This window comes from Sorangium aterium, assembly GCF_028368935.1.
Lineage (GTDB): Bacteria > Myxococcota_A > Polyangia > Polyangiales > Polyangiaceae > Sorangium > Sorangium atrum.
Genome location: NZ_JAQNDK010000001.1, coordinates 2,244,503 through 2,359,845 on the forward strand (window position 1 = coordinate 2,244,503; position 115,343 = coordinate 2,359,845).

Here is a 115,343-nt window from a genome sequence, read left to right on the forward strand (position 1 = left end):
CACGACGCCGCCGTTCAAGCGGATCTCGCCGCCGTAGGTGCCTGCGGGGTAGTAGCCGCAGAGGATCTTGATGAGGGTACTCTTACCCGCGCCGTTCTCGCCGCAGAGGGCGTGAATCTCGCCTTCCTGGAGGTCGAACGAGACGCCATCGAGGGCTTTCACCCCGGGGAACTGCTTCGTGATCGATGCGAGCTCGAGGAGAGGCATTGTCCTGGGCGCAAGGGGCGTCAGCGCGCGGCCACGTTCGCCTGGGAGGGGCCTGCGATGCAAGCACTTTGTTGGAAGCGCGAAGAGGAGCTGGGCGCTCGGGTCGCCGCGTGACGCGCGACGCGGGTCACGCGGCGCGCGTCACGCGTGTTCCCTGGGAAGCGCGGGGGGCGAAGAGTGGATGAGAGCCCCCGGCGCGAGGGCTCCCGGGGCGGCCCGGGCGAGGGCGCTCAGTTGTAGAAGCCGAGGTCGTCGATGTAGAGGTCGAACTTGGGCGCGATGCCGATCTGGAACTGGATCGCGTAGAGCTTCGTCGCGTCGATCTGGTCGGTGCCCGCCGGATCGCCCCAGCCGCCCTGCTTCAGGTCCGCGAAGGGAATCGTGAACTGCTGCCACTCCTCGGTGACGGCGAGCGACTTTTGCCACGCGTCGCACTCCGAGCAGGAGCCGCCGGTCGGATCCGTGCCCGGATCGGAGATCAGGACGGTCACGCTCGTGCCGGAGCCCGGGCCGAGTTTGGCCCAGAACGTGATTCCGGTGTACGCCGAGGCGTCATAGGCGGCCTTGGCCCCCTCGGGGCTGTTCAGATCGAAGCCGAAGCCAGCGCCCCACGTCTCGAAGCCCTCTCCCCACGAGCGCGCCGCGTACGTGCTCTGCGAGCGCGCCGGCTCGAGCGCCGTCATCGTGAAAGGCTCCTCCCCGGTCCCTTCCGGATCGGGCGGCGGCGTCTGCGTGGCCCCCTCTGACCCGTCATTGAAGGTGTACCAGTAACCGACCCGCCCGCCCTTGGCGAGGATGGCGTTGTCGTTGTCCTCCATGTCATCGATCATCTCGATCGTCTGAGGGCCGGCGCCCGAGCCCGTCGAGGCCGAGGTGCTCGCGGCCGTCGAGGTCGTGGTGGGATCGGTGGTCCCCGTGCTCGCCGCCGTCGTGGTCGACGGATCCACGCTGCCCGAGGAGGTGGTGCTGCCGGCGCTGCCAGCGCCCCCGCTCCCGCCGCCGCCACCATCGTCGTCGCCGCCGCACGCCGCGAACGCCGCGACAGCCAGTCCACACACCGTCAAGTTAAAGGCACGCAGGAAAATTCTAGTCTTCATACGTTCATATCTCCGAACCTAGGTTATGCTAATCAGCGCTCGCGCTGGGCCGGACGTCAATTGAATCAAGGAGCGTCCTGGCGCGGCGAGTATCGCCTGGAAGTTCAGGCCCTGCAACCTTCTTCTTCCTTCTCTGCAATCCGTCTTTCTCTTCGTTCGCCTTCGTTCGCCTTGGAGACGAGGCTCGCGCGAATGTCCTTGTTGGGGCCGCTCGCGACGGCGGTGGCACGTTCGAAGCGTCGTTGAGACGTGAGCGCCTGGATCAGCGCGAGTGGCCGCCTGCTTGCAAGGCGCCTTCGCGGGCTCTCTCGGCGAGGCTCGAAGGAGGAAAGATGGCACGGGCGAAGGCTGGCCGGCGAGCGCGCGCCGCGGCGCAGAGGGGCGCGCAGAGCGCGGACCGGGAGCGGAGCGAAGGCGCGCCCCCGACGGAGCAGGAGAGAGCCCCGCGGAGAGAGCGGCAGAGCGCGGCGGCGCAGCGCGGGAGCTGCGCGCGGCTGCCGGGGAGGAGGGGAGTCGCGGGGCTGCTCTTGAGCCGGCTGGAGACGGCGGCATACCGCATCTACGAGCGGGTCGCCGGGCTGTCCGAGGAGCGGCCGGCGCTCGGGGTCGAGATCGCGGCGTCGGCGCTGCGGGCGTTCGGGGCCCGCGCCCCGCGGGTCGTGAGCAGCGTCACGGTGAGCCGCGCGCGGGCGGCGGTCCTGAACGCGCTGCAGGACGCGGCGGGCGTGAGGCGCCTCCTGCCGAGCATCGGGCGCGTGGAGGCCGGCGCGAAGAGGCAGGCCTCCACGATCCGGGCGGCCGGCGCGGGTGGCCCGGAGCGCACGCCGGCAGGCGTCGTTTCGCTCGCGACCGCGCCGGGCGACGGGGGCACGGAGATCAAGGTGGTGCTGCCCGGCGCGCGGCCGAGAGGGCGGCTCGCGCGCGCGGCGGGAGAGCTGCTCGCGGAGCTGCCCAGGCGGCAGCTGCGGGGCGAGCTGCGGCGGCTGAGGCAATGGATCGAGATCGGCGAGATCCCGACGACGGCGGGGCAGCCGTCCGGCCGGACAGACCGTGAGGGGGAGTGACCATGCGCGCGATCTGCTGGAACGGGGTGGATGACATCGTCGTGGAGTCGGTGCCCGAGCCGAGGCTCATCAGCCCGCACGACGCCATCGTCCGCGTCTCGCTGTCGTCGGTGTGCGGCTCGGATCTGCACCTGCTCCACGGGTACGTCCCGACGATGAAGCAGGGCGACATCCTCGGGCACGAGTTCCTCGGCGAGGTCGTGGAGACCGGCGCGGAGGTGAAGCGGGTCCAGCGGGGCGATCGCGTCGTCGTGGCGTCGATCATCGGGTGTGGGCGGTGCGCGTATTGCCAGCGCGAGCTGTGGTCGCTCTGCGAGAACTCGAATCCTCATCACGTGGTGGCGGACAGGGTGTTCGGGGACACGACAGCCGCGATCTTCGGCTACTCGCACGCCTTCGGGGGCTTCGCGGGGAGCCACGCCGAGTACGTGCGCGTGCCGTTCGCCGATCACGGCGCGTTCAAGGTCCCCGACGGGGTGCGGGACGAGAGCGCCCTGTTCGCCTCCGACGCGCTCTCGACGGGCTACATGGCGGCCGAGCTCTGCGACATCCGCCCGGGCCAGGTCGTGGCCGTCTGGGGGTGCGGGGGCGTCGGTCAGATGGCGATCAAGAGCGCCTATCTCCTCGGCGCCGAGCGCGTCATCGCGATCGACCGGATCGCGGACCGCCTGGCGATGGCGAAGGCGCACGGGGGCGCCGACGCCCTCAACTACGCCGAGGTCGACGTCCAGGAGGCGCTCCGCGAGATGACGGGAGGGCGCGGCCCCGACGCCTGCATCGACGCGGTGGGCATGGAGGCCGACGGGACGGGCCTGCAGTACGCGGTCGATCGGGTGAAGCAGGCGTTCCGGATGCAGAGCGACCGCCCGCTCGTGCTGCGCGAGGCGATGCTGGCGTGCCGCAAGGGCGGCACGGTGTCCATCGTGGGCGTCTATTCCGGGTTCGCCGACAAGATCCCGCTCGGCGCGCTCATGAACAAGGCGCTCATCGTCAGGACCGGTCAGCAGCACGCACAGCGGTACATCCCGAGGCTGCTCGATCACATCCAGCGCGGCGACGTCGATCCGTCGTACCTCCTGACGCACCGGATGTGCCTGGATGACGGGCCGCGCGGATACCGCCTGTTCGAGGCGCGCACGGAGGGGTGCATGCGCGCGGTGTTCGCCCCCTGACCCTGGCGAGGCCGCCGCGCGGGATCTAGCGCTCCTGCCCCTCCGCCAGCGTCGCCTGGATGGCCTGCGCCCGCTTCAGGTGGCTCGCCGCCGTGTCGCGAATGCGCTGGAGCTCCTGCTTCAGCTCCTGGTCTTTCACCCGCGGGATGACCTGCTCGTCCAGGATCCGCACGGCATAGATGTGCATCCTCACCTGGATGGCCATGTACTCCTGGTCGAACCTCTCGACCGGTTGCGCGCGGAGGTGCGCCGCGATGATGGACGAGTGCGCGGCGAGCATGGCGCTCGCCCGCGTCGGCTGTGCCTTGATCCCGAGGCGCCGGAGGTGCGCGCCCAGGTCGTTCTCCGCCTGGGTGTGGGCCTTGATCATCTCCCGGGCGAAGTCCTTCACCTCGCGCGACCTCGCCAGCTCGATGGCGATCTTCGCCTGGGCGATCTCACCCTGGTTCGCCGCGGAGATCACCTTGACGAGGGCGCCGTCCGATACCCGTTTCTCCGCCGGCTGCAACCTCGCCCGTAGCGGCTGCTGCTGCTGGGAGATCTGCGCGCCCTGATGGACATGACCTCCCCGCCCACCCGCGTGCGCGGTGCTGCCGATGACGCTCGCGGCGAGCGCGGCGGTGATCGCGACGCGATGCTTGAAATGATGGCGCATCATGGTGGATTCCCTTCCTGGATTTCCGCGGCGCGCTTCACGGGCCGATCCGTGGATGCCCGCGGCTCACGACGTCTCGAACGTCAAGCAAGCGGCGGACCCGCTCTCGACGTAACTCTCGACGTAGACCGAGGGACTGCCCTGCTCATGGCGCTGCGCGCGGGCGCGCTCGCGGGGCGATCGCCGCACACCCGGCGAGTCGTCCGCGCCGTGTCTCGGGATTCCACGTCGAGCCGAGAGGGCCCGTTATCCGCCGTTCAATCGACCGTGCAACCGTACAAAGGAGGTCGCCTCCTCGAAAGGCGCCCTCTCCGGCGGAGGGCCCGCTCCCTCGGCAATCGCGCTCCTCCGGGAAATCCCCTGCGCCGGGGGCGAGAGGGGCTTGCGGGGAGCCGGTCCCGGTGGTCAAGTGCAGCGTGGCGCGGCCCCCGGGCCGCCTCGCGCGCTGGCGAAGAGCTCGCCTGGGGGCCTCCGCGAATTCGCACATGCCTGACCGCGGCTTCATCCTCACGCCCACGACCCGCGTCGTCGCCGGGTGCCCGGAGATCCACCTCCACGCGGTGATGGAGGACGGCGCGCCGGCGCTCGTCATCGAGGACAGGTTCAGGCCCTACTTCTTCGTGCGCGCCCGCGACGAGGACGCCGCGCGGCGGCTCGCCGACCGCCGCGTCTCCCCGCAGGCGCTCGAGACGCTCGACGGAGAGCCGGTCCTGCGCGTCGACGCGGCGCTCCCCCGGGACGTCACGGCGCTGCGCGACAGGCTGGCGGAGGCCGGCGCCGACGCCCTCGAGGCGGACGTGCGCTTTCCCTACCGCTTTCTCATCGATCGCGGCATCCGCGGGGCGTTCGCGGTCTCCGGGCCTTTCGAGCTCCGCCCGGGCGTCGGGCGCGTGTACCGCAATCCCACGCTCGTGCCCGCGAGCTTCGTCCCCCGCCTCCGCGTGCTCTCGCTCGATATCGAGACGAGCCTCGACGGCGAGTGCCTCTATGCCATCAGCCTCGCGGGGGCGGGCGGCGAGCGCTGCCTCCTCGTCCGCGACGAGCCGGTGCCCGGCGGACTCCCCTCCTTCGTCGAGCGCTTCCCTGACGAGCGGACGCTCCTCGAGCGCTTCCTCGAGCTCGTCGCCCAGGCGGACCCCGACGTCCTCACCGGCTGGAACATCCCGGATTTCGATCTGCCCGCGCTCCAGCGCTATTGCCGGCGCGCCGGGCTCCCGTGCGCGCTCGGGAGGGGCGATGACGAGATCACGATCCTGCGCGATCCGGGCTTCTCGCGCGAGGCGCGCGCCGTCCTGCCGGGGCGGGTGGTGCTCGACGGCCTCGCGCTCCTCCGCGGCGCCTTCCTGCGGCTCGACGATTACCGCCTCGAGACCGCCGCCCGGACGATCCTCGGGCGCGGCAAGCTGTTCGGCCCAGACGACCGGGGCGAGCAGATCGAGGCGTCGTACCGCGACGATCCGGCGCGGCTCGCGGAGTACAACCTCGAGGACGCACGCCTCGTCCGGGATCTGCTGGAGAAGACGGGGCTCATCGAGCTCTCGGTGCGGAGGAGCCTGCTCACCGGAATGCAGCTCGACCGCGTGGGGGCGCAGATCGCCGCGATCGACTCGCTCTACCTGCCGGCGCTCCGCGCCCGCGGCAAGGTCGCGCCCTCGGTATCGAGGGAGGGGCCGGAGGGAGAGGCGGAGATCGCCGGCGGCCTCGTGCTCGATTCGCTCCCGGGGCTCTACCGCAACATCGTGGTGTACGATTACAAGAGCCTCTATCCGAGCCTCATTCGCACCTTCAACATCGACCCGCTGACGTTCGTCGCCGGGGGCGCCGGGCCGCCCGAGGCGCTCATCGTGACGCCGGGCGGCGCGGCCTTCCGGCGCGACGAGCCGGGCATCTTGCCCGAGCTCGTCGCGCGCCTCTGGGACGAGCGGGCCGAGGCGCGGCGGCAGGCGACGAGCGGGGCGCGATGGCCATCAAGATCCTGATGAACTCGCTCTTCGGCGTGCTCGGCTCTCCCGCGTCGCGCCTGTTCTCCCCGGAGGTCGCGAACGCGATCACGCGCGCCGGGCAGCACGTCATCCGGCGCACGGCCGAGGCGGTGCGGAGGGCCGGGCACCGGGTGCTTTACGGAGATACCGACTCTCTCTTCGTCGATATCGGCGAGCCCGACACGACGCGCGCCGTCGCCCGGGCCGAGGAGCTCCGCGAGGCCATCTCCGGGTCGGTCGCCGCCGAGATCGCGAGGACGTTCGGCTGCGAGAGCCGGCTGGAGCTCGAGTTCGAGAAGGTCTATGCGCGCTTCCTCCTGCCCGAGCTGCGCGGCGCCGCGCAGGGCAGCAAGAAGCGCTATGCCGGCCTGGTCGCCGGGGAGGGCGGCGACAAGCTCGAGATCGTCGGGCTCGAGGCGGTCCGGCGCGACGCGAGCGCGGTGGCGCGGCGCTTCCAGCGGGAGCTGCTCGACCTGGTCTTCCACGATCGCCCGGTGGAGGGCTTCGTGCGGAGCTTCGTGACGGAGCTCCGCGCGGGGCGGTTCGACGCGGAGCTCGTCTACAAGAAGGCGCTGAGGAAGCCGCTCGGCGCTTACACGAAGACGACGCCGCCGCACGTGAAGGCGGCCCGCAAGCTGGGCGGGGACGCGGGGAGGATCGTGGCCTATGTGATCACGCGCGCCGGCCCGGAGCCGGCGGGCCAGACGACGGCGCCGCCGGACTACGATCATTACGTGTCGCAGCAGCTCAAGCCGATCGCGGACGCGGTGCTGCGGTGGCTGGGCGGGGCCGATTTCGATGAGATGACGGGCGCGCGGCGGCAGCTCTCGCTGTTCTGACCCGGCGCTGGTCGCGCGAGGCGCATCCGGGGGCGAGCGGCCGCGAGGTCCCCGGCGGAGCGCCGGGAGATCAGGAGTTCGCGGGGGCGCCCGGGAAGCTCACTTGGCCGACAGCGCGTCGGTGACCATCGCGCGCGCCTCGTCGAGCACGCGATCGAGGTGCGCCTGGTCCTTGAAGCTCTCCGCGTAGATCTTGTAAACGTCCTCGGTGCCCGACGGCCGCGCGGCGAACCAGCCGTTCTCCGCGACGACCTTGAGCCCGCCGATCTCGCCGCCGTTGCCGGGCGCGCGCGTGAGCTTCGCGGTGATCGGCTCGCCCGCGAGGGTCTTGGCGCGCACCGCGTCGGGGGAGAGCTTCTTGAGCACGCTCTTCTGGCTCGGCGTGGCCGGCGCGTCGATGCGCGTGTAGATCGGCGCGCCGAACCGCGCGGTAAGGTCGCGGTAGTGCTCGGCCGGATCGCGCCCCGTGCGGGCGAGGATCTCGGCGGCGAGCAGGTCGAGGAGGATGCCGTCCTTGTCCGTCGACCACACCTGCCCGTTCTTCCGCAGGAACGAGGCGCCCGCGCTCTCCTCGCCGCCGAAGCCGAGCGAGCCGTCGAGCAGCCCGTCGACGAACCACTTGAAGCCGACCGGCACCTCGCGGAGCGGGCGGCCGAGGTCCTTCGCCACCCGATCGATCATGCTGCTCGAGACGAGCGTCTTGCCCACGGCCGCGTCGGGCCGCCAGAGCGGGCGGTTCCGGAAGAGGTAGGACACCGCCACGGCGAGGTAATGGTTCGGGTTCATCAGCCCGGCGCTGCGCGTGACGATGCCGTGGCGATCCGAGTCGGCGTCGTTGCCGAACGCGAGATCGTAGTCGTCCTTGAGCGCGATGAGGTTCGCCATCGCGTGGGGCGACGAGCAGTCCATGCGGATCTTGCCGTCGTGATCGAGGGGCATGAAGCCGAAGGTGGGGTCGACGGCCTGGTTCACCACCGTGATATCCAGCCCGAATTTCTCGGCGATCGGCGCCCAGTACGCGATGTTCGAGCCGCCGAGCGGATCGACGCCGATGCGCAGCTTCGCGCCGCGGACGGCCTCGAGATCGACCACGTTGCCGAGATCGGCGACGTAGGGGCCGATGAAATCGTACGGGTGGGTCGTCGGCGCGCGCAGCGCGGCCTCGTAGGGCGTGCGCTTCACGCCCGCGTTGTCGGCGCGGAGCAGCTCGTTGGCGCGATCCTCGATCCAGCCGGTGACGGCGGTGTCGGCCGGCCCGCCGTTCGGCGGGTTGTACTTGATGCCGCCGTCGTCGGGCGGGTTGTGCGACGGCGTGATCACCACGCCGTCCGCGAGCCCCGAGGTGCGCCCGCGGTTGGCCGTGAGGATCGCGTGCGAGATGGCCGGCGTCGGCGTGACGCCGCTCCGTTCGGCGATGAGGACGTCGACGCCGTTGGCCGCGAAGACCTCGATGACGCTGCGCTGCGCCGGCTCCGAGAGCGCGTGCGTGTCCATGCCGAGGTAGAGCGAGCCCGTCGTGCCCTCCTTCGCGCGGTACTCGCAGATGGCCTGCGCGATCGCGAGGACGTGCGCCTCGTTGAAGCTGCGCCGGGCGGCCGAGCCGCGGTGGCCTGAGGTGCCGAAGGCGACGCGCTGCTGCGGATCGCCCATGTCGGGGCGCTCGCTGTAGTACTGCGCGCGCAGCGTGTCGGGATCGATCAGCACATCGGGAGGGGCCTTGCGGCCTGCGAGGGGGTGGAGCGGCATGAGCCTCCGCATAGCCGAGCGCGCGGGACGAGCCAACCCTTCCACGGGTGCCGCGGGTCCCGGGCACGGCGAATCTGGATTGCCGCTCGCGCTACGCCTGGCCTGCTGGAGCGCGGGCCAACTCGTCGGCGTGGCGCTCGTGGAGGGGTTCCTGGGGCGCGCGGCCGTCAAGGTGGAGGCCTGAGCGCCGTTCGCCGCCGCCCGCGGGGGCGGGATGGGCGATGGCGAGGAGAGCCGAACGCCACGCGCTCAGGAGCGGCGGTTCACAGCGGCCGCGCCTGCGCCAGCGCCTCGAGCCAGTCCGCGCACGCGCCGTCCTCGGCGGGCGGCTGAGCGCCCTTGATGAGATACCACGCCTCCCGGTGCTCCACGCGGGCGCCGGGCTCCACGTGCTGCAGCGGGCCGAGCGACTCGACCTCGAGCATGTCCGCGTTCGTGAACGTCTCGAAGTTGCACCCCATGTCCGGGTACCTGGCGCCCTCGATGAACGGGAACCGCTTCAGGAACACGTTCCCGTGGTTCGCGTACGCCGCGTAGCCCTGGCTCACGAGCGCACCCACCTTCTGCGGGTCCTTGCCGGCGACCTGCCGCAGGCGGATCACGCGCTTGCCCCATGTCCACCGGGGCTCGGCCATGTCGGTATACGACCACAGCACGAGCGGCCGCGCCGGCAAGACGCGATCGGGGTGCGGGACGAACGGCGCCTGCGGGAACAGGCACTCGCCGCCGGCCGCCATCACGGAGAGCGACCACGGGGCGAACTCGACGGCATAGGCGCTGTGGTTCTCGATCGCATGATCGATGACGAACCTGCCCGCCGCGGCGTCCGCCGCGATGCGGACCTCCTTCTGCATTCCGTACCTGTCCGGCGCGGTCCGGAGCACGAGCGCGCCGTTCTCCTCCCGGTGCTCGACCGGATCGTTGTCGGGCTGCAACGTCCGCTGCTCGTCCTCGGGGCCGATCCAGAGCCGGTGACCGCCGTAGAACCTGTACTTGGTCCCGCCTGTCGCGCCCATGTCCTCGGGGATCTCGGAGAGCTCGTTCGGGCCGCCGATGACGCCGTACCGCATGATGCGCGGGCCGATGTCGAGCGTGACGACGAGCTCCGTGTCGCCGCAGACGAGGCGCGCGGCGCGCTTCCAACCGCCGTAAGGGATGATCTCCATGCCGGAGGTCTCGTACCGCAGAACCGGAGGGCGGTTCAACCCCGACTGCCGCGCCCGCTCCCACGCCATCGCCCTGGACATGCGGCGCCGCAGCCGCCTCGCCCTGCGAGCGGCGCGACCGCTCAGGTGCCGCTGCCGGCCAAGCGCTCCGGAGGCGCGAAGTCGGCCGGGCGGCCGCCGAGGCCCATGGAGATGACGCGCCGCCAGCGGAGGTCGCCGAGATCGAGCGCGAGATCCTGCAGGGGCGGCAGCGCGTGCGCGCGGCTCGACGCGGCGGCGACCGCGCGGAGCAGCGGCACGACGAGAGGCGCGCGCAGCCGGGGCACGCCGAGCTGCTCGGCGAGCTCGTCGCCCAGCACGGCCCTGGAGAGGCTGCAGGAGATGGCCATGAACCGCTCGGCGCTCCGGCGCTCGCCGGCGGTGCGCGCGCTGCGGACCTTGCCGGTGAGCAGCGCGTCCACGAGCATGCGCGAGTCGTGGTCCGGCGCGCCCTGCGTCGCGAAGATCATCTCGGCCAGCCTTCGCGCCTCGGCGTAGGACCCGGGGATGAGCTCGGGCTCGACGCCGATGACGTGGGCCACGTAGCGCCACAGGTGGACGAGGTCCTCCCTCTGGGCGGGCGTGAAGCGGTAGGCGAGCTTGTCGAGGCCGTCGATGACCGCGACCGAGAAGAGCAGCGCCGTCGCCACCATGTCGTGCTGGTTGATCGGCTCGCCCCAGAGGGCCGTCTGCCACCGGCCGCTCGCGCGGATGAGGCGCCGCACCTGCGCGTGCATGACGCGCACCTTGACGGTGATCGCGAAGCCCTCGCCGGAGCGGCGCATTCCGTTCGCCTGGCTCACGGCGTAGACGAACCGGCTCGTCTCGGCGAGGCGGCGCGCGGCCTGCTCGCGGAGCCTCCCCGAGAAGACGAGCGGTTTGTTCCCGCCGGGCGACGCGTACCCGAGGACGAGCGACTGCATCGCGAGCAGGATCCCTCCGAGGAAGCCCGTGCGCAGGAACGCCGCCCCGCCGCGGTTCACCGCCTCCCAGTCCACCCAGAGGGGCACGTGATCGACCGACGCGAAGAGCGCCCGCAGCTCGGCCGGCGCCTCTTTCGCCGTGCGGTCATCGTCGATGCCGCGCGCGAGGGCAGCCTCCAGGAGGCGGAAGCCCTGGCCTGAGGGCATCGACGCGAACACCTCCACGACGGCGTCGGCCGCCGGATCGACGCGGAGCAGGAAGGGCCCCAGGCGATCGAGCTGGTCGCCGAAGCGACGGCGGGCGGCTGCGGTGTCCTGGAAGCGAGCCGGAATCGTCGCGTTCTCCATGCGCTGGAACAGAATATCCCTTGGCGCACCGGCTGCACTCCGCAAAGGCGACGCCGCGCGGATCATCACGCCGAGGCGAGCGGCCGAGCGCTCCACCGCGGGGCGTCGCTGCGGCTCAGGGCGCCGCCTTGCGCGACGCCGCGCGCGGACCGGGGCTCCGCGGATCACCTCGGTGAGATCGTGCGCCCGCGCTGCGCAAGGCAGAACCTGAGCCCCTCCCGCAGGCTGCGCATCGGGTTCAGCTCATCGAACGCGACCCCGATCGCGACGAGCGTCTCCGCGACATGACCGCCCAGGCCGGTGAGGACGCAGCGCGCGCCGAGGAGCTGCACCGCCTGAGCCAGCTTGATGAGGTGCTGGGCGGTCATGGAGTCGATGAGCGTGACGCCGGTCAGATCGAGGATCACCCACTCGACGTCACTGTCCTCCGCCACGCGCACGAGGAGCCGCTCGGTCACCTCGACGGCGCGCACCGAGTCGAACAGCCCGACGAGCGGGAGCGTGAGGATGCCGTGCCAGATATCGATGATCGGCACCGAGAGCTCCCGGATCGCGCACTCCTGGCGCTGGATGGTGTCGAGCTGATGCTCGAGCTCTCGCTTCGAGGTGGCGAGCGCGGCGAGCGCCTGGCTCTTCTGCTGCGTGGTCACGGAGAGCTCGGAGAGAAAGACGCGCAGAGCCTCCTCGATCACCCCGAAGGCGTCGTGTTCGACCTCTGCGAGCTGCGTCAACGCGAGCTCGACCTCTCCGGTGGACGCGAGCGCAACCGCATCGATGACGCGTTGCATCCGGCGTTCCTCGATGGAGATCATGTTCTCGGATTCTTGCATGGGCTCCTGGGGGCGCAGCAGGGGTTGACCGGTGAGGAAGCGGAGTCACCGGGCTCATGCGCCGGGTCGACCTCGCCGGCCGCATGGGAGGACGTGCCCGCGGTGCTCTGGCCTCGTGTACCCGATCGCACGGCTCTACCTATCTATCCCCACATCCTACCTCGCGACCGGGCGTGTGAATCGACCTTCGACCAAGATGGGATAGATAGCCTATCCGCGGCGCGGCTGAAATGAGCCTGGCTGGTTGATCCGCGCTTCCGCGCTTCCCCGTCGCCCGCTCTGGCGACCTCGTGTTCAATCGACCGAGCGAACGCAACGAAACCCGGTCGATACGTCACCTGCCTCACGATCGTACGCCAGCCGGAATGTCGCCTTTGCGGTGCTAGCGGAGAAGTCCCACGATCCACCCCGGAGCACGCCCCTGCTGCCGGTCGCCGGCACCTGGGGATCTGTCTGGGCGCCTCTGGCGTACACACCCGGATCCCAGCCGTCGGCCACCCATTCCCAGACGTTGCCCGCCATGTCGAGCGCGCCCGACGGGCTCGCTCCGGCCTTGGCCGAGCCGACCTCCTGGGTGCCCTTGCCGCGCCCGCCGCAGCCCTGCCCAGGAGGCCGAGACACGATCGCGTGCGCGCACCCTGGCGCCTCGTTGCCCCACGGATACTCGCGGCCGTCGGCGCCGCGGGCGGCGTATTCCCACTCGGCCTCGGTCGGGAGCCGCTTGCCGACGAAGGCGCAGTACGCGGCCGCCTGCGCCTGGTCGACGCACGAGATCGGGTGTTGCGACTTCGCGGGATCCGCCGCGGTGCAGAGCGCGCCGCGCTGCTCGACGTCGGCGTCGGTCGCGCGGGGGCCGTGCAGGCCGCTCGGCGCGCACCGGCCCGCCTCGACGCAGCGCTGGTAGGCGGCGACCGTCACCTCGGTGCGATCGACGTCGAACGCGCGGGTCAGCGTCACGTCATGGGGCGGGCGCTCGGATTTGCCGCCCTTCTCGCTGCCCATCGTGAAGCGGCCCGCCGGCACCCGGACCATGTCGGGCGGGGGCGGCGCCTTCATCTGGGGCGCGGTCAAGCCGCCCAGCACACGCGCCGGCCGCGCATCGTCGGGCGCGCGGTAACGGACGAACGCGACGGCGCCTGCGCCGGCCGCGGCGGCCAGCGCGGCCGCCGAGGCGAGCGCGGGCAACAGGCGCCGCCGCGGAGCGGCCCTGGCGGCCTGCGGCGCGGGAGGGGGCGACGCCGGTTGCGGGGCTGCCAGCGGCGGCGCGCTCGTCGCCAGGCCGCGCATCGTCGTGAGGGACGGCGTGGGCGGCGCGCCGACGGACGTGGGAAGCCCGCCGGCGGGCGGGCCTGCGGCCACGCGCTCCGTCCCCGCCACGCCCAGCGCCGCTGCGCCGGGCGCTGCGCCCGCAGGCGGGCTGCCCGCCGCGAGCGCGACAGCGCCGGCGGGCGCGGCCGTCGCCATCGCAGCCTCGAGCGCTCCCCAGAGCTCGCCAGCCGTGCGGTAACGCTCCCGCGGGTCGATGGCGAGCGCGCGGCGCACCACCGCCTCGACGGCGTCGGGCGCGCTCACGCCCGCGCCCTGCAAGCTCGGGCGGAACGCCGGATCGGTCGCCGCGATGTAGAGCTGCGTGACGTCGCTCCCGAGGAGGGCGCGGTTGCCCGAGGCGACCTCGATGAGCACGAGGGCGAGCGCGAAGACATCGGTCCACGGCCCGGTCGCGCCGAAGCGGTGGTGAAACTGCTCCGGCGCGCCGTAATGGACGGTGAAGGCCCGGAGCGCGCTCCCGGTCTCGGCCATCGCCTGCGTCATGCTCGAGAGCTCGCCGAGCACCTTGGCGATGCCGAAGTCGAGGACCTTCAGCGTGCGCCGGCCGCCGATCTCCGCGAGGAACAGGTTGGCCGGCTTGACGTCGCGGTGGGCGACGCCCTGCGCGTGCGCGACCTCGAGCGCGTACGCCGCGGGCGCGAGCAGGGCGACCGCCTCGGCGAGCGGGCGCGCCGCATCGCCGCGGGCGCGCCGCTCGGCGATCTCGCGGTCGAGCGGCACGCCATGGAGCCACTCGAGCACGAGATACGGCGTCCACTCGCCCGACGGCGAGACCGCGGCGCCGGTGTCGAGGGCCTGCACGATGCCGGCGCTCGCGCGGGAGAGGCGGTGGAGGAGCCGCCCCTCGTCGAGGAGCATCCGCTGGAACGACGCGCGCTCCGCCGGGGCCAGCGATCCGAGCAGCTTCAGGCACTTGACCGCGACCGGCTCGTCGAACCCGAGGTGCTGGCCGCGGTAGACGACGCCGAACCCGCCCTCGCCGACCACGGCGTCGAGCCGGTACTTGCCGCCGATCGTCGCGCCCACCCAGCCGAAGGGATCCGAAGGTGCCATCTCGCGGCGCGAGTCTACACCGGGCGCCGCGGCCGCGCGGAGCTCGCGCCGAGATCGGCGCCGAGCGCCCCGACATCGTCTGAGCGTCGGCGCCCGGGAGGATCCGGACGGATCCAGAGCGTGTCTCCCGATCTCCTCAGGGCGCCCGCTCCTCGAACCCGCCCGGCCTCAACGCCCGCTCGAAGAACGCGCACAGCTCCTCGTGCCGCGCGCGCGCGTCCGCGCGGCCTATCTCGATGAGCGCCCCGGCGAACTCCCCGTCGAACAGCAGGTAAGACAGGAAATCGGCCTCGCGCTGCTCGTCTCCCTCGGCGAGGCGCCGCATCACGCGGCCGAGCACGCTCGTGGTCCGCGCGCGGAACGCGGGGGAGCGCACGAACTCCGCCGCCAGGCTGCCGATGTCCTTGGAGGCGCGGATGAGCAGCGACCGCATCGGCCGCAGCGCGCGCCCCGGCGGCAGCCCGAGCTCGTCGTTGAGCTCGCCGACGAAGCTCTCTCCATAGCGCCGCCGCCCCGCCTCCAGGATCCCGTTGATGCTCTCGAGGCGCGCCAGGTCGTTGTCGATCCGGTCGAGCATCAGCGCGTTCAGCGTCTTGCCGAGCAGGAAGAGGGGCCCGGGGAAGCCCGGCGCGTCGCGGTCGGCCGCGCTCGACGCGGGCTCGATGTACCGCGGATTGACCACGATCACGCCGTCGGCGCCGAGGCGCCGCGCGGGCGACAGCGGGACGTTCTGGCGCAGCCCGCCGTCGCAGTAGAGCTCTCCGTCGATGCTCACCGGGCGGAACAGGATGGGGAGCGCGGACGAGGCGAGCGCGTGCTGCGCGCGGATCGCGGTGGCGCGCGGTGAAATCGTCGGGTCGTGGCTCCAGGGCGGCAGGCCGGGCTCGCGGCGGTGGACGAAGACGACGGTGCGGCCGCTCTTGACCAGCGTCGTCGACACGGTCAGCGCCGACAGGAGCCCCCTCTCGAGGTGGCCGTCGATCCGCTCGAAGGGCACGGCCTCCGCGATCTGCCGCTCGAGGCCCGACGTGTCGAGGATCGCGGCGCGGCCGCTCGAGGGCGCGCTCGCGGCGCCCCCGCGGAGCAGGTCGTGCCCGACCGCCAGCACGCCGCGCACGTCGAGGCGCACGAGGTCGTCGATGCGCAGGCGCGTCCACACCCCGGCGAGCCGCCGCGCGCGGCTCCGCGCCTCGTCCGCGAACGCGGCGAGCCCACAGACGTTGATGGCGCCGACCGAGGTGCCGCACAGGATATCGAGCGGCGCCTCGCGGCCGAGATCGCGAGAGACGTCCTCGAGGATGTGCTGCACCACGCCGACCTCGTAAGCGCCGCGGGCGGCGCCGCCGGCCAGGACGAGCGCGATCTTGGGGGCGCGGCCACTCCGGGTCGAGACGGGCGCCAGGTCAGCCATCGTCGCAGAATACCATGATCGCCATCGTGACATGGTCCCGTTGGCGCGCGCTCGACGCGGCGCGCGTGCTACACCCGCCGTGAGCGCGGGCACGGAGGCGCGCGTTGACGGCAAATGACGGCAATCTACCTGGCCCTTGCCTACCTCCTCGGAGCGATCCCGACAGGCTACCTCTTCGCGCGGTTCGTCAAAGGGGTCGACCTCCGCCAGGTCGGCTCGGGGAACATCGGCGCGACGAACGTCTTGCGCGCCTTCGGCTGGGGGCCTGGCTTAGCCGTCCTGGCCGCGGACGTGGCGAAGGGCGCGCTCGTCGACGGGCCCCTCGCGTCGTGGCTCTCCGTCGCGCCGGGCGGGTGGGTCGCCGCGGCGGGCGGCCTCACCGCGGTGCTGGGCCATGACTACACGGTCTTCCTCGGGATGCGGGGCGGCAAGGGCGTCGCGACCTCCTGCGGCGTCCTGCTCGTGCTGGCGCCGCGATCCACGCTCGCCACGCTGGCGGTCTTCGCGGTCATCGTGCGGGCGACCCGCATGGTCTCGGCGGGCTCCCTCGCCGGCGCCCTCGCCCTGCCCCTCTTCCTCTGGCTGCTCGGCGAGCGGGCCGCCCCGGCCTTCTGCCTCTCGCTGCTCCTCGCCGGGCTCGTCTGGCTAAAGCACATCCCGAACATCCGGCGGATGCTCGCGGGCACCGAGAACACGATCTCGTTCGGGAAGCGGCGCGATGAAGAGCGCGACGACGAGCGCGACGGCGCGCCGCGCGACGACGAGCGCCGCTGACGGCCGCGGCGTCGCCCGGCCGCCGAGCGCGGCGCCCGCTCACTTGGAGATGGTCTTCGTGAAGATCACCGCGCCTTGCTTGTCGATGAACTCGAACAGCAGGCTCCTCCCCTCGAACCGCAGGTAGGCGAAGCCCTCGGTCTTGTCCGTGAAGAAGAGCTGCCCCCGCTCCGTCGGGACCGAGGGGGACACCGGGCGGGTCTTCGAGCCGGCGCCGCTGATGGCAAAATAGGTGCTCGGGCAGCCCTCGTCTCGCCCCTTGTCGATGAACTCGAGGTTGTGGTCGTGGCCGGCCATATACATGTCGGCCCCGCAGTAGATGGCCTGCTGCATGGCGAACATCCCGCTCATCCCGAGCGACGGGTTGTCCGAGGCGTGAGCTCCGGACGTGTAGCGGGGGTGATGGCCAAAGACGATCTTCCACGTGGCGTCCGAGGCGGCGACCCGCGCGCTCATGTCGCGCGCCTGGTCATCGGAGGTGAAGTCGACGGTATCGATCCCGAAGAGATGGACGTCGCCGACGCGAACGTCGTAGTACGAGGCGGGCATGTGCCACTTGGCGGTCATCCGCATGCCGGGCCCGTCGCCCACGGGCAGCTGCGAGTAGTCGATCTGCGCTTGCCGCACGCCGTTGCTGCTGGGGCCGTGGTCGTGGTTCCCCAGCACCGCATAGAACGGGAGGCCGTTCAGGCCGGCCCTGTCGTAGGGCTGCTCGAACTTGGGACCCCACTGCGCATCGCCCGTGTCGGCCACGCCGTTATCGTAGAAATTGTCGCCGTTCATCATCACGGCATGACAGCCCCCGACCTCGATGCACTTCTCGCTCATCCGATCGGCGACCTGGTTCTGCGCGAGGTTTCCCTCGCCGGTGTCGCCGATAGCGATGATCCTGACGACATCGAGGTGAGAGACGACGGTCCCGATGGCCTGGGCGCCCGCCGCGCCCAAGCTCGGGCCGTGGTCCGCGGGGATCCCGCCGCTCGGCCCGGCGCCGCTGCTCGCGGCGCCCGTGCTGGTCGGCTCATCACCTGCCCCCGCCAGCGCTCCTGCGCTCGGGATCGGCACGCTGTCCGCCACGCCGCAGCCCGCGCCGAAGACGATGGCCGGAGACGCGGAGAGGACGAGGGCAACAAGGGACTTCTTGGAGATCGCGAGAGGACGTGCTGCGCGGAGAGGCTTCATCTGCCGCTCATTGTAACCAACGCCGGTCTCCGATGATCACCCGTCCAAAGCTTTGTTCGTCCCGGCGCGCCAGGAAACTCGAGCACACCAGCTCTTCCACCCAGACCGGACACAGGCATCAACACGGTATCCGCGCCACCGCCCGGCCCCCTCCGACGGTGCCCGTTTTTGCTTGACGTCGAGGAGGCTCACACATACAGAAATTGAACATCGATTTCAATATCAACAACGAAGCCAACGTGATCCGAGAGACGGCCCCTGCCTCGAGCCTGTACGGATGCGCCGCGCTCGCCGCTTTCCTCTTGTCCGACGTTCGCCGGGAAGAAGCCTCGTGAGCTCGCGCACACCGCTTTCTGTCGGCCGCCTGCTCCCATCTGAGCTCTCGTGCCTGCCGGAGCCCGCGTGCGAGGAGGGCTCGCCTCCGCCGCCGACAATCCTCGCGAGCGCGAGCTCGCGCCGGATCAGTACACGCGAAACTGCCCGCTCAGCGTCAGCAGCGAGAGCATGTGGAGCAACCCCGAGAAGTATCGGGTCTCCCCGGTCGCCGGCGGCGTCGTCCACACCGCCGCGATGTAATCGGCGCGATCTTCGGTCGTCGCGACCAGCCCGGTGACCCCGTTCATGAAGATGAGCGCCGACTCCGGCGTGGCGTTGAGCATCGCGCCGTCGATCTTGAAGACCGCGCCGTATTTGCCGATGCCCAGCTTCGAGAAGAACCCGAGCAGCCGGTCCGCCTCCTCCACTTGCCACGGGTCGACGCCGAACCAGACGTGGTCGAGCGCGAGGCTCAGCTGCGTGCGGTAGGCCTCGGAGCCGAAGTAGTCCCAGTTGAGCACCGGCGTGCCGTCGAAGTGGGTGCGCACCGGGATGAGCCCGGTGCTCGGGTGCGCGGCCTCCTGCCAGTGTGTGCGCGCGCTGCCGGCAGCCTCGGACCAGAAGGGGTCGCGCATGGCCTGCGCCCAGAGGTCGTAATAGGCGGGCATCTCGATGGAAGGACGGGTGACGTCCGCCGCCGAGACGTGCGGGTAGTCGTAGACGAGCTTCGTCGTCGAATCGAAGGTGTTCGTCACACCCGAGTCGACTCCCCCGTTCAGGGCCTCCTTGTGGCGCATCACCTCGAGCAAGGTGATCGCGTCCAGCCCATAGTCGATGGTCCCGGTGTCGCTCCCCCAGCGGCCGTGGGCGAAGAACAGCGCCATCGCGATCTGCTGGAGGCCAAAGGGATCGGCGCACAACATCGGGCCTACCGGGGTGTCGCACCACGACATGAGATAGCCCTGGTTGGGACCGGACGTGGGCTGGAGCGTGGACTTGGCGTATCTCCAGAGCCGGTCGAACTCGTCTCGCTTGTCGAGCTCGACCGTGATGATCATCCCGAGGCCCATGCCCTCGGAGCGCACGCTATTGTGGTAGTCGTCCCAGATGTAAGCCTGTTCCTTGCCAGGCACCGTGTAGTAGACGGTCTCGTCGCTGGGATCGCCGTAGAAGAGCTGATTGAAGCTGTCCTCGATCTTGGCCGCGATCTCCTCGTCCGTCTTGCCGAGCACGTCGCGGAACGCGTTGGGGTACTCGGAGGGGCCCGTCAGCGGGCCCAGCTCATCGCTGCTCATTCGGTCGTAGCCGAGCGAATCCACCGTGGTCATACACCCAGGCAACACACACACCGCCATCCAGGCACCGGCGACGCCGGAAGCTGCGCGGAACGAACGGAGGAGGGCAGGGCAACGCATGACCCAGAGTTCAGTTGTTTACATAGCGCCGTACCCGGGAAGCAAGCACGCTGTTTGGATGCCGGCGAAGAAATGCCGCGGCGCGCTGCGACGCAGCGTCGGAGCGGCCGCTCTTCGCGAGCGCGTCGATCCGCAGGACCTCGGCCTCGAGGCTCAGCCGCCCGCGCGGATGCGTCCTGGAGTAGGCGTCCAGGAGCGAGAGCGCGCCTCGCGCGTTCCCGCTCGCGAGCATCGTGCGCGCCGCGTCCAGCGCGCCGAGCTCTGCCTCCAGGGCGGCGCCCGTACCGGACGGCTTGGGATCGAGCTTCGTGGCCGCAGCGCTGCTGCCACCAGCGAGCGCCGGGGCGATCGTCTCCTCCGCGACAGCCTCCACCGGCGCCGGCGCCGTGGCGGGCGCCTGCGCAGGCGCCTGGACCGCCGTCTGCGCGACCGGGTCGGCGAGCGCGGCGCCGAAGCGGTGCGCCGCGGCGACCTCCGACGCGTCTTGCCCGCGCCAGGCGAGGTAGCCCGCCGGGATGCCCGCGAGCATGCCCACCGTCGAGAGCGCGACGAGGATCTTGGTCCAGCCGAGCTTCACGGCGAGCGACGAAGACGTAGAGGACACCCCTGCCGCGGAGAGCGCCGCAGGCGCCGCCACGCTGGCCGACAGGGCGGCAGCGCCGGCGAGTCCCAGCGCGGCAAGCGTCTTCGCGCGCGTCTCCGGTGACGTAGAATACGATGCGCCTGCGCTCAGCAGCGCGCGTTCGAGCGGGTTGTCGCTCTCATCCAGTAGGCGACGTGGTTCCATCATCGTCTCACCTCGCTCGTCGAAACGAGCTCCAGCGCGCGGACGCGCTCACGAAAATCGGCCCTGGCCCTTCGTAGCCGAGAGGCCACGGTGCCCTGCGGGATCCCCAGCACGCCGGCGATCTCCACCATGCTCATCTCCTCGAACTCGTACAGCACGAACACGGTCCGCAGATCTGACTCCATCTGGTCGAGGACCTGATCGAGCATCTGTCGCGCGTGTTTCTGGCTGGTGAGCTGCTCGGGTGTCGCAGCGTCCACAACCTCCGGCGGCTCGGCCGCGGGGAACTCCCGCCGACGCGCGGCGCTGCGGCGCGCGTGGGCGGCTACGTGAAGCGCGGTCTGGAGAAGAAAGCTCTTCTCGGCGCCCGGCCGGACGTCGTCCAGCCGCTGCGCGGCCGCGATGAAGGTGCGTTGCACCGCATCGTCGATCTCGGCAGCAGGGGTCCCCGCGTTGCGGAGCACCCGCCCGATGAAGTCAAGATGAGCGTCCACCATCCGTCGCAAGCGCGCGTCCCGCTGCTTCACGCTGGCCGCCGGTGGCGCCACGCTCGCCGGCTCGCTGTCAGGCAAAGCAGACGATGTCATGACGTCGACAACCATACTCACCGCGAGGCGAGGCATGAGACCAGTGAAGAACGGACACTACCGGGAAGCAATGGGCGACAGCCAGAGCGGAACATTGTCCTCGGGTCGGGGGGGGCAGCGTGCCTGCGGCCCAGCTTCCGGATGCCGTCCATGGGTCATAATTCCCAGCGCGAGTCGGAGTGATCACAGAATCCTGGCTTAGAAGGTGTGCACGATTCCAACGCCGACGAGCGGCGAGATCGCCGGCGTTTCACCGACGGTCTCTGCAGACCACCCCAGTGTGAACCGCCGGTGGACGAGCGGCACGGAGGCGCCCACCTCGAGCTCGAGGGCGGTGTCCTCGCCGAGGAGCGCAGCGGCGCGCACGAGGCCTCCGGCGCTCCACCACGACCGCACAGCGGACTCCGGGTTCGAGATACCCCGCCCCGCCGCCGCGAGCCAGCCGCCGGCGGCGACGACGCAGGGCTCTGCGCTGACGATACGGACGAGCTGCCAGCGCAGCGGGCACGCGGAGAGGGCCGCGGCCGCCCACTGGATGAGGGCGCTGTCGCCGCCCGACAGCAGGTCGTTCCGCGCGTACATCAGCGAGAGACCGAACGACGGGCTCAGCGGGCCCTCGACGTGCGGGGTCACCCGGATACCGAGGGCGCCGCCCAGGCTCACATGAGGTGCGACGACCTGGGTCACCAGGGCGTGCGCGCCGAGCGTGAACCTGAGCGGGAACGGCGGCGCCTCTTGCGGGGCGACCGGAGGCGCCTGGGGGACAGCGGGCGGCGGCGCAGGGGGAGAGAGGGGCTCGGTCACCTCGGCCACCTCGTCGAGCGCGAGCGACGCGGTGAGCGAGAGCGCCTGCACCACAACGTCGCACGACGTGGCATCGACGATCCGCGTGTCAGTCTCGCCGCCCGCGTGAACGACGCGCAGCTCGCCGTGGACCCCGGCCCCGCCGCGGCTCAGCCGGACGCGGACACCCCAGCCGTCCTCGCCGTCGGCCGCGAGGCGCACGCGGTCCGACCGGGCACGGATGCCCTGGTAGAACTGGTCGGCGGTCGCGCAGTCCGCCGGGGCATCGAAGTCGATGCGAATGGGGATCGGCGCCGGCGCCGCGGTGGCCGATGACCAACCGAGGACGACGAGCTCGATGAGCGAGATGCCGTCACCGGAAGCCACGGGCCCGAAGGTGCCACGAACCGTTCGCGAACCGCCAGATGGTCATGCAGCCACCCGATGTGCAACGTGCAAATATCCAGGGTGGTGACGCAGCGCGGCGGCGGTGCGCACACAGGCGCTGTGAGCTACCTCATCGCGGGAGCGTGGGATCGCGCTCACGCTCCTCCGAGGCGAACGAGCACCTCGCGCAGCGATCCGAGCTCCGCGTCCGCGCCGGTGAAGTCCGACGGCGCGGTGAGCGGCGACGGGACGACCCAGCACGTCAGGCCCGCGGCCTTGGCCGACCGGAGCCCGCGCTCGGAGTCCTCGATCACGAGGACATCGCGCGCCGCGAGCCCCAGCCGCTCGCAGGCGATCCGGTACGGCTCGGGGTCCGGCTTGGCGCGCGCGTACTGGTCCCGCGTGAGCGCGAACTCGAACCACCGCAGGAGGCCCGTCGCCGCGTGCGCTCGTTGGAACGGCTCGGGCTTGCTGCTCGTGACGATCGCCATGCGAAAGCGCGCGGCGAGCTCCGTGACGACCTCGCGCACGCCCGGCAACAGCGTGTCTCCGCCCGCGACGAGCTCGAGGTACCGGCGATCCCTCTCATCGGCCAGCCGCCGCACGGCCGCCTCGTCGACCCCGCGAGCGCTGGCGAGGTGCCAGGCGCCGCGCGCTTCGACGAGGAACAGCTGGCGATAGTCGCCGATGGTGAGGTCGACGCCGACCGACGCGATCGTCTCGCGCGTCGCCTGGAAGTAAAGCCCTTCGGTGTCGACGAGGACTCCATCGTTGTCCCAGAGGATGGCCTTGAACACGCCGGGCCTTCGTAGCGCCGCCCCTCGATGCCGGCAAGCGAGCTCCGCGGCAGCGGACGCTGCGCCTCGGCCCTCGGCGCTCGGAAGGACGCGCCCGCGCGAGCGCGGATGCGCGCCGCCGGGCCGTCGCGACTCACGTCGCGGACGCCCGCAGCAGACACCCATCTGCTGCAGGCAGCGAGGGACCCGGCCGAGCGCGTCGGCCGTTTCCCTGCCGCCCTGCCTGTCGGTGGGAGAGGCAACCCAGAGGCAAACCGACGAGGCGACGAGGCGAGACACGGAGAAGCCGAGACATAAGCGCTCGCGAAGTACAAAGTTCGTGACTGCGCCACCAGGGATGGTGCTAGCCTCGGTCAAGGCGGATAACACCAACGCATCCACCGAGGCGGTGCTCCCATGGGCGACAAATCTCCGAAGGCCAAAGAGCGACAGAAGAAGCAGGACACGGCGGAGAAGAACCAGAAGAAGGCAGCCGCGACCGCCAAGGCGTCGCCTGCTCCGGCCGCGCCCGCCAAGAAGGGCAAGTAGTCGGACCGAGCGGGGCCGCGCTCGGCGCGGGCCACACCCCCTTTCGACAAGCTCCCCACCTCGCCTCTCCCGGGGCTCGGCGCGCGGGTCGCTCGGCGCCTAGCCGCGGACGGGCCAGATTTCTTCCACCGCAGCATCTTCCTGGCGCGGCGGCCTCGCGCTAGAGAGGGCCGAGCCGTGCGACCCACCCCGCTCCAAGCCGTCGCGCCGCCGCTCGCCGCGCTCGTGATCCTGCTCGCGCTCTGGGAGGCGCTCGCCCGAGCGCTCAGCATCCCTGCCTACCTCCTGCCGCCCCCCTCGGACGTGGCGCGGGCGGGCGCGGTGGACGCCGGCCCCCTGCTCGCCGGCGCGGTCACGACGGCGAAGGCCGCGCTCGCGGGCTTCTTCCTCAGCGCCGTGGTCGGCGTGCTCGCCGCCATCGCGCTCGCCTCGTCGCGCCCGCTCGAGCGGGCGCTCTATCCCTATACCGTCTTCCTGCAGACCGTCCCGATCGTCGCCATCGCCCCGCTGCTCGTGCTCTGGTGCGGCCCCGGCCTGCGCGCGGTCGCGGTCTCGGCGTTCATCGTCTCCGTGTTCCCGGTCATCGCGAACACGCTCACCGGCCTGCGCTCCGTCGAGCCCGCGCTGCGGGATCTCTTCCGGCTCTACGGGGCCGGCCGCTTCGCCACGCTCCGCAAGCTCGAGCTGCCCTCGGCGCTCCCCCACCTCGTGACGGGGCTCCGCATCGCGGCGGGCCTCGCGGTCATCGGCGCGATCGTCGGGGAGTTCGTCGCCGGCTTCTCGGAGGACGCCGCCGGCCTGGGCATCCTGGTCCTCTCCGCCTATCGCCAGCTGCGCACGGATCTGCTCTTCGCCGCCGTGCTGCTCGCCTCCGGGCTCGGCCTCGCGCTCTTCGGCGCCGTCGACCTCGCCGGCAGGCGGCTCTTGCGGCGCTGGCATCCTTCGGAGATCAATCGCTGATGCACTCCCCCGACAGCCGCCGGTTGTTCCTGCAACGCCTCGCCTCCCTGGTCGCCGTCCCCCTCCTCGCCCCCGCCTGCTCGCGCTCGCAATCGCCGGAAGGCGACGGGCGCGCGTCGTCCGCGTCCCCGCAAGGAAGCGCGCCGGCCACGCCTTCCCAGGGCGCGCCGGCCGCGCCCGCCACGGCTGCCCAGAGCGCGCCGGCCGCGAAGGTGAAGCTCGCCCTCAACTGGGTCCCGGAGCCCGAGTTCGGCGGGTTCTACGCCGCGCGCGAGTCGGGCGCGTTCGCCAAGGAGGGGCTCGACGTCGAGATCCTCGGCGGCGGCGCCGGCGTGCCGGTCGTCCAGATGGTGGCCGGCGGGCAGGTGGATTTCGGCATCTCCGGCGCCGACGAGGTGCTCACCGCCCGCGCCCGCGGCGCGGACGTGCTCCCCCTCCTCGCCGTGTTCCAGACCTCGCCGCAGGCCATCATGACCCACGAGAGCCGCGGCGCGAAGAGCATCGCCGACATCCTCAAGTCGGGCACGCTCGCGATCGAGCCGGGGCTGCCTTACGCCGCCTACCTCAAGAAGAAGTACGGGTTCGACAAGGTGAAGGTCGTGCCGTACGACGGCGGCGTCGCCCGCTTCGTCGCCGACAAGGACTTCTCCCAGCAGTGCTTCATCACGGCCGAGCCGATCGCGGCCAAGCGCAAGGGGAGCGACCCCGCCGCGTTCCTGGTGGCCACCGAGGGGTTCAACCCGTACGTCGTCGTCGTGATCACGCGCGCAGCGCTCTGGAAGGAGAACCCGGAGCGCGTCCGCGCGTTCGTCCGCGCGACGCGCGAGGGCTGGCGCACCTACCTCCAGGATCCGACGCGGTCCAACGAGATCATGGCCAAGCTCAACACCTCGATGGACGCGGAGACCTTCGTCGCCGCGGCCGAGGCGCAGCGGCCGCTGATCGAGACCCCCGAGACCAAGGAGAAGGGCCTCGGCGTGATGACCAGCGAACGCTGGGAGACGCTCGCGAAGCAGCTCGTCGACCTCGGCGTGCTCCAGAAGGCGCCGCCGATCGACGAGGTGCTCGTCGCGATGCGCTGATCGGCACGACAGGCGCCCCGCGCGCGGCGCGCGGCGCGAGATCTCGGCGCGCGACTTCGTCTAGAATGTCGCACGTCGCCGCGCCTCCCGGCGCAGCCGCGCCCCAACGCAAGGGAAGAACGCCCTCCATGGCTTCCACGCATCGACCTCGGGCCAGCCGGCTCCCGTTCGCCTCGCTGCCCCTCGCGGCGGCGTACGTGCCTGCCGCCGTCGCCATCGCCTTTGCCGCGTGCGGCCCCGAGTTCACGGCGCGCCCGCCCGACGCGTCGACGAGCTCGAGCACCGGCGGCGGGAGCGGCGGGACCGGCGGGAGCGGCGGCGGGTGTCCTGGAGGCGGCATGATCTGCGGCGACGCATGCGTCGACCCGATGACGGACGCGCAGCACTGCGGCACGTGCGACGTCGCCTGCCCGACCTTCGGCGGCGAGCCGACCTGCCTGGACGGGGTCTGCCAGTCGCCGGCGTGCGAGGAGAACCGCGGCAACTGCGACAAGGACCCCGAGAACGCCTGCGAGGTGGATCTCCTCACGAGCACCGCGCATTGCGGCAGGTGCGACAAGCCCTGCGGCGGCCAGTGCGTGCGGGGCGCCTGCGTCGCGCCCACGCACATCGCGGCCGGCACGGATTACACGTGCGCGGTGCTCAGCGACGGCTCGGTCTGGTGCTGGGGCAAGAACACCTGGGGCAACCTCGGCGACGGCACGCTGCAGCAGGATCGACCGCTCCCCAGGCCGGTCGCGGGCCTCAGCGGCGCCACCCGGGTCGCGGCGAGCATCTCGCCGGGGCGCGTGCACACCTGCGCGGTGCTCAGCGACGGCTCGGTCTGGTGCTGGGGCGCGGGCAACAGCGGACAGCTCGGCGACGGCGAGGCGACGAACTCCCCCTCCCCCGTGCGCGCCAAGGAGCTCGCGGGCGCGACCCAGGTCGCCGTCGGTGGGACCCATACGTGCGCGGTGACGACGTCGCACGAGCTCTATTGCTGGGGCGAGGGCAGCTCCGGCCAGCTGGGCTATGGCGACGAGGTCGATCGGGTCGAGCCCACCGTGATGCTGGACGGCGTGGACTCGGTGAGCGCCGGCCTCTCGCACACCTGCGCGGGCATGGTGGAGCGGATGGGCGAGCGCACGATGAACTGCTGGGGCCACAACGAGAGCGGCCAGCTAGGCATCGGCAACTTCAACCAGCAGAACACCCCGCAGCCCGTCGCGGGTCTCACCAGCGTCGCGCTCACGGCCGCGGGCGCCTTGCACACGTGCGCCGCGCCGGCGCGCGGCGTGGCCTCCTGCTGGGGCAAGGGAGAGCAGTACCGCCTCGGGACTGGCGTCGTGAACCCTGAGGCGATTCCCCGGAAGATCCCGGACCTCGTGGACGTGACCCGGATCTCGCTCGGCGCGAGGCACTCCGGCGCGGTCCTGGCGGGCGGCGAGGTGCTCATGTGGGGCGACAACGCGAAGGGGCAGCTCGGCACCGGCACGCAGGATCCGGGGCTCCTTCCGGAGCCGATCGGGCTGACCGACGTGGTCGAGCTGGCCCTCGGCGATGACCACAGCTGCGCGCTCAAGCGCACGGGCGAGATGCTCTGCTGGGGTAACAACAGCAACGGCGAGCTGGGCGACGGGACCGTCGAGCCCCGGCTCGTGCCGACGCGCGTCGTCTGGCCGACGCCGCCGTAACGCGACGCCTCGACCGCGGGGACCGCCGACGCACGCGCGGTGAGCCGACTGGGCATCGCCCGACGCGCCTCAATGGCCTTCGAGAACATCCGGCAGCATTCACCACTACCCGACCAGGACGCGCTCTCCGCCTGTTGCACACATCTGCCGCCAGGGACACCACGTAACATGACGTGGCAGACGTGGCAGACGTAGCAGACGTAGCAGACGAGACAGACGTGACGCGCGCCGTGCAGCAAGGGCGCAAGCGCGCAACCACGCGGACACACATGCGAAAACAGACGTGGGCGACGTGGGCGACGCGGGCGACGCGCGCGATGCGAGCGCCGGTCAGCTGGTCAGCCGCCACCCTGATATTTCATGAACCGGATAATTTCGACTCGACAGCCAATCAACTCAACCGCATATACTCCAGCTATCATGACCGCGTCGTCAGCCTGACGAAGCCAGGCAGTTTGCATTTTGGCTTCTCGACGCGGCCTATTTCGACAACCCCGGTCCGGCAACCATGGACCCCTGGAGGGCATATGTCGCATTCCGCCACGTCAAAATCATCGCACTCCAACGGAAAATGGTTGGCCTGCGGCGCGCTGGTGCTCCTCTCCGCCGTGTCGCCGCTGATCCCGGGTCCGGCGCTGGCGCAGGGGGGATGCTACGGCGAGATCAAGACGTTCGCGACGGTTCCGGCGGCTCCGGGGTTCCCCGAAGGGATCGCGGTCCATGGCAATCGGGTCTACGTCTCCGGTCCAGCGACGTTCGGCACCGCAGGTCAAGGCCCGTCCAAGATCGCTGTATTCGACAGGGACAGCAAAGTCCAGAAGAATACGATCGTGGTGGCGGGCGAGGCGCTCGGCGCCGAGCATGCCCTGAGCTGCATCGCCGTCGACGACGACGGCCGCGTCTACGCGCTCAGCACGCAGCTCGGCCTCCTGCGCTTCACGAAGACTGGACACGGATATGTCCAGGAGGGCTACGGCGATCCGCTGCCGGATCTACCGGCTTGTGGGATGGCCGCGCCGGGACAGGCGTGCTCGCCGACGCCCTTCCCGACGCCGCCGCTACCGAACGATATCGCCTTCGACGAGGAGGGTTACGCGTATGTGACCGACTCGCTGCAGGCGACGATCTTCCGCTACGCGCCCGGCGGCGGCGCGCCGGAGATCTGGTTCCAGAGCACGGCCCTCGTCGGCAGCGGCGACCTGCCGATCGGCGTGAACGGGATCCGGCTCGATCCGGAGCGGGAGCACGTCTATTTCTCTGTGACGTTCTCCCCGACGGATACGAGCCTGGGATCCATCTACCGGCTCCCCCTCGTCGACGCCCCCGAAGAGGCCGATCTGGAGCTGGTCCACGACTACGATGCTGGCGAGGCGCCCGACGGGTTCACGTTCGGCAAGTCGGGGAAGCTCTATGTCGCGCTCGCGGCGGCCAACGCGATCTCGGTGCTCGACGAGCACGGGGTCGAAAAGTCGCGCATCGAGAGCGCACCAGGGGAGGAGATTCCCCTCGACGCCCCCGCCAACGTGGCCTTCAACGACCCGGCGCAGATGCTGCTCATCGTGAATCACGCGAGCTTCACAAGGAACCCCGAGCACTTCGGGGTGCTGAGGGTCTGGGTCGGCGACAAGGCCGATCCGCTCGAGAAGCCGTCGCTTCCTTGAGACGAGACCAGGGCTCCGGACGCCGCCCTCGCCTCAGGTGAGGCCCCCGCGCCGGCGCACGATCCAGTGCGCGCCGAGCGCAGCGGCCGCCGCCAGCGTCCAGGCCCAGGGGGGCAGGAGCGGCGCGACGTGGCGCTCGGCCGCCACCTGGGTCGCCGCAGGCAGCGACAGCGAGCCGGCGCCGGACGGGAGCACCGACGCGCCGCCCGTCGCGCGGGCGATCGCCTCCAGGCGGGCGACGTCGGGGCGGGGATCGGCCCACTCGTCGCCGCCGCGCTCGCACGCGAAGTCGCGCCGCGTCGTCGCCCGCTTCTGGTCGCCTCCGTCGCCGGCGGCGCCTTCAGGGACGATCTCCACCGTGGCCGAATACCCCCCGGGCTCGAGGCGACCGGCGGCGAGCTCGACCGGCTCGCCGCCCTCGCCGATCGGCGCGGTCAACGTCTTCACGACCGCGCCGCTGCCGAGGCGCGCGATGGTCACCCTGGCCTCGCCGCGCTGCCCGGCGAGGGGGCGCAGCACGAGCGCCGTCTCCTCGCCCGCGAGGCAGCCGCCGCGCGGCTCGATCGCGGCAGGCTCGAAGCGCGGATCGCGCATGAGCCAGCCGAGCAGGGCGTCCCAGAACGCGCCGTGCGCGCGGCCCGCGGAGCTCGAGGCGAACGCGCTGAAGAGCAGGCGGTGGCTGCCGTCGAGCGTCAGCGCGATCGTCCGGCCGCTCTCGTGCTCGCCCAGCGAGAGCACCGGCATCGGCGCGCCCGACGCCGTCGTGCGGGTCGGGTGCGTCATCAGCACCGTCGCCCCGGGGAGCGGATCGCCGACGACGTTGGTCCCCGGCATCTCCGGCATCTCGTCGCCGATCAGCGCGAGCAGCGGCGCGAGCACCGGCGCCGCGCGGCCCGCGGCGGTGATGCGCGGCACGAAGGCGCCGAGATCCACCTTGGGCGCGCGGCCGATGTCGAGATCCACCGGCAGGACGCGGGCGAGCCGCGTGCGCGCATAGTTGCCCGACACGAAGGCGTTCGGGCCGCCCACCATGATGAGCCCGCCGCCCTTGTCGACATACTGGGCCAGCGCCGGGAGGTGCTTGGTCAGGCCGTACGGCGCGGCGTCGAAGTCCTGCAGGACGACCGCATCGAAGCTCGAGAGGTGGACGCTGAAGAGCTCGTCGACCGGGAACGGGATCAGCGCGAGCTCGTCCGACGACGCGTTCACCTCGTCGCCGGGCGTGCGCAGGATGAAGAAGGCCACGACGTCGACGGAGGCGTCGGCCTTGAGCCACATCCGGAGCGCGCGCACGTCGTACGTCGGCCGGCCCGCCACGTGGAGCACCCGGATGCGGTCGCGCGCGACGTCCAGCGTGACGTACCGGACGTCGTTCTCGGGGAGCTCGTCGCCGTCCGGCGCCTTGATCGACACCTCCAGGATGCGGGTGCCGGCGCGGTCGAGCGTCACGCCGAGCTCGACCGTGCCGACGCCGCCCTCGACGTGCGCCGTGCCCGTGGCGAGGGTCGTGGGCGCGCCCTGCTCGCGCAGCTCGCGGGCCACGACAGGCACCGCGTCGCACGCGAGGCCGCCGCTGCAGCCGATGTCGATGCGGAGCGAGAGCGGCTGGTGGGCGACCGCGGCGCCGGAGGTGCGGACCGCGCGGACGCCGGCGTCGCGCACGGACTCGGTCGCCACCGCGACCGTGTGGACCGGGACGTCGAGCCCCTCCAGCGCGGCCCGCGTCGCCGCGGCGGTGTCGTCCGGACCCGGGCGATCGAGCCGGCCATCGGAGACGACGACGAACGCCGACGGCCGCTCGTCGGCGGCGCGGGCGAGCGCCTCGAGCGCGGCGCTGAGGTCCGAGCGGCGCTGCGGCCGGCCTCGCGCGGCCGACGCGGACGCAGCGGCCGGCGCCCCGGCGCCCGCGTTCCTGTCGGGGGTCGCAGCGGCGCCAGCGCTCCCGCCCGGCGCCGGCGCGGCGCTGCCGCCCTCGCCTGCCTGCCCGTCGGCCGGCAGCGGCGCGCCTTCGCCGAACACGTAGCGGGAGAGCCGGACGTCGGCGCGCTTCCCGAGCTCCTCGAGCGCCCGCGCTGCGCTGTCGCGGCGCGTCCCCGCGACGCCCGGCAGGTCCATGGATCGGGAGCCGTCGACCAGCACAACGACCTTGGGGCCGACGAGGCTCCCGCGCGACGTGACCGCGACCGGACGGAGGATGGCGGCGAGCAGGCCGAGCACGGCGAGCGCGCCCGTGAGCGCCGTGCCGAGCGCCGCGCGCGCGGACGGGGCGCCCACCGCCCCGGCGGCGCGGCCGCGCGCGCGGACGAGCTCGAGCACGAGCAGGCCGAAGCTCAGGGCGGCGACGACGCAGGCGACGGCGACGACCGGCGACGAGAGGTCGCCCGAGGGCGCGAAGCTCCGGGTCACGGCCGCTCCGGGAGCGAGGGGAGCCCAAGAAGCATGCGAGGAGAGGGAGGCCCGCTCGCCGCGCCGGCGTGGGAGAGCGAACGCGCGGGCTGCGAGTCGAGGGCGCGTGACACGCGCGGAGCCTAGTACATCGGAGCGGGGTGTCCCAGCCCGGCGCCGTCACTGCGACCTCTCGGGCGACCTCGAACGACCCGCGAGCCACCTTGAAACGCCGGGCACGCCGCGCGTAGGCTCGAAGCCTTGTGACGATGCGCGAAGAGCTGGACGAGGCAGGGCGGCTCAGGGCAGAGAACGCAGAGCTACGCGCGCGCGTGGAGGCGCTGGAGAAGGCGCTGGCGGAGCGCTCCAACGGTCACGCGCAGAACGGAGCCGCGCCGGCAGGCGCGGAGGCCCTCGATGCGCTCGAGGGGCTGCCCACGGCGGTGCCGGCGGTGATCCACTGGCGCCTGGACGGCGAGGTGACGTACTGGAACGACAGCGCCGAGCGCCTCTTCGGCTGGAGCGCGAGCGAGGCCGTCGGCCGCCCGCTGGCCGACCTCGTGGGCGCGGTCCCCGTGTCCGCCGCCGCGGCGCGGGCGTTCAACTTCGCCCGGGAGGAGAGCCGCTTCGCCGCGACCATGAGCGAGTGCAGGACGAAGGGAGGTCACGCGCTCAGCTGCCGATGGACCTACGCCGTGCTGCGCGACGGCCGAGGCGACGCGTACGAGCTCGCGGCGCTCGTCGATGACACCAGCGACCGGGAGCGGAGGGAGAAGACGGTGCAGGGGCGGTATCAGCTGCTCCTGCAGCTCGTGGACAACGCGCGGAGCTCCATCTTCGTCAAGGACACCGCAGGGCGCTACGTCCTCGCCAACCGTCTGCATGCGCAAATGATGAATAGGCACGTCCTCGAGCTCATCGGTCGAGATGAGTTCGAGCTCGCCGCCGTGGACCCCGCGGCCAGCGAGATGATCGTGGCGAAGGAGCGCGAGGTGATGACCGGCGGGCAGGTCATGCAGTTCGAGGAGGTGGTGCCGATAGGCGGCGCTCAACACCACTTCTTCACGGTCAAATTCCCGATCCACGACGAGCGCGGCGCGCCGATCGGCATGGGCGGCATCGTGACCGAGATCACGTCGCTGAAGCGCGCGGAGGCGGAGCGGGCCGCGCTGCAGGAGGAGATCATCTTCGCGCAGCAGGCCGCCCTCCGGGAGCTGTCCACGCCGCTCATCCCGCTCGCCGACCGGGTGGTCGCGATGCCGCTCGTGGGGACGATCGACAGCGGGCGCGCAGAGCAGATCATGGAGACGCTGCTCTCCGGCATCAGCAGCCAGGGCGCCCACACGGCGATCCTGGACATCACCGGCGTGCGCGCCGTCGACACGCACGTCGCGGACGCGCTGACGCGCACCGCGCGCGCCGCCCAGCTGCTCGGCACCCGCGTGGTGCTCACCGGCGTCCGCCCGGAGGTGGCGCAGACGCTCGTCACGCTCGGCGTGGATCTCTCCGGGATCACCACGCTGAGCACGCTGCAGAGCGGCATCGCGCACGCCCTCCGCCACGCCAGACGGTAGCTGAGCGCGCCCGGATACCGGAGCTCCTGGCCGCTCAGCCCTCCTGCGTGAGGTACCGGAGGAGCGCGTCCTCATCGCTCGTGATCAGCCGCTCGATGCCGTCATCCCTCGCGAGGCGCTGGATCTGGAGCGCGCCGATGACGCTCTGCACGAGCACGCCGACCCTCCGGAAGCCCCGCAGCCAGTGCGGCCGGAAGCGCTTCATCGTCGCCTCGAACGACGGGTCGTTCCTGCCAGGGACGGCGCGGACATCGATGAAGAGGGCGTGATGGGAGCGGCCCAGCCTGTCGAGGACGCGGATGAGCTCTCCCATCACGGCCTCGATCTCCTCCAGCGAGGCGAACGGCCTGGAGCTGCGGACGGTCCAGACGACGCGCAGGGACGCGTCGAACAGCACGGTGAAGTGGTCGTCCTGCCAGACCAGCTTCGGAGCAGGGGCGAGGCGATCCGACGTCATCGGGCCTCACGGCCGCGAAGGCGCGGAGCGGGGTCGGTTGTCGTCGATGGCGCGGCGGCGCATCAGGAAGGGCGCGTGCACCTGATCGTCCTTGTAGTTCGAGCAGAGCACGTACATCGCGATGTTCACGGCCAGGCGGAACGCGCGCTCCCGCTGCGCCTCGCCCCCGGGCGTGACCTCGACGCTCGGCCCCCCGCCCTCCGAGCGCGCCAGGGCGCCGGCGAGGTCGTGGTCGGAGAAGATCACCTGCGGCATGCCGCCGCGCACGATCGCGGAGAGCTTCGGCGGGCCCTCGACCCGGCCGACGGCGCGCGGGAGGAGATAGAAGGAGCGGAAGACGACGTTCTCCGTGCCGATCGGGATGGGAGAGCCCTCCGGCAGGACGCGGGCGAGCTCGCGCCGCGCGGCGCGGCCGAACGCGCCGCTCCCCGGGGCGAAGTCGTCGACGAGGAGCACGCCGCCGAGCGCCAGGAAGCGGCGCAAGCCGAAGACCTCGCGCTCGGTGAGCGGCGGGAGATCGCCCTCGCCGCCCCAGAACGCGAACGGCTCGGCGAGCAGCGCCGGGTCGTCGGCGCGGACCGTGGTCGGGTTGCGGCGCGCCGGCGCGCTCGTCCGCCGCTCCAGCTCGAACGACCAGCGCGCGGGGGCGGTGGCGCGCACCCCCTCCCATCGCGCGTCGCCCGTCAGCAGCGGCCGCGGGTTCCACGCCCCCTCCTCGCCGAAGGCGCGCACGGGGCGCGGCACCGCGAGGAGGAGCAGCGCGGAGACCAGCACCAGCGCCAAGACCATGAGGCGCCGCGGTCGCGCCGCGGCGAGGCGCAGCGGCCGGGCCGAGGCGGCTGGGCGCGAGGGCGGCAGCGCCACCTCACCGCCCCGGCCGCGCGGCCGGCGAGCGCCGAGCCGGCCGAGCCATCGCCTCAATCGAAGTCCTCGACCCGCCATACGCCCGCCTCGCGCCGGAGCTTCACCTCGTGCCCACCCGGGATCTGCACCGTCGCGGAGTCGCCGGCAATCCGGACCTCGAGCCCCTCGGGCTGAGCGAGCCCCTCGACGAGCGAGCGGAGGTCGCTCTCGATGGCGGCGCGCGTGGCCGGCGTGAGGACGCGCAGCAGGCCGGCGTAGCTGCGGCGCGCGAGGACGCGGCGGAGCTGCTCGAGGGCCTGCTCGGGGGTGCGGCCGCCCGCAGGCAGCGCGTCGGCGGCCGAGATCCGGAAGGCGCGCTCCCGCTCGTCGAGCTCGAGGGTCGCGATCTCGCCGTCCGGGTAGCGGACGCGGGCGCGGGTCTTGACCACGACCCCCGGCGCCGTGACGCTCCGCGCCTGCTCCGCGAGCTCGGCGCGCGCCTCGGCGACGCGCCGCCGCACCTCGTCGCGCGACATCGCGGTGCGGCTCTTGTCGCTCAGCATGCCGTAGATGGCGTCGGCGTCGCCGCGCGCCGCGGCGTCGGCGTAGACCTGCACCGCCTCCTTGGGGTCGGGGAGCGAGGACGACGCGCAGGCGAGGCCGGACAGCGGCAAGAGCGGCAAGAGCGACAGGAGCGGCAGCGGCAGCCGCGGCGATCGAGGCGATCGCGGCAAGAGAAGCGCGAGCAGCGAGGTGAGGGCGCGCGGCACGGGGCGAGCCTAGTACATCAACGGCGGCGCGTCCCAGCGCCATGGACGAGCGCGGCGGCCGCCGTGAGGGGCCCGGCCGTGGTAAGCCGGCTCCTTCCGCGCCTCGCCTTCCCGCTCCACGACCCGAACGAAGCCGCCGCCGCATGACCGACGTTGTTGGAAAGCTCTGGGGGTTCTGCCACACGCTGCGCCACGACGGCATCGACCACGGGGACTACATCGAGCAGATCACCTACCTGCTCTTCCTGAAGATGGCCGCCGAGAGGGGCATCGATCTCTCGCGCGTCGAGCACAGGACGCCCCGCGGCGAGGTCGATGCGACGGACTGCTCCTGGCCCGCGCTGCGCGCGCGCAGCGGGCAAGCGCTGCTCGACCGCTACGCCGACGTCCTCCGATCCCTCGACGGAGCCCCGGGCGTCCTCGGGGAGATCTACGCGGGCTCACAGCCGCGCTTCAAGAGCCCCGCGAGCCTCGGGAAGCTCGTCGACCTCATCGACGAGATCGAGTGGACGCGCCTCGGCGTGGACATCCAGGCCGCGGCGTACGAGGGCCTGCTCGAGAAGGCCGCCGCCGAGGGAAAGAAGGGCGCGGGGCAGTACTTCACGCCCCGCGCCCTGATCCAGTCGATCGTGCGGTGCATCAGGCCCGATCCGCAGGGGAAGCCGGGCTTCTCCCTCTGCGACCCGGCGTGCGGCACCGGGGGCTTCCTTGTCGCCGCCTGGGAGTGGATCGAGGCCGAGGCGCGGGGAGCGCTCGACCGGGAGGCGGCGCGCCGGATCAAGGCCGGGGCGTTCTTCGGCCAGGAGCTCGTCGCGCGCCCCCGCCGGCTCGCGTTGATGAACCTGGTCCTCCACGGGATCGAGCCGAGGATCACCCTCGGCGACTCGATCGACGCCCCGCCGCCGGACGAGCGGTTCGACGTGATCCTGACGAACCCGCCGTTCGGCACGAAGGGGGCGCACGAGACGCCGCGCCGCGAGGATTTTGCGATCGCGACAGCGAACAAGCAGCTCAACTTCATCCAGCACGTGCTGACGATCCTGAGGCCTGGCGGCCGGGCGGCGATGGTCCTGCCGGACCATTGCCTGTTCGCCGACCAGGCAGGCGCGGTGCTCGAGATCGTCGCCGGGGGCTGCGACCTCCACACGGTGCTCCGCCTGCCGCACGGGACCTTCACGCCGTACAGCGCCGGGGTGAAGGCCAACGTCGTCTTCTTCACGAAGGGCCGGGCGACGGAGAGGGTCTGGATCTACGACGCCAGGACGGGCGTCCCGTCGATCACCAAGAAGGGCCGGCCGCTGTCTCCAGCGCACTTCGCGGAGTTCGAGCGGTGCTACGGCGGCGACCCCGACGGGCGCGGGGCGCGCGAGGCGGCGAGCTCCAGCGAGGGTCGGTTCCGCAGCTTCGAGCTCCGCGAGGTGAAGGAGCGAGAGTTCAAGCTCGACGGGCTGAGGTGGCTCAGGGAGGAGTCGCTCGACGAGGCCGGCGAGCCGCCCGAGCCGGAGGAGCTGGCGACCGACGCCCTCCAGGAGCTGGCGGAGGCGGTCGCCGCGCTGAACCGCGTGCTCACGCTGCTCGAGGGCGGGGCGAAGGCGGCGGAGGCGTGAGCGGGCCGCTGCCCGAGGGATGGACCGAGACGACGCTCGCGTCGCTCTGCTCGCACCGGAGCGGGAGCTCGAAGCTCATCAAGGGGAAGCTCCACGCCGAGCAGCGGCCAGGGCGCTACCAGGGGTTCAGCGCCGCCGGCCCCGACGTGTGGTGCGACGGCTGGGAGCACGAGGGCGCTGCGATCGTCGTCTCCGCCGTGGGGACGCGGTGCGGGAAGGCGTTCAAGGCGCGCGGGCGGTGGTCGGCGATCGCCAACACCCACGTGGTCTGGCCGGATGAGCGGGCCATCGACGTCGACTACCTGTTCCTCCACCTCAACGACGAGGGATTCTGGGCGAAGGGCGGCTCCGCGCAGCCGTTCGTCAAGGTGCGCGAGACGTTCGAGCGGCCCTTCTCTCTGCCTCCCCTCCCCGAGCAGCGCCGCATCGTCGCGAAGGCCGAGGCGCTGCTCGGCGAGGTGGACGCGGCGAAGACCCGGCTGGCGAGGTCGTCGCTGCTCCTCCGGCGGCTCCGGCAGGCCGTGCTGGCGGCGGCGTGCTCGGGGAGGCTCACCGAGGACCTGCGCGCGCCGGGCGCCGCTGCGCCGGCCGAGGGACCGGCGGAGCCCCTGCCACGCTGCTCGACGTTGGCGCCGGCCGCGCCCGGGACGAGCAGCGACGGGCCGGGGCGTCCCCTGCCGCCGTCCTGGGTCCTCTGCCCGTTCGGCTCCCTGGTGGACAACCACGATGGCCGACGCGTCCCCGTGAGCTCCGCGGTTCGAGAGAGGCGCCGGGGGCCCTATCCGTATTACGGCGCGTCGGGGATCATCGACTCGATCGATGGCTACCTGTTCGACGGCGATTACCTGCTGATCGCCGAGGACGGCGCGAACCTCCTGTCGAGGAACACCCGGGTGGCGTTCGCCGCGAGCGGGAGGTTCTGGGTGAACAACCATGCTCATGTGGTCCAGCCGAAGGCCGGCGTGGTCCTCGGGTACCTCGAGCTCTTGCTGAACTCGCTCGACCTGCAGCACCACGTGACCGGCTCGGCGCAGCCGAAGCTCACGCAGGCGGCGCTCAACGGCATCCCCGTCCCGGTGCCGCCGTCGGAGGAGCAGGCGGAGATCGTCCGCCGCGCACAGGCGCTCTTCGCGCTCGCCAGCGAGGTCGAGGAGCGCGTGGCCCGCGCCGCGGCCCGGGCCGACAGGCTACCGCACACGATCCTCGCCAGGGCGTTCTCCGGAGAGCTCGTCCCCACCGAGGCGGCGCTGGCCCGCGCGGAGGGGCGGGGCTACGAGCCGGCGGAGGCGCTGCTGCGCCGCATCCGGCGCAACGGGGTGAGCGGCTAGCTCTCGGTTTGATCGACATCGAACTTCATCGATCCTCTCGCTTCCTCGGCCCCCGCACGCGTCCACCACCGTCCCTCCACGGTAGCTCCTCCCGCTTCTGGAATCGCCACGGGTCGCCTTCCGTTATCCTCAGCACGCCTCATCGGATCACCTTCGCCCACGGCTCCACGCCGTCATCGCGGGTCCGATCCGATGAAGCGCATGATCCCGAGGAGGTGCTCATGAAGGTGCGGATTGTCGTGAGTTACGTCCCCCGCTATCGCCGGGGCCACCGCTTCCACTTCGTCCCGCCCGTCACCGGGATTCACCTCGCGGCGATCACCCCGCCTGAGCACGAGGTCGAGCTCTTCCACGAGCAGGTGCGCCCCGTCCCCGTCGACGCCTCGCCGGACGTTGTCGCGCTCTCGTTCTTCTCCGGCTTCGCGCGCCGCGCCTACGCGCTCGCCGATCGCTACCGCGCCCTCGGCGTGCGCGTCGTCGCCGGCGGGCCGCATGTCTCGTACTGGATCGAGGAGGCGCTCGAGCACGTCGACGTGGTGGTCACCGGGGAGGCCGAGGCGGTCTGGCCCTCCGTCCTGCGCGATCTCGCGCGAGGCACGCAGCGGCGCGTCTATCGCGGCGAGCCGACCTCGCTCGCCGGGCTGCCGACCCCTCGCTACGATCTGCTCGAAGAGCGCTTCCTCGTCCCCCGCGTGCTCCAGGCGACGCGCGGGTGCCCGTTCACCTGCAGCTTCTGCACGGTGCCGGACCTCAACCCCGGCTTCCGCGTGCGCCCCATCGACGAGGTGATCCGCGACATCGCCACCACCCATTTCCCCCGCTTCTGGCAGGAGAAGGTCGCGTGGTTCTGGGACGACAACCTGCTCGTCCAGCGCCGCTGGGCCAAGGAGCTCCTGCGGGAGCTCGCCGGGCTCGATCGCTGGTGGCTCACGCAGGCATCCATCGATATCGTCAAGGACCGGGAGCTCCTCGACGCGATGGAGCGGTCCGGCTGTATCGGCATCTTCCTCGGCATCGAGAGCCTCGACGAGGCCGATCTCAAGAGCGTCGACAAGCGCCAGAACCGCGCGCGCGAGTACCGCGACGCCATCCGCAAGCTGCACGATCGCGGGATCTGCGTGATGGCAGGCTTCATCTCGGGCTTCGACGATCAGACGCCGGAGGTCATCGCCTCCACGGCCGATCGGCTGAACGAGATCGGCGTCGACGTCCCGTTCCTGAGCATCCTCACGCCGTTCCGGGGCACGCCGCTGTACGACGAGCACCGGCGAGACGGGCGCATCCTGGAAGAGCGCGACTGGCCCCATTACAGCGGCTATGGGGTCGCCTTCCGGCCGGCGCGCATGTCCCCCGAGCAGCTCCTGGCCGCCCACCGCCAGATGTGGAATCGCGCCTTCGCCCCGGCGGCGGTGCTGGAGCGCCTCGCGCGCGGCGCGCGGTCGCTGAGCCGCGGCGCCATGATGCTGTCGGCGGCGATGAACGGCTTTTACGGCCTGAAGCAGATCACCGGCAACGAGCCGGCCGCGCCGCCGCTCGAGCCGAAAGGGACGATCCGGCACCCCGCGCCCGGGGACGCCCCGGCCCGGCTCTCGCGCCTCGGCCTGAAGCGGGACGGCGTCGGGATCTCTCAGTGATCACCGGTCCACGTACACAGCGAGCGTCGATGATCTCGACGGTCACCACGCCGTTGTCCCTGACGTCGCGACCTCTGCTCATCCCCTGCTCGAGCCCACAGGACGCCCTGCACGCAGCGCATCCGGCGGCTCGCGGGGGCCCTGGCCCGCCAGGTCAAGGCCGCTTGACAAGCATGCTGAGCGGACTAGACCCAGGCGCTCGTGCGCGAAGGTAGTTTCATGAAGGCGAGGAGCAAATCGATGTCATGAGACATTGTGCTTCCGACGTGCTTCGTGCCCGACGGTCTGGCTGGCACCTCGGAGCAGCAGCGCCGGTGCAGGCGCGCCGCGGGTGGAGCCTGCCCCGACGCTGAAGATCTGCGCCTCGCGTCCGATGATCTCAGCAACTGGGGGGATGGGACATGACGACGATCGAGAAGCTGGTTCCAGGCCGCTTGCTGGCCGCTGCCGTGGCCCTGGCCGTGAGCCTGCGCGCCGCGCCTGCGCGTGCGATCACCGGGAATTACAAACCCGACCCGGTACACACCTACGTGGGCCTCGTCGAGTTTTACAATCAGGACGGCGTGCCTTCGTTTCAATGTTCGGGCAGTCTGCTGTCGCCGCGCATCTTCCTGACGGCTGGGCACTGCACGAACGACGCGTTCAATTGGTCTTACGCGCGAGTCTACTTTCATCAGTTCGCGGCCACGAGCTTCGACCCGGCGACGCAAATGGACCCCGTGACGGGCTATCCTACCGGATGCGTCGGAGACGACCCGTACTGTGTCACCGGCCACACGCTGTACGACTTCGGCTTCGTCGGCTTCCCCGGCTTCATCCCGAACACCCACGACGCGGGGATCGTCGTGCTCGACGAACCGGCTTCGTTCCCCACAAATTTCCCGAGCCTGGCCGCCCCCGGCACGCTGGATCAGCTCGCGACGCGGCGGGGGACCCAGGACACCACGTTCGTCGCGAGCGGTTACGGGGTATCGGACAACTGGCCTCCTGACAGACCGGTGGTGTGGTTCGGCCAGCGATTGATGGCCACCACGAAGCTGCAGAACCTGAGGAACGTATTCACGGACGGCTACAACTTCCAGGTCTCGATGTCTCCGGGAAACGATCGGGGCGGGCTCTGCATCGGCGATTCAGGCGGACCCGTGCTCTGGGATGACAGCGACATCATCGCCGGCCTCGTCAGCTTCGGAAAACACCGGCAGTGCCTCGGCAACGGGTTCGCGTTCCGGGTCGATCAGCAGGAGCTGCTCGACTGGATCCTCGAGATAGCCGCGACGGTGGGTGAAGACGACCTGATCTCGGTCGTGCCGATCCCGGCCGGCTGACTCCATGGCGAGCCACGACATGGCAGGGCGATCAGGGCAAGTTTGGAGGGTGGCGGTCATGAGCGCTGGCGTCCACGAACATGCGATTGCTACGACTGTAACAGACATGAAAGGCTCGCGTGTCGCGTGCCTCCAGCCACGGCGCCAGGTCGAAGCAGCCATACAGTCACTTGACGCCGAGGGCGCGAGAGGGTGATGCTCCGCCGCCATGGCGGGCTGGAAGCAGGTGAACGCGTGCCTGGCGATGGGGCTGGTCGGGCTCGCGGCTGCAGCGGCAGGCGGATGTACCGCGCTGGCGGGGCTGGACGAAAGCTACCATCTGGTGGACGGGAGCGGAGGCGGCGGCGCCTCGGGCGGCAGCTCGACGGGAGGCGAGGCCGGCGGCGCCTCGGGCGGCAGCTCGACGGGAGGCGAGGCCGGCGGCGCCTCGGGCGACAGTTCGACGGGAGGCGAGGCCGGCGGCGGCGATGTCGGCGCCGCGGGCGGAGCCGGTGGCAGCGTCGAGTGCGCGACCTGCTCGTTGCCCCCTTACGACACCGACGATCCGGCCGACCTGTGCGAGGCGTCGGCCGAGATTTACGAGGGGCTCATGGACTGTCTCTGCGCTGCCTGCGGCCTGGTGGAGGAGTTGCCCTGCTATGGTGCGTGCGGCGCCGGCGAGGCGCGGAGCGCCGAGTGCAACGACTGCCTCGTCTCTGTGGCCGCCGAGGTGGAGGGCGAGTGCGAGCCGGAGGTCGCGGCGTGCGAGTTCGATACGGGCGAGTGAGCTCGGCCCCCGGGTATCAGCGCTCGCTCAGCAGGGCGTGAACATCTCGGCGCCGAGATAGGTGTTCGTGAACTGGCTGTTGACCGGATTGCCCAGGTAGTCGTAGCACTGCACGTTCACCTGGGTGTCCGAGCCGACGCCGGTCCAGTACGAGACCTTGCAGTACTGGTTGCCATAGCCGTACGCCGTGACCATCGCGGTCGAGTTGTACGACAGCATGTTCGGGTACCGGACGAAATGCGACCCGACGGGCGCGTTGTGCCCCGCGCTGATGCCCGGGCCGAAGTAGCAAGGATGCAGCGTGTTGTACAGACGCGTGTAGCTCGCGGGCGGGGTGTACGACGACGACACCGGGTCGCTCGCCCACGCGAAGCCGCCCACGCGGCCGGTGCTCGGCAGGCCGAGGTGATAGCTGAGGCTGAACAGGCTGTCGGCCGACGCGCCCGCCGCGCCCCAGCAGCCCACGTCGATGAGGGTGTCGGCGCCGCTCTGGGTCCAGCCCGAGACGTTGCAGTACTCCATCCCGCCGCCGTACGCGGTGACATGCACGGTGCTGCCGGTGGCGGACATGCCCGGGACGCGGACGGTGTATCGGCCGGTGTTCACGCGGGTGATGGTGCTGTACTGGCTGCCGCTCGTGTACTGGTACGTCGTCGAGGGCGTGTACGGCGCGTTGAGCGAGGCAGACGTCTGGTCGTTCCACAGGTACGCGCCGCCATAGCTGTTGTTCTCGCGCGAATAGAGGGCGACGAAATACGTGTTCACCGGAGCGCCGCCCACGGTGTGGCAGCGGACGTTCACGCGGAGCGTGGTGGCGAGGGCGCCGGTGCCCCACGAAGCCACCTTGCAGCGGTCGCTGCCGCTGCCGTAGCTCGCGACCTGCACGTTGCCGCCGGCGCCGGCGAGGTTCGGAAAATCGACGTAATAGACGCCCGTGCCCGTGTTGGTGATCGTGTTGGTGCCGCCGGCCGAGTTGTACGAGTACGAGGCGTTGGCGTTGATGGTGCCCACGCTGGTCAGGGTCGACCATACCCATCCGAAGCCCTGCGTGGACGAGCTGGAGAGCATGGCCTCCTCGGCGCTGCCGGTGTCCTCTTCGGAGAGCGCCGCGGCCTCGGGATCCTGCATATCGGCGACGCAGCCAGCCGCGACCGTGGCGGCGAGCGAGGCGAAGGACGACACGAGTACAGCGAAGATGCCATTCTTGAGCATCGACATGGGGAGACCTCTCGGGGTGAAATAGGGACTGGGGTGCGCGCCCTCTCTCGCGGTGCGCAGCTTCGTGGCGACGCGGGGCTCATTGCAGCGCGCGGGCCAGACGCCGGGCGCGCGAGCTGCTGCGGGTTTCCGGGGGTTCTCGCGAGGAGGGCGGGGCCGACGGTGGTCTTGGCGTCACACGCGGCGGCGGGACTGTCGCCTGGCAGAGGACAAGGGCGGCGCGGCCCCGCAGCCCATCACGACCATCGCGCCGCCCGGCGCAGCGGCGCGCATGATCTCGCGAAGACCCCGGCTCAGCCTGCGGGAAGCCCCGCGCCTCCGCCCCTGGCCGCCCCTACGCCCGAGCGTATCACCTCATGGCTTGTGGCGCGGCGACCGCGCGGGCATGAAGCCCGCTCATGCCCCTCCGAGAGCTCCTTCCCATCGTCCTCCTCGGCGCAGGAGTCGCGCTCGGGGCGGGGAGCGCGGCCTGCGCCGCACGACAAGGCTCGACCGGCGCGAGCTCGTCGAGCGCCGCCGCGCAGCCGGCGCGGCCGAGCGCACCGGCGAGCGCCTCCGCGGCGGCGCCGGCGCAACCGGCGGCGAGCGACCCGGCCGCGCCCGGAGGAGCCGCGCCCGAGCCGTCGCCCCCGTCGGCCGAGCAGATCGCGCGCCTCCCGCCGGGCGCCGCGATCTACGCCTCGCTTCGCAACAGCGCCATCGACGTTGCCGTCCAGTACGTGCCCCAGATCGCCGAGGTCCTGATCGAGGCGAACCGCGCGCTCGGCAGCCAGGATCCGCCGGACGTGACGCTCGCGAAGGCCGGCATCGATCCGCGCAGGCCGATCCTGGGCGCCGTGGTGCCGGCGTCCGAGAAGAGCGCGCGCGCGGTCGTCGACGCCATGGCCAAGGGGGCCTCCGGCAAGGCGCTCGAGAAGGTCGTCCGCGGGCACGCGGCGGACGCGACGCGGGTGCGGCTCCTCGTCCCGCTCGTGAGCGGGGCGGACCCGCGGCGCGCCCTGGCGACCGTGGTCGACGTCCTTACGGGCGGCGCCCCGCTGGACGCGTGCCCGGGGGCAGCGCGCTGCGCTGGCTTCGGCGCCCGGGCGCCGCTCGGCGTGGCGCAAGGCGGGATCGCCGCCGTCGCGGTCTACGCGGACGGCGCCGACCTCCGGCTCGACGTCGTCATGCCGCTCTTCGGGTCCGGCAGCGATCCGGCCGCCCTGAAGGAGCTCGTCGCGTTCAGCGAAGAGGTCGGGGGCCCGGAGGGCCGGTGCTCCAGGTTCGACGCGAGCCCCGTCGTGTCGGTGTGCATCGATCCCGACCGGATGGGCGAGCTGGGCGCGACGGACGGCTACGGCAAGATCACGAGGGCGCTCTCCGGAGGCCACGTCGATCCGAAGGCGATCCCGGGGATCGCCGCCCAGGGCTTCGCCGAGGCCCGGCAGAACCTCTGGCTCGCCGCGCCGGCGCGCAGGCTCGCCAGCGACGGCACCCTCGGGGTCACCGTGCAGGGCAAGCGGGGCCGCTTCGTCGCGTCGTGGGCCCTGACGGACGCCTCGCGCGCCGGCGTCGAGAGGGCGTTCGCCGCCGAGCGATGCGCCGTCGGCGACGCGGCGGTCACGGAGCTCTTGCCGGCGCTCCGCGCGGCGGTCGGCGAGCCGGGGAAGGGCTTCGACGACCCGAAGAAGGTCGTCACCGCGTTCGAGGAGGCAGGCTGGTCTGCCTACCTGATCGCCGCCGCCGGCACATGGCCAAACCTGCTCGGCGTGATCGCGGGCGTGCTCGAGCGGGGCCCCGGGACCGACCCCGACTACCATGTGTGCGCCCGATACGATGACGGGCGGCTCGTCCTCGTGTCCGAGATCCGGAGATGACAGCGCGCCTCTCGCCGGGCGCCCAGGCCGCGCCGGCGCGATGGTACAAGAGGAGTACGCACCCGCCATGAGCACCGCCCTCCCCGCTTCCTTCGCCGATCTCCCGCTCCTGCGGGGCCGCAATCCCCTCGCCCGCCGCATCGAGACCCGGCATGGCTTCCCCATCCTCCCCGGCCGCTTCCCGGTCGTGGGCCACCTGCCGGCGATGGCCGTCGACGAGCTCGACCTGCTCCGCGAGGGCCAGCGCCGCTTCGGCTCCCTCTTCTTCTGGGCCCCTGGCGTCGATGCATGGCAGCTCATCTACGCGTCGAACGAGGCCTTCTCGCTCTTCAAGAGCAAGGCCGTCGACTCCTCGTACCTGACCGAGCGCGGCGTCGGTCACATCTTCGGTCAGACGCTGATGGCTCACGACGGCGCCTCGCACCGCCGCCTCCGCACCGCGATGAACGGGCCCTTCTCGCCGAAGGGCCTCGACGCCGCGGAGGTCGGCGCGATCGTCGCGACCAGCGTCGAGCGCAAGGTCCGCTCGTGGCTCGGCCGGCGTGACGTCCCGCTGCTGCGCGAGACCCGCGAGCTGGCCCTGGAGGTGATGTTCAAGATCACCGGCGTCGAGGACGACGAGCTCCCCGAGTGGCGCCACCATTACGAGGATCTGATGCTCGTGGTGTTCAGCCTGCCCGACGTGCCGGGCTCGCCGCGGCGCCGCGGCCTCCGCGCCCGCGCCTGGCTCGACGAGCGCATCGGCCGGATCCTCGCCGGCGTGCGCGCCCGCGGCGACGCGAAGGGCCTCCTGCCCGCGCTGCTCGCGGCCCGCGACGAGGACGGCGAGCCGCTCTCGGAGCAGGATCTCGTGGGCAACCTCCGCCTGCTCCTCCTCGCCGGCCACGAGACATCGGCCTCGGTCATGGCCTGGTGCGTCGCCCACCTCGCCGAGAGCCCCGCGGTCTGGCGCGCGCTCCGCGAGGAGGCGTCGAGCGCGCCGGATCTCCCGCGCTCGCCCGCGGATCTCCGCCGCTTCCCCTACGCCGAGGCCGTGTTCCGCGAGGCGCTCCGCCTCCACCCGCCGGTGGCGCACGACGCCCGCCGCGCCATCGCCGATTTCGAGATCGAGGGCCGCGCCGTCGCCGCAGGGACCCACGTGGCGATCCCGCTGGTCCTGCTCTCGCGCGATCCCGAGCTCTACCCGGATCCGGACAGCTACCGCCCCGAGCGCTGGCTCGGCCGCAAGGAGGCGCTCTCGCCGCTCGAGATCGCCCAGTTCGGCGGCGGCGCGCACTTCTGCCTCGGCTATCACCTCGCCTGGATGGAAATCGTCCAGTTCCTCGTCGCGCTCGGGCGGAACCTCCCGGCCTCGGGCCCGAGGCTCCAGAATGGATTCCCCGCCTCGCGCTACCTCCCGGTGCTCCGCCCCGCGGGGGGCACGCGCGTCCGATTCGACGGCTGAGGCGCCGCGTCCGGCGACATCATGAATGGCCACGGTGCGTGGCGCGCCTCTCAATCCGCTCCGGCGAGCAACCGCTCGATCTCGCGCATCGTCTCGACGTCATCGCCGACCATCGCCTTCATCGACCGGATCCTGCGGCACACGATCTCAGCGATCTTGTCTTCAACGGTATCGTCGGCATACGCCCAGTAGACCTGCGCAAAGCGTCCATCGCGGTGACAGCGGCCCTCGATCTGCGCCATCTGGATCGCCGACCACCGCAGATCGTGGATCACCTCCGAGCGCGGCACCTCGTTGTGCTCGCCCTGGTGGAGCGAGATCCCCTCTTCCACGGTGAAGAGCACCACGCGCGGCTCGCCGCGCTGGAAGCGGAGGCGCTCTGCCTCCTTCTCGCCGGCCGGCAGCGCGCCGTGGATCAGCGCGCACGGGACGCGCTCCCGGGCCAGCGCGGCCTCCACGGCCTCGAGCGTCTCCATGAAGGCGATGGAAACCGCGACCTGATGCCCGTTGTCGAGCAGCTCACGCACCAGCTCCACGGTGCCGGCCACGCGGATGAGCGAGCTCTTCTGTCGCAGGCGCAGCGTCGCGGCGAGCGCCGACCTCGGGTTCGCGCCCTTTGGCAGGAGGTCCATCTCCCGGCGGAACGCGGTCCACGCCTGCGCGTAGAGCTCGCGCGCGGAGGCGTCGAGCTCGAGCGGGGTGAGGATGCGGTTGATCGCGGGCCAGCCGGCCACGTCCTCCGGGCGACGCCGCATCCCGACCGCGGGACGGCCGTCGAACAGGAGGGCACGCACCTTCTCGCAGTCCGCCGGATCGCCGCGCCAGTCCCACCTGCCGAACGCGCCGCGCGCAACCCCGAGCCCCTGGCCTTCGCACCACTGCTCGAAGTCCTTCAGATCCGCGGAGCGGCTCCCGGTCGCGCTCGCCAGGAGCGGCGCGAGATACGACAGCTCCAGCGGGTTCTGCCCGGCGGTGGCCGAGAGCCACAGCACGAACCGTGCGCGTGCGTTGAGCTTGACCGCGAGCTTGGAGCGCGCCGCCGCCGGGTTCTTGCAGCGGTGGCTCTCGTCCCAGATCACCACGTCGAACTCCGCGGCGCTGCCGGCGCGCGCAAGGCCCTTCTTCGATCGGATCCTTCGCCGCGCCTCCGGGGTCACCTCGAAGAGCTTGCCCAGCCGATCATAGTTGATGATCACGATCTCTTTGCCTGCGTCGCCCATGGCCTGAACCGTGCGGCGCCAGTGCGCGACGACGGCGAGCGGGCAGACGATCAGCACCGTGGTGACGTCCGGCATTTCGAGGACCGCTGCCCAGGCGGTGATCGTCTTGCCGAGGCCGACGTCGTCGGCGAGGAGGAACCCGGCGCGCCTGGCGGCCTTCGCGGCGGCGATGGCCCGCACGCCGTCCAGCTGGTGCGGGCGGAGGACCATCGCCCCGGCGGGGGCGGCCGGCGCGGGCGCGGGGTCGTCGTTGAGCTCGTGCTCGACGCGTCGCTCCCACGAGTACGGCGCGGCGCGGAACGGCGCGAGGGCCGGCGGGAGCGTCTCTGCGCGAACGACGAACACGCCGTGCTCCGCGTCCCAGCGCGCGCCGCTCGCGGACGCGACCGCGCGCATCGCGAACGGGACGTCGAGCACATGGGCTCGCTCCGGCGCCGCACGCGGAGCGGGAGCCGCCGGAGCAGCCGCTGTGGAAGCTCTACGCGGGGCCGACACCGTTCGCTTGGCTCGCATCGTCGTCATGACGACCCTGATACCAGCGCGGACGCGCGCCCGCGCAGAAAGCAGCCATGATGTCGCGATCGGGCCGTACGACGCGCCGGGCACACTGCGCTGGAGCTCGCTCGCGGGCAGCCGGGGAGACCAGATCCCGTGTTGCGCAACGATCGATAAGGAGCAGCTCCGAGCGGTAGGGGCTCGAAGCAAGACCTCTCACGGTCGAGCTAGAAGACGCCGCGCATGGCGGCGCCGAGGTGCAGGATCTGGAGCGGCGTGTCCGAGGGCGTGCGGAGGGGGCGCAGCTGGTATTCGAGGACCAGCGCAGGCTGCGCGTCCTCCTCGGGGAAGAGCACGAAATCGAGGCCAGCGCCCGCGTAGAGGTCGGCGCGGAGCGCGCCTCGCTCGCCGCCGACCTCACCGCCCAGGCTCAGAAAGGGATCGATCCGCTCGTAGGCCGTCATCTCGGCGAGGGCGAGCGGCCGAAACTGGCCGCCGAGCGCGAGCACGCCGCCGTCACGCCCCTCCACCTGCTCATAGCGGATCGCGCCGGCGAGCCCGATTCCGCGCACGCTCATCGAGGCGCGCAGGCTCACCCCGCCCGGCTCCGCCCAGTCGCCGATCGCGCCCGCGGCGCCTATCTGGGCCTGGCCCCAGAAGCGGAGCTCATTGAGCGCCTCGACGACGGCGGAGCCCAGGCCGGTGAACGCGGGCGCCGAGTCCGAGGCGCTGGCGGCGGCCGGAGACAGGAGCGCGGCGGCCACGGTCGCGGCGCCGAGGGCGCGCCCCGCGGGCGAGCGCGCGCGGAGGAGGGCGCGGAGGAGGACCTCGTCCAGGGCGGGCGGCGCGGCGGCGCTCATCGCGCGAGCCTATCACCCCTCGCGTGGGCGCCTGAAGGAGCCCTGCCGTTACGGCGGCAACGCCTCGTGGAGCCCCGTTCCCTGGAGAGACGCCCCTTCGGCGACAGCGCCGCGCCGGCTGCTCGGGCCGCCGGCGGTGCTCCTGGTGGACGGGCGTCGCCGCGCCTCAGAGCCCGCAGCTCGGATAAAGGTTGAAGGCGCCGTCCGCGGTGAGCTTCGACGAGATCGACTCCGGGTACGACACACCGTCCGCGTGGCACGTCGCATAACCGGCGGCGTTCGTCGTGCAGTCCGTCTCGTTCGGGAGCGAGCCCTTGCACGGTCCGAGGAGGGTGAGCTTGCACGTCGGCGACGAGTCGCAGATGCGCAGCTTCGCGAACTGGCTCCACACATTGCCGCACGCGAGCTGCGCGCCTTCATCCGCGCAGGCATAAGCGACTTCCTGGCCCGGGACGAAGATGTTGCCGAACATGGTCGCGTCCGGGAACGTGTACTGCGCCGGGTTCATCCACGGCGCGTCCGCGAGGCCCGGATGCTGGCCCACCATGCGAATCGGCACCTCCTCCAGGAAGCCGTTCAAGGTCTGGAGGATACACGCCGTCACCCAGCGCTGCGGGGACGTGGCGGTCATGGCCTGGCTCCGCCACGGGGCCGCGAGGCCGAGCGCCCCCTGGTACACGTAGGAGGACGCGCCCACCACCCCCTTCACCGTCATGTCCGGGCGGAGCGCGCAGCCCACGACATAGTGGAGGAGCTTGCGGCCCTGCGCTGTCTCCAGGAGCGGCGTGTTCACCAGCTTGCCAGCGCCGTCCGCGAGCGGCGCCATGGCGAGCCGCTGGAGCATCTGTATCGTCCGCGGCTCCCAGAGGAACTTCGGATCGTCGCCGTTGGGAAAGACATACGCCTGCTCGACCGACGCCACATCGCCCTCGGCAGCGATGTCCTCCTCGTTGCCGTCGGCCGGCACCGGCGTCACCACACATCCAAGCGCGAACAGGCACGTACCGAGCAGCGCAGTCACCGGGGTTCCCAAGCTCGACATGATTCTCTCCTGAGGCGACGCCGTGCGGCGCGTCCTGACCGGCTACTTCCAGCTTTCGTGCCAGGCGGCCGACCCCCTCCCGCGCGGGAAGCCGACGTGCGTTTTTTTGACAAAACATCAACAACATCAAATATTTACAATCTGGCCCCGGCGCGAGGGCGGGCGCCCGGGGGCGTCGGATGGAGGCTCCGCCCCTCACCCGCTGGTGCCCGGAGCCGCCATCCGATCCAGCTGAGCCGCGAGCCGCGCCAGCCGCGCGCGGAAGCCCGGCGCCTCGTCGAGCTGCGCTGTCGCTTCCTGGAGAGCACAGGCGGCCTCCCGCGGCCGCCCGCCGGCGATCGCCATCTCGGCGCGCATCGAGAGCAGCTCGACGAGCTCGATCGCCAGGAGACCGCCCCGGCACCGCGACAGCACGTCCTCCCACGGATCGGCGCTCGCGGACGGCTCGCGGGCGCGGAGGCCCTGCTCGCAGAGCGCCAGGTGGACCGCGCGGTAGAACGCCCACAGCGAGGGCGCCGAGGGGTCGGGCGGGCAGCTCCGCTCGATCCACGAGAGGTGGCGGCTCGCGTCGTCGTGGCAGCGCCTCGAGACGAGGATGCGCGCAAGGAGCAGGGAGCACTCGGGCGCGGCGTGCTCGAAGAACCGCCGCTCGAGCACGTGCGCGCGGCGGGCCAGCTCCAGCGCCTCGTCCCCGTGGTCGCTGGCGTGGAGCAGCTCCGCCGCGTTCAGCGTGACGTGGCGCTCCAGGACGGGGTTTCCGAGCTCGCGCGCCAGCGCGATGGCGTGGCGCATGTCGGCCATGGCGAGGTCGAGCTCGCGCCGCATTGCCCGCAGCGGGATGCGGCACGTGCAGGCGGCGCAGAGGTGAGGCCAGTCCTCGGCGGACGACGCCAGGGCGAACGTCTCGTCGAAGCGGGCGTTCGAGAGGTCGAGCTCTCCCAGCCACATCAAGGCGGGCGACAGGAGGAGGAGCGCGACGATCCTGGTCCCATAATCGCCCTCGGCCTCCGCGCTGGCGGCGCCTCGCGTGAGGAGCTCGACGGCCTCGGCGACCCGGCCACGCCGGAAGCAGGAGCGCCCCTCGGCGACGAGCACGCGGCCCTCGAGCGCGCGCGCGCCGAGCCGGTTGACGAGCGCGCGCACGCCGAGCCGGTTGACGAGCGCGCGCGCCTCCTCGACGCGCTCGGCCGAGCGCTCGAACTCGCCCGCCCAGTCGAGCGCGGCCGCCTCCTCGAGCAGCACGTCTGCGAGGGAGGCGTCGTCGCCGAGCTCCACGGCGAGCGCCCGCGCGGCCGCGAGGTCGTCCGTGGCCTCGCGCGTCCGGTCGACGCGGTAGCGGCTCTTGCCCCGCCCCGCCAGCGCGCGCGCTCGCCGGCGCGCGTCGTCGGCCGCCGCGAACGAGAGCGCCGCCGTGTAGTGCCGGTCCGCCTCGACGTGGCGGTGCCGCGCGAACGCGAGATCGGCCAGCGTGAGGCACGCGTCCGCCGCCGCCTCCCGCGCCCCGCACCCGCCGGCGTGCCGCGCGAGCGGCGCCAGGAGCTCCGGGCGAGGCCCCTCCGCCTCCACCCTGGCCGTGAAGTAGGCGAGCGCGCGCAGGTGGATCTGCGCGCGCTCCGCCGGGTCGAGCAGCTCGACCACCGCGTCCCGGAAGACGGCGCTCTGGAACGAGTACCGCTCGCCCGCGCCGCGCTCCAGGATCGTTTGCTCGACGAGGGCGCTCAGGCCGTAGCCCGCGTCGATGGGCGTGCCGGCGTCCCCCGCCCGGGCGATCGAGTCGAGGATCTGCTCGAGCTCCGAGCGGGCGAACGAGTCGCCGAGCACCGCGCAGAGCCGGACGCACGCCGCGAGCTCCGGCGAGAGCGCGTCGAGCCGCCGCTCCGCGAGCCATTGCCACGCGGGCGACGGGGGGAGGCTGTCGAGCTCGGCCGTGGCGACGTAGTGGGTGCCGGCGTTCACGCGGCGCTTCACGAGGCCGGCCCGCTTGAGCGAGCGCACGAGCTCCATGAGGCACGCCGGGTTGTTGCCCGCCCAGCGCGCGAGCCGGCGCAGCGTCTCGGCAGGGGGGTACTCCGCCGGCCGCAGCAGCTCGGCGGCGAGCGCCATCGCCGCCGCGTCGTCGAGCGGCGCCAGCGCCGCGCGCTCGTGGCGCTGGGTGCGCGCGCCCCAGGCGCGGCGCACCTGCTCGAAGCGCGGGTGCGCGGCGACGAGCACCCACAGCGCGACGCCGGCGCCGTCGAGCGTTGCGTACTCGAGCGCGTCGACCAGCGCGTCGTCGGCCCAGTGCGCGTCGTCCACGATCACCGCCACCGGCCCGCGCTGGGCGCGCCGGCGCAGCGCCTCGCCGAGCGCCTGGACCACGCCGTGGTGGAACGAGGCGGGCGCGCCGCGCGCGGGCAGCGGCGACCAGCCGAGCGCCGCCGCGACCGACGGCCACGTCGCCTCGCCGAGCGCGGCGCCGAGCCGCTCGCGGCAGAACGCGGCGACGTCCGGCGGCGCCTCCGCGGGCGCGTCGAGGACACGGCCGAGGAGCCCCGCCGCGTCGCGCGCCGCGTCGCCGAGCAGCGGCTGCGCCGCGCGGAGCGAGACAACGAGCGCCCCGGCGTCGCAGCGGAGCGCCGCCGAGGCCGCCTCCGCCGCGAGGCGGCTCTTCCCGAGCCCGGTGTCGCCGATCAGCGTGAACAGACCGGGGCACGTGCCGTCGAAGGCCGCGCGCGCGCTCTCCGCGATCGCCGCGAGGACATCGTCGCGGCCGGCGAGCGGGGCCTCGATCTCGACCGACGGCTCGGCCTCGGCCGAGGCGGGCCGGCTGTCGCCGTCCTCGCGCGCCGGCAGGGCGCGCTCGATCTCGGCGGAGAGGGCGACGCCGGACCACGGCTCCGGCGGCAGCCAGGTCTCGGGTCGCTCCACGGCGGCGCCGTACGCCGAGACGGCGCCCCGCGCCCTGCGACGGAGGGTGACCGACGCGAGGTGCAGCGCCGCGCGCGCCCCGTGCTTCCCGGCGAGCTCGCGCGCGGCGGCGAGCGCGGCCTGCGCCGGGTGATCGGTGTCCTTGCCAGAGAAGACCGCCACGTAGCGGCTGCCGCGCTGCCGCGTGATGAACCCTTTGCGGCCGGTCACGGAGGCAATGACGGGCGACGCCGCGGTGGTCGTGTCCGCGACGAGCAGCACGACCGAGCTCCGCCCCCCGGCGATCAGCCTGGCGCCGGTGGAGTCCGCCGGCGGCGCGGCGCGCGCGGGCGGCGCGCCCGGCCCGGCCGGCGCGAACGTGGCGCGCGCCGCGGCGAGGGCACGCCGCAGCGCGGGCGCGTCCGACGGGCGGCGCTCGCGATCCTTGGCGAGGCACGCCAGCGTGAGCTCCTCGAGCGCCGCGGGCACCGGCGCGAGCTCGCCCGGACGCTCCGGGCGCAGCGTGAGGTGCGCATGCTCGAGCGAGGCGCCGTCGCCCGCGAAGGGCAGCCGAAGCGTGAGCAGCTCGAAGAGGATGACGCCGAACGCGTACACGTCGGCGCGCACGTCGACCGCCTCGCCGCGGAACTGCTCCGGCGCCATGTACTCGGGCGTCCCCAGGACCACGCCGCTGCGGGTGAGGAGCTCCTCCCGCGCCGCGTCGCCAGGCGTGCGCTCGGAGCGCTTCGTGAGCCCGAAGTCGAGCAGCACGACGCGCTCGTCCGCCGCCCCGGAGCGGCGCTCGATGAAGAGGTTCTCCGGCTTCAGATCCCTGTGGATCGCGCCCCTGCCGTGGGCGGCCTCGAGCGCGGCGAGCACGGCGTCGGCCCGCGCCGCGGCCCAGCCCGGATCGGGCGGGGCGGCGAGGGCGGCGAGCTCCGAGGCGAGGGTGCGGCCGAAGAGCCGCTCCATCACGAGGTAGGGGCGACCATCGTCGAGCCGGCCGCACCTGTGGAACCGCGCCACGTGCGGCGGGCCGATGCGCTCTAGCGCGTCGGCCTCCCGGCGAAAGCGCTCTTCCAGCATCGGCGTGGTGGACATGCCGACCTTGACGGCGACCGGGGCGCCGTCCTCGTCCGAGACCCCCGCCCACACGATCGCGAAGCCGCCCTGCCCCAGGCGCTCGCCGAGCGAGACGCCGGGGACGCGCGGCGGAGCGGGCGCGGAGGGCTCGCCGGGCGGCGGCGTCCATCCGTCGAGGGGGCACGGCGCCATGCCCTCGCGACGCCGGTGACACAAAGGACAGCGATGCACTCGGCCTCTCCAACGCAGGCGCACAGGCGCGCGCGCGAGCGCGCACTACGCCTATGCTATCGTCGCGGGCCAGCATGGCACACGTCGATGACGACACCATCCCCAGCGCGCCGCGCGGGGTGGTGAGCCCCACCGACGAGACGGTCACCCTCTCGGCCGGGGAGGAATCCATCGCGGGTGGCCGGTGCAGCGCCGAGGTGCCCTCGCGCGCCGGAGACTATGTGCTCCAGAGCGTCCTCGGCGAGGGCGGCTTCGGCGTCGTCTACCGCGGCGAGCACGCGGCGCGCGGCACGAAGGCGGCGATCAAGGTCCTGCACGCCGAGCTCGCGCTGCACCCCGACGTGTGCCTCCGCTTCGAGCGCGAGGTCGTCGTGATGCAGCGGGTGCGGCACCCGAACGTGGTCGACGTGCTCGACGTCGGCAGGCTGGAGGACGGCCGCCCCTACTTCGTCATGGAGCTGCTCGACGGCGTCAGCCTGGAGGCGCACCTCGAGGCCCGCGGCCGGCTCCCGCTGGAGGAGGTGCTCGCCCTCCTCGAGCCGCTCTGCAGCGCGCTCGACGCGGCCCACGCGCAGGCGATCGTGCACCGCGACGTGAAGCCGTCCAACGTCTTCCTGTGCTCGGGCGACATGCAGAGACGCGGCCCCCGCGTGGTGCTGCTCGATTTCGGCGTGGCGAAGCTGCTCGACGCGCCCGGTCCCGCGCTGACCACGTCGCGGCACGTCCTGGGCTCGCCCTCCAGCATGTCGCCCGAGCAGCTCCTGGGCCGCCCTGTCGACGCGCGGACGGACGTCTACGCGCTCGGCGCGCTGGCGTACGCGATGCTCACGGGAGAGCCGCCGTTCTCCTGCGCGTCGTTCCCGGTGCTGCGCCAGCTCCACCTCTTCGCGAGCCCGCCCCGCCCGAGCGCGCAGGCGCGCGTGAGCCCGTCGCTCGACGACGTGGTGCTGCGGGCGCTCAGCAAGGCCCCGGCGGAGCGCCAGCCGTCGGCGGGGCAGCTGCTCGCCGAGCTGCGCGCGGCCGTCGCGGCGCCGCGGGCGGCGGGCGCGACGACCGCGGCGCCCCGGCGATCGGCCATGGGCATCCACGTGGAGGTGCAGGCCGACCCGGGCGCGCTCGATGAGCCGACGCCGGACTTGCTCGACGACTTCGAGTCCGTCCTGCCCTTCGCGCTGTCCGAGCTCACGAAGGCGGGGTTCTCGACCGCGGTCGAGACGGGCACGACCGCGCTGGTCACGGCCGACCGGCCCCTCGACCCGGCGCGCGACGAGGCCGCGCGCCGCGACGCGCTCGGCGCGGCGCTGTCGCTGAAGCAGCGGCTCGAAGCGCGCTCGGGGCGCGACCGGCGGGTGCACGTCCGGCTCTGCGTGCACGTCGGCGAGCTCCTGGCGAGCGCGGACGGCACGCTGACGGGCGGCGATTTGCTGGAGCTCTCCGGGTGGGTGCCCGAGGGGGCGGCGGAGGGGCTCTTCGCATCGCCCGCCCTGCTCGACGGCCTCGGCGTCACCGCGCACCCCGCGTCCGTCTCGCAGGGGTCGAGCGCGCTGCTCCGGGTGCTGGAGCCCTGGCAGCGGGCGTAGCCCTCGGCGCCCGCGCCGAGGCGGACTCGACGCGGCGCTCCCCGGCAGGCGGCGGCGCGGGACGCCGCGAAGCGCTGGCGCCCCCGGATTAAGGCCGGATTAAGGCCCAGCGCGCCGATCGAGCGGCATCCTCGCGATCATGAGCACCTCGTCATTCGCCTTCGTTTCGGTCGCCGCCGCGCTCGCCGTGAGCGCCGCCTCGTGCGGCACCACGGTCGAGTTCGGGGCCGGCGATCCGCCGGTGGTCGACGGCGGATCGCCGCCCACCGGCGATGGTGGGTCCTCGCCCGTCACCGAGCCCGGTAATGCCGGCGGGACGGTCACTGAGCCCGAGCCAGCACCCGAGCCGGAGCCAGAACCCGAGCCGGAGCCAGAACCCGAGCCGGAGCCTGAGCCTGCCCCCAAGCCGTACGGTGGGGCCGACCCGTTTCCCCCGCAAGAAATGCGTCTCGTGGCCGGCGGCGACAACACCTGCGTCGTGGGCATTCACGGTCACGTCGCGTGCTGGGGCAGCGCCGAGACAGGGCAGCTCGGGCTGGGGGGCTTCGTGGATCACTCGACCCCGACCTGGATCCCCGACCTCGACGGCGTGGTGGAGCTCGCCATCGGCAGCCTCGCGATGTGCGCGCGGCGGCTGGACGGCACCGTCTGGTGCTGGGGCTCGAATTCCCACGGCCAGCTCGGCGCGCAGACCGCCGACTGTCCCCGTCTCCGCTTCCCTTGCAGCGCGGTCCCGGTACAGGCGCCGGTCACGGAGGCTGTCAGTCTCGCAGCGGGCCCGCACCACGCCTGCGCCGTGCTGGCGCCGGACGGGGACGTCCAGTGCTGGGGCGCGGCGCCGAGGGTGACCGACTCTGGCTTCCACGCGCTCTCCGCGGCGGCGGGCTACGCCCATACGTGCGTCCTGTTCGCGCCCGCGCCCGGGCAGGATCCGGCGAGCGACGTCGTTTGTTATGGCGACAACGGCGTGGGTCAGCTCGGGCTGGGCACGAGCCTGGACGTCGCGTCCAGGCCGATCACGCGCGACGCCGTGTTCGGCTTCGTGCAGCTCGCCGCGGGCAACGACTTCACCTGCGGCGTCGACAGGGGCCAGCAGCTGTTCTGCTGGGGCCAGAACCAGTTCGGCGGCCTCGGCTGGGGCGTCGATGGCGAGGATTCCCCCGAGTGGTGCCCGGGGAACGGGCGTTGCGCGACGCAGCCAGTGCGGGTGGAGATCCCTTATGTGAAGCACGTCGCGGCGTACTACGAGCACGCCTGCGCGGTGGCGCAGCCCGGCGTCGTGTACTGCTGGGGAACCCCGTCACGCACGAGCCCGGCGAGCGCCGGGGAGTGCTGGCCGGGGTCTCCAGATTGCGCGCCCATACCGCGGTTGGTCTCCGGCGTGGTGAACGCGGCCTCGGTCGCCGTCGGCAACGGCCACGCGTGCGCGCTCACCGGCGCGAACGACGTCTACTGCTGGGGCCTCGACACGCACGGCCAGCTCGGCCGCGGCCCGGGTGCGTCGTTCGAGGCGACTCCAGTGCGCATCCAGATCCCGTGGGAGCCGAGGGACTGATTCCGCGCGTCAGAAATCCCGCCAGACCCAGAAGTACGCGCGCTCGGACCACCACTGCTCGTCGGTGACGCCTGTCTCCTGCTCGGCCTCGACCGCGTCCACCGAGAGCCTCGCCGCGCCTCGGACGTACCCGTCGACGAGGTGGACGGCGGCGAGCACCTCGCGGGCGGTGAGGCCGATCCCGCAGACCGCGCGGAGCTCCGCGTCGTACGCCGCCATCCCGTTCGGCCCCATCACGGGGCGTACCGGCGTCACGTGCAAGAACCACGGGTGGCGGTGGTAGAGCGCCCAGTCGGCGAGCGCCGCCGCCTCGAGCTTGGCCCGCCATCCCCCGGGGACGCTGTCCACGAGCGGCAGCTCCCCCGCCACGGTGTCCAGCATGAGATCCAGGAGCTCGGCCTTGCCCGGCACGTACCTGTACAGCGACATCGTGGTGAACCCGAGCTTCCCGGCGACCCGCTGCATCGACAGCGCCGAGAGCCCCTCGCCGTCGGCGAGCTCGATCGCGGGCTGCACCCAATGCACGGCGCGCGGGCCCTGCGACGGGCCGAGCGGGTGTCTAATGCGCGAAAGACGGCTCGCCCGGCGCCGTTCCCGCGGGGCTTGACACGGGCGAGAGTTCTATGGTTTCCTATCAGCCTGGTGATGACCATCTCCTACGCTGGGTTCGTGCCCAGAGTAGGGATGGGAAAGCCAAGGTGGGAGTGACAAGTGTGGCGGGATTATTGGCGCTCCAGCAGCTGAGCTTTGAGCAAGCTCGCCGCGCCTCGACTCCACGAATAGTCGGCACCCATTCGCAGCCCGCTGTCTCCCGTGGCAACGACAGCGCCTGTCCGGGCATCGCGCAGATGAAATTTGACGACGTACTCGGTGCGACTGATTCGACTTACGACACCGACCAAAGATTGCTCGGCACCCAGCTTCGATGCGATGTCGGCGTCGCAGTCATTGCAATCACGCAACGTATGCGTCTTTGCAGCGGGAGCACCCACGTTGCCGACATCGAGCAGTTTGTAGCGACCGGACTGCGCGAGGAGCTGACGGACCGTGTCTGTGCCTTTCTCCAGCTGCGCGGTGTCGGCTGAAGCAGTCCCTTCAGGCGACGCGCTGAAATCATCGAGCTCGAAATCGAATACAGCGAGTGTGATCGGTTGAGGTGCGGCGCCGGCCGCGAACGTTACTAGCAATGCGGCGCTCAGCATCAGCTTAAGCATGGATAGTCTCCTGTTCCCTGGTCTCGCCGACTTCAGTGAAGTCGTGTCACGCGTACCTCGGTCATTTCATGATTTCGACCTAGCGAATTTATGAAATAATGAGTCATGCCTGCCAAGAAAACACCGAACCAGATCGACTTCATCGAGTTTCCCGCCCGTGACGTCGCCGCCCTCCAACGCGCCAAAGTGTTCTTTGCCGAGACTTTCGGCTGGTCGTTCGAACATTGGGGCGATGACTACGTCGACATCAAAGGCAGCGGTCTGGGCAGCGGGATCAACGCTGATCCGGAGCACCGTCCCAGTAAACCTCTCGTCGTCATCTATGTGCAGGATCTGGAAGAAACGCGCCGGAAGGTGACTGCCGCAGGTGGCAAGCTGACACGGGACATCTTTTCGTTTCCAGGCGGGCGGCGATTCCACTTCAAGGACCCGAGCGGCAACGAAATGGCGGCATGGTCCGACCAGTGAGCTTCATTTCGCTTGGGTCCAAAGCTGGGAGCCTCGGTCTCGGCTTTGGCTTTGGCTTTGTCCTTCTTTTTGTCCTTATCTTTGCCCTTCTCCTCCGCGGCGGGGTCGCCAACATCCTTCAGGTTCTCGCGCACGGCGCGCACCGAGATGCTGCCTTCTAGTGAGCGGGCGAAGGCGCTGATGAATGCGTTGTGCAGCACGCTGACGATAGTCTCCAGGATGCTGCTCTTCGGATTGTCGATCGTGCCAGTGAACGGAATGGGTGCGGCGACCTGTTCCTTCTCGTCGTTCTCGAGCACGTTCGCTGCGAACTCGACCAGTCCCTCCCAAATGCGTTTGAGCGGATTCTTTTCCGGCTCCTCACTGCTATGGATATTCACATTACGCAGCACCGGCTTTGCGTAGCCGCCGCGGTTACCTCGACGAGCGCACGGTCGAGGAGCGTAGCAACGAGACCGTCGTGCCCTCCGCACTCGATGCGTGTACCCAGCTCGCACTCGCAGGTGGAGCTTTCCTTGCGCGGCCTTTCGAGCACAAGGACAGTCCAGACGCGGCTTTCGAGCGCCGGGAGCGACGCTTCTCCGCGGCGTGCGACGGGTTCGACGTGCATTGCGCGGTGCTCATCGCGGCGGATGACGATCAGGGGCGCGAGAGGCTCGTGCGGTACTGCACCCGCCCGGCCTTCGCGCTCGATCGAATCGAGCACCTGTCCGATGGGCGTATAGCGTACTTGATGAAGACACCTCGGCGGGGACGCACTCACCGCGTCATGAGTCCAATGGAGTTCATGGCCCGGCTCGCGGCTTTGAGTCCTCCGCCCAAGATCCCGCTTGTGAGATACCATGGCGTGTTCGCGCCTCGCTCGTCGTGGCGCTCTCTCGTGACACCCAAACCACCGGCCCGCGCCGCGAAGTCTGAGCCGTGCGCGGGGCACGCGCCTCTGCCCGCGTCGCCCGCGCCTGCGCCTGCGCCTGCGCCTGCGCCTGCGCCTGCGCCTGCGCCTGCGCCCGCGCCCGCGTCGCCGTGCGCTCCCCCGGCGCTCTCAGCGAGGTCGCTCGTGCATGCCGACCCCACGGTGCGAGTTGAGCCGACCCTGATCTCGGTCTTGCACTGGGGGCGACTGCTCGAAGGGGAGTTGTTCGCTACGTCGCGCTACGTCGAGTGGGCCGTGCTCATGAAGCGCTCGTTCGGGTTCGATGCGCTCCGATACCCGAGATGCGAACGGAGGATGCGCGTGCTTTCCACGATCACCGACTCAATCTGGGCATCGCCAGGGGCTGAAGCTCGGTCGCCGACGTCGCGCCGTTGCGGCATCACCCAGCCGCGACATCGGGATGACAAAGCGTCACGGCGAGCGCGCTCAGCCCGACAGGTCGTCATCCCGCGCGCAACACGGACGCATTCAGGCGCGCGCTTCACAAGGGTGCTTGGCTGGCATGGGACATGCCTTCAGGCCTGCCGATGCGAAACATTCTCTTTGCAGCGATGTTTGCCGTGCTGACCACGGCTTGTGGATCGCGAGAGCCAGCGCCGGCGCGCTCGCCGCAGCCCGCCGATTCGCCTCCCCGGGTGTTCGTCGACGCGATGCTGATCGACATGCACCCGGACGACGTGGCCCGCCTCGCGGGGAAGAGCTTCGATGAGATCGCTGCGGACGCGGGCGTCCGCGTGCTGTCAGGAACGCACGTGCTCGCCACCGACGACGTGACCGCCGAGATCGCGATCACGCGGGGCGAGCGCCTTCTCCCCCTGCAGCGCGCGCTCCCTCCCCAGACCGAGAGCGATCGGGACGAGCACGACTTTCGCTTCGAGGTGCGGCCTCGGCTGGTTGAGCCCGACGCCGTCCACCTCCGCGTCGTCCTGGAGCTCGATGGTCGACCGACGCACCCCCAGCACGTGTTCAGCAGCAGCGCCATCGTGCGCAACAGGCACTTCGTGCCTTTCCGCACCGACTTTCCTGCTCACGGCGAGCGGCTCGTCGTGCTCCTCGTGAGGCCGGAGATCCTCCGCGACCAGGAGGACTGGCGGCGCTTCCTGGAGCGACGGAGATCCCGGCTGCGGGACGCCGGGCCCTTCCCGCTCCACAACAACCTCGACTAATACCGGCCGACCAGCGTCACGTAGCTGCGGACGACGGGACGGGGGCGCCTGCGACGCGCTCCCAGCGCTCGCAGCATCCGCTGTGGCCTCCATCCCGCGGCCCCTGGCTGCTAGAAAAACGAGACCGCGCGTAGCGCGCGCACCGCGTTCACAAAGCGAAGCCCGCGCAAAGCCATTCCGACCTGTCAAGAATTTCCCGCCAACGACCGGCAGTTGACATAACGAATAGGCGTTTGCGGGACTGCGCCTGAGCAGCAGCGGCGGCGAGGTCCCGGCGCAGTCCCGCAAACGTCGGGTTGGACCGGGCCGGTTCGCGGTCGGGCGGGGCGGTCGCGAGGCCTATGGGGATGGATCCTGCCCGAGAAGGCAGCAGAGGGCGGGCTCGGCGGGGCTCGCACGCGTGGTGCATCCCGCCGCCACGACGTTGGGCGCAGACGTGCCGAGACAGAGCGCGGCGCCGACGGAGGCCCAGTAGCAGGCACGCCGCCGACATGGACGGCGCAGAAGGCGGATCGATGCCTGACCGCCGCGCAACGGAGGTGGTGTTGTTGCTCCTGCCCAGGCCAGCGATGCTCATGACGTGTCCGGAGGAGCAGCGGAAGAGGCGACGACGCACGACGGCAGCGGGCGGCGAGCCATCGCAGCCTGACCGCAGCGAGGACAGATGGACAGGTCGATCCCCGTGAGCGCGGCGAGCAGCGTGCACCAGTCGACCTTGACGATGTGGCGCGGAGAGGGCTCGCGCTCGTGAGAGCTGCCTTTCCGGTGCTCATCTCCCCCGACAGCGCGCTGCCCTGCGTCTGGCGCCGCCAGGATCCTCGTGCGTGCCACCTCGAGCGTGGTGGTGGCGTGACACGCAGCCATCAAGCCGAAGTGTCGGATCTTCACGAAGCGATGAGGCAGCACGTGCAGCAGGAAGCGACGCAGAAACTCCTCTGCGGAGAGCGTCACGGTCTTGTCTCCGCGGGTCCGGAAGCACACGCCGCGCTTATCCATCCACCGCAGCCGGTGATTGGACAGCCCGACACGGTGGGTATAGCGACCGAGGTAGGCAAAGACCTGCTCGGGCCCAGCGAAGGGCGGCTTGGCGTAGACCACCCAGGGCTTGTGGTAGAGCGCGTCGAGCAGCGCAGCGAAGGCAGCAGGGTTGGCCAGCGCGGCGGCCCCGCCGGTCACCCCCGCCCGGCCGACGGTATGGCGGCTGGCTACGATGTGATCACGGCGCGCGAGCTGGTCAGCCAAATCGTCCAGCGTCGCGTCGGAGGACGTCGCCACGAGCGACCTCAGGTCATCCAGGGCTTGCCCGTCGATCTTGGGTCGCGGCCCGTTCGCGCGAGGGCGCGGCGCAACGCTGCCGGTCGTCCGGTAGAGCGTGAGATAGGACTGCACGGTTTTCGGTGCGACTTCGAACTGCTCAGCCAGGTCGCGTACCGATCCTTCCCCATTCTCGTACGCCTTGACGATGCGCTCTCGAAGGTCGAGTCCGCAGGGTCGCATCCTTGCTGCCCTCCCGCTACGAGGATGCAAGCAGCGTGCACCTCGGACCCGCTCTAGGGGCGCGAGCGGCCAGCTTCGCGCGTTCCCTCGTGCTTACCGATCCCGGCGAGTCTACAACGGGCGCAGCTGTCTCTGCCACGTGAGAGGGGCGCCCGCCGGAGCGGCTCGAACGCGGACGCCGGTCGGTCGACGCTGGTGCAGAGAGGGATGAGGCAGGGAACGAAGGCGAGCGCTTGGCACGCGCCCGCCACCGCTGGGCGAGATCGGTCATGGGTCGGCCTCCGGTCGCGTCGAGGTCCGATGATGGGCTCGTGCGGCATTCTCAGCGCCGGACGAGCCCGCTCAAGCCTCGACGCGTGAGCCGACGGGCCTGCTTCGACCTTTCGCTGACGAGCAGCGTTCAGACCAGCAGCTCCGTGAGCGGTCCCTTGGCGCTGCCATCGCCGAATGTCTGATCGGGAATGCCGAAGGCATTCAAGATCGAGACGAACAGTCGGATACCGTGCGGCCCTCCGCTCGGCCCCAAGAGCGGTCGCGGAAACTTCATCTGCGTGAACATGTAGTGGCTGCCGTCCACCTTGAGCTTCCCGCCCGCGCTGCCGGCGAGCAACACCGGCATGTCGTACTTGCGGTGAGTGTTGCCGTCGGAGATCTCGCTGTTGAAGTAAGCGAGCGTGTTGTCGAGCAGGGTGCGTCCGCCAGCCTCTACAGTCTGATCCAGCCGCTTCAGGAAATTCGCGACGTGGTTGACCTCCCAGCGGCCGATCTCCTTCAGCTTGGCTTGAAGCTTGGCGTTACCGGCGTGATGCGACGTGTGGTGGTGCGGCGTGGACTCGCCGTTGAACAAGAACGAGAAGTCCTGCATGCTGTTGCCGCGGCCGAACATGAACGTGATGACGCGCGTGACGTCACACTCGAAGGCCAAGGCCGCCAGCTCCAGCGTGATCGCGACGCGATCCTGATAGGGCGCGGTCGAGGTGGCAGTCGGCCTGTTCGGCTTGGCGCAGGTCGCGCCGTTTCCGCCGAGGTTCTGGATGCGGGTCTCGAGCTCTCGCACCGAGGTCATGTACTGATCCAGCTTCACGCGATCAGTCGGAGACAGCTCGGCCTTCAACGTTTCAGCTTCTCCGAGCACGTGATCCAGCACGCTGGTGCGGACCGCCTGCCGCCGGGCGGCCTCGGCCGCGCTGGCGTTGGGATCCAACCCGGCGAAGATGCGATCGAAGTTCTGTTGCGGATCGTCCCGGAAGGGCAGAGGCTTGTTGGCGTCCCAGGAAATGGTCTCGATGAAAGCGATGTTAGGAACCCGGTCACTGCCGTCACCGCGCACCGTGAGCCCCAGCTGCAGCGACGGCAGAGGCCGCCCACAGCCGGCCATGGTCTTGGCGATCTTCTGATCGAGGCTGATGCGCGCCGGGTTCTTGTCGTTCTTGTTCACGGGCATCATCGTGAGAAACGACCCGGTCCCGGAGCCGTGCCCGCCTGGCGGCTCGGCAGGCTCCGCGGTGCGCTGGTAGTCGATGCCGGTAACGACGGCGATCTTGTTCCGAATCGGCTCGAGCGGCGCCAGGATGTAGGGCATCGCCCAGTCCTTGCCCGCCGCAGACGGCGTGAAGTCCGGCATGTGAATGCCGTTCGGCACGAAGAACGCGATGAAGCGCTGCGGCGCGGCGCAGCTCTCGGACGCTTCCGCGTGGCGCTCGACGACCGACGGCAAGTACGGAAGTCCGATCACGGCAGCCGCGCTACCCAAGAACCTACGTCGAGAAATTCGCCTGTTGATCATTGTCTCTCTCACTCTCCACGACGGGTTCGGAATGCATCGCTCTTCACCACCGCATTGAGCAGATCGAGAACACCTTGCTGCCCCGCCGCGCGCGCGCCTTGAACGACGCCCTCCGCGTAGGCGTGACCGCCGGCACTGTGGAAAGATCGGCCCACCGCGTACGTGAGCAGCTGCTGGGCGAAGCAGCTTTGCAGCCTGGCGTCCTGACTGAGCAGCGCCGCGAGCTCTCGCACCCCGGAAAAGCTGGTTCCCTGAAGCACGCCGCTGGCGTCCTCCGAGTCGCGATAGCCTCCAATGGCGTCGAAGTCCTCCAGCCCGAGCCCGATCGGATCCATCAAGGCGTGGCAACCGGCGCAGCGCGGCTCCGCGCGATGTGCCTCGAGCTTCTCCCGCACCGTTTCACCGGCGGCCGGCGCGGCCAACGGATCGATCATCAGGTCCGGCGGCACGGGAGGCGGCGGTGAGCACAACAGCTGTTCGAGCACCCAAGCGCCACGCTTGGTGGGCGATGTGAAGCCCGGATGGGAGTTTGCCATCAAAAAGCTGGCGTGGCTGAGCAGCCCCACGCGCTCGGTCCCGGCCAGACTGACGCGCAGGAATTCGGATCCGGAAACCGGCATACCGTAGTGCTGACCCAGGCGCTGGTTCACGAACGTGAAGTCCGCGGTGAGTAGCGTCTCGATGGCGGCGTTGCCGTTCAGGAGTTCGCGAAAAAACAGCTCCGTTTCGCGCACGGCCGCGTTGCGCAGTTCCACGTCATAGTCGGGGAAGGTCTTGGGGTCCGGCTCGACCAGCGCCAGCCGGCGCAAGGTCAGCCACTGACCGACGAAGTTCTCGGTGAGCGCCACCGCCTTGCCGTCCGTCAGCATGCGCTCGACCTCAGCGGCCAGCTTGGCGGAGTCATCGGCCAGCCCGCCCGCCTCCGCGGCTGCGAACAGGGCGGCGTCGGGCATGCTCGACCACAGAAAGTACGAGAGCCGCGTCGCGAGCTCATGGTCGCCGAGGGGAGCCGACTCGCCCGGAGGCACGGCCGGCGCCTTCTCCACCATGTAGAGGAAGTGAGGAGAGAGCAGGATCGATCGCAGAGCTGCCTTGAGCCCTTCGTCGTAGCCGTTGCCGGCGTCACTCACCTTGCGGGCAAGCTGCAGCAGTCCGGAGATCTCGCCTTCGCTCACCGGTCTGCGGAAAGCGCGCCGCGCGAACGCGGACAAGATCTGCCGCGCACACGTCTCTTCGGAGCCCGCCTGGAGCTGACAGGACAGAACGTCGCGGCGGCGAGCATCACCTGCCGGCAACCCGAACAGCTCGTCAATCAGCTCGGTCGCAGCCTGTTCGAGCGACTCGAGGTGCTGCAGTGAGAGGCTCAGACCTTCGCCGACCGTGTCGAAGCCGTCGACCGTTTCGTCGCTGGGCAGCTTGTCGGCCGGGCGCCGCGACGTGCCGAGCAAGTCCCGCACGGTGTTGTTGTACTCGGCCCTGTTCAGGCGCCTGAGCACGGTATTGGCCTTGTCCGGCGCCACGCCGGGGGCGCCGGTGCCGGGGTCGCCGGCGCCGTCGCCGGGCGTGTTGACGCCCGGCGTCGCGCCATCCGGTGAGCCTGCGCCGATTTCGCCTATGCAGGCCATCGGGAGCGCCAGGAGCACCATGCTCCCGAGCAGGCGGCACAGGGACCGGCGCACGCCGGACCGCTCGCGCGGCGGGGACTCTGGAGTCTCGAAGGTTTGCATCTTTGCTTCTATTGGGGGTTGGGGTTGGCGAACCTTTTCATCCGGACGTGGCTCGTTCACGTGGAGACCATTACCTCCTGGTTCGGCGCCGGTCGGACCGGTCCGCGCGCCGCCAGGCGACGGCGCCGAGACTCAGCGCCAGCATCAGCGCGAGCGGTGCGGCTGCCCCGGGCGAGCGCGCGACCGAACAGCTCGATTCAGACGTGGGAGCGGTGTTGCCGCCGCTCGCTGTCGATCCCGCTGCGGCCGCAGCGCCGCCCTGACCGCTTGCGCTACCGCCGCTGTCGCTCCCGCCCATGGCGCCGGCGCCGCCCTCGCCGCTCGTGCCGCCGGCGCCGCCCTCGCCGCTCGTGCCGCCGGCGCCGCCCTCGCCGCCCGTGCCGCCGGCGCCGCCCTCGCCGGGGGGCTCCACGCCGGGCAGGCGCTGCGCGAACATCCAATCGATGAAGCCGGGGTAGTCGTAACCGCGGTCGTTGATGGAGTGACCGACCCCCTGCATGGCGGTGAACGTGAACGCCGTCGCCCCCACGTCCTCCATGGCGTCGGCCATGGCCTGTGCGCCTGCGAAGTAGCTGTCGTTGGTGCCGCACATCGACCAGATCGGCATGTCCTTGAGCGCGGCCAGCAGCGTCTTGTTCGGGTCTCCCCGGCAGGACTGGGGAGCCGCAGCCGCAAAGACACCCGGTGTTCGCATGATGATATCCCAGGTGCCGTAGCAGCCCATCGAGATGCCGGTCACGTAGAGGCGGCCGGGGTCGATGTTGAACTCGGCCTGGACCTGCTCGAGGATGCCCCACAACAGAGGCCTCGTCGGGTGCTCGGCCGCGGTCGCCGAGCCATTCACGCCACCTCCGAAGCCGTACGCCGGGCTGTTGGCGTGCGGAGCCAGCACGAAGTGCGGGTAGCGTTGCTGCGTGTCGAAGCGGCTACCATCCTTGTCTACGGCGCGATGCGTGAACACGCCGCCGTAATCGTTCCCGGATCCGATCTCGGAGGTGAGCTGAACGCAGTTGTCCCACCCGGTCTCGTTGTTCCGATCCGTGCCCGCGAGCCCGGCGTGGTGCAGGTAGAGCACCAAGGGGTAGGCTTTGTTCGGATCGTAGTCCTTCGGCACGAACAGCCGATACGGCAGCTGTTGACCGTTCAGCTCGTGCACGCGGCCCAGAAAACCTTGGTACGTCTCGGTTCGGGCCGGTGGAGGATTCTGAGGACAACTGTACGCGAAGGCCTCGGAGGTGGCGCAGAGCACGAGCGCGGACGTGAGCGCGGCGCGAAGCCAGAGCGCGCCACCACTCCCAAGGGTGATACGGCGACGCCACACCGACACATAGGCATTAACTCGAGAGTTCTTCATCGATTCATCCGCTGGCGAGGCCCATGAACACGCTTTGTGTTCATGGCGTGTGGCTAGGAAATCCAAACGCGATCCGAAACCCAATCTCCTCGTCGTGGCCGTCCCACCGTACAGCCACGCTGTACGCGTTGGTTGGCATATAAAACCTTACGCGATCCGCATCCCTCCTGGAAAAATGACGCTGTATCAATCACTTATCCATGCACCGAGGGGGGTGTCTTCACTCCACAGCCCGCGGGGCGGAATCGGTGCCGTGCTCGAACGGCTGACGAAGCTCTCGGTGGGCATGACCGCCCCCCCCCCGGAACGAAGCAAAAGGATATAGATGGCTCCTGTTGTGAACGCCGACGTGGTCATTGTCCATTTCAAATTGACGCGGCAAGCATTCATATGATCGTTCACAGTGGCGCGGGTCAGGATGCCCTCGTGCCGCGGTGCTTCGGGTGCGAATGAACAGAAGAATGGTTGATCGAGACATCAGACTCTCTTTTCCTCGGCCATCGGCGCGCGACGCAGCAGGGCGACCGGTAAGCGCATGTCACTCGACGGGCGATAGCGCGCCCGCCGAGCGATCATGAAGTCCCTGTCACCTGGATGTGGATGAAGAGGGTACGGGGCCACCGCCAGGCACCGCTCTGCTCTCCCTGTGAGCTGAAGTGCCCGCGATCAATCACACGTTGTCCGAATTTCTCGCGCGGGGACCGGAGCTGTCGCTCGGAGCGTAGATTTGTACCCAGGAAGGAAGCCGCGGTGCAGCTCGCGCCGAACGACAGCCCGCTCGATCGGGACCTGAGTGCCCCGCCGTCAGAGCTCGATGCTGAGGAGCACGCCAGGTCGGAACCGGTAGCCGGGGCGCAGGGCACGCCCGCCAACTTGTGCCGCCTGAGCGGGTGACGCGGACTATCGTCGTCAAACCGCCCTCGTGCCGTCGCTGCCGAGATCCATTGAGCGGCGACGAGCCGGATCCGTGTCGTCTGCGACGTGACAAGGCCGCAACACGCCCGTCTCATCTGACGCGCCAACGCACCGCGCCGGACGGCAGGATGCTCCGCAACCCCCGCTGTCCCGGCAGCGCGGACAGCCGCCGCGCTGGGTGGTCGCAGCGCGACGTTTCGCTCTGCGCGTATGCGCTTGTCGCATCCATTGCGGGCGGCTATCCCTGAGCGTCGCAGCGGAGCGCGCGGAGCTCGCGAGCCCTAGCTGCGCGGCGAGGCGCATGCGAAGTACATCGCTTTCTTCACCGGTCCTCTCGGTGAGCTTGGCCCTCTTGACCACGCTGATCGCATCGGAGGCCCATGCGCGCCGCGGCGGGACGGCGGTCGACGGGTGCCACGGCTGCCATGGCGGCGGCGCGGCGCCCGGTATCACCATCGACCATAGCCCGAAGAACCCGGCGGCCGGCGAGGCGGTGACTCTGGAGGTGCAGATCCAGGCCGCCAACATCAGCGCCGGCGGCATCTATCTCCGCACCGGGACAGGCCGTCTCTCTCCCATCGACGGTCAAGGCACTCACCTCATCGACGACCGCCAGCTCGTCCACAGCGCGCCGAAGCGGGCGAGCGGCGGGGTCGTCCGCTTCGACGCGCAGTGGATCGCGCCGGGAGCGCCGGGCGGGGTCGTCGTCGACGTGTGGGCCGTCTCGGCCAACGGCGACAACGACCCGCGCGGCGACGGCGCGTCGGCCGCCAACACCGCGTTTGTGTACGGGTGCGAAAGCGCGACGTATTACCTCGACCGCGACGGAGACGGATACGGCGACTCCGGCGTGCCCAGGGTCGATTGCGCCCTGCCCGCCGAGCACGCTCCCGAGCACGCTCCGCGGGGCGGGGATTGCGACGACTACAGCGTCAACGTCCACCCCCAGCAGGGCGAGGCCTGCAACGGGATCGACGACGACTGCGACGGTCAGGTCGACGAGGACCTCGCGGTGACCACGCAATTCGAAGACGCGGACGGCGACGGGTATGGGTCGCGCTTCGGGGCGACGGTCGAGGCGAAGTGCCCCCCCGACGGCTACGCGCCGAGCTCGAGCGATTGCGACGACAGGGCCCCTGACGTGCACCCAGACGCGGTCGAGACGTGCAATCTGATCGATGACGACTGCGACGGCCGCGTGGACGAGGGGGTGCGCGAGGTGTGCGGCGTCGGGATGTGCGCGCGCGAGTCGATCGCGTGCACCCCCGGGTCGTGCACGCCCGGCGAGCCGAGCCCCGAGACCTGCAACGCGCTCGACGACGACTGCGACGGCGAGACCGACGAGGATCCCGGCCTCTGCGCGCCCGGCGAGGGCTGCCCGAACGGCACGTGCAGCCGCGGGACCGGCGGCGGCGCCCCCGGGAGCACCGGCGCGGGCGCCTCCGGGGCCTCCGGCGGCGGCGCGCCCGACGAGGGGGGCGATCGCGGCGGCAGCTGCGCCGTCGACCCCCGGGGCGGGTCTCCGTGGCGGCTGCTGCTCCTCTCGCCGCTCGCCCTCCTCGCGTCGCGGCGCCCGCGGAGGGCGTTCACGGCGCGGTAGGGTCACTACCGCACTGGGCTCTTGCCTCGAGTTTTAACGCGGAAGCGCTCGTCTGGCCAGGGATGCAGAATGCGTACAAGGGGGATCCAGCGCTGGGCGAGGCGCTGCATCCGTGCACAGGTGGTGCGGTCACGCTGACTTCGGCGGCGGAGCGCGCGATGCCAGTGACGGGTCACCTGGGTACGGAACCACTGCAACGATCGACCGTTGGACGGTACGGCGTAATACAAGAAATGTTCTTGCACTACACTTCGCAGCCGCTTCCCCTGCTCGGGGATGAGGTGATGTCGGCGCCGCTGCAGCTCGGCCTTGACCTCGTGCAGCTTCTTCCGCATCCGCTCCCGCATGGTTCGCCGTACGATGAGAAACTTCCCCATCCAAGTCTTTCCGCAAATGTGCGTGAAGCCCAGGAAGTTGAAGCTCTCCGGCTTTCCCTGACCCTTCTCCTGTAGATTGGACGCCGCGTGGCGCCCAAATTCGAGGATGCGGGTCTTGTCGGGGTGCAACTCCAGCGCGAACTTCCGCAATCTCTCGCGGAGATTTTGCAGGAACCGCTCGGCGTCCGTGCGGTACTGGAATCCAACGACGAAGTCGTTCGCAAAACGCGTGATGATGACGCTCCCGCGCGCATACCGGCTCCTCCATTGCTGGACCCACAGGTCGAGGACATAGTGGAGATGGATGTTCGCCAGCAAGGGTGAAACCGTTGCTCCTTGCGGAGTACCCTCCTCCCCCCTCGTCCACTCCTCACCCTCTATCACTCCTGCGCTCAACCACTTCCGGAGGAGACGCAGCATCCTCTTGTCCGCGATTCGGTGCTCGAGAAACCTCACCATCCACCCGTGATCGATGGCATCGAAATAGCCATGGATGTCGGAATCAAGGAACCAGCTCACCTTGCATCGACGAATCCCGACGGCGAGGGCATCCAGCGCATGGTGCTGGCTGCGCCGCGGCCGAAATCCGTACGAGAAGCCGAGGAAATCCGCTTCGTAGATGGCATTCAGCACTTCGACGACGGCTCGCTGGACGATCTTCTCCTCCAACGAGGCTATGCCGAGCGGCCGCTGCCCCCCCGTCTGCCTTCGGAATGTACACTTCCGCGACGGTTTTGCCCGGTACGCCCCACTGTGCAATCGCGCATGCAGCTCCAGGAGGTTGTCCTCTAGGTTGCCCGCGTATTGCTCCCACGTCACCCCGTCGACTCCGGGTGCCGCATTCCGTTGGTTGGAGGTAGGGGCGCGGTGCAGGTGGGCGCTCTCGAGGACCTCGCCGGCAATGACGTTCGTTCGCACCGCCTCGATGATTGGGGTGTCACGGTCCGAGGTGCATCAAGGACACGGAGCGAGGTCGGGCGAATATCCACTACGGAGAGCGTGCGGAAACAGCCAACCATCGTGTTTTTATGCATCATCAAGCTCCCCACTCGGTGTTCCCAATGGGTGGATTGAGGTTCCGCCGCCCGCGTTCTTGACCTTGTCGTTGATCCTCCGGGCGATGCATTGGGCACCGTCCACGAAGGCGACGATCGAGCGCTTCCGCGCGCTGCTGCATGAGAGCTCGGTCGAGTGGTGGACGGCGACGGCGTCTGCGAGCCAGCGTGCGGGGCAGATCCTGCCGCGATGCCATCGACAGGGGGCCGCGGTGTGGGGGGCGGCGTGTGCGCTGGGGATCCGCGGGCGTAAGATGGGAAAATGGATGATGTTCGGCGCCTCGCCCGCTCAAAGCGATGGCGACGCGCGCCGATTATGGCAGCATGCATCGCACATTCCCGCAGCAGGGCTCCTGTGGACACCACCATTCCCGTCTGCTCCGATCCAGGGGCTTCGTCCCGTTACGCCATCATCGAGGTCCTCTACGAGGGTTCAGACACCCTTCTTTACCGGGGTGTGCGCGAAGACGACGGCCTTCCCGTGGTGCTCAAGGTCCTTCGGCGCGACCACGCGAGCCCTCGCGCCCTCGAGCGGCTGCGCCACGAGTACGAGGTCGCCCGGGCGCTCGAGACCACGGCCATCATCAAGCCCTATGCGCTCGAGACGCTCGGCGGTCAGCCGGCGCTGGTCCTGGAGGATTTCGGCGGCGTGTCGCTCGATCGGCTCCAGGACTGGCCGATACCTCTACCTCTCGAGCGCTTCTTTCCCGTCGCCGTCCGTTTGGTCGAGGCGCTCAGCGCGCTGCATCGACACGGCGTCGTCCACAAGGACATCAAGCCTCAAAACCTGCTCCTCCACCCCGCCACCGGCGAGGTGAAGATCACCGACCTGGGGATTGCGTCCCGGGTACCCCGCGAGCTCCAGCACCTCGAGCACGTCGGACTCATCGAGGGGACCCTGGCCTACATGGCCCCGGAGCAGACAGGCCGGATGAACCGCTGGATCGACGAGCGGACCGATCTCTACTCCCTCGGCGTCGTCTTGTACGAGATGCTGACGGGCGCTCTGCCGTTCCGGGCCAGTGATCCTGTTGAGTGGGTCTATTGCCACATCGCCCAGAAGCCGGTCCCGCCGCACGCGCTCGTCCCGTCGATTCCCCCGCTCCTGTCGGAAGTCGTGCTCAAGCTGCTCTCCAAGGCCGCCGAGGAGCGTTACCAGAGCGCGGCCGGCCTGCGGCACGATCTGGACGAGTGCTTCGCAAGGTGGCGGACGAGCGGCGCCATTGCGCCCTTCGCGCTCGGGGCGCGCGACGTCTCCGACCGGTTCCAGGTGCCGCAGCGGCTGTACGGGCGCGAGCGCGAGGTGGAGGCGCTTCTCGCCGTGTTCGAGCGGGTGGTGGCGCAGGGCCGGCCAGAGCTGGTGCTGGTGTCGGGCTACTCGGGCATCGGGAAGTCGTCGCTGGTCGCCGAGCTGCACCGGCCGATCGTGAGGCAGCGGGGGTTCTTCCTCGCCGGCAAGTTCGATCAAACCGCGAGGGACGTCCCCTACCGCGCTTTCCATCAGGCGTTCCGGGCGCTTTTGCAGGAGATCCTCGGCGCGAGCGAGGAGCAGGTCGAGCGCTGGAGACAGCGCTTCCGGGAGGCCCTTGGCTCGCACGGCAGGCTGCTCGCCGACGTGCTCCCCGAGCTCGGGCTGCTCCTTGGCCCGCAGCCGCCCGTGCCCGAGCTGCCGCCCGCCGAGGCGCAGAGCCGGCTGCTCGCGACGCTTCAGCGCGTGGTCGCGGCGTGCGCCCAGAAGGAGCACCCCGTGGCGCTCTTCCTCGACGATCTGCAGTGGGCCGACGCGGCCAGCCTCCAGCTGCTCGAGCAGCTCGCCACCTACACCGGGCCCGCGCACCTGCTGCTGATCGGCGCGTACCGCGACAACGAGGTCGGCCCCGCGCACCCGCTACGGCTCACGCTGGCCGAGGCGCGGAAGCGCGGCGCCACCGTCTCCGAGCTCGTCCTCGAGCCGCTCTCCGCGGCCCACGTCACGGCGCTCGTCGCCGAGGCGGTCCACGCGCCGCACGCGCCCACAGAGCAGGTCGGGCCGCTCTCGCAGCTGGTTTACGAGAAGACCGGCGGAAACCCGTTCTTCGTGCTCCAGTTCCTGATCGCGCTGCACCAGGAGGGGCTCATCGCCTTCGACGCGGAGGAGGCCAGGTGGCGGTGGGACATCGCCGCGATCCGCGACAAGGGGTTCACCGACAACGTCGGCGAGCTGATGGCGGGCAAGCTCAAGCGGCTCTCGGGCCCGACGCGGGACGCGCTCAAGTTCGCTGCGTGCCTCGGCAGCAGCCTGGAGCTCGACACGCTCGCGGTGGTCGCGGGCCGTCCGGCGGCGGAGCTCCGCGACGCGCTCGAGGAGGCCGTGCGGGAGGGGCTGCTGCTCCGCCGGGGCTCGGCCTATCGATTCCTCCATGACCGGGTACAGCAGGCCGCTTACTCGCTCATCCCGGCGGGACAGCTCGCCGAGATGCACCTGGGGATCGGGCGGCTGCTCCTCACGGCGCAGCGCGCGGAGGAGCGCGACGAGGCGCTCTTCGATGTCGTCGGCCATCTCAACCGCGGCGCCGCGCTCCTGCATTCCCAGGCGGAACGGGACGAGGTCGCGGCGCTGAACCTGCGCGCCGGCAGGAAGGCCAAGGCGGCCGCGGCCTTCCAGACCGCCGCCGCGCTCTTCGCCGCGGGCCTCTCGCTGCTCGCGCTGGGCTCCTGGGAGACGCAGCACGAGCTGACCTTCGAGCTGACCTTCGAGCGCGCGCACGTCGCGTACATCACCGGCGGCTTCGACGAGGTCGAGCGGTTCCTGGACGAGCTCATGGAGCGCGCGAGGACCCGGCGCGAGACGGCCGCCGCCGTCGAGCTCGCCGTTGCCTTCTACCAGACCCGCGGGCAATACGCCCGCGCGGTAGAGATCGGCCTCTCGTGGCTCCGCGCCTGCGACATCGATCTGCCGCTCCACCCCGCCGGCGCACAGATTGACAGGGAGACCGAGAGCGTCTGGCAGGCCCTGGGCGACCGCGTCATCGAGGACCTGATCCATCTGCCCCCCATGACGGACCCGGAGATCGAGATCACGATGGGCGTGCTGCAGCGTATGGTCCTCCCAGCGGTCTTCGTGGACCCGGACCTGCACGTCCTCGTCGTCCTGCGCATGGTCAAGCTCAGCCTGCGCCACGGCAGCGCCGAGAGCTCCGCGTATGCGTACACTGCCTTCGCGAGGGTGATCGGCCCGACGTTCGGGCGATACCAGGAGGCCTATCGGTTCGGCAAGCTCGGCCACGACCTGGCGGACAGGAGCGGCCTCCTCACCACGAAATCGGTGGTGTTCAACCTCTTCGGACAGCATGTCGTCTTCTGGACACGCCACTACAGAGAGACGTATCCGTACACGCGCGCCGGCTTCAGCGCCGCGGTCGAGTCCGGCGATCTGAACAACGCGTGCTTCAGCTGCCTCTGGGCCGCGGTGTTCCGGCTGCTCTCTGGCGAGCCGCTGGAGGACGTGCTCCGCGAGGTCGACGAGCGCCTGGGCTTCGTGCGCAGGGCCGGTTACGCGTTCGCGCACATCGCCCTCCTCTGCGACCACGCCATGATCCAGACGCTGCGCGGGAGACCGGTCCGCTTCTCGATGCTGGACGGGTCCGATCTGGATCCGCCGGCCTTCGAGGCGCAGCTGGAGGAGGAGGATCTGCAGGGGGCTCGCGCTCTCTATTACAGCTTGAAGGCGCAGGCGCTCTTCGTCCTCGGCTCTCCCAGAGAGGCGTCCGCGGCGGCGACCCGCGTGATGGTCGAGCACCCCTTCAGGATCGCGCCGTACCCGCTCATCGCCGAGAACTTCTACTATCTCGCGCTCGCGCTCGCGGCCCTCTTCAACGAGCCGCACGAGGCGCACGAGGCGGAGCCCTCCCCGCCGCAGGCGCTCCCTGAGCGGCTCCTCGAATGCGAGCGGCAGCTCGGCGAGTGGGCCAGGAGCGGCCCCGACAACTTCCTCCACAAGCACGCCTTGGTCCGCGCCGAGATCGCCCGGCTCCGGGGGCACGAGCTGGAGGCCATCCGGCTCTACGAGCAGGCCATCGCGGCGACGCGGCAGGGCGGCTTCGTCCAGCACGAGGCCATCGCCTGCGAGCTCGCCGCTCGGTTCTACCGCGCGCGCGGCCTCTCCACGTCCGAAGGCGCCCACCTGCGAGAGGCCCGCGCCGCCTACGTCACGTGGGGCGCCCACGCCAAGGTGGATCAGCTCGATCAGCGCTACCCCCACCTCGCCCCGCGCAAGCCGATCGCCCCCACCGTCACCTTCGCCGTACGGGCCGAGCAGTTCGACGTCCTGCCGGTGGTCAAGGCCTCGCAGAGCATCTCCGGCGAGCTCAAGATCCCGCGCCTGCTCGAGACGCTGCTTCGCCTCGTGGTCGAGCACGCGGGCGCCGAGGAAGGCTGTGTCCTCCTGGTCCGGGAAGATCGCCTGTGGGCTGCGGCGATCGAGACGCCAGGGGGCGCGGTGCGGCTGCTCGATGCGGACGAGGCGCAGTCGGCCGCGCTGCCGCAGTCCGTCCTCAACTACGTTCGCCGGAGCCACGAGCGCGTGCTGCTCGACGACGCCGCCGCCCGGCACCCCTTCATGGAGGACGAGTATTTCCGGCGCAAGCGCCCGAGATCGGTGCTGTGCCTCCCGATCGTGCGCGAGGCCCGGCTGCTCGGCCTGCTCTACCTGGAGAACAACCTCGCCACTGGCACCTTCACCCCCGGGCGGCTCAGCGTCATCGAGCTGCTCGCCTCGCAGTCGGCCATCTCGCTGGAGAACGCCCTGCTCTATACCGAGCTGGAGCAGGAGAACGCCGAGCGGCGGCGAGCGGAACAGGCGCTCAAGGCCAATCAGGAGATGCTCCAGGCCATCGTCGACAACTCGGCGGCGGCTATCTACATCAAGGATCGCGACGGCCGACATCTGCTCGCCAACCGGCACGTGGGCACCATTCTGCGCCTGCCGGGCGAGAAGATCCTCGGAAAGACCAACGCTGATCTCTTCCCTGCTCCGATGGCCGAGGCCATCCAAGACCACGACCGGAAGGTGATCGAGGCGGGCGCGCCGATGGAGTGGGAGGAGGAGATCCCGCTGGAGGACGGGCCGCACACCTTCCTGTCGGTCAAATTCCCTCTCGGCGAGGGGCCCGCGCCCCGCGCGATCGGCGGCATCTCCACCGACATCACCGAGCGCAAGCGGACCGAGCAGGCCGTGCGCTTCCTGGCCGAGGCGAGCTGCAAGCTGATGACGCTGGGCTACGGCGCGACGTTCGAGAGCGTGGCGCAGCTCCCGGTGCCGGAGCTGTCGGATCAGTGCGTCATCGAGGTGCTCCTCGAGGGCAGGACGCCGGGCTGGACGGTCGCGGCAGGGGTGCCCAGCGAGCAGCTCGACGCGCTGAAGAACGCGCTGCGCGTTCTGGCAGCGGCGTCGCCGGCCGGAGCCGAGGGCGAAGAGGGCCGCGTCACGCCGCCGCTACAGCAGGTGGGTTCGCTCGACCCGCGGGTCAGGCATCTCTGGGAGCAGCTCGGCGTTCATGCGTTCCTGCGGGTCCCGCTGGCCGCGCGCGACCGGTACTTCGGCGTCATGACCCTGCTGGCGACGGCGCCCGAGCGCCGTTATGGCCCCGCCGAGCTGCGGCTGGCCGAGGAGCTGGGGTGCCGCGCGGCGCTCGTGCTCGACAACGCCCGACTGTTCGCCGAGGCCCAGGAGGCGATCCAGCGGCGGGACGAGTTCCTCGTCGTCGCCTCTCACGAGCTCAAAACCCCGCTGACCTCGCTGCAGATGCAGGTGCAGGCGGTCGAGCGCCTGCTGCGCCGCCGCTCGCTCGCGGAGCTCCCCCCCGAGCGGATCGAGGCGATGCTCCAGATCCTCGGCCGCCAGACGTCGCGGCTCGGGTGCCTGGTCGACGAGCTGCTCGACGTCACGCGGCTGAACGCCGGGCGGCTGGCGCTCGCGCGGGCGCCGGTCGATCTGGCGGCGCTGGCGAGCGAGGTCGTCGAGCGGATGCGCCCGCAGCTCGCGGCGTCCCACTGCCGGACGCAGCTCGAGCTGGAGGAGCCCGTGGTCGGGTGCTGGGATCCGTCTCGCATAGAGCAGGTCATCATCAATCTCCTATCGAACGCGATGAAGTACGGCGCAGGCAGGCCTATCCTCGTCGGCGCGCGGCGGCAGGCCGATCGCGCGCTGCTCATCATCCGGGATGAAGGGATCGGGATCGGGGCGGCCGATCAGGGCAGGATCTTCGAGCGCTTCGAGCGCGCGGTGTCGGTGCGCAACTTCGGCGGCCTCGGCCTCGGGCTCTACATCGCACGCTCGATCGTGGCGTCGCACGGCGGATCCATCCGGGTGGAGAGCAAGCCGGGGGCCGGCGCGACGTTCGTGGTGGAGCTCCCGCTGAACCCGCCGGAGGCGGAGGAGCGCGGTGTCGCGCCGGCCTAGCCCTACTTTCTACATTTGTACGCCCCGGGAGCCGCCGCGCTCGCCCGAGTTCCTCGTGGCCCTGGACACTGCAGCCGTGCTCCTTGACCTCCGCGCCCGCGCCACTGCCGAGGAGGGTGGCGCCGAGAGCACACTCCCTCCCCGGCGATGCCTGCGGGCACCGGCGAGCTGTAAGACTTCGGCGGCGATTCCCGGCTAGCGGCCGGCTCGACTATCGGCGCGAGCTTGCTCACCTCTCCGGTGCTGGCGGCAGGCCGAGCAGCCGACCAATCGCCTCGTGAATGACCCGGGCCGCCACCTCATCCCCGAGGGCGACGACGCGGCTCAGCGTGCTGCCGAGCGAGGCGACCACGGCGGCCCGAGGCGACGGGTCAGTCGGCGGGAGCTGCTCAGGCGCAGTCCTGCAAACGCCTATTCGTTGGGCCCGCGTTGGGACGATGGCTTCCGAGGGGGTGCGATCCGTCGTCACGCTCCCTTGAAATCTCGGGGAAAGCGACCGATCGCAACGGTTCGCCCCCGCGAGATCGTCCCGCCAGAGAAACCGGTCGATACCGAGCAGTCGCTGGAACAGGTGCGATTTTCGTCGTTTCCGCCTGTTTCGCCGCCGAAGGCGGCTCCGGTGTGGCCCAACGGGGCGCCCTCCGCCGCCGCGTCGCCCGCGGTGAAGGGCTCGCGGCATCACCGGTCCCACCGTACGGCCACGCTGCACGCGCTGGTTGATATAGAGAACCTTACGCGATCCGCATCCCTCCTGGAAGCGTGACGCTGTATCAGTAACTTATTCATGCATCGAGGGGGCCGCTTTCACTCCACAGCCTGCGGGACGAGGTGACTTCGGTGCCCGAGGCACCCAAGATCATCGAAGAATACTTGCGCTCCGGGGGAGTACCCCTGTGAAGAGGCTTTCAATACGCGTTCTTGCGCAGCGGTACCAGCGAGGTGCCTGGTCCCGGCACCTAAACGGCTCGCCGGCACCGGCACGCTCACGTCAGCCGATGTTCGCCAGAGCAGCGCCTCGAGCCCGAGCAGCCATCCTTGAAACCGGTGACCGGTTTCGAACGCCCGACGCAACTAGTGACTCGTGACGGGATTCTCACGTCGAGCCCGATCGGAGACTTGCCGAGATGCTGGAATATTCTGGTTTCAATCAAGCCCTGCGGAGGAAGCTCTCTGGATTGCGACTGCCCGCGGCCGCGCTCGCGCTCCTTGCTCTAGCCTGTGGCCCCACTCTAGCCTGTGGCTCCGACGGACCGGAGAGCACGGGCTCGCCCGCTGGTGGCACGGGCTCGCCCGCCGATGGCACGGGCTCGCCCGCCGGTGGCACGGGCTCGCCCGCTGGTGGCACGGGCGCGACCGGGAGCGGCGGGACGAACACCGGCGGTAATTCGGGCTCCGGAGGAGGAGGCACGGTAGGAGCCGGCGGTACCTCGGCGAGCGGAGGCGCTTCCGGGTCGGGAGGCGGCTCCGGCGGTCTGGGCGGCGCGACCATGTTCAACGATACCTTTTGTAAAGACACGTCCGGCACTCCCATCTACTCGCAGGGTGGAGGCGTGCTTCAGGTCGGCGACACGTATTACTGGTACGGGGTGCAGTACCGTGGTGCGCGCTCGTACGTCGATAATCCGGTCAAGAACGGCGACACGACATTCGAGGGGATCACCACCTACTCCTCGAAGGACCTCGTGAACTGGAAGCACGAAGCTACGGATAAACCCGCCGACGTGGGGAGTTGGTTCGGGCGGCTGGGCGTCGCGTACAACGAGAACACGCGCAAGTACGTCTTGGTCGCCCAGGCATGGGTCGGTGGTGATGCTAATTCGGTGTATTTCGCGACCAGCGACTCCCCGGCGGGTGGTTTCGTCTACGAGCACGTTCAGGCGAACCCGCCCGGGATCGCCAACGGTGGAACCGGCGACCAAACCATCTTTCAGGACGACGACGGCCAGGCCTATATGATCAGCTCGAGCCAAAAAGGTCGATCGAATCGCTACATCTCGCCGCTGCGAGCGTCCGACTTCCTGCAAGTGGAGCAAGCCATTCCTGTCTATAGGGGCGGCGGCCGCGAGGGGAATTGCATGTTCAAGCACGAGGGGACTTACTATTTCTGCTCCTCGGATTTGCACGGCTGGAACACGTCGGCAACGTATTGCGTCTCTGCCACGAACATTCGCGGACCATGGAGCGAAGAGTTCGTCATGAAGAACACCGAGCTGGACTACAGCCATGTGACGCAAACCGGCTTCTTCGTCCACGTCTACGGCACGGAGCAGACCACGATCATTTACGCGGGAGATCGCTGGGCGGATTTTGCTGGTAATGGGATTGGCTTCAACCAGTGGGTGCCGCTCAGCTTCCGGGGAGGAGAGCCGTACTTTCACTCGCTCAGCGCGTGGACGCTGAATGCGACGACGGGGCGCTGGGCCGTCGCGCTCGAAAACAACTGGGTTCTCAATCCAACGTTCGAGGCGGATCGGATCACGGTCTCGACGCCCGTTGGCTGGTCCGCCAGCAACGGCTCGAACTCCCAGGACGGACGCACGGGCAGATGGTCCTGGCAGCTGAACGGTACGGCGAGCTTGAGCCAGAGCGTAGCGGACCTGCCGAACGGCACCTATACGCTCGAGGTTTGGGCCAAGAGCAATGGTGCGGGAGCGGAGCTCTACATCCAGAACTACGGCGGCGCCGGCAAGATCGCCCCGATTCCCGAGAGCACGAGCTGGAGCCGAGTGACGATCAGCGACATCGCCGTCAGCGACGGCCGCGTCGAGTTCGGCGTGACGAGCAGCGGACAGACCGTGAAGGTGGACGACTTCACCTTGATCGCGGCCAGCGACTGAGGAACTTCTTTCAATGGGTCGACACCAAGCCATGTGGCCGCCAAGGCACTGCTGCGTTGGTGTCGGAGGAAACCGAACATGGCGAGCTTGGCACAGCACGTGCTCTTATTGGCATGCGGCCACTGCGCGCGGGCGATCTCAGCAGAGCCCGCGGGCGCTGGCGAGCGGCAAGGCTCCCGCAGCGGAGTCCACGCGAGCGGCGGGCTCGACGTTCGGCCCAGGCATGCTCACCCCTCCGGTGCCACCGGCAGCCCGAGCAGCCGACCGATCGCCTCGTGAACGACCCGGGCCGCCACCGCATCTCCGAGGGCGACGGCGCGGCTCAGGGTGCTGGCGAGCGAGGCGACCACGGCTTCCCGAGGCGACGGCTCGGTCAGGGCAAGCTCCCCAGGCCCGGCGTTTGACATTTGGGCCCGGGTTGGGCCCATGCCGTCCGAGGGGGTGCGATCCGTCATCACACGCTGCCAAAATCCCGGGGCAGGCGACGGCTCGCACCGGTTCGCCCCCGCGGAACAGTCCCGCCAGAAACACCGGTGGATGGCGAGCGGTTGCTGGAAACAGTAGCGATTCTCATGGCTTCCGCCTGTTTCGCCGCCGAGGGCGGCTCTGGTGTGGCCCAACGGGGCGCCCTCCGCCGTCGCGTCGCCCGCGGTGAAGGGCCCGCGGCATCACCGATCGGGGTCGGCGCCTGGCCTGGCGGCGCAGCGCCGCGGGATTCTCCTTCGCTCGCCGCCCTGTTGTCGGGCCCCTCGATGCGCTGCCGCCTGTTTCGGGATCGTGCCTGCGTGCCCGCACTCTGCCAGCCCAACGTTGAATTGACCTGCGGCGCGAAGCGCCGTCAGGTCCAATTCTGTGTTGGGCGGTGCCTGGTCGCGCATCATGGGATCAGACATCCGAGAGCCGCCTCTTGCCGGGCTGAGAGCCGCCGCTCGCCGCAGCAGCGGTCGTGGTCGCGCCGTACCTCTCCGCCATGGCGCCGCCAGGTCCCGCCGGCTTTCGTCCCGCTGAATTCCCCGCGGAGCACGAGCGGCCCGTGTTTCGCTTGCAGCCGCCGGGATTCTCACCCAAGCGGAGTCTCGGCCGCTGTCGGCGCGTCCAAGGACCTTGCGGCCAGCGCCGCACGCGTGCGCGCCTCGCGAACCGCATCAGACCGTGTTGTATGGCCTTGTTCAGGAGCACCTCGCGACCTACGTCGCGCACGCAGCGCGCACGTACGCGGCCCCGCTCTCGAAGTGCGTTGTCGCCGCCTTCGATGGCTACCTCGCCTGTGGCGATCTCGCGCGAGGTTTCGTCCGATGTCACTGCGATGGCTGCGGTCACGATGTGCTCGTCGCCTTCTCATGCAAGCTCCGCGGCCCCTGCCCCAGCTGCGCCTCGCGCCGGATGTGCGATGAGGCGGCGACGCTCGTCTATCGTATCTTGCCCAACGTGCCCGTCAGGCAGTGGGTCATGTCGCTTCCGTTTGAGCTGCGTGCGCTTGCGGCCAAAAGGTCCGACGTCCTCGCGGCGATGGAGCGCATCTTCGCGGAGGAGATCGCCCGCGTGACCACGCGGCTCGCGAGCATCGCCGGCGCACGGACGGGCTCGGTCGGGTTCCCTCAGAGATTCGGCTCGAGCTTGAACGTTCACGTCCATTTTCACACGCTGGCAATCGACGGCGTTTTCGAGAAGACCGCCGCTGGCAATCGACGGCGTTTTCGAGAAGACCGCCATGGGCGTGCGCTTCCACGATGCGCCGCCGCCTTCAAGAGAGCGACGCTTCTCCGCGGCGTGCGACGGGTTCGACGTGCATTGCGCGGTGCGCATCGCAGCGGATGACGGCGGTCGACGACCCGCGCGCGAGAGGCTCGTGCGGTACTGCTCCCGCCCGGCCTTCGCACTCGCTCGAATCGAGCTCCTGCCCGATGGGCGTATAGCGTACTTGCTGAAGACACCTCGGCGGGGACGCACTCACCGCGTCATGAGTCCAATGGAGTTCATGGCCCGGCTCGCGGCTTTGATTCCTCCGCCGAAGATCCCGCTTGTGAGATACCATGGCGTGTTCGCGCCTCGCTCGTCGTGGCGCTCTCTCGTGACACCCAAACCTCCGGCCCGCGCCGCGAAGTCTGAGCCGTGCGCGGGGCACGCGCCTCTGCCCGCCGCGCCCGCGCCCGCATCGCCCGCGCCCGCGTCGCCGTGCGCTCCGCCGGCGCTCTCAGCGAGGTCGCTCGCGCATGCCGAGCCCACGGTGCGAGTCGAGCCGACCCTGATCTCGGTCTTGCACTGGGGGCGGCTGCTCGAAGGGGAGTTGTTCGCAACGTCGCGCTACGTCGAGTGGGCCGTGCTCATGAAGCGTTCGTTCGGCTTCGATGCGCTCCGCTGCCCGAAATGCGAACGGAGGATGCGCGTGCTTTCCACGATCACCGACTCAGCGGTGGTGCGCCGCATCCTCGATCATCTGAACTTGCCCTCACAGCCCCGAACGGCAGCACCCGCGCGCGATCCAACGTGGGAACCGATGGCGTTCGGGTTCGACGCGGCGTAGGTGGGCACCCGGCCCGAGCCCGTCATGGCGAACGCACGTCGCGGTCCGTCGAGCCAGAGCTGCACCCAATGCACGGCGCGCGGGCCCTGCGACGGGGCGAGCGGGTGTTTGATGCGCGATAGACGGCTCGCCAGGCGCCGTTCCCGCGGGGCTTGACACGGGCGAGAGCTCTATCGTTTCCTATCCGCTTAGATGGCTGTTCCGCAGGAGTAGCCGCTCCGCGGAGCGGCGACACGGCAACCCACAGCCAAGCGCATGTCAACCATCGCATGCAGCGTGGCTGTACGATTGGACGGCCGCTACGAGAGGAGCTTGACTTTCGGATCGAGTTTGGATTTCCTAGCCTATCGAGAGGATTGGAGGAAGGCATGCAGCACGCAGGGGGCGCGGCCCCGGACATCGGCCCCGCGACCCCGGACATCGGCGCCGCGGCCCCAGACATCGGCGCCGCGACCCTGAAGCGGGTCACCCGTGGCCTGATGCCGCTCTTCTGCCTCATGTACCTGATCGCGTACATCGACCGGCAGAACGTCTCCTATGCCAAGCTGGAGATGGTGGGCGCCCTGGGCCTCACCGAAGCCGCATACGGCCTCGGCGCCTCGCTGTTCTTCCTCGGCTACTTCCTGTTCGAGGCGCCGGCCAACCTGATCCTCGTCCGCGTCGGCGCCGGGGTCTGGTTCAGCCGGATCATGGGCACCTGGGGCCTCGTCACCATCGCGCTGGGGTTCACCCAGAGCCCGGCCATGTTCTTCGTCCTGCGCTTCCTGCTGGGCGTGACGGAGGCCGGCTTCTTCCCGGGCGTGCTCTACGTCCTGACCCTCTGGTACCCGCATGCGCACCGCGCCCGCATGATCGGCGCCTTCATGATGGCCAGCGCCCTGGCCAACGCGGTGGGCTCGGTCGTCGGCGGCGCGCTGCTCGATCTCAACGGCCTCCTGGGACTGGCTGGCTGGCAGTGGGTGTTCGTGGCCACCGGCGCTCCCGCCGTCCTGCTCGCGCCCTACGTCCTCTGGCGCCTGCCGAGCCACCCCGAGCAGGCCCGCTTCCTCACCCCCGACCAGAAGGCCTGGCTCGCCAGGACCCTCGCCGCGGAGCCCCGCCAACAGGCGGAAGGCTCCCCCTGGCGGGCCTTGCTGGACATACGAGTGATGGCGCTCGCCGGCCTGTATGTCGGCTTGCCGCTCGGCGCTTACGGCCTCAGCTACTGGCTGCCCACCCTCGTGAAGGGCTTCGGCGCCTCGAACATCCAGAACGGCTTCATCAACGTCATCCCCTGGGTCTTCGTCGCCTTGGCGCTCTGGTGGGTGCCGCGCCATGCCGCCCGCAACGGCGTCAGCGCCTGGCACATCTCCGGCCCCATGCTGCTGGGCGCCGTCACCCTGGTGCTGAGCGTGGTCGTGCCGGGCGCAGCGCCCAAGTTCGCCCTGCTGTGCGTCGCCGCCGCCGCCATCTTCGCCGGCCAGCCGGTGTTCTGGAGCGTGCCCCAGAAGCTCCTCGCGGGCCCGCACGCCGCCGCTGGCATCGCCGCCATCAACTCGGTGGGCAACCTCGGCGGCTTCGTGGCCCAGAACGTGGTGCCGCGCATCTACGACGCGACCGGCAGCCAGCTCGCCCCCATGCTGTTTCTGGCCGGCTGCCTGCTCATCGCCGGCGTCAGCATCCGGGTGCTCGTCCCCCGGCTGGCAGGCTGGTAGGGCGCCGGCGGATCAGGCCTGGCGGCCGCAGGCCGCCGCCAGCATCCGCAACTTCTACCCAGCGTCCGCAAGGCCAGCGAGCGAATGTCGCGTGGCAGTGCAGTGGGCTCCGTCCGCGTGGCGGAGAGAGCGCTGACCTCGCCCGCGTCGCGCGGACGGTTCATGACGCAGTGATGGTGGTGCCGTGCGCCTGGGCAGGCCAAGCCGATAACCACGGTCCTGCACCGCAAACTCGCCCGGAAGGAGCCTCGACCAACACGCGCCCTGCGCGGACGCGCGTGGCGAGGTGTCGCCTGGCCCTTTCCCGTTCGCTTCACGCGGTGCAGGACTTCTACGCACACCCGAACTGGGTCGAGCTCGGCGACGACGTCCTCGTGGACCAGTCGCTCACCGTCACGAGGAGCTCAACAAAGACAAGAGCACCTTGCCCGGTCGCACGGCGCAGCATCGAGCGGAGAAGCCGCTCGCGATCCGACAGACACGCCATGAGTGGTGCCGACTCGATCAGCTCGCTCACGATGCGTGGGCGATGCTGGAGCCCCTGTCCGCGCAGGATCCGGAGCAGAAGGTCTGCCCATCATCGCAAGCGGGCAAGCCGCCGCCCCGCCGGACGTCCCCGTGCTCGTGGCGTCGGAGCTCGCTGGATCGAAGTCCGGGTTCTCGGGGCTGCACGCGACAGGCAGACACAGCGTGCTCATCAGGAAAAGCTCTTCATGATGAGCATTGTACACCGAGGCACTGCGCCCCTGCAGAGGGAAGTCCTCGCGTCGCGGTGCGTGGTTGCGCACAGCAGGAAAACGGCGCGATCCGATGCGGTTCGAGCGAAGGACGACCGGGGTTGCCGGCATCCACCCGGTAACCGTCGAACGGCGGCGCAGGAGCCAGCCGAGCCTCGAGAATCGCCGATGTCCGCCGTGCGGGGACCGCGAGCGGTGCTATGGTGCGCCGCACCCCGTGGTCCCCGACATGCTCCGAGCGTGACGGCTCCTCTCGGGGCGCTTCATGTCTTACACAGGGAGATCAGATTCATGCGACAGTCTTATTTTACTCTTGCAAGAGTGTTGTGTGTCGCGGGGGCGGCCCTGGCCGCCTCGGCCTGTGGAGGCGACGAGGGCGCTTATTCCGATCCGGCTCCTGACATCGAGCGCGCCGGCACGGGATCGCTGCTAGCTAGAGGACGCCTTCGACTCCCCGCCGTCCGGCGCGGGCTCGCCGGGTGACGAAGGATCCCCCGGAGGCAACGCGAGCGGGACCTGCCAGCTGCCCGACGGTCCGCGCTCGTTCGACGAGCTCAAGGGCCCGCCCGGAAGCCTGGCAGCCGATTGCGTTCCCACGTGGACCGGGGAGCAGCTGAGCTCCGGGTTCGCCGCGATCCGCGACAGCCGGCTGCTCACCGTGCCGGAGCAAGCCGAGTTTCTGCGGCGGATTCCCTGGCTCGCGGCCGACAACGGCTGCGAGGAGCGGGCCGAGGCAGCGGTCTACTTCTTCCACCAATGGGACTATCCGACGCCCTACTTTGCCAGAGTCAGGGCAAAGCCGCGCAAGCGGCTGGTCTTCCAGACAACCAACGAGCCGTCTCGAACCGTGACGTGGTCCCACCACGTCGCGCCCGTGGTCCGGGTCGGTGGACAGCTCATGATCCTGGACGTCGCCATCGATTTTGGCGATCGAGCATTGCGTAGAATTGCTTGGCAGCGGGACTGGTAGTTGCATCGCCGCACTCAGAACCACGCAACGTCAACGTTGGCGATTCGCAGTGGCCGGTACCTTCCCATACAAGCCAAAACGCAAGAGTATCGTTCTAGAGAGCGCGCAAGGTTCGCGCTTTACGGACCAACCCACAGAGCCATGTAAACGTCGTCAAGATACTCGTTTGGACCGATCTTCAGCCGCCTCGTCTTACGCCCCTCTTCGACGAACCCGAGTGATCGATAAAGCGCGATCGCGGGCTCGTTCGACGAGCGCACCTGAAGCTCGACTTTTTCAACGCGCGGGTTTGACCGCGCCCAGCGCAAGAGCGAGTTCATGAGGGCTCTGCCAACGCCTTGGCGTTGATGGCCTTCGTGAACGGCGATCATCAGCCTGACGACGTGCGACGTCGCGGCAAGTGAGAGCGGTTCCAAGAACGCATGCCCGACGACCGTGCCCGCGTGTTCGGCGACGAGATAGATGCCGCCGCAGCGATCGTCGAGCTCGACTATCTTCTTTCGAAGGTCGTCGTCGACGATTTCGTCGGGCATCGAGGCGAGCTTCCCCGGAACGCTCGCGATCGCGCGCTCGGCTGCCGCGAGCAGCGGCGCGTCCTCCGGCCGTGCTTCTCGGATCAAAGGCACATCGAACCCCATGACGTTCTCTTATCACTCGACGGGGCCGGTTGCAGACGCCGTCACGCGGAGAGCTCGTCCGCTCGCAGCACATCGCGAGGTCAGGAGCCCGTCGCTAGAATGCCGAAGCCTTGCATGCCGAAGCCATGCCCGTGCGCCAGCAGACACCGCCCGGCGGAGACCGGCGCGCCGCCGTCCCCGGCGCGCCCGGTCGGCTCGCCTGCCTGAGGTCCCCGTGATCCGGGCCGCTCGCCCCGAGGAGGCTGAGCTCCTCGGCGCGCTCGCCCTCCGCTCCAAGGTGCACTGGGGCTACACGCGCGAGTTCATGGAGGCGTGCCGCGCGGAGCTCTCGATCTCGCCGGCGTACGTGGCGCGGCATCCGACCTTCGTCCTGGTGCGCGGAGACGATCGGCCGCCATCTCCGACAGTGCCGGCCAAGGCCAAGACAGTTCGGTTTCCGCGGATCTCCGCACCTGTCCTATCCGGGCGCCTCGTCAATGCGGCTTGCTACCGTCGGCGCGACCTTTCTCTCCCCTCCGGTGCTGGCACCAGGCCGAGCAGCCGACCGATCGCCTCGTGAACGATCCGCGCCGCGTCCTCATCCCCAAGGGCGACGGCGCGGTTCAGGGGGCCGGCGAGCGAGGCAACCACGAGGGCCCGAGGCGACGCGTCGGCCGACGCGAGCTTCCCAGGATCGAGGCTCGCCGGTTGGGCCCGGGTTGGGCCCAACCCCACCGACGGGCAGCGATCCGTCGTCACGCCTCCCGTGGGCCCCCGGGTCGAGTACCTCTTCGCCGATTCCATCACGTCGCTGACCCAGGACGAGTCGGGCGTCGACGTCACGTTCCTCAAGGCTGCGCCTCGCCGCCTCGAGCTGGTGGTTGGCTTCCAGTCAGATGCCGGCCCCGCGCACCAGAAGGACCATCCCCGTCCCCATCACGGCGGCGCCGGCATAGCGCAGCCCCCGCGACAGGGACTCTCGACCGGCGGCGAGCTCGCCGAGGACGAGACCGCACAGATGAAGCACGGTCGTGCTCAGCAGAAAGCCCATGGCATACAGCGCCGGGCTGACCGCATGAGGCATCTCCAGGCCGTGGGCATGTCCGTGAAAGACACCGAACATCGCCACGCATCCGGAGAGCAGGAACGGTGAGGAGCCACGGGTCGTGGTGACGATGCCGAGACCGAGCGCCGCGACCGACGCCGCGATGCAAAGCTCGCCCAGGCGCATGGGCCATCGCGCCATCCCCAGGAGGCCACCGACCAGCATCGCGGCGACGAACGTGGCGGGGATCCGGAGGAGGTGCTTTCCGCCGAGCTGCGAGCTGACGACACCGACGCTCACCATCGCGAGCAGGTGGTCCGCGCCGAACACGGGATGGAAGAGGCCCTTCAGAAATCCCGCATCGGCGCCGCCCGGGTGCGCCCAGCTCACGGAGGGCCACGAGACGAGCATGGCGACGAGCAGGGCGCGCGCGCCGGGACAAGAAGCCCATCCCATCGTGTTTTGGATCGTGGATTTCATGAAGCGCCTCTCCTCGTCAGGCGTTCGCCACGCGCGCTGCCGTCGATGCAGGATCGCTGTGGAAGAGCTTGTAGGCGAGCGCCGCGAGCAAGAGCTCGGTACCTGCGATGAGCACGTTCGGGTAGAGCGGGATGCCAGCGACGACCGGGAGCGGCACGTCGGGTCCCGCGAGCAGGCTGGTCCCCGGGATGAGCCACGTAATGTAGAAGAAGGGCGTCCAGATGATGACGACGATCCAGGCCGCCACGTTGAACCCGACCTGCGGCTCCATGGACCGCCGCCACACCATCCACAATCCGACGATCGTCACGCCACACAGGATGAGCAGCATGAGGGCGTCATGAAAGCGCGCATGCTCATGCCATGCAGGGTTGAACAGGTGGGTTTTATTCCAGTCCACGCCGACAGCGACGGTGGCGCCGCTCGCCAGAACGAACGTGAGAACGACTCTTCCCAGGGTACTTCGGTTCATGGTGATAGGCTCCTGACTCTCGTTTGGTTGAAATAGCCCGATTCCCTCATCGGCGCAGCCACCCTGCGTTGAAATTCATAGTAACTTGCTTCTTCGCGGTCTGGATCGCTTCGCGCGGCGATGCGGTGGAGCTGATGATGTTCCCGGGGATGAGCACGATCTCGGGAGCGTCGACGCGCCCTGCCGCGCTGGCGTCATTGAGCCGGCGGGCACGATCGATCCGCTGTGACGAGCCACCCATTTCCCGCACACCGGTGACTCCGTTGGCTATCAGCATTGCCAGTAGGTGGCGGGCGCGTCGGCCAGGAAGACCATAGCCGCCCATTCACAAGAATAACAATATATTGATCCAATCGATCGATTTGATCTGCTGATTGATCCATGGTACGGTCGAATGTCGTGGACCTACGACACCTTCGCTATTTTCTGGCCGTCGCCGAAGAACGCCATTTTGGCCGCGCCGCGCAGCGACTGCACATCGTTCAGCCGGCGCTGAGCATGCAGATTCGGGCGCTCGAAAGCGAGATCGGCGGCGCGCTGTTCGTGCGGACGAGTCGGCGCGTGGAGCTGACCGAAGCCGGCGCATTGCTGGTCGTCGAGGCGCAGCGGGCGGTCGCGCAGGCGGAGCGGGCCAAGGCGATCGTCCAGCAATCGCTGCGCGGCGACATCGGCAAAGTTCGCATCGGTTACGCGGGCAACGCGATCCTCACTGGCAAGATGACGGACCACCTGCGAGCGTTCCGCAAAGCCCATCCTGCCGCGGAGATCGAGCTGCGCGAGATGCCACCTTCGAGGCAGGCGGAAGCCGTGTTGACCGGCGAGGTTGACGTCGGCTACTGCCCGGCGTTCGCTCTCAAGGTAGATCCGCGGTTGAGCGTCCAACCGATCGGCGCTTGGCCGCTGGTGGTCGCGATGGCAGAGGAGCACACGCTCGCGGCGCACAGGCGCGTGACGCCGAAGATGCTCGCCGGAGAGCCGCTCATCATGTTCCCATCGGAAGAGGCCGGTGGCGACGTGCTGAAGAGATTGATTCTCTTGATAGGACGCGAGCCGCGCCGGGTCCACCGCGCCGACACCACCTTGAGCATGCTGTCGTTGGCCGGCGCAGGCCTGGGCGTGGCGCTGGCTCCAAAACCGCTGATTCAGGTGAAGGTTCCCCGCATCGTCTATCGTCCGTTCGTCGCCCCGAAGAACGTCTTCGCCGAGCTGCACCTGATCGGCCGCGCTGACGAGACCGCCGGCGCTGTACGCGCCTTCGTGAAGCTAGCATCCGGCTCCTCGGATCGGGCCACCTCACGGTCGTAAGCTTCCTTTCGTCGATGTCGTCATGCACGCACAGAATGGACACCCTCGGCTACCGATGGGCCGACCTCCACGCTGCTGCGGGCTGTCTTCGCAGGCCCCGCCGCGCGAACGCGTCGAGAGGAGGCTCGGGTCGGTGCAATCGGCATCATGGGTCCAGGCGCCGCTTCGGCTGCCTCATTCCATCCAGGGGGTGCGATCCGTCGTCACGCTCTCCCCAAATCCCCGGGGAAGCGACGGATCGCGACGGTTCAGCGCCGCAAAACAGTCCCGCCAGAGAAGCCGGGCGATGACGAGCGGCCACCGGAAACAGTAGATATTTCATCGTTTTCGCCTGTTGCGCGCAGAGGGCGGCTCCGGTGTGGCCCAACGGGGCGCCCTCCTCCGTCGCGTCGCCTGCGGTGAAGGGCCCGCCGCATCACCGATCGGAGTCGGCGACTGGCCTGGCGGCGCAGCACCGCGATCACGGTGCGGGTGAGGCCACGCGCGGCCAGGCCCTCGTCCAGCGCGGACCAGCAGCGGGTCGCCCCGGGCGTGGCTGCTCTTCTCCTCGTCGCTGGTGGTGGCGAAGAGCAGGCCCCGGGTCGTCAGGAGCACAATCGGCGACCGCCACGTGGGCCCCGAGCCGAGGGCTCCCAGCCGGTGTCCGCCCGCGCGAGCCCCAGCGCGGCGCGCGCGACGCTGCTCGCGTTGACCCCCGCGAAGCCGAGCACCAGCGGCCAGGCGAGCCACGGCGGGAGCGGCAACCCCCCGCGGCCACAGCGCGAACAGGCTCCCGCCGAGCATCACGACCCCGAGGCCGAGCGCGACGACCAGCGCCGTCCTGCCGGGCGGAGCAGAATCGGCATCACCTCAGAATAGACCGCGTCCGAGGACGGTCGCCTCGAAGGAGCCCGTGACCGGCGCTCCCGACTCCGTCGAGGCCTCGTCGAAGTGGATCTTGCCGTCGCCGAACAAGCCCGTGAGCACCGGCTCCGACTGCGTGTAATCAAGCGCGAACGCCATGACCGATTGCCAGTCGTACGGGCCCTCTTTTCCGGCGGCGAAGACTTCCGGGTCCACGAAAAACACGAGGGCGCGCACCGTCCCGTCGGGGAAGCTCCCGACGACCGTCACCTGGGCGCGGCCGCTCGTGATGGACTCGACCCCTGGCTCGGAGCCTTCATAGCCCGCCGCGGAGCCGACGGTCCGGGCCGATTGCGGGTCATCCGCAGGGAACGCGGCGTCGAACGTCCCCGTCCCCGCGGCGAAGGGATCCGGCTCGGTGAGCGACCCCCACGTCGTCGAGAACGTGCCCTTCACGGTCCCGACCGTCGTCAGGCACGCGGTGGCGGGCTGCGGGAACGTCCACGCGGGGGGCGTCGGCGCGATCTCGGCGGTGATCGTGGCGCGGCGCCCGCTCACGAAGCTCCGTATCGCGTCGGTCGCCCCCCTCACGGCCGCCGCGTCCGCGCGCACGTACGGCGCGAGGAGCTCCTCCATCCGGTCGATCTCGAGGAGCAGCGCGTCCTCATTCCAGGCCGTCTCGAGGAGGTCCATCATCGCCTCGGCATAGGCAGCGCGGAGCTCCGGGGTCTGGTAGAGCCGGTTCGCGATGGCGCCCTTTGCCGAGACCGACTGCGGCCGCCCTGGCGGGCCGAGCGGGTCGTCCGCGTCGAATGACATGTCGGGGCCCCACGGCAAGAAGGACATCTTCCCGGACGCCGGGTCGAAATACACGAAGTGGTTGTTCGTGTTGCCCGCGTAGCCGTCCCACGCGCCGATCAGCGACTCGGTGGCCCAGTACCGCCGGAAGGTCTCGATATCCAGGACCGCGCCGAGCGTCGCGTCGAGCTCGGCGTCGCTGGCCAGGAGCGCGGCGGAGACCGCGTCGAGCTCGCTCAGGTCGGGGTCGTCCTCGTTGGTCTTCTTTTGGTACGTGGCGGTCCATCCGTCGCGGAAGTCGCTGACCTGGCCCTCGTAGAGGTCGCCGCTCGCGTCCGTGAAATGGCGCTCGAGGAGGCGCTTCCCGACCGGCTCCACGTGCGCGTAGATGCCGAGGTCCTGCCCGTTGACGGTCACGTGGGCGAAGTTGCAGCGCGAGGCGGGCAGGCCGGCGTCGCGGAAGACCTTGAACGCGAGGCACGTCTTGATCAGCGAGGGATCCTGACGGGCGTTGTTGAGGGTCATCCCTTCGAGGCCGGCGTACTCGCGCCCGTCCACGTATTCGTCGAAGCTCACCTTGAGCGACGGCTTCGACAGGCTGGCGGAACCGAGGAAGCCCTTCTTGCGGACGGACGACATCTCGAGCGTGGTGCCGTCGACGGTGACGGTCGCGGGGAACTGGGTGTAAGGGCTCCTCTTGGGGCCCTCCATGCAGCCCTCGCCGATCACCTCCGAGACGTCGCGGGACTGGCGGCGGAGCGTCTCCCAGTCCTCGGGCGCCAGGGTGATTCCCACCTCGATGACGTGGTCGGGATCGAACATGGCGTCGCTCGGATCGGGATCGGGTGTGTCGGGGCCGCCGCCGTCGCCGGACGGGCCGCCGCCGCCGGAGGGGCCGCCGCCGTCGCCGGGGGGGCCACCGCCGGAGGAGGCGTCGGGGGTTTCGCCGGGCGTCTGCGGCGGGTCGGAGCCGCACGCGGACGCGCCGAGGGCCAGCGCCAACGCCATCACCGAGAGCATGCTGCGTGCACGAACGAGCGTGGTTGTGTGTTTCCGTCCCATGAGACAAGCGTCTAGCACGTCCGGCCGCCTCCGCGGGGCCGCCTGACACGCGATCTTGCGCCATGAGCGGCGCTGCGCGATGCATCTCGCGATGCAATGCGTCGAGGTGCTCACCCGTGACGGCATGGCCGAGATCACGCTGAACCGACCCAAGGTCAACGCCATGAACCAGGCGTTGCTCCGTGAGATGACCGACGTCTTCGGGCGGCTCGCGCAGGACGACGCCGTGAGCGGCGTTCTCGTCCGCGGCACCGGACAGTACCTGTCCGCGGGGCTCGATTTGCACGAGCTCGCATCGCTCGATCGGGAGAGGCTCTCAAGCTTCCTCGACGATTTCGACGCCGCCTTCGGCGCGGCGTTCCGCTTCCCGGAGGGGGTGCGATCCGTCGTCTCGCTCCCCCCAGATCCCCGGGGAAGCGACGGTTCACGACGGTTGGCCCCCGCGGAACAGTCCCGCCAGAGAAACCGGTCGATAGCGCGTGGTCGCTGGAAACAGCAGCGATTTTCGTAGTTTCCGCCTGCTTCGCCGCCGAGGGCGGCTCCGGTGTGGCCCAACGCGGCGCCCTCTTCCGCCGCGTCGCCTGCGGTGAAGGGCCCGCGGCATCACCGATCGGGGTCGACGACTGGCCTGGCGGCGCAGCGCCGAGGGATTCTCCTTCGCTCGCCGCCCTGTTCCCGGGCCGTTCGATGCGCTGCCGCCTGTTTCGGGATCCTGCATGTGTCCCCGCACTCTTCCGGCCCAACGACTGGAGCTATGGGGTGTAGAGCGTCAATAAAAGTTGCCGTCGCCTGACAACCGTTTCCGCTACCGGCTCACCCTTCGCCGCGCCGCTTTCCTTGGCACCGTCGTCGACTCCTCGCTCTGTCACCGCTGGCGCAGAGAGCGATGTGTCGCCAAAGATCACCGAGGGCGTGGAGGTCGACTTCAACATCATCATGGTGCACCACTGGGATCGGCTCTTCGGTGGGGCGTTGCTCGCGAAGTCAAGGCGCCTCGCGTGGGCTACACCTCTGCGCCGAACGTTCGAAATCGATGAAACTCGGTGCCGAAAGTGCCACGCGCGGATCTGCATCCTCTGTGCGATCACCGAGCGCGCCACGATCACAAAGATCCTCGAGAACCTCGGCATGCCGGTGGATCCTTCGCCGGTCAAGCGAGGGAGAGACCCTACCTGGAGCGAGGCCCCGCTCGGGCGCGGATCAATGGATGACCTCGCCGACGGGCGCTTCCATGTCATTTCAAGGACTTGCGTCCCTAATTCCACGGCGGTGCTATGGGTCACATGGGGAGACGTGGATCGGAAACGTGAGAGTAGCCACGCCCCCGAGCCCGTCGCCAACTTCCACCCGCAACAGGTAATCGCCCACGATGCTGGGGGTGAACGTCTGGCATTCCGGCGATTCGGCCGTGCAACCTACGATCGCCGGAGCGCCCTGCATCAGCGAACCCGGGCCGGGTCCTGACACGACCGAGAACGAGAACGAGAGGGCATCACCGTTCGGATCGACGGCGTTGACCCTGATCTGCGCCGCCTGGCACAAGGTGATGAATTTGCTCTCGGCGATGAGCAGTCCTGTGATCTGCGGCGGATCATTGAGCACGACGACCGCGTCAAGCCCGCCCATCTCGGCGCCACTACACTGTGATACGAGGACAACCTCGTTCGTCACGTTCGGCAACACCGTCACTGTGGCCTCGACTCGTCCACATTGCACTGATGGCGTGCCGAACGTGGTGACAGGAATGGCGCACAGTCGGTAGTCACCGACTGGCAACACGAATAGTGCGTCTGCGAATGCGTGTGCGCCGGAGCCGGGTGGTTGGAGCGATGGTGGAAGGACCTCCGTTTCCAGCGCATTGATGGCCTGCGTGAGCGGATTATCACAAGACTGGGCAAGCGTCGCGATACGAAAATCGATGGCTGCCACATCGTGCTGATTCGCCATCGTCAAGGCGGCAGTGACGTTTCCGACGCCCTCCTCCTGGCTCGGTGCTTCCCCGTCGCAACCTGCCAGGGCCACCACACACAACAACCAGCAAAGGACGAATGGCGTTTGCTTTTTCACAAAAAGACCTCCTGATCAACGCTCCCAACTTTCCTCGTCGGCCGCGCGCTTCCGGCTGAATCAGGCCTTGGATTTTTGTTAACCATGCGTGACATTTAATGAATGTCAAGCGTCACGAAGCGGGCCAATGTCAGCCGTGCTCGCGCCGCCCCGGGCGGGGCTCAAAGCCTGGTACGGCCCAGACGGCATGGCTCGATCCGTGATCGCTTTGACGCTCTCGAGCTGTGACGCGCCGAGCGTGCGGCGGTGGACGTTCCGGGTAGATGGTTGGCGGCAGTTTGAGTCAGTGTGCGCGCTCGAGTTCCCGCCGCATCCAACGATATCAACGTGGGCGCGTGGAAGCGCAGAAAGGCGGCCACCCTGGCGTCTTCCGAGCGTGGGGACCCGCTGGCGGTGCACGATGTCCCAGTGTTGCGCCATCTCAGGGAAATCACGAACCTCTTCGACGACTTGACCAGAATCGTGGATGGGATGTTCTGTCCACTGCGACGTGGGGTAAGGTTTCCGTTACCGTTACCGTGGCGGCGCAGGTTAGCCCAGGATGGCGCGCTCTTCGGCGCGCTGACGCGCCTCTTCGTCGACGGCGTGGAGTGGTTGAACGAAGAGCGCGCTGTGCGCCGAGGCGCGCTCAGAGAAACTGGTCGATAGCGAGTGGTCGCTGGAAACAGCAGCGATTTTCGTAGTTTCCGCCTGCTTCGCCGCCGAGGGCGGCTCCGGTGTGGCCCAACGCGGCGCCCTCTTCCGCCGCGTCGCCCGCGGTGAAGGGCCCGCGGCATCACCGATCGGGGTCGGCGCCTGGCCTGGCGGCGCAGCGCCGAGGGGTTCTCCTTCGCTCGCCGCCCTGTTGCCGGGCCCTTGGATGCGCTGCCGCCTGTTTCGGGATCGTGCCTGCGTCCCCGCACGCTGCCGGCCCAACGACGTGCGGATCTGCCGCCGCGTGAAATGCGACCGGCAGCATCCGCTGGTTGGGCAGCTTGGATGAGAACAGCGGATCTGCGCCGGTGGCTGGGGATCGCGCCGGCTTGATCGAGATCCAGTCCGCGCCAGCGGACGCGCGGTTCGGCCCGCGAGCTGGGCGCGATGGGGCTCCTCTGAGTCAGCGCGCGCGCCGGTAGTGCATCGCCATCGCGCCGCAGCGGAGCGGCTTGGCCGAGACCAGATCGAGCCGCCGCGTGGCGGGCAGCCCGCTCTGGTACAGGGTCGGGCCGTGGCCGGCGAGCTTGGGGTGGACGAGGAACTTGTACTCGTCGATGAGATCCAGCCGATCCAGCTCGGTCGCGAGCTTGCCGCTGCCGAGGAGCACGCCGGCCGGGGTCGCGTCCTTGAGCTTCTGCACGCCCAGGCGCACATCGCCGGCGATGGGGTGGCTGTTGGTCCACGGGAAGTCCTTGCGCGTGGACGACACCACGTACTTCGGCTTGGTCTCCAGCTTGGCCGCCCACTCGCGCAGCGCCGGGGGCGCCTCCTCGTCGCCGCGGGCGACCGCCGGCCAGTAGCTCTCCATCATCTCGTAGGTGACGCGGCCCCACAGCATCGCGCCGCTCTCGTCCATGAGGCGGGTGAAGAAGGCGTGCGTCTCGTCGTCGACGATCCCCTCCTGGTGGTCGACGCAGCCGTCCAGGGTGACGTTGATGGCGAAGGTCAGCAGTCCCATGCGGCGAGTCTCCCTCGGAACGAGGCATCGGTCAATGTTCCGGTATTGCCATGCGCACCGCGAGGCTCTCGGCTTTGTCGTCTCGCAAGACCCTCGAGTCCGTGGTGTCGCAAAGCACAGGCCCAATCTGACGTTCTGGCAAGATGTACAGCTGCAGGGATGCCTGAGTCCCCCCTACACCAGGTGAGGCGTTTTCGGTAGCGGCCCAGGGGACAACTCGGCTCACCTTCGAGGAGACTTGGGTCTCCTGCGTCGCCAAGGTTGGTTTGTCGACCGCCCGATAGCCGCCCGCTGGGCGTGCCATCGGGTTACGCCGTCACCCGCAGCTCTTCGCGGGTGGCCACCTCGACGTCGAACCCTGCGCCCACCACGCAGACGTCGGCTTCGATATTCGTCGCATTCATCGCGCGAACATACAGGAAGCGCGCAGGTTTGTCCTGGCCCCCCGCCTGCGCGCTCCGAGGATGACGCGCAGGATCAGCCGCCTCCGTGCCCGACCACCACGATGGTGTTGTTGGTTCCGCTGTCGACGACGTCGGAGGCGTCGAAGACTTTCGCCGTGCAGGACTGCGAGCCAGGGCCCAGCAAGATGGGCTGCCCGCTGAAGTTGGCGAAGTTGTTCAGCGTCAGCAGGTCGTTCGTGCAGGGCAGCGGCGTGCCCACGAGGATGTTCGGCGCGCCCACGCTGATGCCCAGCGGAGCGCTGCCCGACAGCACGTTGTGGGCGGCCACCAGGCCGTTGCCCATCAGGTGCTCGATGAGGCTGCTGCCAAAGCCCGGCGCCGCATCGATATGGTTGAAGCGCACCGAAGGCTGGAGGTACGAAGGCGCCCCGTCGAGTTCGCTGAGGTCCGCGATGAACAGGGACGATGCGTTGAAGGGCCCTGTCGCCACCGCCTCGATCTCGTTGTGGGCGAAGCTCACCGTCGAGGGCTCCTTGGGCCAGCGGCTCGTCTCGGTGAGGCTCTGGCCCGCGAGCACGCCCACGGCGTGCCCGTTCGAGTCGAAGAAGCGGTTGTGCTCCACCGTCAGCGGCGCGTTCGACGGGCTCAGCAGCAGCGTCCCGAAGGCAATCAGAAAGGGATCCGTCGCCACGCCGTGCCCCGAATCGTCGAAGACGTTGTTCTCGATATCGGCGAACGCCTGTGGGTAGACGTCCTGCGGCGGGGACGGGAAGCGGAAGGCGCTTTGGGCCTCGAAAGCCTCCAGGCTGGCGGGCGGCGACAGGAACGTCTCCACGGCCACCGAGTGAAGCTGAGTATGCTCGAGAACACAGTTCTTCACCGTCACGAGCCCGTTCACCGGAAGGTGGTCGAACTCATTCCAGCCACCGTTGGCGGTGTCGGGCTCGACCGGCAACCACTGTTCTCCGCCGATGAACACCAGGCCCTCCATCAGATTGCTGCCCAACGTCGGGCTCAGAATCTGGCCGTACACGCCCACGTTTTTGATCGACACGTCGTAATGCTCCACCTTGAAGTCCTTCGTCGGGTCGTAGTTGCCCTTGGATCCGGTCACCAGCACGGCCGCCCACACTGGCCTGACCTCGGTGCCGTAGTAAGTCAACGTGGGCCCCTCGCCCTCGACGGTGAACGACAGATTGCGCAGCGTGAGGTTCGTGCTGGTCAGCTGCCAGGGCGTCTTGCGCGAAGGCGGCTTGTTGAAGACCGCCAGGATCGGCGGAAAGCCCGGTGGGAACAGCCGTTCACGATACGCTTCATTCAGCAGGGGGAACACGTACGTGCCGTTCGCGGCGCGGCCGCGCGCCACCAGCACGGTCTCGTTCATGCCGGCGCCACGCACCTCCGCGTCCAGGCCCTCGGCCGCCAGCGTCTCGCTCACGTGGAACGTGCCGGCGTCCAGCGCGATGCGGCCGCCGCGCGCCACGTTATTCAGCGCCCATTGCAGGTTCCTCGTGTCGATCGCCATGCGCTTGAAATCGTCTTGCAGCCCCACCGGCGTCACCCGGATGACCCTGCCGTTCCCCACCACCTGCACGTGGTCGGGATCGGGAAGCACGGGTCGCGGCATGGCATGCGTCGTGGCAGCGGTGAGCAGCACGAAGAGCGCCGCGCCGACGGCCTTGGGGGTACCTTCGTTGACTCTCGCCATTCTTCACCTCCGCGGTGCTTTGCCGGATACTCCCGGCTGCGGACGGGCCAAACGATGCCACTCGGCGGCGCCTGCGCCACGCCACCTTCGCCGTACTTGCGGGTCGTTCGCCTCCTGCTCCGGGTGCATTCGGAGCCTGACGGGACGTCGGGATCGTCAATTTAACGCGAAATGGCTCCGTGGCACGAAAGCTCCATGTGCTCGGTCACCTTGACAACGGCGGCCGATCGCGCGCCGCGACCTCGACCCGTCGGGCACCTTCGCCAACGCCCCCCGGGGGGCACTCCTCTCGGGGGCCTAAGCTCTATTTGCGCGCTATCGCAGCCAACAGCTTGCCGACCAAGCCGGATCGCAGCGCGAGGAAGTGTAGCGCGGCAGAGCGAAAGGTGGGACCACGAGCGTCGTGACGGCTCGGTCCTGAATCGAAAGCGCGTGGTCCGGGCGGCGCCGCGCGCGCTAAGGGGCGCATCGGCGTGCCGTGGGCACACGTGTCCGTCCGGGCGTTGGTCTGGCCGTCCGGGCGTTGGTCTGGCCCGGGAGGCGCGTCGCGAGACGCTATACGGCGTCACCGAGCGCCTTGCGGCGCACAACGGTGCTTTTCCAGTACGGTGGTCCCCGGTTGGGAGAGCGAGCGCGCAGCGTTGCAGGAGGAGATCATCCGGGTGCAGCAGAGCCGGCTAGCGGAGCTGTCCACGCCGATGATCCCGATCACCGAGCAGGTGCACGTCGCGAGCTTGTGTCCGCAAGCGCGCAGGAGCCCGCGCGGCCGCCTCTCCTCACGTCGGCCCGGCGGGGCGCGCCCCGACTCCCCCTCGCCTCGACTCCCCCTCGCCTCCTCGGGTCAGGTGCGCGTGATGGAGAGGCCGCCGTCGACCAGCGCGGCCGTCCCGGTGACGAAGGAGGCGTCGTCCGAGGCGAAGTAGAGCACGGAGCGGGCCACCTCCTCCGGGGTCGCGACGCGCTTGAGGGCGTGGAGGCTCGTGATGAACGCCTGCGACTCCTTCGTGCTGTTCGCCTCGTGGTACATCGCGGTGTCGACGGCGCCCGGTAGGATCGCGTTGACCCGCACGCCTTGCGGCCCGAACTCGGCGGCGAGGGCCTGCGTCAAGCCGATCAGGCCGGACTTGCTCGCGGCGTACGCGGCGGTGCCCGGGAACGCGACGGTGTAGCCGACGAAGGTCGAGGTGAAGATGACCGACCCTCCGCCGTGCTTCAGCATCGCGGGGATCTGGTGCTTGGCGCCGAGGAACGCGCCGGTGAGGTTCACGGCGAGGGTATCGCGAAAGCCTTCCTCGGAGACCCCGGTGCTGGGGCCACCCTCGCCCAGGACGCCCGCGTTGTTGAAGGCGATATCGAGCTTGCCGAACTTCTCTGTCGCCCGCGCCACGAGGGCCTTGGCGTAGTCTTCCGAGCGCACGTCGCCGGCCAGCGCGGCGGCGCGCCCGCCGCTCTTCTCGATCTCGCTCACCAGGCGCGCGAGCTCGCTCTCGCGCCGCGCCCCGAGGATGACCTTCGCCCCCTCGGCGGCGAAGAGCTTGGCGGTGGCCTCGCCGATACCAGCGCTTGCGCCCGTGATGATAGCCACCTTGTCTTGCAAACGTCCCATGATCCTTCTCTCCTGTCCGGCGCGCGGCGTCCCAGGGGCCGAGTGACAGACGGTCAGCGTTGCTGCTCGAAAGAGGGGAGAGGGCGCCGCCATCAGCCAGCGCGTCAGCCCCTCTGACAGGCGAGAGGGTAGAGCGCGGCGCGCGTTCGCAGTAGGCTCCCGTCGGTGGAACTGGATTTCGGAAACGCCGAACGATGAAGCTCGAGGGCATCGCGACGTTCGTGGCCGTCGCCGAGGCGCGATCGCTCAGCGAGGCGGCGCGGCGCCTGCGCCTGTCGAAGTCCGTCGTCAGCGAGCGCCTGGCCGAGCTCGAGAAGAGCGTGGGCGCGAGCCTCATCCACCGCACCACGCGCAAGCTGTCGCTCACGGAAGATGGGGCGGCGTTCCTGGAGCGGGCGGTCCGGATCGTCCGCGAGGTCGAGGACGCGACCGCCGATCTCGCCGCGCGGCGCGGCACCCTGGCGGGCCCCCTCCGGCTGTCGGCGCCGGTGACCTTCGGGCGCATGCACCTCGGCCCGGCGCTCTACCCCTTCCTTTTGCAGCACCCGAGGATCGAGCTGACGCTCGATCTGGATGACCGCCGCGTGGACGCCGCCGCCGGCCACGACGCGGTGGTGCGGCACGGGCCCATCGTCGACTCGCGCCTCGTGGTCTGGCGCCTTGCGCCGAGCCAGCGCGTCCTCGTCGCTTCGCCGGATTACCTGGCGCGCCACGGCGCGCCGGCGTCCATCGCCGAGCTGGAGAAGCATCGGGGCATCTTCTACACGAACCGCGGCATCGCCGACTGGCGCTTCCCGGGGCCGGACGGCGCCGTGCTCGTGCGGGCGCGCGTCGGCCTCCGCGTCAACAACGGCGACATGATGCGGGACGCCGCCGTCGCCGGCCTCGGCGTCGCTCTACTGCCGATGTTCATCGTGGGCGCGGCGCTCAGGGCTGGTGAGCTGCGCGTCATCGACGTCGGCGCCCAGCCCGAGCCCGAGTTCATCTTCATCGCGCACACGGAGGGGCGGCGCCCCTCGGCCAAGCTCCGCGCGCTCGCCGACCATCTCGTCACCGCCTTCGGGAAGCCGCCGTACTGGGATGAAGACGTGGGAGAGAAGAAGGGCTCCTCCGCGAAGCCGAAATGAACCCGGAAGGCTGACGGCTCTTCCGCCCTCCCTTTGCGGCTCGCAACCCACGAAGCGCTCGACGCCGCGCACCTGCGGGGCCTGCTGCGCGACCCGCTCGTGGATGTTCGTCGACGTGCGGCGCGGCGCCGCGCCGAGCAGCTCGAAGCGCTTGCGAATGACGACGACGGGGCGGGGCATATCCCCGGGGGGCGCCCGGACAGGGTACTCTGGGCGCCGCCGGGCTTCGGCTTCACGACCTGCGTGCGCGCCGACGCGAGCGCGGCCGAGAGGCCGCCGACCGACCGAGACCCAAGGAGACGCCCATGACCATCGCCCTGCACAGCCTGACGACCGGGACCTTCGTACCCTTCCTGCGCAACCTCTCCGCCCTGTTCGACAAGGCAGCGGCGCAGGGCCACGACGGTGCTGCGCTCGCCCAGATCCGGCTCGCCCCCGATATGCTGCCGCTCTCGATGCAGGTGCGCTTCGTCTGCGACCAGGCCCGCTTCGGCGTCGCGCGGCTCGTGGGCGAGGAGCCGCCGGCGGTGGCCGAGGCCGACGCCGACGCCGACCTCGCCGGCTTCAAGGCCCGGATCGAGCGCACCATCGCCTACGTCGAGTCCGTCGCGGCCGACCGCTACCGGGGCGCGGAGACGCGCACGATCGCCTTTCCGCTGGCGACCGACCTGGCGGTGGAGTTCACAGGCGAGCAGTTCCTGCGCGACTTTGCGTTCCCCAACTTCTATTTCCACCTGGTCACGACCTACGACATCCTGCGCAACCAGGGTGTCCAGATCGGCAAAGCCGACTACCTGGCCCACATCGGCTACGCGCTGCGCGGCACCCCGCCTGCCGAGGGAAGCGGACGGCAGTAACCATCAACGGTCGCCCCTCCGGCGGACGCACGAGGAGGCGCCCCCCTGTGCCACCGGCGCGATACCGAGGGTCGCATCGTCGGCGTCGAGGGCTCGATCGTGGGCCCGTTGACGCTCAAGATGCCGGCCGCTCCGACCCGACGTAGCCCTCGCCCGGCACCGCCTGACGCGTCAGCCAATGTGCGTGTGGAGGAACTCGACCGTGCGCTGCCACGCGAGCGCGGCGCTCTTCGGCTCGAACTTGGACGAATCGGTCGAGCGCATGAACGCGTGGCCGGCGTCGTAGACGTAGAGATCCATCTCGCCTCCACCGGAGCGCGCCGCCTTCTGGATCTCTTCGGCTACGGAAGGGTTCGCCCAGTCGTCCACCTTGGCGTAGTGCCCGCAGATAGGCGTCTTCACCCTGGCGAACTCCTCCGGTGCGATCCGCGGAAGACCGTAGAACGGGACCGCCGCCTCCAGGGCCGGCCGCACGTAACGTGCCGCAGCGAGGGTGAGCGCGCCACCCAAGCAGAAGCCCGCGACCGCGACCCTCCCGTTGCACCGGGGATGCGAGCGCAGGTAGCCGACCGCGTGGCCGAGCTCACCTACGGCCTTCTGGAAGTCGAAGGCGCCGATCAGCTTCGCCGCCTCCTCGTCGTTCTCGGCGAGCTTGCCGTGATAGAGGTCGGGGGCGAGCGCGAGGAAGCCCGCCTGCGCGAACTGCTGGCAGTGCGCTCGCATCACCTCGTTGAGGCCGTGCCACTCGTGGACCACGACGAGCCCCCCGACCTTGCCCGAGCCAGGCGGCTCGGAGAGGGCGCCCTTCATCTGCCCCGCGTTCCCCAACGAAAACGCCACCATCGTCGTCATGTTGTCCTGCTCCTTTCGTCACTCACTCCTCGTCACCAGGGCACGGGGCCGCGCGCGTCGAAGAACCCGCCGGTCGGGCCGGCGTCGTCGAGGAGCGCGAGCCTCACGGACGCGCGGGCGCCTTCCTCGACGGTCTGCGTGCCGCGGTGGCCATTCAGGTCGGTCGCGGTGTAACCGGGGTCCGCGGCGTTGACCTTGATGCCCGTCGGGGCGAGCTCCTTCGCGTACTGCACCGTCACCATGTTGAGCGCCGCCTTGGAGGCGGGGTACGCGATGGCGTTGAACGACGCGTACTCCCACGCTGGGTCGCCGTGGTTCGCGAGCCCGCCGAGCCCGCTCGACACCATGACGATGCGCGCCGCGGGCGACGCTCGTCGGAGCAGCGGGAGCATCGCATTCGTCACGGCGATGGCAGCGAAGACGTTGACCTCGAACACGTGGCGCACCTCGTCGAGTCGCGTCGCGCTCGGCGTGGAGCGGCCGAGGAGGATGCCCGCGTTGTTCACGAGGACATCCAGCCGCCCGAGGTCGCGCTCGATCGTGCGATGCGCTTCGGCGACGCTCGCGGCGTCCGTCACGTCGAGCGCGATGAAGCGCGCGTCGATGCCTTCTCGGCGCAGCGCCGCAGCGGCTCGCGCGCCGCGCTCCTCGTCGCGTGCTCCGATGAGCACCGTCATGCTCGCGCGGCCGAGCTGGCGGGCGGTCTCGAGGCCGATTCCCTTGTTCGCGCCCGTGACGAGCGCTGTTCGCTGGACGTTCATGCCCTCCCTCTACGACCGAGCGCCCAGAGGAGATTGGGCGATCTTGGTTCGACGCGCGTCCTCGGGGAGCAGCCCGAGAACGCCCTAGCGCCGAGAAGGGCCGCGCGGTATCGTCCTCGGCGTGGATCTCTCGGCGGCGCAGCGCGGGCGGAGCCAGATCGCATTCTCACGCCCGGCTGCGCTCCCCGGCCTCACCGTCGGGCAGTTCCGGAGCGACGGGCCCCTGTTCACCTGCGTGACGGACCGCTACGCCACCGCGCTCCACTTCAGTGGCCGCTCCGAGTGGTCGCTTCGAGGCGCGCGCTGGTCGAGCGGCCCGGGCACGATCGACGTGAAGGTCCCCGGAGAGGTCTTCGCAGAGCACGCCCGCCAAGGCCAGCGGCGGTTTCAAGTCGTGATCTTCGACGCGCGCATGGTCGACGAGGCGCGCGCGACGCTGGACTCTCCCGCGTCGCCCCCGACGGAGAACGCGCTCTGCGCGCACGACCCGCGCGCTGCACCGTTGGCGGCGTTGCATCGCTCGCTGCTTCGCGGCGACGCGACGCCTCTAGAGCTCGCGGGCGTGTCGTCCGAGGCGCTCGCCGCCCTGTGCGAGCTCACCACCATGCGCCGAGATCCGCCCCGTCCGCGCAGCGCGTGGGCTCGCGCGGTGACGCGCGCGCGCGAGCTCCTCGATGCGCGGTTCACCGAATCGATCGCGCTCGACGAGCTCGCCGCCCACGCGCGACTCGACAAGTTCCGCCTCTGTCGTGCCTTCCGCGAGGAGGTCGGGCTTCCCCCGCACGCGTACGTGACCTACCGGCGCGTCGGCCTCGCAGGGGCGCTGCTCGCCCGGGGAGTCCCTCAGGCGGAGGTCGCTGCGCGCGTGGGGCTCTACGACCAGAGCCAGCTCCACCGGCATTTCAAGCGCATCGCCGGGGTGACGCCGGGGGCGTACGCCCGAGCCGCCCGCTGACTCTTTCTCCTCGACGCGCCGCGCCTCGCCTACGCCTGCCGGATCAGCCTGTCGATCTCCGCCGGGATCCAGCCGGCGGGCGGCTCTCGTCCCGAGACGGCGGAGGCACAGAGCGCTGCCTCGGGCTCGTCGTCCTCCTCGACGTCGTGCTCGATCTCGAGATGCCCGTGCCGCCGGGGGTAACGGAGCATCCACCCGACGGCGTGCTCCAGGACCTGACCGGTGCCACCGGCAGCCCGAGCAGCCGACCGATCGCCTCGTGAACGATCCGGGCCGCCACCTCATCCCCGAGGGCGACGGCTCGGCTCAGGGTGCCGGCGAGCGACGCAACCACGGCGGCTTGAGGCGAGGGATCGACCGTCGCGAGTTCTCCGGGCCCAGGGCTCGGCGGTTGGGCCCGGGTTGGGTCCATGCCTTCTGAGGGGGTGCGATCCGTCGCCACGCTCTCCCGAAATCCCCGCGGAAGCGACGGATTGCGACGGTTCGCCCCCGCGGAAGAGTCCCGCCAGGATTTCAGCGACGATGCGGCGGACGCGGGCGGGATATCAACAATTTCAATCTGTTCTGTCCGATTCACGGCAGAGCGCGCGCCCTGCGCGAGGAGCGGAGAAGGCGAGAGCGGGGCGCGGCGCCTCAGAAGGCGGCGTCACGGTGCTTCGCCTTGTACTCCGCCTTGTACAGATCATGGCAGGCCTTGCAGCTCGCCTTGGCGCCGTCGATATCGCCCTTCTTGGCCTTCTCCGCGCCTTCCTTCGAGATGGCGACCCACTTCGACATCCCGGGCGGCGGCTTCGACGCCACATAGTCCAGCGCCGACGCGATCTTCGCGCCGTCGCCGCTCGTGGTCGCCGACTGCATCACCGTCTTCATCCAGCCCTGCATCGGACAGGCCTTCTGTCCTTTTGCACCGCAGCCGAAATCCTTCCCCTCGGCGACCGATGCGGGGACGTCCGCCGCCTCGCCCGCGGCCCACGCTGCGCCCGCAACGCCGCCGACAATGCCAATGCTGGCGCTCATGATCATGGCCCCCATCAGCTTCATGCTCATCGACATCTGACGTCTCCTGGTCTGGTGAAAAGCAAGCTCAACCACCCCATCGCAGCACGAAATGTGATCGTTCACATTGCCGACGTCAATCCAAATCGGCCGAGGATGGGGCGAGCTCTTGGCCGGAGCGCGCGCTCGAGTCGACGCGCACAAGAGGCGATACCCAGGGAGCCGGCCGCCTGCGGCCTCGAGCGCCAGCCGTCCGTTGCCAGGCCGCCGCAGGTCGGCGCAGGTCACCATCGAGCGCATCGGGCCGGCGATCACCGCGGTCCGGCGCTCGCCCCGCCCCGTGACGCGGCGCTCCGGATGAGCCCGCCGGCGCGTCCTCCCTTCGGGATCGAGGATCCGCTCGGGCCGGTCGATTGGGTTTGACACAAGGAATGTGATCGTTCACATTTCGAAGGGGAATACTTGTTCTTTGCCATGGGTGGGTCGTCCTGCGTGCCTTTGCGCCGGCCATCCTCCCATCTGATGGGCGCCTCCGTCGAGTCAGCACCAGGGGTGCGGGGCGCCGGTAATTCCGCTCGCGAGAGGATTCAACGTGCGCCTTAACACAACGTGGTACCGAGCAAGAAGAATGACCCTGTCGGCGATGGCGCTGGCCACCGCCGCCGCGATTGCGTCCCCCGCTCGGGCGGACAACCCGATCGTGCAGACCTCCTACACGGCCGACCCCGCTCCCATGGTGCACGAAGGCCGGTTGTACCTCTACACGTCCCACGACGAGGACGTGTCGGTGAACAACTTCTACACCATGAACGACTGGCACTTGTACTCCACCACGGACATGGTCAACTGGACCGACCACGGCACGCCCGCGGGCTACAAGAGCTTCAGCTGGGGAACCGGCGATGCGTGGGCGGTGCAGGGCGTCGCCAGGAACGGCAAGTTCTATCTCTACGTGCCGCTGAACAACGCCACCGGCGCGAAGATCGGCGTGGGCGTATCGGACAACGTGGCAGGCCCGTTCATGGACCCGCTGGGGAAGGCGCTGGCCCAGAAAGACAGCGGCAACATCGACCCGACGGTGTTCGTCGACGACGACGGACAGGCCTACATGTACTGGGGGAATGGCACCCTCCGGTACGTGAAGCTGAACTCGGACATGATCACCACCTCGGGAAACATCACCAACGTGGCGTTGAATGGCTTCACCGAGGGGCCGTGGTTCTACAAGCGAGGGTCGCTGTACTACATGGTCTACGCCGCCATCGCCGGGAGCGAGAAGATCAGCTACGCGACCAGCAACAGTCCGACCGGGCCCTGGAACATCCGCGGCGACGTCATGGACGCTGGCCGCACCTTCACCAATCACCCCGGCGTCGTCGACTACAAGGGGCACTCGTACTTTTTCTATCACAACAGCGCATTGCCGGGCGGCGGTGACTTCAAGCGCTCGGTGTGCGTGGAGGAGTTCAAGTACGGCGCCGACGGCAGCATCCCGAAGCTCACGATGTCCACGAACGGACCGCCCGCCATCGCCACGCTGGATCCGTTCAAGCAAGTCGAGGCCGAGACCATCGCCTTCTCGTCCGGGCTCAAGACCGAGGTGTGCACCGACACGGGCGCCGGCATGAACGTCACGTCCATCAGCAACGGCGACTACATCAAGGTGAAGGACGTCGATTTCCTGGACGGCGTGACCTCCTTCGAGGCTCGGGTATCGTCCGCAGCCGGCAACGCGAAGATCGAGCTCCACCTCGACAGTCAGAACGGCACGCTGCTCGGGACGTGCGACGTCTCGGGCGCGGCGTCCTGGACCACCAAGACCTGTGCGGTCAGCGGGGGCAGCGGGAAACACGACTTGTTCCTGAAGTTCGTCGGTGGCGGCGGCGACCTCTTCAAGTTCAACTGGTGGCGGTTTACCGGACCCACCATGCCGGGTGACGGGGGCGACGGAGGCGGCGGAGGCGGCGGAGGCGGCTCGGACCCGGGAGCGGGCGGCAGCGGTGGCAGCGACGGCGCCGGGGGCGCGACGTCGGGCACCGGCGGCAGCGCCGTCGCCGGGGGCACGACCTCGGGCAGCGGCGGCTCGGTCACCGGAGGCACCAGCGGAACGACCGGCACCGCCGGCTCGGGCAGCAGCGGCAGCGCCGGATCCTCCGGTGGGAACGACGCGGACGGCGACGACTCGGACGGCTCGTGCGCTTGCCGGACGGGCGCGAGCACCGGGAACGGCGGAAGCGCCGTCGCTCTCTGGCTGGTCGCTTCGGCGCTCGTTCTCGGGCGTCGGCGCCGGTAGGCGCTCGCGATCCGGTCGCGGATCGCTGCGAACGGCCGGCATCGCTGGCCGGGTTGGCGAAATCGAATAGGCGTTTGCGGGACTGCGCCTGAGCAGCAGCGGCGGCGAGGTCCCGGCGCACCCCGCAAACACCTGGATCCGCGGGCGCGCCGGGGGCTCTCGTCAGCGCACGAGGGGCTCCGAGGCGCGCTTCAGGCCGGTCAGCGCCCTGTAGCGGGCGGCGATGGCCTCCAGCTCGCCGGGGGCGAAGACGTCCTCGATACGGTCGAAGCCGTCGGGCGCGCGCTCATAAGCGATCTGCAAGCATTGCTCCGGACCGTTGCGGCGATTGGACGCGACGATGGCGGCGGTAGCGGGCAGGCGCTCGGCCTCGTAAGCGGCCAGCGCTTCCACCGGATCCGCATGGGCGGCGAGCGCGCGGACCAGCGCGCGGGCGTCCAGGATGGCCTGGCTCGCCCCGTTGGAGCCGTTCGGATACATGGGATGGGCGGCGTCGCCCAGCAGCGTCATGCGCCCATGGCTCCAGCGCGGCAGGGGATCGCGGTCGACCAGCGGAAACTCGTAGATCGCCTCGGCGCCCCGGATCAGGTCGGGCACATCCAGCCAGCCGAAGCGCCAGGCCTCGAACCTGGGCAGGAAGTCGGCGGGGTCGCCCAGCCGGTTCCAGTCCTCCCGTCGCAGGCTCCTGGTGACCGCGAGATCGGCGGCCCAGTTGATCGTCTGACGGCCGTCCGGCCCCGGTGGGGAGATCGGATAGGCGACGAACTTCTGGTCCTGATGCCCGGCAATGATCATGCTGGCGCCGGTGAGGAAGGGCGCCGCCCGGGTGGTCGCCCGCCAGAGCATGCGACCGCCGTAGATCGGCGGCCCCTCGTCCGGATAGAGGCCGGCGCGCGCCGCCGAGTGGATGCCGTCGGCGCAGATCAGGAGGTCGGCGGAAACCTTCCACGCCGCGCCCGCGCGATCGTGGAAGAGCGCCACGATGCGGCCCTCGCCCTCGTCGTGGCGCGAGAGGCGCCGATCGCAGAGCACCCGGTCGGGGCCCAGCCGCTCGACGGCGGCGTCGAACAGCACACTTTGGAGAGCGCCGCGGTGAAGGGACAGCTGCGGCGTGGCATGACCCGCGAAGCGGCCGCGCGGCTCGCCCCAGATGCGCTGGCCGAAGCGGTTGAAATAGATAAGCTCGCGGGTCGCTACCCCCTGGGCCAACAGGGCCTCGAAGAGACCCAGCTCGCCCAGCACCTCGACGGCGTGGGGCAGCAGGTTGATGCCGACCCCGAGCGGCAGGACGGTGGGCGCCGCCTCGAACACCGTCACCTCATGACCCGAGGCGTGCAGCGCCAGAGCCGCGGCCAGGCCGCCGATCCCGGCGCCCGCGACGATCACTTGCATAGGTCCTCCCGTAGACATGCGGCTCGACGCCGCCCCTTGTTGAAGCCGCCGCCCTCTCGATCGCCGGCACGGCGGCCGCTGAGCGTCGTCATCGCGGCCTCCGAGCATTGCGACGAGCGGTCCACAGGTCCTTATCACGATGACCTCGCCGTCGCTCGAGGACAGCACGCACCTGGCGTCCAGCACCGTGCTCGATCCGAGGAGCTGGGAATCTTCTCCTCCGGGAAGCACCGATCCCGACAGGCGCTGATCGCGTAGGAGCACGCGCGCGCAATCGCGAGCGGCGATGGGGAGCGGAGCTGACGGCTCAGCGAGGGCGGGCGCGCGCCATCGCCTCCGCGAGCGCGAGGTCGTCGGGCGTGCCCTGCGCGCGCAGCCCGGCAATGGCGCCGTCGCGATCCTCGGGGCGGCGGTTCTGCGACAGCTTGAGCTTGCCCTCGATCCGCGTGATCTCGATGGAGAGGCCGACGATCGCGGGGAGCAGCGCGGCTCGCTTCTCCGGCGAGAGCTCCGCGACGCTCCAGGGCTCGGGCCGCCCGCGCTCGTTCACGTCGGAGAGGCGCGCGAGCAGCGCGAGCAGCGCGTCGTGGTCCTCGATGGCCCGCGGCGCGCCATGCGCGTGGACGACGGCGTAGTTCCAGGTCGGCACGTCGTCGCGCGAGGCGTACCACCCGGGCGAGATGTACCCGTGCGGCCCGCGAAAGACGGCCAGGACCGGCGTGCTCCCGTCGAGCGCGCGCCGGATCGGGTTGGCCCGCGCGACGTGCGCGAGCAAGGTGCCATGAGGGCCGCTGTCGCGATCGAGGAGGAAGGGCACGTGCGCAATCATGGGCACGCCGTCCTCCCCGGGCGCGATGAGCATGCCGAACGGGTTCGCGTCGATGAGATCGTGGAGGTCGGCGAGGTCAGGTGCCTCGTAGACCCGGGGAAGGTAGATGGATCGCGGCGCGCCCGTCGTCATGACGGCAGGGTGTACCACGGCGCGCGCCGGCAGCCCTTGGCGACCCGACCAGCGCGATCGGGCGACTCGATTGGCTCGACTTTTGAGCCGTTTTTCTGGATTCAGGGTGTATTATTCTAGTTTTCTGAGAAGATTCTTTGGTTCATGCCCATCATTAGCCAGATTCCAGAGGTGGATCTCTCGTTGGAGCCTCCACCCACCTAGAAATCAGAGTCCATTGTCTAGATTCTGTCGACTTTTGTCTGGTTCTTTGGCTAGGATGTCTCGATGCCCCTTGTCCCTGCGCCCCCTGTCGCCCCGCGCGGCTACAGCGCCGTCGAGCTGGCGCGCGCCGCCGGTGTCAGCACTGGCACGATCAAGCATTGGTTCGCGGAGGGTCTGATGGACAAGCCCGCGTTCCACGGCCGCCGCACGACGTACGGCCGCGAGCACCTCGTGCGGGCGCTCGCCATCAAGAAGCTGCGCGAGCACAACCTGCTGCTCCCGGAGATCAAGCGGAAGCTCGCCGAGATCCCGCTCGAGGAGCTGGCGAAAGAGGTGCTGCCGCCGGAGCCAGCGGAGAGCGCGGCGTCCGGCGCGGGGGAGCGCGCGGACGCCGCGGAGCTCGGCCGGGCGTGGCGGCGCGTGGAGCTGATGCCGGGGCTGGAGCTGCACGTGCGCGCGGACGCCGGCGCGGTGGTGCACCGGATGGCGGTGGAGATCCGCGAGAAGTACGGGTGTGAACGCGAGGAAGGGCGGCGCTAGCTCCGGAAGACCGTCGCTGTCGCTAGCCGCTCGCCTTCTGCGCTCCCAACGCCATCATCGCGTCCCAGAACATCTTCTCATACGCCTGAAATAGCCTGGTCGTGCGGCGGATCGCGCGGGGCTCCACGCCGCGGTCGAGCCCGTCCTGCACGATGGCGACCGCGGTGTCCTCGAACGACGGCAGCGCCGCGAACGCGTCCAGGAAGGCGGTGTGCTCGGGGCCGAAGCCGTACCGGTCGCGGAGCGCCTTCCCCATCCTGCCGCAGTTGAACCCCCACGCCGGGAAGTTGATGAGCAGGGCGCACGCGATCTCTGCCGCCGAGGCGTTGGCCGCCGCCCAGGCCATCTGGACGGCGTACGCGAACCCCTCCGCGGTGACCTCGTACCGATCCAGGTCGTCCTTCGTCATGCCGAGCTTCCGGCCCATGGCGGCGATCCCGTCCGGCGCCACGAGCTCGCCCTGGAGGACGCCGCTCCAGAAATCGCGCCAGGGCGTGTCCCCGAAGCGCTGGAGCATCATCGCCATCGAGCGCAGGTCGCTGAGCACCACGTGGTGCTGGTGGCCCGGGAAGGCCCTCAATCCAAGGGCCGTGACCTCTCCCCGTTCGATGGCGTCCGGATAGGGGTGAGCCCTCAGCTGATCGTCGATGCCCCGGAGCTCTTCGTGAATGTCCTTCACCAGCGCGGCCGCGGTCTTCATGGATCTCTCCTCCTGATCGGGCGCCATCCTACTACCGCATCGCCGCCGAGATCCCACGACCTGCGGGGCGCTACCCGCCGGCGCGCTGCCCGCTTGCGCCCCCCGGCGCCGCCGCCGCCCGGTGGGCCCACGCGCACGGCGCTGTCCGCGATGCTCCGGTCGAGCTGCTGCCTGCCGACCCTTCATCTGCGCGCACCGCGAACGCAGAGATGGTCAGCACGGTCATGATGGCTCCGAAGGTGCCGAGCCCCATGAAGGCCGCGATGCCGACGTGGAGCGCCACGGTGGCCGCCACCCAGAGCCGCCGGGTGCGCCGCGGCCAGATCATGAGGGGATAGCCGCATTCGATGAGCAGCACCATCCAGCCGGCGCCCACGGCGAGCCATGGATAGCGGGCAAGCCAGGTGAAGTCGCGCTGGCGATACTCGGGCAGGTTGAGCGTCCGCCAGATGGCATCGCCGTTCCACCACTGCTCACCGAGCGCCTTTCCCAGCCCGCTCGCGAGGTAGACGATGCAGAGGTGGATCTGCACCACGCGCAGGGCGAGCCGCGCCATGCTCGTGGGCCCGGCGGGCGCGCGGCCGAGCCGTCGATCGAGCGAGAGCGCCGCTCCCGCCGGCATCCACAGGAGATAGAACAGGAAGATGTTGGCGAACTGGTCCACGCCGTAATTCGTGCTGTCCGCCGTCATCATCAGCATCAGGTGGGCGAACCAGGCGCCTGCCGCGGCCACCCTCGTGTACCATCCCGCGAGCAGCGCGCCGAGCGCGAGCACGTAGAGGGCGCCCACGGCGGCGATGATGGGCGCCTCTCCGATTCCGAGCGCGGCGAGGCGGTCTATCAGCCAGCTGAGCCGGACAGCCCCCGGCCTCCCGAGCGCGTCGAGGAATGGAGTCTGGAGGATGCCCGATCGCCCATAAAGCTCGAAGAGCGCAGGAGCGACCATCGCCGCCTGGATGAGAAGAACCGAGGCGAGCCCGATCCGGAGGACGGCGAGCGGCGCCGCCGACGCAGGAGCGAAGGCGAAGCGATCGACGGCCGCGCACGCTCGCGCGATCCCACGCTCGATCGCGGCCCGGGGAGCAGCCGTCGACCGCGCGTTCACGGCGCGCTCCCGCCGCTCTGCTGCGCGCGCGCGAGCTTCGCGCGATGAACGAATTTCGCTCGATAATTCAGCTTCCATCCCGTGGGCTTGCCGTCGCGGTACTCCGCCATCGTGGGGAGCTCGAACGTGTCGAGTCGTACGACGACGCTGTCGGCGTCTGGGTGCCTGGCGAGCACCTTGCCGGCCCAGGAAGCCACGAGCGAGCGCCTCACCATCGGATCGTCCTCCAGCGAGAACATCCCGATGATGTTCCTGACCCGGATATCCGCTTCACGGCTCACCCCCGTCTCCAGGACGTCGGTGGCTTTGCTCCCGTTCGCGCCGTTCACCTGAAAGCTCGCGGAGAGCGTCGTCCCGACCCCTGGAGCGAAGAACGAGTACCCGCTGTCCGCTCCGGAGAGCAGGCCATAAACCTGCACCGCCCGGCGCGCCCATCCCCCGTCTCCCACGCTGACGTGCAGAGCGCCCAGGCAGACCACCGCGAGGTGCGCCGCCGCTGCGGCGAGCAGAAGGACGGCCCGCCTTCGGCCCGTGGCTGTTCCGTTCATGCGACTCACCTCCAGGGTGCCACGACGCCGGCACCTCTCCCGACAGGACGATCCGCGTTGCCGGCAAGGCGGCGCTGGGGCCGAGCGTCGACTCGACCTGCAAGCGGCGCCATGGGCCGTCAGGGATCAGCGCTGACCAGCCGTCAGGCTCACGACCGGAGCCGGGAGCCCTGCCCGCGAAACGTCGCCCCTGACCCCCCAAGGGCCGTGATGGCCGTGATGGCCGTGATGGCCGTGAGCCCCGTGGAGGCCGTGATGCCCGTGGTGGCCCTGACGATCGCTGGCGCTCGCGTCCGCCGAGCCCGACGCGCTCGTCTCCTCGACGAGCGCGAGGTCCTGAATCGGTATCGTGCTGGCCGCACGAGCGAGCGGAGCGACAACGACGACCGCGGTCGCCACGAGAGCGCCGGTCAACCTCGACTGTTTCATTTTCGATTCCTGTCCTTCCATCCGGGCACGCTGACTTACGTGCCGGGTGATGGTGCGCCCGACGCCAAGAGGGGCAAGCGCACAGCCAGGGACGGCCCGGCGCCGTCCAAGGAGGGGCTTTGGACGCGGCGAGTGTGCCGGCGATTCCTGGCCTCCTGTGAAGGGGACGAGGGGCCTCATGCGCTGGGCAAGCCCGAGGAGCTCCTCCTTCTCGTGCTCGTGCGGCAGCAGCGCTACCGCCTCATCGCCGCCACGATCTCACCGCCTCGGGGCGCTACCCGCCGTCGCGCTCCCCGGCGTGTGCCCCCCGCACCCGCGCGATGATCGCGCCGGCGACCTCCTCGGCCGGCCAGCCCTTGGCGAGCCAGCGCTGCGGGATGCTGTGGGCGCGATCGTCCTCGCGGATCACCAGCGTGATCGGTTTGGCCGGGGGCTGCAGCTCCACCGACTCGACGCGATCGAGGGGCACGGTGACCTCCCGCGCGCCACGGAGCGGATGCATCGACGGCAAGGTGATCGATCGAGGGCCAAGGACGATCCGGAACTCTTTGAGCGCCGCAAACCGCGCAGCGCCGGCGACGCCGAGCGCGCAGAAGGCCCCTGACAGGATCGCCAGCACCCAGTAGAAGACCTCGGCGCCTCCGGGCTCGAAATGGATGATCCCGTTCAGGATCAGGCCGCGATCGTTCGTCTGGGCCCGGTGGGCGAGGACCGCCGCGCAGACTGCAAAGAAGAGGGCGCTCAGGAGGAGCTCCGGGTAGGGACGGCGGAGCGGGATCTCGAGAGCGTCGTCCGCAGCGTGTTCGCTCGCCTTCATCGATAATCCCCTCCGCTGGCGGCAGCCGCCTCGTGCAGCCGCACGGCCAGGACCTCTGCGTCGATCGCCGCCTGGTGCTCGGTCAAGAGGAAGGTGTCGCCGTCCCGGTGGGCGGCGACCCAGGGGAGCGCGCGCGCGTCGCCGATCACCTTGTCCCGGCTGCCGACGAGGACGAAGACGCCCCGCCCTTCGAGGCCGGCGCCGAGGCTCACGCCGCGGATCTGCGCGGCGGGGATGGTGACCGGAGCGCCGTTGGCGATGAGACGAACGGCGTCGGCCGAGATCGACTCCAGGCGGACGGATTGACCGTGACGCGGATCGCGGAAGACGGCGATGTCACGCCGGAGCGCGAGGGCGACGCCGGTCGCGCCGGCGCCATAAAGAAGCCAGGCGAACCAGGCGAGCGACGGCTTGAGCGCGGGCAGCGCGGCGCCCCACAGCGCGCCGGCCGCGATGAGCGCGGCGGCCACGATGCAGAGGCCCACGCCGGCGCGGATGCG

92 protein-coding genes (2 of these 92 running past the window's edge) are annotated in these 115,343 nt (G+C 70.1%); 39 read left to right on the top strand and 53 right to left on the bottom strand.

The features are described from left to right. On the bottom strand, positions 1-162 hold the start of the coding sequence (locus tag POL72_RS07980; protein ID WP_506377470.1) for a sugar ABC transporter ATP-binding protein. 1,317 nt of this gene lie to the left of the window's left edge; only the first 162 of its 1,479 coding nucleotides appear in the window; it begins with the start codon at positions 160-162; its stop codon lies off the left edge, out of view. Between the two features lie 275 nt (positions 163-437). Then, a complete protein-coding gene (locus tag POL72_RS07985; RefSeq protein ID WP_272094435.1) occupies positions 438-1,304 on the bottom strand; it encodes a CIA30 family protein in 867 nt (288 codons plus the stop codon). Positions 1,305-1,636: 332 nt separating this feature from the next. On the opposite strand from POL72_RS07985, the gene POL72_RS07990 reads away from it, so the two are divergent. After that, on the top strand, positions 1,637-2,368 hold the full coding sequence (locus POL72_RS07990; protein WP_272094436.1) for an SRPBCC family protein: 732 nt from the start codon (positions 1,637-1,639) through the stop codon (positions 2,366-2,368). A 2-nt stretch (positions 2,369-2,370) separates the two neighbouring features. After that, positions 2,371-3,540: a zinc-dependent alcohol dehydrogenase gene (locus tag POL72_RS07995; RefSeq protein WP_272094437.1), complete on the top strand. Its 1,170-nt coding sequence runs from the start codon at positions 2,371-2,373 to the stop codon at positions 3,538-3,540. 25 nt (positions 3,541-3,565) lie between these two features. Here POL72_RS07995 and POL72_RS08000 read toward each other — a convergent pair whose 3' ends face one another. Further along, a complete protein-coding gene (locus POL72_RS08000; protein ID WP_272094438.1) occupies positions 3,566-4,198 on the bottom strand; it encodes a DUF4142 domain-containing protein in 633 nt (210 codons plus the stop codon). A gap of 482 nt (positions 4,199-4,680) precedes the next feature. On the opposite strand from POL72_RS08000, the gene POL72_RS08005 reads away from it, so the two are divergent. Beyond that, positions 4,681-6,174 carry a 3'-5' exonuclease gene (locus POL72_RS08005; RefSeq protein WP_272094439.1) on the top strand — a complete coding sequence of 498 codons (1,494 nt, stop codon included), beginning with the start codon at positions 4,681-4,683 and terminating at the stop codon, positions 6,172-6,174. After that, on the top strand, positions 6,156-7,016 hold the full coding sequence (locus tag POL72_RS08010) for a DNA polymerase domain-containing protein (RefSeq protein WP_272094440.1): 861 nt from the start codon (positions 6,156-6,158) through the stop codon (positions 7,014-7,016). Before POL72_RS08005 ends, POL72_RS08010 begins: the two co-directional genes overlap by 19 nt. Before the next feature lie 99 nt (positions 7,017-7,115). Here POL72_RS08010 and pgm read toward each other — a convergent pair whose 3' ends face one another. Then, entirely contained in the window at positions 7,116-8,762 is a 1,647-nt protein-coding gene (gene pgm, locus POL72_RS08015; RefSeq protein WP_272094441.1) for a phosphoglucomutase (alpha-D-glucose-1,6-bisphosphate-dependent), read from the bottom strand. On the opposite strand from pgm, the gene POL72_RS08020 reads away from it, so the two are divergent. Continuing rightward, positions 8,761-8,946, top strand: a complete 186-nt coding sequence (locus POL72_RS08020) for a hypothetical protein (RefSeq protein ID WP_272094442.1) — start codon at positions 8,761-8,763, stop codon at positions 8,944-8,946. The two genes, pgm and POL72_RS08020, sit on opposite strands and share 2 nt — an antisense overlap. A 79-nt stretch (positions 8,947-9,025) precedes the next feature. Here the strand turns inward: POL72_RS08020 and POL72_RS08025 are convergent, their stop codons facing one another. From POL72_RS08025 to POL72_RS08045, 5 genes are all read right to left on the bottom strand, one after another. Further along, entirely contained in the window at positions 9,026-9,928 is a 903-nt protein-coding gene (locus POL72_RS08025; RefSeq protein ID WP_272094443.1) for a hypothetical protein, read from the bottom strand. A gap of 122 nt (positions 9,929-10,050) precedes the next feature. After that, positions 10,051-11,238, bottom strand: coding sequence for an oxygenase MpaB family protein (locus tag POL72_RS08030; RefSeq protein ID WP_272094444.1), 1,188 nt, complete (start codon positions 11,236-11,238; stop codon positions 10,051-10,053). Positions 11,239-11,402: 164 nt separating this feature from the next. Next, entirely contained in the window at positions 11,403-12,068 is a 666-nt protein-coding gene (locus POL72_RS08035; protein ID WP_272094445.1) for an STAS domain-containing protein, read from the bottom strand. Between the two features lie 294 nt (positions 12,069-12,362). Beyond that, a complete protein-coding gene (locus POL72_RS08040; protein WP_272094446.1) occupies positions 12,363-14,450 on the bottom strand; it encodes a bifunctional serine/threonine-protein kinase/formylglycine-generating enzyme family protein in 2,088 nt (695 codons plus the stop codon). A gap of 136 nt (positions 14,451-14,586) precedes the next feature. Beyond that, complete coding sequence (locus tag POL72_RS08045; protein WP_272094447.1) at positions 14,587-15,861, bottom strand: patatin-like phospholipase family protein; 1,275 nt, start codon at positions 15,859-15,861, stop codon at positions 14,587-14,589. Between the two features lie 114 nt (positions 15,862-15,975). Between POL72_RS08045 and plsY the strand changes: the two genes are divergently transcribed. Beyond that, complete coding sequence (gene plsY, locus POL72_RS08050) at positions 15,976-16,635, top strand: glycerol-3-phosphate 1-O-acyltransferase PlsY (protein ID WP_272094448.1); 660 nt, start codon at positions 15,976-15,978, stop codon at positions 16,633-16,635. Positions 16,636-16,674: 39 nt separating this feature from the next. Here plsY and POL72_RS08055 read toward each other — a convergent pair whose 3' ends face one another. The 6 genes from POL72_RS08055 to POL72_RS08080 form a co-directional block, all read right to left on the bottom strand. Then, complete coding sequence (locus tag POL72_RS08055) at positions 16,675-17,817, bottom strand: purple acid phosphatase family protein (protein WP_272094449.1); 1,143 nt, start codon at positions 17,815-17,817, stop codon at positions 16,675-16,677. 461 nt (positions 17,818-18,278) lie between these two features. After that, on the bottom strand, positions 18,279-19,460 hold the full coding sequence (locus tag POL72_RS08060) for a family 8 glycosyl hydrolase (RefSeq protein ID WP_272094450.1): 1,182 nt from the start codon (positions 19,458-19,460) through the stop codon (positions 18,279-18,281). Positions 19,461-19,557: 97 nt separating this feature from the next. Then, positions 19,558-20,337, bottom strand: coding sequence for an outer membrane protein assembly factor BamD (locus POL72_RS08065; protein WP_272094451.1), 780 nt, complete (start codon positions 20,335-20,337; stop codon positions 19,558-19,560). Beyond that, a complete protein-coding gene (locus POL72_RS08070) occupies positions 20,334-20,921 on the bottom strand; it encodes an RNA polymerase sigma factor (RefSeq protein WP_272094452.1) in 588 nt (195 codons plus the stop codon). The genes POL72_RS08065 and POL72_RS08070 overlap by 4 nt, the downstream gene beginning before the upstream one ends. Positions 20,922-21,119: 198 nt before the next feature. Next, on the bottom strand, positions 21,120-22,091 hold the full coding sequence (locus tag POL72_RS08075; protein WP_272094453.1) for a hypothetical protein: 972 nt from the start codon (positions 22,089-22,091) through the stop codon (positions 21,120-21,122). 155 nt (positions 22,092-22,246) lie between these two features. Then, entirely contained in the window at positions 22,247-22,888 is a 642-nt protein-coding gene (locus POL72_RS08080; protein WP_272094454.1) for an HAD family hydrolase, read from the bottom strand. A 396-nt stretch (positions 22,889-23,284) separates the two neighbouring features. On the opposite strand from POL72_RS08080, the gene POL72_RS08085 reads away from it, so the two are divergent. The 5 genes from POL72_RS08085 to POL72_RS08105 all read left to right on the top strand — a co-directional run bounded on the left by POL72_RS08085 (position 23,285) and on the right by POL72_RS08105 (position 28,792). Next, the gene (locus tag POL72_RS08085) at positions 23,285-23,416 is read left to right on the top strand and encodes a hypothetical protein (protein ID WP_269454198.1); all 132 of its coding nucleotides are present in this window, start codon (positions 23,285-23,287) and stop codon (positions 23,414-23,416) included. Positions 23,417-23,593: 177 nt separating this feature from the next. Beyond that, positions 23,594-24,376, top strand: coding sequence for an ABC transporter permease (locus tag POL72_RS08090; protein WP_272094455.1), 783 nt, complete (start codon positions 23,594-23,596; stop codon positions 24,374-24,376). Then, complete coding sequence (locus POL72_RS08095) at positions 24,376-25,458, top strand: ABC transporter substrate-binding protein (RefSeq protein ID WP_272094456.1); 1,083 nt, start codon at positions 24,376-24,378, stop codon at positions 25,456-25,458. Before POL72_RS08090 ends, POL72_RS08095 begins: the two co-directional genes overlap by 1 nt. Before the next feature lie 128 nt (positions 25,459-25,586). After that, the gene (locus POL72_RS08100) at positions 25,587-27,131 is read left to right on the top strand and encodes a hypothetical protein (protein WP_272094457.1); all 1,545 of its coding nucleotides are present in this window, start codon (positions 25,587-25,589) and stop codon (positions 27,129-27,131) included. A gap of 575 nt (positions 27,132-27,706) precedes the next feature. After that, a complete protein-coding gene (locus POL72_RS08105) occupies positions 27,707-28,792 on the top strand; it encodes an SMP-30/gluconolactonase/LRE family protein (protein ID WP_272094458.1) in 1,086 nt (361 codons plus the stop codon). 33 nt (positions 28,793-28,825) lie between these two features. On the opposite strand, the gene POL72_RS50930 is transcribed toward POL72_RS08105, so the two are convergent. Next, positions 28,826-31,198 (bottom strand): glutamine amidotransferase, encoded by a 2,373-nt coding sequence (locus tag POL72_RS50930; RefSeq protein WP_272094459.1) that lies wholly within the window; start codon positions 31,196-31,198, stop codon positions 28,826-28,828. A gap of 248 nt (positions 31,199-31,446) precedes the next feature. Here POL72_RS50930 and POL72_RS08115 point away from each other — a divergent pair, with 248 nt between their 5' ends. Next, on the top strand, positions 31,447-32,751 hold the full coding sequence (locus tag POL72_RS08115; RefSeq protein WP_272094460.1) for a PAS domain-containing protein: 1,305 nt from the start codon (positions 31,447-31,449) through the stop codon (positions 32,749-32,751). 34 nt (positions 32,752-32,785) lie between these two features. Here the strand turns inward: POL72_RS08115 and POL72_RS08120 are convergent, their stop codons facing one another. From POL72_RS08120 to POL72_RS08130, 3 genes are all read right to left on the bottom strand, one after another. Next, complete coding sequence (locus POL72_RS08120) at positions 32,786-33,208, bottom strand: hypothetical protein (protein ID WP_272094461.1); 423 nt, start codon at positions 33,206-33,208, stop codon at positions 32,786-32,788. 6 nt (positions 33,209-33,214) lie between these two features. After that, a complete protein-coding gene (locus POL72_RS08125; RefSeq protein ID WP_272094462.1) occupies positions 33,215-33,997 on the bottom strand; it encodes a DUF4159 domain-containing protein in 783 nt (260 codons plus the stop codon). A gap of 128 nt (positions 33,998-34,125) precedes the next feature. Continuing rightward, on the bottom strand, positions 34,126-34,821 hold the full coding sequence (locus POL72_RS08130) for a hypothetical protein (RefSeq protein ID WP_272094463.1): 696 nt from the start codon (positions 34,819-34,821) through the stop codon (positions 34,126-34,128). Between the two features lie 143 nt (positions 34,822-34,964). Here POL72_RS08130 and POL72_RS08135 point away from each other — a divergent pair, with 143 nt between their 5' ends. The 5 genes from POL72_RS08135 (at position 34,965) to POL72_RS08155 (ending at position 41,481) form a co-directional block, all read left to right on the top strand. Next, positions 34,965-36,428 carry a class I SAM-dependent DNA methyltransferase gene (locus POL72_RS08135; protein ID WP_272094464.1) on the top strand — a complete coding sequence of 488 codons (1,464 nt, stop codon included), beginning with the start codon at positions 34,965-34,967 and terminating at the stop codon, positions 36,426-36,428. Then, on the top strand, positions 36,425-37,756 hold the full coding sequence (locus POL72_RS08140) for a restriction endonuclease subunit S (protein WP_272094465.1): 1,332 nt from the start codon (positions 36,425-36,427) through the stop codon (positions 37,754-37,756). Before POL72_RS08135 ends, POL72_RS08140 begins: the two co-directional genes overlap by 4 nt. A gap of 221 nt (positions 37,757-37,977) precedes the next feature. Next, the gene (locus POL72_RS08145) at positions 37,978-39,390 is read left to right on the top strand and encodes a B12-binding domain-containing radical SAM protein (protein WP_272094466.1); all 1,413 of its coding nucleotides are present in this window, start codon (positions 37,978-37,980) and stop codon (positions 39,388-39,390) included. A gap of 401 nt (positions 39,391-39,791) precedes the next feature. Beyond that, the gene (locus POL72_RS08150) at positions 39,792-40,715 is read left to right on the top strand and encodes a trypsin-like serine protease (protein WP_272094467.1); all 924 of its coding nucleotides are present in this window, start codon (positions 39,792-39,794) and stop codon (positions 40,713-40,715) included. Positions 40,716-40,923: 208 nt separating this feature from the next. Further along, the gene (locus POL72_RS08155; protein ID WP_272094468.1) at positions 40,924-41,481 is read left to right on the top strand and encodes a hypothetical protein; all 558 of its coding nucleotides are present in this window, start codon (positions 40,924-40,926) and stop codon (positions 41,479-41,481) included. Between the two features lie 27 nt (positions 41,482-41,508). Here the strand turns inward: POL72_RS08155 and POL72_RS08160 are convergent, their stop codons facing one another. Further along, entirely contained in the window at positions 41,509-42,699 is a 1,191-nt protein-coding gene (locus POL72_RS08160) for a hypothetical protein (RefSeq protein ID WP_272094469.1), read from the bottom strand. A gap of 398 nt (positions 42,700-43,097) precedes the next feature. On the opposite strand from POL72_RS08160, the gene POL72_RS08165 reads away from it, so the two are divergent. Both POL72_RS08165 and POL72_RS08170 read left to right on the top strand, forming a co-directional pair. After that, positions 43,098-44,555, top strand: a complete 1,458-nt coding sequence (locus POL72_RS08165) for a hypothetical protein (protein WP_272094470.1) — start codon at positions 43,098-43,100, stop codon at positions 44,553-44,555. A 67-nt stretch (positions 44,556-44,622) separates the two neighbouring features. Next, complete coding sequence (locus POL72_RS08170) at positions 44,623-45,999, top strand: cytochrome P450 (protein ID WP_272094471.1); 1,377 nt, start codon at positions 44,623-44,625, stop codon at positions 45,997-45,999. Positions 46,000-46,049: 50 nt separating this feature from the next. Here the strand turns inward: POL72_RS08170 and POL72_RS08175 are convergent, their stop codons facing one another. The 4 genes from POL72_RS08175 to POL72_RS08190 all read right to left on the bottom strand — a co-directional run bounded on the left by POL72_RS08175 (position 46,050) and on the right by POL72_RS08190 (position 53,777). Next, complete coding sequence (locus tag POL72_RS08175; protein ID WP_272094472.1) at positions 46,050-47,924, bottom strand: SNF2-related protein; 1,875 nt, start codon at positions 47,922-47,924, stop codon at positions 46,050-46,052. Positions 47,925-47,941: 17 nt separating this feature from the next. Next, positions 47,942-48,574, bottom strand: a complete 633-nt coding sequence (locus tag POL72_RS08180; RefSeq protein ID WP_272094473.1) for a hypothetical protein — start codon at positions 48,572-48,574, stop codon at positions 47,942-47,944. Positions 48,575-48,740: 166 nt separating this feature from the next. Next, entirely contained in the window at positions 48,741-49,616 is an 876-nt protein-coding gene (locus tag POL72_RS08185; RefSeq protein WP_272094474.1) for a hypothetical protein, read from the bottom strand. 195 nt (positions 49,617-49,811) lie between these two features. Continuing rightward, positions 49,812-53,777 (bottom strand): serine/threonine-protein kinase, encoded by a 3,966-nt coding sequence (locus POL72_RS08190; RefSeq protein WP_272094475.1) that lies wholly within the window; start codon positions 53,775-53,777, stop codon positions 49,812-49,814. Between the two features lie 113 nt (positions 53,778-53,890). Between POL72_RS08190 and POL72_RS08195 the strand changes: the two genes are divergently transcribed. Further along, the gene (locus POL72_RS08195; protein ID WP_272094476.1) at positions 53,891-55,396 is read left to right on the top strand and encodes a serine/threonine-protein kinase; all 1,506 of its coding nucleotides are present in this window, start codon (positions 53,891-53,893) and stop codon (positions 55,394-55,396) included. 139 nt (positions 55,397-55,535) lie between these two features. Further along, the gene (locus POL72_RS08200; RefSeq protein WP_272094477.1) at positions 55,536-56,951 is read left to right on the top strand and encodes an RCC1 domain-containing protein; all 1,416 of its coding nucleotides are present in this window, start codon (positions 55,536-55,538) and stop codon (positions 56,949-56,951) included. A 9-nt stretch (positions 56,952-56,960) separates the two neighbouring features. Here POL72_RS08200 and POL72_RS08205 read toward each other — a convergent pair whose 3' ends face one another. After that, on the bottom strand, positions 56,961-57,467 hold the full coding sequence (locus POL72_RS08205) for a TetR/AcrR family transcriptional regulator C-terminal domain-containing protein (RefSeq protein ID WP_272094478.1): 507 nt from the start codon (positions 57,465-57,467) through the stop codon (positions 56,961-56,963). Between the two features lie 206 nt (positions 57,468-57,673). Next, positions 57,674-58,165 (bottom strand): DUF3280 domain-containing protein, encoded by a 492-nt coding sequence (locus tag POL72_RS08210; protein ID WP_272094479.1) that lies wholly within the window; start codon positions 58,163-58,165, stop codon positions 57,674-57,676. Positions 58,166-58,270: 105 nt separating this feature from the next. Here POL72_RS08210 and POL72_RS51595 point away from each other — a divergent pair, with 105 nt between their 5' ends. The 3 genes from POL72_RS51595 (at position 58,271) to POL72_RS08225 (ending at position 60,733) form a co-directional block, all read left to right on the top strand. Beyond that, complete coding sequence (locus POL72_RS51595; RefSeq protein WP_272094480.1) at positions 58,271-58,633, top strand: VOC family protein; 363 nt, start codon at positions 58,271-58,273, stop codon at positions 58,631-58,633. 460 nt (positions 58,634-59,093) lie between these two features. Further along, positions 59,094-60,134 carry a transposase gene (locus tag POL72_RS08220; RefSeq protein ID WP_272094481.1) on the top strand — a complete coding sequence of 347 codons (1,041 nt, stop codon included), beginning with the start codon at positions 59,094-59,096 and terminating at the stop codon, positions 60,132-60,134. Next, the gene (locus POL72_RS08225; protein ID WP_272094482.1) at positions 60,128-60,733 is read left to right on the top strand and encodes a hypothetical protein; all 606 of its coding nucleotides are present in this window, start codon (positions 60,128-60,130) and stop codon (positions 60,731-60,733) included. The genes POL72_RS08220 and POL72_RS08225 overlap by 7 nt, the downstream gene beginning before the upstream one ends. A gap of 573 nt (positions 60,734-61,306) precedes the next feature. Here POL72_RS08225 and POL72_RS08230 read toward each other — a convergent pair. The 4 genes from POL72_RS08230 to POL72_RS08245 form a co-directional block, all read right to left on the bottom strand. Next, on the bottom strand, positions 61,307-62,260 hold the full coding sequence (locus POL72_RS08230; protein ID WP_373372162.1) for a transposase: 954 nt from the start codon (positions 62,258-62,260) through the stop codon (positions 61,307-61,309). Between the two features lie 370 nt (positions 62,261-62,630). Then, on the bottom strand, positions 62,631-63,965 hold the full coding sequence (locus POL72_RS08235) for a DUF1552 domain-containing protein (RefSeq protein ID WP_272094483.1): 1,335 nt from the start codon (positions 63,963-63,965) through the stop codon (positions 62,631-62,633). Between the two features lie 59 nt (positions 63,966-64,024). Next, a complete protein-coding gene (locus tag POL72_RS08240) occupies positions 64,025-65,743 on the bottom strand; it encodes a DUF1592 domain-containing protein (RefSeq protein WP_272094484.1) in 1,719 nt (572 codons plus the stop codon). A gap of 70 nt (positions 65,744-65,813) precedes the next feature. After that, complete coding sequence (locus POL72_RS08245; RefSeq protein WP_272094485.1) at positions 65,814-67,181, bottom strand: carboxylesterase family protein; 1,368 nt, start codon at positions 67,179-67,181, stop codon at positions 65,814-65,816. A gap of 1,183 nt (positions 67,182-68,364) precedes the next feature. Between POL72_RS08245 and POL72_RS08250 the strand changes: the two genes are divergently transcribed. Then, positions 68,365-69,612, top strand: coding sequence for a putative metal-binding motif-containing protein (locus POL72_RS08250; RefSeq protein WP_272094486.1), 1,248 nt, complete (start codon positions 68,365-68,367; stop codon positions 69,610-69,612). Positions 69,613-69,617: 5 nt separating this feature from the next. Here the strand turns inward: POL72_RS08250 and ltrA are convergent, their stop codons facing one another. After that, positions 69,618-70,907, bottom strand: coding sequence for a group II intron reverse transcriptase/maturase (ltrA, locus tag POL72_RS08255; protein WP_272094487.1), 1,290 nt, complete (start codon positions 70,905-70,907; stop codon positions 69,618-69,620). A 492-nt stretch (positions 70,908-71,399) separates the two neighbouring features. Here ltrA and POL72_RS08260 point away from each other — a divergent pair, with 492 nt between their 5' ends. Both POL72_RS08260 and POL72_RS08265 read left to right on the top strand, forming a co-directional pair. Further along, on the top strand, positions 71,400-77,483 hold the full coding sequence (locus POL72_RS08260) for an AAA family ATPase (RefSeq protein ID WP_272094488.1): 6,084 nt from the start codon (positions 71,400-71,402) through the stop codon (positions 77,481-77,483). Positions 77,484-78,970: 1,487 nt separating this feature from the next. Further along, complete coding sequence (locus tag POL72_RS08265; protein WP_272094489.1) at positions 78,971-80,320, top strand: family 43 glycosylhydrolase; 1,350 nt, start codon at positions 78,971-78,973, stop codon at positions 80,318-80,320. A gap of 227 nt (positions 80,321-80,547) precedes the next feature. Here POL72_RS08265 and POL72_RS08270 read toward each other — a convergent pair whose 3' ends face one another. Continuing rightward, entirely contained in the window at positions 80,548-80,727 is a 180-nt protein-coding gene (locus POL72_RS08270) for a hypothetical protein (RefSeq protein WP_272094490.1), read from the bottom strand. A 745-nt stretch (positions 80,728-81,472) separates the two neighbouring features. On the opposite strand from POL72_RS08270, the gene POL72_RS52215 reads away from it, so the two are divergent. The 5 genes from POL72_RS52215 (at position 81,473) to POL72_RS08295 (ending at position 86,245) form a co-directional block, all read left to right on the top strand. After that, positions 81,473-82,138: a transposase zinc-binding domain-containing protein gene (locus POL72_RS52215; RefSeq protein WP_506377472.1), complete on the top strand. Its 666-nt coding sequence runs from the start codon at positions 81,473-81,475 to the stop codon at positions 82,136-82,138. Next, positions 82,032-82,844 carry a transposase gene (locus POL72_RS52220; protein ID WP_276596399.1) on the top strand — a complete coding sequence of 271 codons (813 nt, stop codon included), beginning with the start codon at positions 82,032-82,034 and terminating at the stop codon, positions 82,842-82,844. Before POL72_RS52215 ends, POL72_RS52220 begins: the two co-directional genes overlap by 107 nt. A 368-nt stretch (positions 82,845-83,212) precedes the next feature. Continuing rightward, positions 83,213-84,538 (top strand): MFS transporter, encoded by a 1,326-nt coding sequence (locus tag POL72_RS08290; protein WP_272094492.1) that lies wholly within the window; start codon positions 83,213-83,215, stop codon positions 84,536-84,538. A 173-nt stretch (positions 84,539-84,711) separates the two neighbouring features. Continuing rightward, the gene (locus POL72_RS52130; protein WP_444547635.1) at positions 84,712-85,758 is read left to right on the top strand and encodes a hypothetical protein; all 1,047 of its coding nucleotides are present in this window, start codon (positions 84,712-84,714) and stop codon (positions 85,756-85,758) included. 175 nt (positions 85,759-85,933) lie between these two features. Further along, positions 85,934-86,245, top strand: coding sequence for a protein-glutamine glutaminase family protein (locus tag POL72_RS08295; protein WP_272094493.1), 312 nt, complete (start codon positions 85,934-85,936; stop codon positions 86,243-86,245). Between the two features lie 119 nt (positions 86,246-86,364). On the opposite strand, the gene POL72_RS08300 is transcribed toward POL72_RS08295, so the two are convergent. The 4 genes from POL72_RS08300 to POL72_RS08315 all read right to left on the bottom strand — a co-directional run bounded on the left by POL72_RS08300 (position 86,365) and on the right by POL72_RS08315 (position 89,136). After that, positions 86,365-86,883 carry a GNAT family N-acetyltransferase gene (locus tag POL72_RS08300; RefSeq protein WP_272094494.1) on the bottom strand — a complete coding sequence of 173 codons (519 nt, stop codon included), beginning with the start codon at positions 86,881-86,883 and terminating at the stop codon, positions 86,365-86,367. Between the two features lie 871 nt (positions 86,884-87,754). Next, positions 87,755-88,387 carry a HupE/UreJ family protein gene (locus POL72_RS08305; RefSeq protein ID WP_272094495.1) on the bottom strand — a complete coding sequence of 211 codons (633 nt, stop codon included), beginning with the start codon at positions 88,385-88,387 and terminating at the stop codon, positions 87,755-87,757. A gap of 16 nt (positions 88,388-88,403) precedes the next feature. Then, entirely contained in the window at positions 88,404-88,859 is a 456-nt protein-coding gene (locus tag POL72_RS08310; RefSeq protein ID WP_272094496.1) for a DUF6640 family protein, read from the bottom strand. Positions 88,860-88,905: 46 nt separating this feature from the next. Continuing rightward, positions 88,906-89,136, bottom strand: a complete 231-nt coding sequence (locus tag POL72_RS08315; protein WP_272094497.1) for a hypothetical protein — start codon at positions 89,134-89,136, stop codon at positions 88,906-88,908. Positions 89,137-89,240: 104 nt separating this feature from the next. Here POL72_RS08315 and POL72_RS08320 point away from each other — a divergent pair, with 104 nt between their 5' ends. Further along, a complete protein-coding gene (locus tag POL72_RS08320) occupies positions 89,241-90,164 on the top strand; it encodes a LysR substrate-binding domain-containing protein (RefSeq protein ID WP_272094498.1) in 924 nt (307 codons plus the stop codon). Positions 90,165-91,013: 849 nt separating this feature from the next. On the opposite strand, the gene POL72_RS08325 is transcribed toward POL72_RS08320, so the two are convergent. Then, entirely contained in the window at positions 91,014-92,867 is a 1,854-nt protein-coding gene (locus POL72_RS08325) for a CotH kinase family protein (RefSeq protein ID WP_272094499.1), read from the bottom strand. A gap of 55 nt (positions 92,868-92,922) precedes the next feature. On the opposite strand from POL72_RS08325, the gene POL72_RS08330 reads away from it, so the two are divergent. Then, complete coding sequence (locus POL72_RS08330; protein WP_272094500.1) at positions 92,923-93,378, top strand: enoyl-CoA hydratase/isomerase family protein; 456 nt, start codon at positions 92,923-92,925, stop codon at positions 93,376-93,378. Positions 93,379-93,619: 241 nt separating this feature from the next. On the opposite strand, the gene POL72_RS08335 is transcribed toward POL72_RS08330, so the two are convergent. The 5 genes from POL72_RS08335 to POL72_RS08355 form a co-directional block, all read right to left on the bottom strand. After that, entirely contained in the window at positions 93,620-93,805 is a 186-nt protein-coding gene (locus tag POL72_RS08335) for a hypothetical protein (RefSeq protein WP_272094501.1), read from the bottom strand. Positions 93,806-94,139: 334 nt separating this feature from the next. Next, positions 94,140-94,934, bottom strand: coding sequence for a hypothetical protein (locus POL72_RS08340; protein WP_272094502.1), 795 nt, complete (start codon positions 94,932-94,934; stop codon positions 94,140-94,142). 1,096 nt (positions 94,935-96,030) lie between these two features. Then, positions 96,031-96,588, bottom strand: a complete 558-nt coding sequence (locus POL72_RS08345; protein ID WP_272094503.1) for a dihydrofolate reductase family protein — start codon at positions 96,586-96,588, stop codon at positions 96,031-96,033. A gap of 477 nt (positions 96,589-97,065) precedes the next feature. Next, positions 97,066-98,700: a hypothetical protein gene (locus tag POL72_RS08350; RefSeq protein WP_272094504.1), complete on the bottom strand. Its 1,635-nt coding sequence runs from the start codon at positions 98,698-98,700 to the stop codon at positions 97,066-97,068. Between the two features lie 841 nt (positions 98,701-99,541). Then, positions 99,542-100,306: an SDR family oxidoreductase gene (locus POL72_RS08355; RefSeq protein ID WP_272094505.1), complete on the bottom strand. Its 765-nt coding sequence runs from the start codon at positions 100,304-100,306 to the stop codon at positions 99,542-99,544. A gap of 194 nt (positions 100,307-100,500) precedes the next feature. Between POL72_RS08355 and POL72_RS08360 the strand changes: the two genes are divergently transcribed. Beyond that, entirely contained in the window at positions 100,501-101,433 is a 933-nt protein-coding gene (locus POL72_RS08360; RefSeq protein WP_272094506.1) for a LysR family transcriptional regulator, read from the top strand. 305 nt (positions 101,434-101,738) lie between these two features. After that, positions 101,739-102,290, top strand: coding sequence for a DUF1993 domain-containing protein (locus POL72_RS08365; RefSeq protein ID WP_272094507.1), 552 nt, complete (start codon positions 101,739-101,741; stop codon positions 102,288-102,290). A gap of 171 nt (positions 102,291-102,461) precedes the next feature. Here POL72_RS08365 and POL72_RS08370 read toward each other — a convergent pair whose 3' ends face one another. Further along, complete coding sequence (locus tag POL72_RS08370) at positions 102,462-103,142, bottom strand: dienelactone hydrolase family protein (protein WP_272094508.1); 681 nt, start codon at positions 103,140-103,142, stop codon at positions 102,462-102,464. 32 nt (positions 103,143-103,174) lie between these two features. Further along, a complete protein-coding gene (locus POL72_RS08375) occupies positions 103,175-103,903 on the bottom strand; it encodes an SDR family oxidoreductase (RefSeq protein ID WP_272094509.1) in 729 nt (242 codons plus the stop codon). Positions 103,904-104,024: 121 nt separating this feature from the next. Here POL72_RS08375 and POL72_RS51170 point away from each other — a divergent pair, with 121 nt between their 5' ends. Then, positions 104,025-104,858, top strand: a complete 834-nt coding sequence (locus POL72_RS51170; protein ID WP_272094510.1) for a helix-turn-helix domain-containing protein — start codon at positions 104,025-104,027, stop codon at positions 104,856-104,858. 29 nt (positions 104,859-104,887) lie between these two features. Here the strand turns inward: POL72_RS51170 and POL72_RS08385 are convergent, their stop codons facing one another. Together POL72_RS08385 and POL72_RS08390 are read right to left on the bottom strand one after the other, a co-directional pair. Further along, positions 104,888-105,049, bottom strand: a complete 162-nt coding sequence (locus POL72_RS08385) for a hypothetical protein (protein ID WP_272094511.1) — start codon at positions 105,047-105,049, stop codon at positions 104,888-104,890. Positions 105,050-105,491: 442 nt separating this feature from the next. Continuing rightward, positions 105,492-106,169: a hypothetical protein gene (locus POL72_RS08390; RefSeq protein ID WP_272094512.1), complete on the bottom strand. Its 678-nt coding sequence runs from the start codon at positions 106,167-106,169 to the stop codon at positions 105,492-105,494. Between the two features lie 313 nt (positions 106,170-106,482). On the opposite strand from POL72_RS08390, the gene POL72_RS08395 reads away from it, so the two are divergent. Further along, entirely contained in the window at positions 106,483-108,147 is a 1,665-nt protein-coding gene (locus tag POL72_RS08395; protein WP_272094513.1) for a glycoside hydrolase family 43 protein, read from the top strand. Positions 108,148-108,309: 162 nt separating this feature from the next. Here the strand turns inward: POL72_RS08395 and POL72_RS08400 are convergent, their stop codons facing one another. Beyond that, entirely contained in the window at positions 108,310-109,539 is a 1,230-nt protein-coding gene (locus tag POL72_RS08400; protein ID WP_272094514.1) for a flavin-dependent oxidoreductase, read from the bottom strand. Positions 109,540-109,846: 307 nt separating this feature from the next. Further along, positions 109,847-110,518 carry an FMN-binding negative transcriptional regulator gene (locus POL72_RS08405; protein WP_272094515.1) on the bottom strand — a complete coding sequence of 224 codons (672 nt, stop codon included), beginning with the start codon at positions 110,516-110,518 and terminating at the stop codon, positions 109,847-109,849. 249 nt (positions 110,519-110,767) lie between these two features. Here POL72_RS08405 and POL72_RS08410 point away from each other — a divergent pair, with 249 nt between their 5' ends. Continuing rightward, positions 110,768-111,244, top strand: coding sequence for a helix-turn-helix domain-containing protein (locus POL72_RS08410; protein WP_272094516.1), 477 nt, complete (start codon positions 110,768-110,770; stop codon positions 111,242-111,244). A 22-nt stretch (positions 111,245-111,266) separates the two neighbouring features. Here the strand turns inward: POL72_RS08410 and POL72_RS08415 are convergent, their stop codons facing one another. The 5 genes from POL72_RS08415 to POL72_RS08435 form a co-directional block, all read right to left on the bottom strand. Beyond that, positions 111,267-111,944 (bottom strand): thiaminase II/PqqC family protein, encoded by a 678-nt coding sequence (locus POL72_RS08415; RefSeq protein ID WP_272094517.1) that lies wholly within the window; start codon positions 111,942-111,944, stop codon positions 111,267-111,269. A gap of 70 nt (positions 111,945-112,014) precedes the next feature. Then, complete coding sequence (locus POL72_RS08420; protein WP_272094518.1) at positions 112,015-113,049, bottom strand: HTTM domain-containing protein; 1,035 nt, start codon at positions 113,047-113,049, stop codon at positions 112,015-112,017. Then, positions 113,046-113,597 (bottom strand): hypothetical protein, encoded by a 552-nt coding sequence (locus POL72_RS08425; RefSeq protein WP_272094519.1) that lies wholly within the window; start codon positions 113,595-113,597, stop codon positions 113,046-113,048. The genes POL72_RS08420 and POL72_RS08425 overlap by 4 nt, the downstream gene beginning before the upstream one ends. A gap of 703 nt (positions 113,598-114,300) precedes the next feature. Continuing rightward, positions 114,301-114,843 carry a hypothetical protein gene (locus POL72_RS08430; protein WP_272094520.1) on the bottom strand — a complete coding sequence of 181 codons (543 nt, stop codon included), beginning with the start codon at positions 114,841-114,843 and terminating at the stop codon, positions 114,301-114,303. Continuing rightward, positions 114,840-115,343, bottom strand: partial view of a hypothetical protein gene (locus tag POL72_RS08435; protein ID WP_272094521.1) — the 3' portion only. The gene runs 192 nt beyond the window's last position; 504 of the gene's 696 nt are visible here — the last part of the coding sequence; the start codon falls outside the window, past its right edge; it ends in the stop codon at positions 114,840-114,842. Before POL72_RS08435 ends, POL72_RS08430 begins: the two co-directional genes overlap by 4 nt.

Coding starts and splice junctions, on each gene's coding strand:
- POL72_RS08345 (WP_272094503.1), bottom strand. CDS start 96,588: ATGGGACTGCTGACCTTCGCCATCAACGTCACCCTGGACGGCTGCGTC.
- POL72_RS08150 (WP_272094467.1), top strand. CDS start 39,792: ATGACGACGATCGAGAAGCTGGTTCCAGGCCGCTTGCTGGCCGCTGCC.
- POL72_RS08180 (WP_272094473.1), bottom strand. CDS start 48,574: ATGAGCGCCGCCGCGCCGCCCGCCCTGGACGAGGTCCTCCTCCGCGCC.
- POL72_RS08310 (WP_272094496.1), bottom strand. CDS start 88,859: ATGAACCGAAGTACCCTGGGAAGAGTCGTTCTCACGTTCGTTCTGGCG.
- POL72_RS08385 (WP_272094511.1), bottom strand. CDS start 105,049: ATGCTCCGTTACCCCCGGCGGCACGGGCATCTCGAGATCGAGCACGAC.
- POL72_RS08020 (WP_272094442.1), top strand. CDS start 8,761: ATGAGCCTCCGCATAGCCGAGCGCGCGGGACGAGCCAACCCTTCCACG.
- POL72_RS52130 (WP_444547635.1), top strand. CDS start 84,712: ATGGTGGTGCCGTGCGCCTGGGCAGGCCAAGCCGATAACCACGGTCCT.
- POL72_RS08400 (WP_272094514.1), bottom strand. CDS start 109,539: ATGCAAGTGATCGTCGCGGGCGCCGGGATCGGCGGCCTGGCCGCGGCT.
- POL72_RS08315 (WP_272094497.1), bottom strand. CDS start 89,136: ATGCTGATAGCCAACGGAGTCACCGGTGTGCGGGAAATGGGTGGCTCG.
- POL72_RS08120 (WP_272094461.1), bottom strand. CDS start 33,208: ATGACGTCGGATCGCCTCGCCCCTGCTCCGAAGCTGGTCTGGCAGGAC.
- POL72_RS08165 (WP_272094470.1), top strand. CDS start 43,098: ATGCCCCTCCGAGAGCTCCTTCCCATCGTCCTCCTCGGCGCAGGAGTC.
- POL72_RS08115 (WP_272094460.1), top strand. CDS start 31,447: ATGCGCGAAGAGCTGGACGAGGCAGGGCGGCTCAGGGCAGAGAACGCA.
- POL72_RS51595 (WP_272094480.1), top strand. CDS start 58,271: ATGCCTGCCAAGAAAACACCGAACCAGATCGACTTCATCGAGTTTCCC.
- POL72_RS08005 (WP_272094439.1), top strand. CDS start 4,681: ATGCCTGACCGCGGCTTCATCCTCACGCCCACGACCCGCGTCGTCGCC.
- POL72_RS07995 (WP_272094437.1), top strand. CDS start 2,371: ATGCGCGCGATCTGCTGGAACGGGGTGGATGACATCGTCGTGGAGTCG.
- POL72_RS08155 (WP_272094468.1), top strand. CDS start 40,924: ATGGCGGGCTGGAAGCAGGTGAACGCGTGCCTGGCGATGGGGCTGGTC.
- POL72_RS08010 (WP_272094440.1), top strand. CDS start 6,156: ATGGCCATCAAGATCCTGATGAACTCGCTCTTCGGCGTGCTCGGCTCT.
- POL72_RS08040 (WP_272094446.1), bottom strand. CDS start 14,450: ATGGCACCTTCGGATCCCTTCGGCTGGGTGGGCGCGACGATCGGCGGC.
- POL72_RS08055 (WP_272094449.1), bottom strand. CDS start 17,817: ATGAAGCCTCTCCGCGCAGCACGTCCTCTCGCGATCTCCAAGAAGTCC.
- POL72_RS08300 (WP_272094494.1), bottom strand. CDS start 86,883: ATGGGGTTCGATGTGCCTTTGATCCGAGAAGCACGGCCGGAGGACGCG.
- POL72_RS08030 (WP_272094444.1), bottom strand. CDS start 11,238: ATGGAGAACGCGACGATTCCGGCTCGCTTCCAGGACACCGCAGCCGCC.
- POL72_RS08025 (WP_272094443.1), bottom strand. CDS start 9,928: ATGGAGATCATCCCTTACGGCGGTTGGAAGCGCGCCGCGCGCCTCGTC.
- POL72_RS08355 (WP_272094505.1), bottom strand. CDS start 100,306: ATGGGACGTTTGCAAGACAAGGTGGCTATCATCACGGGCGCAAGCGCT.
- POL72_RS08125 (WP_272094462.1), bottom strand. CDS start 33,997: ATGGTCTTGGCGCTGGTGCTGGTCTCCGCGCTGCTCCTCCTCGCGGTG.
- POL72_RS08200 (WP_272094477.1), top strand. CDS start 55,536: ATGAGCACCTCGTCATTCGCCTTCGTTTCGGTCGCCGCCGCGCTCGCC.
- POL72_RS52220 (WP_276596399.1), top strand. CDS start 82,032: ATGGGCGTGCGCTTCCACGATGCGCCGCCGCCTTCAAGAGAGCGACGC.
- POL72_RS08185 (WP_272094474.1), bottom strand. CDS start 49,616: ATGTCGAGCTTGGGAACCCCGGTGACTGCGCTGCTCGGTACGTGCCTG.
- POL72_RS08000 (WP_272094438.1), bottom strand. CDS start 4,198: ATGATGCGCCATCATTTCAAGCATCGCGTCGCGATCACCGCCGCGCTC.
- POL72_RS08195 (WP_272094476.1), top strand. CDS start 53,891: ATGGCACACGTCGATGACGACACCATCCCCAGCGCGCCGCGCGGGGTG.
- pgm (WP_272094441.1), bottom strand. CDS start 8,762: ATGCCGCTCCACCCCCTCGCAGGCCGCAAGGCCCCTCCCGATGTGCTG.
- POL72_RS08410 (WP_272094516.1), top strand. CDS start 110,768: ATGCCCCTTGTCCCTGCGCCCCCTGTCGCCCCGCGCGGCTACAGCGCC.
- POL72_RS08265 (WP_272094489.1), top strand. CDS start 78,971: ATGTTCAACGATACCTTTTGTAAAGACACGTCCGGCACTCCCATCTAC.
- POL72_RS07985 (WP_272094435.1), bottom strand. CDS start 1,304: ATGAAGACTAGAATTTTCCTGCGTGCCTTTAACTTGACGGTGTGTGGA.
- POL72_RS08145 (WP_272094466.1), top strand. CDS start 37,978: ATGAAGGTGCGGATTGTCGTGAGTTACGTCCCCCGCTATCGCCGGGGC.
- POL72_RS08045 (WP_272094447.1), bottom strand. CDS start 15,861: ATGGCTGACCTGGCGCCCGTCTCGACCCGGAGTGGCCGCGCCCCCAAG.
- POL72_RS08095 (WP_272094456.1), top strand. CDS start 24,376: ATGCACTCCCCCGACAGCCGCCGGTTGTTCCTGCAACGCCTCGCCTCC.
- POL72_RS08160 (WP_272094469.1), bottom strand. CDS start 42,699: ATGTCGATGCTCAAGAATGGCATCTTCGCTGTACTCGTGTCGTCCTTC.
- POL72_RS08305 (WP_272094495.1), bottom strand. CDS start 88,387: ATGAAATCCACGATCCAAAACACGATGGGATGGGCTTCTTGTCCCGGC.
- POL72_RS08035 (WP_272094445.1), bottom strand. CDS start 12,068: ATGCAAGAATCCGAGAACATGATCTCCATCGAGGAACGCCGGATGCAA.
- POL72_RS08430 (WP_272094520.1), bottom strand. CDS start 114,843: ATGAAGGCGAGCGAACACGCTGCGGACGACGCTCTCGAGATCCCGCTC.
- POL72_RS08360 (WP_272094506.1), top strand. CDS start 100,501: ATGAAGCTCGAGGGCATCGCGACGTTCGTGGCCGTCGCCGAGGCGCGA.
- POL72_RS08335 (WP_272094501.1), bottom strand. CDS start 93,805: ATGATGATGTTGAAGTCGACCTCCACGCCCTCGGTGATCTTTGGCGAC.
- POL72_RS08365 (WP_272094507.1), top strand. CDS start 101,739: ATGACCATCGCCCTGCACAGCCTGACGACCGGGACCTTCGTACCCTTC.
- plsY (WP_272094448.1), top strand. CDS start 15,976: ATGACGGCAATCTACCTGGCCCTTGCCTACCTCCTCGGAGCGATCCCG.
- POL72_RS08190 (WP_272094475.1), bottom strand. CDS start 53,777: ATGGCGCCGTGCCCCCTCGACGGATGGACGCCGCCGCCCGGCGAGCCC.
- POL72_RS08100 (WP_272094457.1), top strand. CDS start 25,587: ATGGCTTCCACGCATCGACCTCGGGCCAGCCGGCTCCCGTTCGCCTCG.
- POL72_RS08425 (WP_272094519.1), bottom strand. CDS start 113,597: ATGAACGGAACAGCCACGGGCCGAAGGCGGGCCGTCCTTCTGCTCGCC.
- POL72_RS07990 (WP_272094436.1), top strand. CDS start 1,637: ATGGCACGGGCGAAGGCTGGCCGGCGAGCGCGCGCCGCGGCGCAGAGG.
- POL72_RS08270 (WP_272094490.1), bottom strand. CDS start 80,727: ATGTCAAACGCCGGGCCTGGGGAGCTTGCCCTGACCGAGCCGTCGCCT.
- POL72_RS08290 (WP_272094492.1), top strand. CDS start 83,213: ATGCAGCACGCAGGGGGCGCGGCCCCGGACATCGGCCCCGCGACCCCG.
- POL72_RS08210 (WP_272094479.1), bottom strand. CDS start 58,165: ATGCTTAAGCTGATGCTGAGCGCCGCATTGCTAGTAACGTTCGCGGCC.
- POL72_RS08375 (WP_272094509.1), bottom strand. CDS start 103,903: ATGAACGTCCAGCGAACAGCGCTCGTCACGGGCGCGAACAAGGGAATC.
- POL72_RS08415 (WP_272094517.1), bottom strand. CDS start 111,944: ATGAAGACCGCGGCCGCGCTGGTGAAGGACATTCACGAAGAGCTCCGG.
- POL72_RS08350 (WP_272094504.1), bottom strand. CDS start 98,700: ATGGCGAGAGTCAACGAAGGTACCCCCAAGGCCGTCGGCGCGGCGCTC.
- POL72_RS08135 (WP_272094464.1), top strand. CDS start 34,965: ATGACCGACGTTGTTGGAAAGCTCTGGGGGTTCTGCCACACGCTGCGC.
- POL72_RS08370 (WP_272094508.1), bottom strand. CDS start 103,142: ATGACGACGATGGTGGCGTTTTCGTTGGGGAACGCGGGGCAGATGAAG.
- POL72_RS08320 (WP_272094498.1), top strand. CDS start 89,241: ATGGTACGGTCGAATGTCGTGGACCTACGACACCTTCGCTATTTTCTG.
- POL72_RS08070 (WP_272094452.1), bottom strand. CDS start 20,921: ATGACATCGTCTGCTTTGCCTGACAGCGAGCCGGCGAGCGTGGCGCCA.
- POL72_RS08395 (WP_272094513.1), top strand. CDS start 106,483: ATGACCCTGTCGGCGATGGCGCTGGCCACCGCCGCCGCGATTGCGTCC.
- POL72_RS08240 (WP_272094484.1), bottom strand. CDS start 65,743: ATGCAAACCTTCGAGACTCCAGAGTCCCCGCCGCGCGAGCGGTCCGGC.
- POL72_RS08085 (WP_269454198.1), top strand. CDS start 23,285: ATGGGCGACAAATCTCCGAAGGCCAAAGAGCGACAGAAGAAGCAGGAC.
- POL72_RS08065 (WP_272094451.1), bottom strand. CDS start 20,337: ATGATGGAACCACGTCGCCTACTGGATGAGAGCGACAACCCGCTCGAA.
- POL72_RS08170 (WP_272094471.1), top strand. CDS start 44,623: ATGAGCACCGCCCTCCCCGCTTCCTTCGCCGATCTCCCGCTCCTGCGG.
- POL72_RS08325 (WP_272094499.1), bottom strand. CDS start 92,867: ATGGGACGGAAACACACAACCACGCTCGTTCGTGCACGCAGCATGCTC.
- POL72_RS08060 (WP_272094450.1), bottom strand. CDS start 19,460: ATGACCACGGTGGATTCGCTCGGCTACGACCGAATGAGCAGCGATGAG.